Raw genomic sequence first — 115343 nt, forward strand, 5'->3', positions numbered from 1 at the left:
GAGCGAAGACCAGCGCGACGCCGACGTCGGTTCCCTGGTCGCCACCGAGGGGGGAAGCCCCCCGAGCGCGTCCAAGGGAGACGGTGCGTCGGATGACGGGGACGATCCGCCGTCCGGCCGCCCGACCAAGGCGCTGCTGGCCGCGGCGGGCATCGGTGGCGCGCTGCTGATCGCCATACCGTTCCTGGTCGCCGGTACCAACAACGAGGACGACAGCGAACCGGCGGCGAAGGCCCGCGAGACGTCGGCCCGCACCATGCCGACGAGCGACGAGGACGGCGCCCCTGGGGCCTACGCCCCGAAGTCGCCGCCCGCCGACAAGCCGAGCTCCAAGACCAAGGCCAGGGCCAAGGTGAAGTCCAAGGCCCCCGAGAGCTCGGCCAAGCCGAGCCAGAGCCCCACGAAGGAGGTACAGGAGGCGTCCCGCACCGTCCCCAAGGAGGGAATAAAGGCGTCGCCGAAGCGGTCCGTGGCCCCGATCGACTACTCCAACAAGAAGAACGTCCTGCTCAGGAACGCGGTCACCGGCAAGTGCGCCGACATCCCTTACTACGGCAAGGGCAAGGTCGACGGTCCGGTCCGGCAGTACGACTGCGACGGCACGGACGCCGACAATCAGATCTGGAACTTCGAGGTGCGGTACAAGGGCCAGGGGCCCGGCTCCGCCAACCTCTTCCAGATCCGTAACGGCAAGGACGGCCTGTGCATGGACCTGCCGTATTACGGCGGTGCCGACCACGGCCAGACGGTCACGGAGTTCCACTGCGACGGCACCACCAAGGACAACCAGTTGTGGTGGCTGGAGAAGCGGGGCGACAAGAAGTTCTGGATCCACAACTACGCCAGCAATCAGCAGTGCCTGGCGGTGAAGGGCGCCCGGGGCACGGGTGACCCTCGCGCCTCACTGGCCATCGGCCCGTGCAGGTCGAACGCCAACCACGAGTGGACGTTCTGAGAAACGGCCACCCGGGGGCCCCGCGGGCCCCTTCCGCCCCACGGCGGAGGGGGCCCGCGCCTTGTCCGAACGGACAGGGCACTTGATCAGCTCAACGAGGCGCCCGGCGCTCAGCCGCGTTGGGCGGCTCGCGCGGTCTTGTCGAGGGTCGGGCCGTACATCGGGGTGCCGCCGTCGCCCTTGCCGTGGCTGTTGACCGAGACCACGGTGCCCTCGCCGGTGGCGGAGTCGAAACCGGTGATCCAATGCGTCAGCCGGGCGGACGGATGTACCGGTTGCGCAGGTTCGTGATCAACCCGTCGGTGTCGACGGTCGCGTGCTCGATCCCGGCCGCGGTCATCAGGCTGCCGTCGGCCCGGCGCGCCGCGACGACCCAGTGCGACTCGATCGTGCCGTCCTCAAGGATCGTGGTCGTCCAGTAGTGCTTGCTCTCGGCCACCGCCGCTACGAAGGCCCGGTAGAACTCCATGATCGCGGCGATGCCGGTCACCGGCTCGTCGCGCAGCCTCACGGTGGCGTCCGGCGCGAAGATCGTGGGGAGCTCCTCCAGCGCCGACGGGTCCCGCACCGCGCGGTCGGCGAGTTCCATGTAGCGGTCGAGTGCTGTCTGCGTCGTCCGGTCCGTCACATCGTCTCCGTCATCGTGTACTCCTGCCGGATCCGCTCCTCCGGCATACCGTTGACCCGCGCAGCGCGAAGCACCAACTCCGGTGCCATCAGCGACGCGGGATGGGCGGTCATGAACCCCACCGCCCGCAGGGCCGTGCCGACCTGCTCGTCCCGGCCCGCCGCCTCCCGCACCTGCCGCATGGCCCACGCCCGCCGCCGCTCCTGCTGAGTGTCCGGTGGCGCGGCCAGGCCCAGCCGGATGGCGTCGCCGGCCGTGGACGTCTGCCAGGCGGCTTCGACGACGACCTTCTCCAGCTCGAGGAAGTGCCGGGCGGGGACGTTCAGGTCGGGGCCGGAGCGCAGGTACTCCGACAGGCAGGAGGCGTGGAGCGCGGCCGAGGACATGCCTTGCCCGTACAGGGGGTTGAACGAGGCGACGGCGTCGCCGACGACCGCCAGGCGGGCGGGGAAGCGGTCGAGCGCCTCGAAGTGGCGCCACCTGCTGTCGGGGTGGCGGTACGGGACGACCTCGCCGACGAGTTCGCCCTTGACGGCTTCCTGGAAGATCGGTGGCAGCTCCCGGCACCGGGCGACGAACTCATCGGACGTGCGGCACTCCGCGCCGTTGCCGAAGGAGGAGAGCATCACCGCCCACTGCTGGTTCTCGATCGGGCTGACCGCCGCTCCGGCGATGTCCTTCGGGAAGTGCGGGCTGTAGCGGGAGATGCCGCTGAGGGGGCCGTCCCAGTCGGTCGAGCGCGTGAAGCGGGCGGACAGGTAGCGGATGTCGGCCGGGAGCCGTTCCGTCTCCGGGCGGGGCCAGCCGCCCCGCTCCAGCCAGTCGGTCAGCCTGCTGCCGCGACCGGAGGCGTCGACGACGAAGTCGGCCGGGACGACGACGTGGTCGCCGCCGCTCGCGTAGCGCACCGACTCGACCGCGCCGCGCGCGTACCGCAGCTCGGTGACGCGTCCACACACCAGCTCGACGCCCGGCAGTGCAAGCGTGCGCCGCCGGATCAGCGACTCCAGGAAGGGGCGACTGCTCCCCACGAACCGCGCGTTGGGGGTGGCTATCTGCTCGACGTCGTCGAGGTAGGTGGCGGTGCGCTCCGGACCGCAGAAGACAGCACCCTCGGCGAGGGCCTGCGCAACGACACCAGGGAAGAAGCGTTCGAGCTGCGCGTGTCCGCCGGGCAGCAGGAGGTGCACCTGGGGGCCCTGCGGGACGCCGGGACGAGCCGCGCCGCTCACGGCGGCTTCCGGGTGGTCGGGCTCGATGATCACGACACGGTCGGCGTGGTCCGCGAGCACCCGCGCCGCGACCAGGCCGGCGACGCTGCCGCCGAGCACGCAGGCGGTGCCGAGATGAATCGTGCTGTGGACCGGCGTGACGGTGGTGGTGAGCCGCTCGAAGACCGCGGCGGGAGAGTTCGGCATGTGATCCCTCATGCGTCGTGAACGGCGTCTCGATCGAGGAGACTTCGTAGGAAAGTCTCCCGTACGAGACCGATGGGCACGGTCCCACGGCACAGCAGCGCGGTGACGATCAGCACGGGAGCGCCGGTGTCGCCGGGTGGTCGTACGGCGGGTTCGAGGCGGGTCGGTTCGGAGGACGCGACCATCACGCGCCGCACACCACCACCCGCGGCCAGCGCGCGCCCCAGCGGTGTGTCGGTGGTGCTGAGAACGGAGCGTTCCTCGGGGCTGATGCGGTCGAGCGCCACGACGGCGCTCGCGGTGACGACCTTGTCGGTCCCGGCGCGCAGGTGAACGGTGCGGAACTGCACACGGGCACCCGGCGAAAGCCACATCAGCTCGGCCACCCGCTCCGGCGGTAAGAAGGCGTCTCCCTCCGCCTGCGCCTCCGCCTGCGTCGATCCCCGGCCGCATGTCCGCTCGGCCGACGGGATGAGCAACCGGCCATCCGCCCGGTGGCGGACCTCCACGGTGACCGGAGCACCGCACCACTCCTCCAGCACCCCGGTGGCCAACCTCCCTGGCTCCTGAAGGAGCGATACGAACCGGGCCAGGCTGCGCGACTCCGTGCGTTCGGACGACGGATCCGCATGCCTCAAAAGACTCTCCCCGCAACAATGGCGACGAGCGCGAGCCACCCGAAGAAGCGATTCGACACGAACTTCTCCCGGCAGTCGGCGGGGTCGTCGATATCCACCGCCGCCACCTGCCAGAACAACTGCGCCACGCCCGGCAGGAACAGTGCGTAGAACGTCCAGTGCAGACCCGCGACGGCTCCGGCGGCCACGATCCCGACCACGGTCGCCCCGTAGAACCCGGCCACCCAGGGCCGGGTCGCCCCGCCGAGGCGCAGCGCGAGGGACTTCACCCCCACCTGCACGTCGTCCGCCTTGTCCTGGTGGGCGTAGATGGTGTCGTACCCCAGCGTCCAGAAGAAACCGGCGACGTAGAGCAGGAGCGCGGGAGTCTCGATCCTCCCGGCCACCGCGAGCCAACCCGCGAGGATGTAGCAGCCGAAGACCATCCCCAGCCACGCCTGCGGCCAGTAGGTGATCCGCTTCATGAACGGGTACGCGACCACCAGCGGATACGAGGCGGCCACGAGCACCGCCGCCGGAACGCTGGCCACAGCCAGCACGAGCAGCGCCGCCACCGCCTGCACCACGGCGAAGACAAGCGCCCCCGCGACCGTGACCGTACCGGCCGGGATCGGCCTCGCGACGGTACGTGCCACCCGGGCGTCGACCTCGCGGTCGGCGAGGTCGTTGACGGTGCAGCCGAAGCCGCGCACCAGCACCGCACCGACCGCGAACGGCAGCACATGCCGCCAGTCGGGCGGCCCCGACGAGGCGAGCGCGATCCCCCACAGACCGGGGAGGAGGTACAGCCAACTGCCTATGGGCGCGTGCATCCGCGCCAGCTGGAGATACGGGAGGACGGCCTTCGGCGCACGCGGTACGACCGATGCCGCGACGCTCGGCACGACTAACCGGTACCGCCCGCTCTGCTGCGAAGGTTGAGCGGAAATATCGATCACCTGACCGTTCGAGAACGATTTTGGTGACTCTTGCAGAAAGCCAACCCCAAATTGACTAGTTTCCCGTGGCTAGACGAACTGGTCGCCCTGTGCGCGAAGCACCCTGCGCACTACCTTGCCGTTGCCGTTGCGGGGCAGTGCGTCCAGCCATACGACATCCTGCGGAACCTTGTACCAGGACAGGGTGGACCGGGCGAGCTCGACCAACTCGGCGGCAAGTGCGTCGTCACCCCGCCCCGGCCCTTCCTCGGGCGAGCCCGGTGCCGCGGCGGCGACGACGTAGGCGCGCAGGCTCATGTCTCCGGCCGAGCGCCGCACGGAGCTGACCGCCGCCTCCAGCACGCGCGGGTGGCTCTCCAGCAGGCGTTCCACCTCGCTCGGCACCACGTTCTTTCCGCCGATCACCTCGACGTCGTCGAGCCGGCCGTGCGCGTGCACGACACCGTTCCCGTCGATCGAGGCGAGGTCGCCGGTCGGCCACCACACGTCGGTCAGGATGTCGGGTCCGAGGCCGCCGCGGGCGACGCCGCGGGTGGCGACGGGGACGCGGATGTGCAGCTCGCCCCTGCTGCCCGTGGGCAGCTCCCGTCCGCCCGCGTCGACGACACGCACCGGCCTGCCGGGCAGGGGCAGGCCGACCGCCGACGGCACGTCGTAGTCCGCGGGCAGGCCGAGGGCAACGCCACCGGCCTCCGTCGTGCCGTAGGTATTGAGCAGCCGGTCGCCCATGATGGGCACCAGCTGTTCGCGCAGTCGCGCGGAGAGCACCTCCCCGGCACAGAAGGCCTGACGGACGTTGCCCAGCACCTCGGCGTGGCCGGGTTCGAGCAGCAGCCGCGCCAGGAAACTCGGCTGCGCGAACAGGACGGTGACGTGGTGCCGGCGCATGAGCTCGACCGCTGCGGCCGGGGTCGCCCGGGGCCGCGACAGCACGGCCATCTGCCCGGTCTCCAGGGTGGTGAACACCGACGCACTCAGCCCGCCCACGAAATACATGCGCGACACCGAGAGCCCGACGGTGTCGGGGCCGCTCACCAGACCAGGCGCGCGGGGAGCGCCGAGGTCGCGGTGGCGGAAGAAGCACAACTTCGGCGCCCCGGTGGTGCCGGAGGTGAACACGGCCAGCGCGGCGGCGTCCCCGCCCGCGGCGAACCCCTCGTCCGGCTCTGCCGCGACGAGCGGACCGACCTCGGTGGTCGGAGTCAGCCCGGTGTCACCGAGCCACCCGGCGGTCTCCGAGTCGACCACGGCAAGCGCCGGTTCGGCCGTGACCGCGTCGCGTGTCAGATCCTCCCGGCTCATCTGGACGTTCACCGGCACCGCGACGAGACCGGCCTGCCACGCGCCGAGCAGACACCACACCATCTGCACACTGTCGGGTAAGGCGAGCAGCACCCGGTCGCCGGCGCGCAGGCCGTACGACCGGTATCCGGTCGCCACCCTCGCCGCCCCGTCGAGCACCTCCGCGAAGGTCCACGCCCGGCCGTCGGCGTGGAACGCGGTCCGCTCGCTCCACCCCTCCTCGCGCACATGTTTCGCCCAACGACGCGTCACGTTCTCGGAGTTGTCCACCCGGTGATCCTCTCTCAACCCGGGAAGGTGAGGGCTGCTTACAGCAGCGTCGGCGCGTGGAATTCGCCGAGACCGGAGTCCAGGTCCCGGTCCAGCCAGTAGCGGCGCGGTTCCGCGAGCATGACGTCGACGCTGACGGCGAGGATGCCGGGGATCTTGGCCAGCTCGTTGTCGACGAAGAGCGCCAGGGCGGAGCGTTCGGTGACCAGGCCGATGGCGAGGACGGACATGTCGCTGGCGACGTGGGCGACGAGCCGGGTCTGGGGGAGCTGGTCGATGCGGCGCATGACGTCGGGGGTGTCACCCGGGGCCACTCGCAGGTGGAGCATGAAGGGGGTCTGGAAGCCGAGCCATTCCGACACGATCTCCAGGCGCGGTTTGACCCATCCCTCGTCGAGGACCCGGCGCACGACGCGGTGCGTGGTGGAAGTGGCCAGACCGGCGGTTCGGGCGACGCCGGCGGCGGAGACCCTGCCGTCCTGGATCAGCTGGGCGACGACCGTGCGTTCGGCCTCGCTGAGCGGTTTGGCGGGGGGTGTCGCGGTGGCGGTGCCCTCGGGGCGGGCGCCGGTGAGCTCCAGCAGCCCGGCGCGTTCGGTGTCGGTGAGGAACTGCGGGTCCCAGGTGATTCCCCGGCGCAGGGTGCTGAGGGCGGGCAGAGCGTTGACGCGGCGGACGCCGGGGACGGAGAACATCCGGTCGATCGCCTCGCTGGTGGCGGCCTCGGAGGGGGCGTGGACGACGGCGTAGAGGGGATAGTCGCCGGAGATCTGTGCCAGAAGCTGGAGGTGGGGCAGGTCACGGAGCCGGTGGAGGACAGCGAGCGGGGTTTCGCCGGTAATGTCCAGGAAAACGTGCACCGGCATCGTCGTCGAGTGCATGCCCCAGTCGGCCTGCCCGATCACGCGGACCATTCCGGCCTCGCTCAGCCGGTCGTAGCGGCGCTTGAGCGTGCTGGCGTCGGCGGCCAGGATCCCGCCGATGTCGTCCCAGGTGGCCCGGGGTGCCAGATGCAGCGCGCCGATGAGGCGCCGGTCGAGCTCGTCGAGGAGAGGGCGGGTCATGGTCATTCACCTTAGCCTGCCGGTTAATCCCACTATTACATCCTGAGACTAGAGAATCTCTCGCCTGAGTGTCATTGTTCGCAGGAACATCCCTCGTACGCACAAAGAGGTACCGATGAGTGCCACCTCCGCTCCGCCTCAGCCGACCGAGCCCCAGTCGAGAGCCCTGCGCACCGCGTTCCGCAGTTTCGCGGCGATCGAGAAGGTCGGTAACAAACTCCCCAACCCGTTCTGGCTGTTCTGGATCCTCGCGGGGGTCGTCGCAGTCCTCAGCGCCGTGCTGGCGGCGGTCGGCGTCAGCGCCGTGCACCCCGGCACGCACGAGACCATCAAGGTGGAGAACCTGCTCAGCAAGGACGGCCTCACCATGGCCGTCGAGGGGGCCGTCGACAACTTCGCGGCCTTCCCGCCCCTGGCCACCATCCTCACCGTGATGTTCGGCATCGCCGTCGCCGAGCGGAGCGGACTGTTCTCCGCCCTGCTGCGCCGCATGGTCGCGCGGGTGCCGGGCAGGTACCTCACCTTCGCCCTGTCGATGACGGCCATGATCAGCCATGTCGCCGGAGACGCCGCCTACGTCACCCTCATCCCGCTGGGCGCGTTGATCTTCCGTGCGGCAGGCCGCAGCCCGGTGCTCGGCTGCATCGTCGCCTACGTCTCGATCTCCGCCGGGTACGACGCCTCCCCATCGCTCACCACCACCGACGTACTGCTGTCCTCGATCTCCACCGCCGCCGCCCACACCATCGACGCGAACTACGTCGTCACCCCGGTGGCCAACTACTTCTTCGGGCTCGGCTCCTCCGCCCTGGTGGCCTTGGTGATCACCTTCGTCGTCGACAAGGTCCTCGCCCGCCGCTCCGACCTGGAGCCCGACGCGCCGGTCGCCGCGCCGGACGCCGCGGAGCTGGAGGCGATCGAGGTCACCGGACAGCAGCGCCGCGCGCTGCGCGTGACCGGGCTGGTCGCCATCGGCTTCATCGCGTTCCTGGCGGTGGCCATGATCCCCTCGTCCTCACCGCTGCGCGGCGAGGATGGCGGCATCGTCGACTCCCTGCTGATCGGCGGGATGGCGCTCGTCCTGGGCGTGTTCTTCGCCGTGCTCGGCACCGTCTACGGCCGGATGACCGGCACCTTCTCCGCCTCCCGCGACATCATCGCCGCGATGGTCGACGGAACCCGGTCGATGGCGCCGATCCTGGTCCTGTTCTTCGCGATCTCCCAGTTCCTCGCCTACTTCAAGTGGACGAACATCGGCAACATCCTCGCCGTCAAGGGCGCGGAGGCGCTGCGTGGCCTGGACATGCACGGCTGGACCGTGCTGGTCGGCGTCGCCGTGCTGATCACGTTCATGAACCTCGTCATCACCAGCGGCTCCGCGCTCTGGGCGCTGGCCGCGCCGGTGCTCGTGCCCATGCTGATGCTGATCGGCATCGAACCCGAGGTCACCCAGGCCGTCTACCGCGTCGCCGACTCGGTCACCAACTGCGTCACCCCGATGAGCCCGTACTTCGTGATGGCCCTGGGCTTCATCCAGCAGTACCGCAAGTCCGCGGGCATCGGCACCCTGGCCTCCTTCACGATCCCGATCGCCGCCGCCGTCTGGGTCGTCTGGGTCGCGTTCTTCGTGGCCTGGTACCTGCTTGGCATTCCCTTCGGCGTCAGCTGACCCCGACTGCCGAGGAACGTCGCCCACCACCCTCCAAGAGAAAGCAGATCATGACCGCATCGCCCGCTGCCGCCCTCACCTCCCGAGCCCAGGACGTCTCGTCGGAGATCATCACCGACATCCTGACCCTCGTCCGCCACGAGAGCAGCAGCTACGACCTGCCCGCCCTGGCGGCGGGCCTGGACCTCCTGCGGCGCCTGGCCGTCCACCGGCTCGGCCGGCCCGACCGCGAACAGCGCCACCCCGGCGGCGAGCACGGCGACACCCTCACCCTGACCTACACCGGTACCGGCGCCGGGCACGTCGCGCTCGTCGGCCACTACGACACCGTATGGCCGACCGGCACCCTCGCCGGGTGGGAGCAGCCGGAGGCGTCCGACCACGGCCGGGAGAAGCTCAGCGGGCCGGGCATCTTCGACATGAAGACCGGCCTGGCCCAAGGCATCTGGGCCCTGAAACTGGCCCGGGAGAGCGGCGCACCCGTGCCCACCGTCACCTTCCTCTTCAACGGCGACGAGGAGATCGGCTCCCTGTCCTCGCGACCGCTGATCGAGGAGGTCGCGCAGAAGGCCGACGTCACGCTGGTGCTGGAGCCGACCGCCCACGGCGCGGTCAAGACCGCCCGCAAGGGCTCCGGGATCTTCCGGGTCACTGCCACCGGCGTCGAGGCGCACGCCGGGCTCGCACCTCAGAACGGGGCGAGCGCGATCACCGCGCTGTCCGAGTTCGTGGTCGCCGCCGCGGCCGTCGCCGCCCCCGACCAGGGCACCACGATCAACACCGGGCTCATCAACGGCGGCTCCGCCACCAACGTCGTCGCCGGGCAGGCCACCGCCAGCGTCGACATCCGCGTCAGCAGCGTGGCCGAACAGGCCCGTGTCGACCACGAACTGGACGCCATCCAGATCAGCGACCCCCGCGTCCGCATCGACATCGAACACACCTGGAACCGGCCGCCGATGACCCTCAACGCCGCCTCCGCCCCCCTGCTCGCCCTCGCCCGAGAGGTCGCCCGCGAGCAGGGCCGCGACGACCTGCCCGACGCCGCCGTCGGCGGCGCCAGCGACGCCAACTTCGTTGCCGCCCTCGGGCTGCCCGTACTGTGCGGCATAGGCGCGGTCGGCGACGGAGCCCACGCCCAGGGCGAGTTCATCTACCCCGACACCGTGCCCGCCCAGACCGCCCTGGTCACGGGACTGCTGGGACGACTGGCAGGACCGCTGCGGGACTGAGCCGTGGCCTAGCGGAGCCGGGGACTTCGGGACGTGCAGGGCCTCGCCGCGGGTGGCGTGCTCGTGGGCGATGAGGCTTACTCGGGAGGCCGGGACGAATACGAGTCGGTGCTCACCCGGCTACGCCTCGCCACGCGAGCCGAACTTGGCCGCATGTGCTCCCGCGCCCATTCCTCGAAGCTGGTGAGGGGGATGCCGAGCTCCCTCGCGTACTGCGGGCGGCCCGGCTGGCCGACCACGTTCAGCCACTCGTGGTGGGCGCCCATCGCCGGCATTCCGGCGGCGAAGGCCTCCTCCTCGGTCATGTCCGGAGCGGACAGTCGCGTGCCCAGGGCGCGGGAGAGGGTCTCGGCGATCTCCGTCATCGACAGGTAGTCGCTCGCCAGCTCCAGCTCGACCCCGTCGAATCGCTCCGGCGCGGCGATGGCCGCGGCGGCCGCCCTGCCGATGTCGTCCACCGCGACCAGGGACAGCCGGGTCCCGGGGTTCAGGACGCTCACCAGGCCGCCCTCGATGCCGAGCGGGAACAGGAACGCCATGGACGGGAGGAAGTTCTCCATGAAGAAGCCCGGCTTGAGGAGCGTCCAGTGAGGGAAGTCGGCCGCGCGGACCCGGTCCTGGATCGCGCTCTTGGCGCCCAGGGTGGGTTCCATCGGGGCCCAGCGGCCTTCGGCCCAGCCGGGAGCCTCGGTGTGCCGCCCGGCGCCGGTGACGGACGTGTGCACGAACTGCGGCACTCCGGCGGCCTTCGCGCCCTCGACGAGGTTGACGCCCTGGGCCACCTCGCCTTCGAAGTCGAAGCCTTCCGCGGTGATGCCGGGCATCTGCACGGAGAAGACGGCGCGGGCGCCCTCGGCGGCCCGGATCACGGAATCGAGGTCGTGAAGATCGCCGGTGACCAGTTCGGCGCCGAGTGCCTCGACGGCCTTGGCCCGGTCGGTGGCCGGGTCGCGCACCAGAGCGCGGACGGGAACGTCCGCCGCGAGCAGTGCGCGGGCGGTGGCCCCGCCCTGCTTGCCGGTGGCACCGGTGACCAGGACGGGCGCGGCTGTGGACATGGTGCTCCCCGGGGACTCGTCCATTAAACGGCGGGGCCCGCCGTTTCTGCTCCGGTACGATACGGCGGGGCCCGCCACTTAGCAATCCTGGAGCTGACGCCATGCCCGAGCGCCAACGTGCGGACGCTCGCCGCAACTACACACGCATCCTCGCCGTGGCCGAGGAGGAGGTCGCCGCCCATGGCGCCGACGCCTCCCTGGAACAGATCGCCCGCACTGCGGGGGTCGGCTCGGCGACCGTGCGCCGCCACTTCCCCACGCGCCGCGCACTGCTGGAGGCGGTCTCCCGGAAACGCATCGACGCCCTGTGCGCCCGCGCCCACGACCTGACCGGTCGGCGCGACAGCCGGAACGCGCTCCTGGAATGGCTGAGCGACGTCGTCGCCTACTCCGTCTCCGCCCGGGGGCTGGCGGCCGCACTGGCCTACGACGGCCCGGTGCACGAGAACGGCTGTTCGGCGGCACTGGAAGAGGCAGCAGGCCCTCTGCTGCACCGCGCCGCGCAGGAGGGCGCGGTGGCGGCGGGCGTCACGGTCGCCGACCTGATCACCCTGGTCGTCGGCATCGCCCTGGCCACGGAGCACTACCCCGACCCCGCCGCCCAGGCGGACCGGCTCTTCCGGCTGGCCGTGGCGGGGCTGAGCCCGCAGAGCTGAACAAGGCTCGACCGGCGGAGTCGATGATCCTCCGGACAGGAGCTGACCAGCCCCGTCGGCGGCAGGATGGGGGCGTTCCCGTCGGATCGTTTGACGAGCACGCCACGTTCGGTGGGAGCTCCGGTGCGGACGAGGGCTGCTGTGACGAGCCACGGGTCCGCCCTGCCTGCGCCGCGCGTCCCCATAAACGAGTGGCCGTGGGCTTGACGCGTCCGGGAGAGATCCGATGATGACGAGGTGAGGACACAGAACGGCGAGTCGGTCCTGGCGCGGGCCGTACGGATCTTCGAGGCGTTCACGCCGGAGGAGTCGGCCCTGACCGTCTCGGAGGTCTCCCGTCGTACGGGGCTGCACGTGGCGACCGCGTCGCGCCTGGTGGCCGAGCTGGTCTCGTACGGGCTCCTGACCCGGGACGCCGACCGCCGGATCCGGGTCGGCACGCGCATGTGGGAACTGGCCACCCGGGCCTCGCCCACCCTGCCGCTGCGCAACGCGGCCATGCCGTTCCTGGAGGGCGTCCACGATGTCGTCGGCCACCACGTACAGCTCGGCGTGCTGGACGGCGACGAGGTGCTGTTCCTGGAGCGGCTGACGGCACCGGGCGCGGTCATCAACTACACCCGAATCGCGGGCCGCCTTCCGCCGCACGCCTCCTCCAGCGGTCTGGTCCTCCTCGCCCATGGCCCGGCCGACCTGCGGCGGCGGGTGCTCGACGAGCCGCTGCACCGCTACACGCCGGATACTCCGGCCACCGCGGCGCGGCTGCGGGCCGTGCTGGCCGAGGTCCGTCGGCAGGGGTACGCGTGCTGCCCCGGGTACGTGCACCCGGAGGCCCTGGGCATCGCGGCGCCGGTGCGTGACGCACGCGGTGAGGTGGTGGCCGCGCTGGCGGTGATCGTCCCGAACGAGGCCGGGGCCGCGTCCGTCGTGCCGGTGGTGCGGACCGCGGCACGTGGTGTCTCCCGGGCGCTGGGGGCGGCGGGTTCCCCGGGGCGGCCGCGCGATGCGGGTGGCCTCAACTGACGGCAGTGCGAGGGCCATCCGAGGTGCGCCGCACGTTCGTCTCTCACTGATTGAGAATGCCGTCGCGACGGCCCGTGGCGGCCGCGCATCCTGCCTGCAACCCAACGACGGGAGAGGGCAACGTGGCGGGAAGCAGCGTGGTTACGGATGCCGAGTCCGGAGTCGGCGCGGGGCAGTCGACGCCCGGGCACGCGGCAACTCTGGTGGTCGCCGCGAGGGAGCGTGTCGCCGAGGACGTCGTGTCGCTCACCCTCGCGCGCCCGGACGGTGGCCGGTTGCCGAACTGGACACCGGGTTCCCACATCGACCTGGTGTTGCCGGAAGGGGCGACCCGGCAGTACTCCCTGTGCGGCGACCGATGGGACGCGCACACCTACCGGATCGCCGTCCTGAGGGAACCGGCGGGGCGCGGCGGCTCCGCATATGTGCACGACCGACTGCGTCCGGGGGACCGCGTCGGGGTCGGCGGCCCGCGCAACCACTTCCCCCTCGTGCCGTCGGAGAAGTACTTCTTCATCGCGGGCGGCATCGGCATCACCCCGCTGCTGCCCATGGTGCACCAGGCCGAACTGCTGGGTGCCGACTGGCAGTTGCTGTACGGCGGCCGGACCCGGGCGTCGATGGCCTTCCGCCAGGAGCTGACGGATGCCTACGGCGAGCGGGTACACGTCGTCCCGCAGGACGAACTCGGGCTGCCGGACCTCGCGGCCCTGCTGGGCACGCCGCGCCCCGGCACCAAGGTGTACTGCTGTGGCCCTGCCCCGCTGCTCGCCGCCGTCGAAGCGGCCTGCGCCGCCTGGCCGCCGTACGCCCTGCGCTTCGAGCGCTTCACCGCAGCCGCGCAGACCGGGCCGGTACGGGAGACACCCTTCGAGGTGGAGCTGCGCCGTACGGGACACACCGTCACCGTCACCCCGGAGGTCTCGGTGCTGGAGGCGGTGCGTCGCGCCGGCGCGGACGTGCTGTCCTCTTGCGAGCAGGGAACCTGCGGCACCTGCCTGACGCCGGTGCTGGAAGGGCAACCCGACCACCGGGACTCCGTCCTCACCGACCAGCAACGGAGGGCGAACGACTGCATGTTCGTGTGCGTATCCCGGTCCTGCGGCGACCGTCTCGTCCTCGATCTCTGAGATCTCCACGATCTCTGAGATCTCCACCTTCCCGAGGAGCCATGATGTCCGAGGCACTGGAGCGTGCCGTCGCGCTGCCCGTCAGTGACGCCGACCCGTTCGCCCACGAGGTCCTGCTGGACCCCGAACCGCTGCACCAGGCTCTGCGCGAGGCCGGCCCGGTCGTGTACCTGTCGCGCTACGACGTCCACGCCTTGGCCCGCTACGAGCACGTGCACGCCGCTTTGGCGGACTGGCAGCACTTCGAGTCGGGCTCCGGTGTGGGCCTGGCCAACTTCCGTCATGAGAAGCCGTGGCGCCCGCCGAGCCTGCTCCTGGAGGCCGACCCGCCACGCCACGACGCACCGCGTCGGGTGCTGAGCGAGATCCTGGCCCCGCCCGCCCTTCGCCGTCTGCGCACGAGGTGGGCCGCGGTGGCCGAGGAACTGGTCGACCAAGTCCTCCGTGACGCAACGGAGTTCGACGCCTTCGTGGCACTGGCGGAGGCGTTCCCGCTTCGTGCTTTCCCTGACGCCGTGGGCCTCGGCCCCGACGGCCGGGAGAACCTCCTGCCGTACGGAAATATGGCCTTCAACGCGTTCGGCCCGCGCAACGACCTCGTCGCGGCGGACGCCCACAGGGTGGCCGAGCTTTCGGCATGGGTGAACGCCCAGTGCACCCGGGAGGCGCTGAGTGCGGACGGCTTCGGCGCGCAGATCTGGGCCGCCGCCGACCGTGGTGATCTCACGCACGAACAGGCACCGTTGGTGGTGCGGTCCCTGCTCACCGCCGGTGTCGACACCACCGTGCACGGCCTGGCGGCCTGCCTGTACGCCTTCGCCACCCACCCCAGCGAATGGCAACGACTGCGGGAGCGGCCGGAGCTGGCGCGAACCTCCTTCGACGAAGCAGTCCGCTGGCAGTCACCCGTGCAGACCTTCTTCCGCACCGCCACCACCGACGTCACCGTTGCGGGCACGGTCGTCCCCAGAGGGACGAAGATCCTCATGTTCCTCGGCGCGGCCAACCGCGACCCGGGCCGCTGGCACGACCCCGACCGCTTCGACCTCACCCGTGACCCCTCCGGCCACGTCGGCTTCGGCATGGGCCCGCACCAGTGCGTCGGCCAGCACGTCGCCCGTCTGGAGGCCGAGGCGCTGCTGACCGCCCTGGCTCGCCGCGTCCAGCGGATCGAACTCACCGGCACACCACACCGGCACCCCAACAACACCCTGCGCTCATGGGCAGCCCTGCCCGTGCGCGTCCAGACGGTTGCTTGACCGGCCGCCGGTTCATCACTGCTGACTCGACGGGTCGGCACCGTGCCATGCGGCTCGCAACAGTCGCCTCAGATCATGACGGGCCACAGGGCGCGGGTTGTTGGCCGGGACCACCTCCAGGATCGCGCGTACGGCATCATCGATATCCGCCTCGTCGAACCCGTGGTCGCGCAGTGCTTCCGGCGCGTCCACCGCACGACGCAGCCGCTGGAGGCCCTCAACGGCCGACGCCGCGCCGAACGCTTCCGCGATCCGGCGCTCGGCCTCCGGGGCGGCGGGTGCGTTGAACGCCAGCACGTACGGCAGCACGATCGCGTGCGTCTGGGCGTGTGGCAAGTCATACGCGCCACCCAGCACATGGCAGATCTTGTGATGGAGTCCCGAGCCCGCCGAGGAGAACGCCACCGCCGACAGATAGGCCCCGTACAGGACCCGCTCGCGGCCCTCGAGCCCGGTCGGGTCGGTCACCACGGTCGGCAGCCCCGCCGCCAGGGCGCGGATGCCCTCTCCCGCCAGCGCCTGGTCCACCGGGTCGGTGCGCGGCGCCCACAGGGAGTCCACGCAGTGTGCGAGGGCGTTGAGCCCCGAAGCCACACTCATGGCCACCGGCAAGGAGAGCGTCAGCGTCGCGTCGTACACGATCGAACGAGGCAGAACCCGCGCGTCCACGCCGGTCGTCTTGCGGGTCCCCTCGGTCAGGCCCCAGACGCTGGTGGCCTCCGACCCCGCGTACGTCGTGGGTACGGCCACGATGGGGAGCCCGCTGGTCAGCGCGACCGCCTTCGCGAGTCCGGTCGTGGAACCCCCGCCGACGCTGACCAGGAGGTCCACCTCGTGTGAGGCCGCCACGGCGCGTGCCCGCTCGGCCGAGGCGACCGGTACATGCATCACCACCTCGTCGTGGCGGACCGCCACCGGCACCTGGGCGGTGACCTTCTCGTCCAGACCCGCCACGGAGCGGGCCGCGATCACCATCGCCCGGGAGCCGCCCAGCCGCTCCACCTCGGCGCGCACCGCCGCCGGAGCGTCGCCGGGTGCGAAACACACGCGCTGCGCCAGGGTTTCATGCTCGAACCGCACGTGAGCCTTCTCCTTCTGTGCGTGGAGATCATGTCCGCTGAGGGGCGAGCACGATGTCGAACCGCACCCGGGACCAGCTCCGTCCCGACAGGTCGCGCCCGTCGGGAGCCGGTGTGCCGGCCGGCTGCCGTTCGAAGCGCTTGACGAGGGATTCCTTGACGCCGAACACGGCGTCGGAGCCCAGCAGGCTGTCGCCCTCGACGAAGATGTGGGTGACGAGGGTGCGCAGGCCGGGCGAGGCGGCCATGAAGTGCAGATGGGAAGCGCGCAGGGGTGAGCGCGCGGTCTTGTCGAGCAGGGTTCCGACGGGCCCGTCATGGGGAATGGGGTACGGCGTGGGGGTGAGTCCCCAGAATGCGTAGGCGCCCTGGTCGTCGGTGTACAGGTGGGCCCGGGCGGCCAGGTGGCCGTCGTCGTGCTGCACGTCGTAGAGGCCGTCTTCGTCGGCTTCCCATACCTCGAGGCGTGCGCCGGGGACGGGGTTGCCGTCGGTGTCGGTGACGGTGCCCTCGACCCAGCAGGGTTCTCCGGGGGCGCCTGCGGCCATGTCGCCGCCCGGGGCGATCTCGGGGGAGCCTTCGACGAAGAACGGGCCGACGACGGTGGCCTCGGTGGCGCCCGCGGTGGCCTCGTGGTTGACGTTGATGGTCTGCATGGAGGCGCCGAGGACGTCGGACAGCAGCACGAACTCCTGGCGGCGGTCGGTGGTGATGTGGCCGGTGGCGGTGAGGAAGTCGATGGCCTGCTGCCATTCGGCTTCGGTGAGGCGGACCTCGCGGATGAAGGCGTGCAGGTGGCGCACCAGGCCCTGCATGAGTTCCTTGAGCCGGGCATCCGGCGTGTTGTGGAACGAGGCGAGCACCGTGCGGACCAACTCGTCCTCGACGTGACGTTGCCGGTCCGGCACCGCGGGAGTGGTGGTGGTCATGGTGAGGGTCCTCCTGACGTGGGCGTGGTGATTGTCCTACCCGGAGGCGCGCCGGGTTCGACGCTCGTCATGGACGATGACGGCGAGCAGGCCCCCGGCGAGGGCGAGGTTCTTGAGGAAGTCGCCTTGCTGGTGGGCGCGTTGCGGGCCATCGGGCTGGGTCCAGAAGGGGAAGGCGGCGAGGGTGGTGGGGACCAGCGAGCCGGTGAGCGCCGTCGCGCAGGCCGCGGGCGCGATCCCGGCCGCCAGTGCGGCTCCCGCGGTGACATGGACGGCCGCGTTGGCGCGGACCAGCTGGCGGTCGGTGAACCGGTCCAGGAGTGGCGCCGCACGGCGGCACCGCTTCAGGAAGGTTTCCGCTCCCCGCGCGGGGCCGTCCGGGTGCCGCCACACGTGGCGGCCTCCGGAGACGAAGACGGCGGCCAGCGCGAGATGGGAGAGCGCGCGGCCGATGGTGTCGTAGCGCGGTGGTGTGTCAGGCATGCCATGGATCCGTTCGCAGGTGGCGGTCGAAGAAGCGCTCGATCAGTGCGGGGGTCAGCAGCACGGGGCGTTCGACGTCCGGGGCGCGGGGCGACAGCGCGGTGGCCGTCATGGGGTGCAGTTCCCAGTCGCCGGTGTTGAGGAAGCCGTGGTCGGCGCCGTGGACCAGCAGCAGATGGGACTCGGCGCCCGCCGCGCGCAGGGCGTCGTGGAGCCGGTGACTTTGTGCCGGTCCGACGAGGAGGTCGGCGTCGCCGTGCAGCAGGAGCACGGGCGGTACACGCGGGTGGGCCTGCCGGGCCGGGCTGGCCTCGACGGCGGTGGCGGCCCGGTCCGACGGGCGTCCGCCAAGGAGGCCCCAGGCCGGATCGGAGAGGTCCACGCCCAGCACCCCACCGGGCAGGGCGTCGTCGTTGAGACGCAGCAGATCCGTCGGGGGATAGCCCGCCACCACGGCTCGTACACCGGGCTCCGCGGGGGAGCCGTCGGCGTCGGCCGCGAAGGCCGCGAGCAGTGCCAGGTGCGCGCCCGCGGAGCTGCCCCACAGTCCGATCGACGCCCGGTCCAGGGCATGGGTGTCCGCGATGGCGCGCAAGTGGCGCAGCGCGGCGAGGACGTCATGCAGTGGGGCGGGCCAGGGGGAGACCTCGGAGGAGCGGTACTCGATGTCCGCCATGGCGTATCCGCGTTCGGCGAAGAGCCGGGTCAACCGGGGCCCGTACCCCCGCCGTTGGTTGCGCCAGCCACCGCCCGCGAGCCACACGATCACCGGTGTGGGAGTCGGCGCGGATTGCGGCAGATACAGGTCCATCCGCAGGTCCGTGCCGTACGCGAGGTCGCGCACCACCCGGACGTCGGCCTGGGCGGTCTGCTCGGGGGGACGCGGTGCGCGGCTGAGCCCTTCCATGAAACGGCCCATGACGTCGGCGTTGTTCGCCCGCACCCGCGTGATGTCACTGGTCACCGGCTCGCCCCCGGGCGGTTACGGCCAGCAGGGGGAGCGTACGGCGCCTTCTCTCGCGGTGTTCGGCGAGCCGCTGCTGATAGTGCGGTGCGAGCATGTCCGGGGTCCACTCCATCTCGTGGTCCAGTGTGACGTCGACAGCGGTGACCCCCGGCAGCGCGGCGAGCCGCTCGCGCGCTTCGTTGGCGAACGAGCCCAGCAGCATGCAGGTGGGGTCGGTGAGCCCGAACATCACACTGATCCGCTGCCCGCCGCCGTCGTCGCTGTCGTCACGCACCTGAATGTCGCTGATCAGTCCCATGTCGTCCATCCCGGCCGGGACCCCGGCGGTGATGCTGCACGGGTCGGTGATGCCGTTGAGCACCTCTCGGATCCGGGCCTCGGTGACGCCACCCATCAGGCCACCACGCTCGTCGCGGACTCGGTCTTCCCGCCCCAGGGCTGGGCCAGTTCGGTGGTGTCGAACTCGTCGCCGGCGATGGTGGCGCGCAGCTCGGCCTCGTCGATGCCGTGCAGCCGCAGGAAGTTGCGGCCGAGGATGTTCTTCTTGGCGTCCAGGGTCAGTGGTTCCACGCCGCGTTCCTCGATCAGGTCCCGCGGTGTATCGAGATCCCAGAACGCCTCGATCAGCGGGCGCGGATGGGCCGCGATGACTCCGGTGCCCCAGATGACGCGCTCGGCACCGCCCGGGACCGCGAGGAAGGCCCCGATCGCTTCGGCGAACCGGCGCGGCGCGGTCCGTGCCAGGGCGGAGGTCACCTCCAGGTTGACCACGACGTTCGGGGCGCACTCCATCAGCATCGCGGTTTCCTCGACGAACGCCAGCCCGCCGTGCACCACCTCGAAGGTCAGGTCGGGGAACGCCGCCGCGGCGCCCTCGATGTCGTCGATCCGCAGCGCGTGGGCCGGGCCGGGGCCGACCGGGAGCGCCTTGTGGATGCCCACGACCTTCAGCCCGCGCTCCACGGCCCGCTCGAACACCGGGTAGCACACCTCCGGATCACTCATGTCCAGCGAGGTGACCCGGCCCTCGACCAGGTCGATCGGGTAGAGCTTGAGCGCGTTCACCCGGTGCTCGTCGACCAGTTCGTCGACACGGTCCACCGCGCCCGGCCGCAGCGGGGACACCGCGCCGTAGACCAGCACCCGGTTCGGCCACAGCTCCCGCATCGTGAGGCCGCTGGACAGACGGGAGCCGCCGTCGCGGAAGTGTCCGTAGATCGGTGTCTCGTGGTAGATGATGATGTCGGACTGGCTCTCCGCCAGGATCGACCGCCCGATGGCTTCGGCGCCCGCGCCGTGGTTGAGATAGAGGGATTTCTCGATGGCGTAGCCGGGGCCGCCGAACTTCTGGTGCTGGCGGTACATGTGCTCGCCGATCGCGCGGCCGAAGGCCGGGTCGACGCAGTTCTCGGGCAGGAAGTTGTAGTCGTGTGCCACGCCCTCGACCACAAGGACATCTTCGATCATCGTGTGCTCCTTCGGCTGTCGTTCCCTGAGGTGGGCTCGTGCGTTCGCGCTTACGCCAGCAGCCCTGTGATGCTCTTCAGCGCCGCCACAGCGAGGCGGTCGTCGGTGGCCCCGTCGGCGCCACCGATGCCGATGCCGCCGATGACCTCGCCGTCGTCCACGACCACCGGCTGTCCCCCGGGTACCGGCAGCAGGTGGCCGTCGACCAGATGGGGCGGGGCGGCGGCCATGGCCGGGTCCGTGGCGAGCGCCGCGAACGCGGAGGTGGTCATGCCGGTGACGGCCGCGGTGTAGGCCTTGCGGCGCGCGGTTTCGACCCCGATGGGTCCGACTCCGTCGTCGCCGAGCAGCACCTTGGTGATGCCGCTGCGGCCCACGACCACGACGCAGATACGCGCGCCCTCGGCTCGGGCCGCCTTCAGCGCGGCCTCGGCCGCGCCGTACGCGATGGCGTAGGTCAGGGGTTCCCTCATCCTGCGGTCCTCTCGGGGAGCGGGGCGGCGGTGGGACCGGAGGCGGCCGGGACCCCGCGGATCAGGTCCGACGCCTTCTCGGCGACGGCGATGACGGTGGCGTTGATGTTCGCGCCGGGCACGCTCGGCAGCACCGACGCGTCGACGACGCGCAGCCCGTCGATTCCGCGGACCCGCAGATCGGGGTCGACGACGGCGCTCTCGGAGGTGCCGATGGCGCAGGTGCCGCAAGCGTGGTTGGCGGAGTAGCCGGTCTCCCGCAGATAGCGGTCGAGGTCCTGGTCGGTGGTCATGCCGGGGCCCGGTGCGAGTTCCGCCCCGATCATCGGGGCGACCTCGGGGCTGCGCAGGATGGCCAGCGTGGTGCGCACGGTTTCCCGCAGCGCGACGACGTCCTCCGGCTCGGTGAGGAGGTTGAACGTGATGCGCGGAGTGGCCGTCGGGTCGGCGGACCGCAGCCGGACCTCGCCACGGCTGCGTGGGGTGGCGACGGCGTTGAGGGCCACGCAGCGGCGGTTGCGCAGTGGCCGGACGCCGGGGAACCAGGGCCGGGCGTCGAACCCGCCGGCCAGGATGCCGAGGAATCCGTCGGGGCGGTCCAGACCGGGGCGGGTCCGGACGTAGGCCGACAGGAATTCGGGCATCTGGGCCAGCGGGCCGCTCCCGGCGACGAGCCAGCGCAGCGCGTGGCGCACCAGACGGTCCGCGCGCAGGTGCTCGTGGAAAGTCACCGGTTCCGTGACGTCGAACAGCACGGGCGCGGCCGGATGCTCTTGCAGATTGGCGCCGACGCCGGGAAGGTCCACCACCGATTCGATGCCGTGCCCGCGCAGGTGCTCGGCCGGTCCTATGCCTGAACGCATCAGTATCTGCGGCGAGTTGTACGTTCCGCCGCAGAGCGCGACCTCGCGGGTCGCCCGGACCACCCGGCTCCGTCCGCCTTTCACGACGCGGACGCCGGTGGCGCGTCCGTTCTCCAGGAGGAGTGTGTCCACCAACACCCCGGTGAGCAGGGTGAGGTGGGGCCGTCGCCGCAGCGCGGGGCGCAGGTAGGCGGCCGCGGTGCTGTGGCGCCGTCCGCGGCGGATGGCGGTCTCGTTCTGGCCGGCGCCGGTGGGGTCGCCACTTTGCGTGTCGTCGGGGAACCCGATGCCCAGCGATCGGGCGGCGCGGTCGAGCCGCCGTCCGAAGGTGCTTCTTCCGGGGGAGGTCGACACGGTGACGGGCCCGTAGCCGCCGTGGTGTTCGGTGTCGCCGCGCCAACTGTTCTCGGAGCGGCGGAAGTAGGGAACGAGGTCGTCCCAGCCCCAGCCGGTGGCACCCGCCGTGACCCAGTCGTCGTAGTCGAGACGGTGTGCGCGGACGTGGGTGGAGCCGTTGATCGAGCCGGTCCCGCCGACCAGACGGCCACGGGGCACCGGAATGTGTCTCCCGTTCAGTCCCGGTTCGGGCTCCGTCTCGTACCCCCAGCCGATTCCCTCGCGCCCCGACAACAGCCCGACCCCGAGGGGCATGTGCACCAGCAGGCCGCGGTCCGCGGGCGGGCCGGCCTCGATCAGCAGTACGCGTGTCCCGGGGTCGGAGGACAGGCGTGCGGCGAGGACGCAACCGGCCGTGCCCGCGCCGACGACGACGTAGTCGTACTCGGCGCCGTGCCCGGCGCTCATGCGGGAGGTCCAGACATCATCGTCTCCTTCGGCTGGGTTTCGGCTCCGGAGGAACGCGCGCTGGAGGCGAGGAGCGCGAGGAGGCGCGGGCGGGCCGTCGCTCGCGCGGCGCGTTCCGGGGTGGTGCGATCGCGAGACGGCGGGAGTCCGCGAGCGGCTCGTCGCCTCGGCGCGAAGCCAACGTAACAGGGCGGTCGGCGCCCCGAAAGGGTCTGCAAGTAATTCATCAAAGCAGGTCAGGCGCGTTGACAGTTTTTCATCAGGGCCGTACAACGGAAGGTGCCCGCAGGTTCGCCGCACGATGTCCGGCCCTGCCCGTGGCCTCATTTCGCGCCTCACTTCACGCGTCCGCGCCACCTCAATGCCGAGGAGATGGTTCAGCATGACCGACACCACCGTGACCGATACGCCCGTGGCCGACACGGGAACCGGCTACGGGCGTAAGCCCTCCTCTCACGACGCCCGCCTGACGGAAGTCGGCCCCGGCATGCCGATGGGCGAGGCACTGCGCCGCTACTGGCAGCCGATCGCCAGTTCCACCGCGCTCACCAGCGACGTTCCGCACCGTGCCCGCCTCCTGGGCGAGGATCTGATCGTCTTCCGGGACGGCCGGGGCCGCCCCGGCGTCGTCTTCGAACGGTGTGCGCACCGCGGCAGCAGCCTCTTCTACGGCCGTATCGAGGAGGACGGCATCCGCTGCTGCTACCACGGCTGGAAGTTCGACGTGCGGGGCCACTGCCTGGAACAGGCATGTGAACTCGACGGCGGCCGCCGCCGCAACCTCGCCCGCCAGCCGTGGTATCCGGTGGAGGAGCGGTACGGTCTGGTCTTCGTCTACATGGGCCCGCCCGAGCACAAGCCCCCGCTGCCGCGCTTCGACAGCCTGGAGCCCCTCGGGGAGGGCGAGAACCACTACACCAGCTGGACGGTCCCCGGCACCGAGGTCATCGGCATGGAACAGGACTACAACTGGCTCCAGCTGTACGAGAACGCCGTCGACCCCGTGCACGCCTCGTGGCTCCATTCCACACACAGCGGGTTCCAGTTCCAGGGGACCGGCACCACCGGCTTCCCCGAGCACTTCTACGACGCGAGCACCGTCGCCGAGCGCGTCACCTACCACCGCACCGATCACGGCGTGAAGTACGTGCAGCGCTACCAGGACACGAAGGGCCCCGACGGGGCTCCGGTGGACATCGACTGGTCGGTGGAGCTCCACCTGCCGAACATCATCGCCCTGCCCGACTTCGTCCGGGTGACCCCCGACGCCCGGCACGACATGCTGATCTGGGTCGTCCCCGCCGACGACACCCACCACCGGCTGGTCTTCTCCATCCGCGCCGCCGACCCGGCCCGGCTCGAATCCTTCGTCTTCGGCATCAGGCAGAACGGCAAGGACAACTGGGAGATGACCGACGAGGAGCGGCGGCGCTTCCCCGGCGACTACGAGGCCCAGCAGTCCCAGGGCGACATCACCCAGCACTCCGAGGAGACCCTGGCCCCGTCCGACCGCGGGGTGGTCATGCTCCGGCGCATGCTGCGCACGATGATCGACGACGTCGAGGCGGGGCGGAAACCGCTCGGCGTCGGTGCCCCGGGCGAGCCGGTCCGCCACGTGGAAGCCGGTGCCTTCATCCGGCGGGAGCCGGGGGACGAGGCCCCGAAACCGGCCGGTGCGGACGAAGCTGCCACGCCGACGGCGGCAGGGGCGTGACCGAGGCGTGAGCACCACCTGGACGGACGCGGTCGTCGTGGCCCGGTACGACGCCACGCCGAGAATCGCGGTCTTCGACCTCGCCCGGGCCGACGGCGGCGAGCTGTGGGAGTACGAATCCGGCGCGCACATCGACGTACAAGTCGGCGAGGCGGGACTGGTCCGCCAGTACTCCCTGTGCGGGCCTCCGGGCGTCCGCGAGCAGTACCGGCTCGCGGTGCTCAACGAGCCCGCCTCGCGCGGCGGTTCACAAGCCATGCACACCCTCGCCGAGGGCGACACGCTACGGATCGGCGCGCCGAGGAACCGCTTCGGTCTGACGCCCGCGAGACATCACCTGCTTCTCGCGGGCGGCATCGGCATCACCCCGCTGCTGTCGATGGCACAGACCCTCGACGCCACCGGCGGCGACTACCACCTGCACTACTGTGCCCGCAGCCGGACCGACGCCGCCTTCGTCCCCGAGCTGGAGCACCATCCACGGGCCACCCTCCACTTCGACGACCAGGAGCCGGAGCAACTCCTCGACCTGGGGCGCGACCTGGGGGAACCCGCCCCCGACACCGCAGCCTACGTCTGCGGCCCCGGCGGTTTCATGGACTACGCGCTGGGCCGGGCGGCCGAGCTGGGATGGCCCGCCTCCGCCCTGCACACCGAGCGCTTCAGCGCGTCGACGGCCGCCACCGAGACCGGCGGGGGAGGGGAGGGCGGATTCACGGTGCGTCTGTCCTCGACGGGAGCGGAGTACCTCGTCCCCGAGGACCAGAGCGTCCTCGACGTCCTCCTGGCGAACGGGGTCGAGGCCCCCTCCTCGTGCGGGCAGGGCATCTGCGGCGAGTGCGTCGTACGGGTGCGCGTCGGCGAGCCCGATCACCGAGACGACGTCCTGACCGACGACGAGCGTGCCGAGGGCCTGTTCACCCCGTGCTCGTCGCGGTCGAGGTCCCCGATCCTGGAGCTGGAACTGTGACCACCTCATCGACAGCGGCGACCGGCAGCCCCACCGCCCCGGCCACGGTCGAGGACGCCGAGGCCGCCTGGCTCGCGGCACAGACACTCCCGGACCCGGAGCAGAGCCTGCGTGCCCTGATGCGCCCCGACTGCGTCATCGTGCACGCGCCGGCGGGTCATATTCACGGTGTGGACGACTGGCTGCGGTACGCGGCACGCCTGGGCCGGACCAGCCAGGTGGACACCTACGACGTGACCGTCCAGCGGTTCGGCACCACGGCCGTGGTCAGCTGTCTTCAGGAGATGCGCGTGGCCTTCGTGCCCGAGCTGACTCCCTTCGTCATCCAGGCCGCCGTCAGCCGGGTCTGGGTGACGGACGCATCGGGCGGCTGGCAGATGGCGCACCTACAGATGGCCCGGCGGCTTCCACCGGGCTGAGCGCCCGTGCTCCCGCCGGCCGGGAGCACGGCCACCGTCACTCCTCGGGCTCGCCGTCCTCCGCCGCGCCGTTCACCGCTCCATCCTTCACCGGCGCTTCGGCGAGCGCGGAAATGATCCGGGCCACCTGCTCGGAGTAGTGGTCGATGAACTCCTGCGACGCGGGGTCCTGCTGGGTGAACTCGCGCGCGATCCAGGGCAGGGCCACCGGGGCGATGGAGGCCGCGAAGAAGGCGAGGGACACCGCCCCGACGTCGAGGTCACCGCGGAACTCGCCACGCGCCTGCCGCGCGCGCAGCTCCTGAACACTCTTGAGCAGCTCGACGGCCCGATCGTCCTCCGCGGGCGGCGGCGTACCGGGCTCTTCTCGCGTCAGCGTACGGACCCACCCCGGATCCTCACAGGCCATGTAGACGTAGCGGCGCACCGCCTCGGCGTAGGGGAGAGTGTGGCCGACCGGCATGGCGGTCTCCAGCCACTGCTCGCTCAGCGCCTCGTACAGCCCGCGTTTGCTCCCGAAGTAGTAGGTGATCAACTGATGGCTGACACCGGCCGCCTCCGCGATGCGGACCACCCGGGCCCCGTCGAAACCATGGGTGCCGAACTCCGTGCCGGCCGCGGCCAGAATGGCCCGCCGCGTGCCCACGGGGTCCCGCCGACGACCGGGATCATCGGGGCGCCTCCGGCGCTGCTGCCTGCCGGACGGTGCCGCCGACTTTCCTGATGCCGTCTCCTCCGCTGTCACACGGACGACCTTACAACCGACATCCGCAGTGCCTGATGCCGAAGGACCGGGAGCCGTCACATGTCTGCTGAAGTCCCCTGGTCAGGAGATGAACGCCGCCTCGGCGTCGTGGCCGTAGATCCAGCCGTTGCCCACCAGGGGGTCGGACCCGGCGAGCGCCGTGTCGCGCGCCTCTTGCCCGGGGCCGTCGGGCAGGTGGTTGACGTCCCGGCGGGCGTGGCTGGCCTGCTGAAGCCGTGTGGTGCGTTCGGTCCGTGCCGACTCGTACCGCTTCAGCGCCTGTTCGGGGTCGTCCACGGACCCGGCCAGGCAGCGCGCCAGCACCGCGGCGTCCTCGATGGACTGGGCCGCACCCTGGGCGAAGAAGGGGAACATGGGGTGCGCGGCGTCACCGAGCAGCGTGATCTTCCCCCGGCTCCAGTGCCGCAGGGGTGCCCGGTCCAGCAGCGCCCAGCGGCCGGGGACGCCACCGCCCGCGATGAGGTCCGTCACCCGCGGGTCCCAGCCGGCGAACTCGGCGTGAAACTCCTCGACCGTGGCCGTCGCGCTCCAGGACTCGTCGAGGTTGTCCTCGGCAGGGGCGGCGGCGAACACGTTGACGGCCTGCCCGCCTGCGATCGGGTAGTGCACGAAGTGCCGACCGGGGCCGAGCCAGAGGGTCTGGGCGGGGCGCAGAGCGAAGTCGGGCGCGTGCTGGGCGGGCACGATGGTACGGAAGGCGCAAAGGCCGGAGTACTCCGGCGGCGCGGGCTCGGCCACCGTGTCGCGGACGACGGAATGCACGCCGTCGGCGCCGATGACGACGTCGGCCTCGACCTGGCTGCCGTCGGCGAAGCGCAGCAGCGCGCCGTCCGGGGCCGCGGCGACCGAGGTGCAGCGTGCGCCCAGACGGATCCACTCGCCGGGCACGGCCGTCCTGACGGTGTCGAGCAGATCGGCCCGGTGAACGACATAGGTGCGCTCGCCGTAGAGCCGCTCGCACACACCGCTCAGGTTCTCCACCGAGAGCACGCTCCCGTCGGCCCAGCGACGGAACTCCCAGCCCCACTCGAGCGGCACGGCCCGGCGCAGGAACCGGTCCATGGTGTCGAGGCGGCGCAGCAGCCGTACGGCGTTGGGAGCCACGACGATTCCGGCGCCGACCTCGGTGAGGGCGGGTGCCTGCTCGTAGACGGTGGCGGTCAGTCCCGCGCGGCGCAGGAAGGCGGCGGCTGCCAGGCCGCCGATGCCACCCCCGATGATGGCGATCCGCGGGCCGTGCACAAGGTCGGGCATGGAGCCACTCCTCAGCCTCGATGGCGAACGTCCTGGTGAGACCTCGATCCTCACCGATGTGCCGCACCACCGGGACCAGCTATGTTCATTCAACGGACGTCCACTTTCGGCGGCCCCCACGGGAAGCGGAGGTCTGATGCCCCGTACGAGCCAGCCCGGACGCAGCGTGAGTGCGCGGCTGTTCGATGTTCTCTTCGCGTTCCGGCCCGGCCGGTCCCGGCTCACCCTCGCCGACCTGACCCGTGAGACGGGGCTGCCCCATGCCACCGCGCGCCGACTGACGCTGGAACTCGTCGAAGCCGGGGCGCTGGACCGGGCACCGGACGGCTCCTTCAGCGTCGGCCTCCGGCTGTGGCAACTGGGCACCCTGGCGCCGCTGAGCGTTCCGCTGCGCACCATCGCGCTCCCTTTCATGGACGACCTGCACACGGCGCTGCGCCAGCACGTACAGCTCGCGGTACTGGAGGGCACCGAGGCGGTTCTCGTCGAGCGGCTGTCGGCGGGCAACGCGGTGGACGTCGTGTCGAAGATCGGCGGGAGGCTGCCGCTGCACTGCTCCGGCGTGGGCAAGGTACTGCTCGCCCACGCCGGGCCCGAGCTGATGGAGCAGGTCATCGCGCAGGGGCTTGAGGCATACACCGACCGCACCGTCACCGCTCCGGCGCGGCTGCGGGCGCTGCTGGCCGAGTGCCGCGAGACCGGCGTGGCCTTCGTCCGCCAGGAAAGGACACCGGGGGTCGAGTCAGTGGCCACCCGCGTCATCGACGCCGACGGCGAGGTCGTCGCGGCCCTGTCGGTCGTCGTAGGCGCCGGGTCGGTCGATCTCCGGACGGTACGTCCGGCGGTCATCGCCTCCGGGCTGGCCGTGTCCCGCAGACTGGGGTGGCGTCCATCGGCCGGAGTCCGCTAGAGCCGCTTGCCCGAGCGGGTGCGGGGCGCGATGCACCGGCATCATGCCTCCACGGCCGGGCAGGCCATCCAGAACGTCCAAGCCGACCGTGTGCCCGAGGAGCAGCGCAGCCGTTCCGGCACGCCGCATCGGCGATGTCGAGGACGTGGCCGACGTCATCGCCTTCCTGGCCCGGCCCGAGTCGAGCTACCTGACCGGTGCGACGTACGACGTCAACGGCGGGTCGCACATCCATTGGCGGGGCGTCGGCCGGCGACGCTCGTAGACAGACCCGCGCGGCAGCACCCGATGTCAGTCGGCCTTGCGCCAGCGGGAGCGCAGGTTGAACGCGGCGGTCTTCGGGCGGCGTTCCCGTGTGAAGATGCCCTTCTTGTTGCCGTCGACGCGGAAGACGCCCGGGGCGGTGGCGAAGTCGGCGAAGTGCCAGATCTGCTCGCCCACCACCGCGTCGATCCGGTCGAAGACCCGGTGGTACACGTCGAGCAGATCGGCCTGGTATTCCTCGGTCCACGGAGTGGGCACGGTGCTGCGCAGCCCAGGGTAGGTGTCGGCGCCGTATTCGGTGATGACGATGGGCTTGTCGTGCTGCTCCGCCCACTGCCGCAGTTCGGCCTCCAGCGCGGTCTCGGCGGTTTCGAGGTCGCCGGGGCCGACGTACCAGCCGTAGTAGCGATTGAGCAGGACGACGTCGAAGAGGTCCGTGACCTGGCATTGGTCCGGCCGTGCGAGCAACGCGTTGACGTAGGCGACGGGCCGGGTCGGGTCCAGGCGGCGGGCCTCGGCGGCCAGCGGGGTGAAGTAGTCACGTGCTTCCGGCTGGACGTGGTCGGGTTCGTTCGCGATGCTCCACAGCACGACGCTGGGATGGTTCTTGTCGCGCGCCACGAGCTCCCGGATCGCCTGGAGGTGGGTGCGCTGGGTGTCCTCGCTGATGGTGTCGGGGGAGAACGTGGACACCCGCTCACCGGAGTTGAAGATGCCTCCGCCGATGTTGAGGTTGAGGCCGACCGCGGCGGTTTCGTCGATCACGACCACACCGTGCCGGTCGGCATAGTCGAGGACTTCCTCCGCGTAGGGGTAGTGCGAGGTCCGGAAGGAGTTCGCGCCGATCCAGTCCAGGAGGGCGAAGTCGTGCACCATCAGCACGTCGTCGTGGCCCTTGCCGCGGATCGCCGCGTCCTCGTGCTTGCCGAACCCCTTGAAGTAGAAGGGGGTTCCGTTGATCAGGAACTGGTTGCCGCGTACCTCCACGGTGCGCACGCCGACAGGCTGGCGGTAGCTGTCGATGACGTCCCCGGCGGTGTTCAGCAGCGTGGCTTCGAGCGCGTAGAGGTAGCCGTCGCCGGGTGCCCAGGGGTGCACGTCGGGCACCCGCAGAGTGCCGGCCGCACCCGTGGCCGCGGCCACTTCGGCGCCCGAGGCGTCGAACAGCGCGATACGGACCGAGTCCGCCTCTCCGGTGCTGTCCACCTGGTAGCCGACCACGCCGGTGGTGTCCTCGAAGGCGGTGGTCACCGTGATGTCGCTGATGTGGGCTGTGGGGGTGGTGTAGAGCCAGACCGGTCGGTGCAGGCCCGCGTAGTTGAAGAAGTCGTGGAAGTACCGCTGCACCCGGCGGCCGTCGGGGCGCTCCTCGATACGGCCGGGCGGGATCGACTCCCAGGTCAGTTCGTTGTTGACCACGATGGTGACGCGGTTGTCGGCTCCCGGCCGTAGGTGTTCGGTGACGTCGGCCTCGAAGGGGGTGTAGCCGCCTTCGTGCGCGGCGACCTTGGTGTCGTTGACCCAGGCGGTGGCACGGTGCGTCGCGGCGTCACACCGCAGGACGACGCGTTCCCCTGCCCACCGGGCCGGCACCCGGACGCTCGTCTGGTACCAGGCGTCGCCGACGTGGTCGCGGACTGCCGCATCGGGGAAGATGTCGTTGTAACTGGCCGGTACCGGCATGTCCACCGCCGCTGCGAGGGGCGAGCGCCACCAGCCTTCGGCGCGGCCGGCTCCCTCCGCGTCCAGGCGGAACTTCCACAGGCCGCCCAGTGAGCGGCGTTCGCGGGTGGGACCGTCCTGCGGACGAAGCATTGTCAGTTCTCCTGTTCTCCGCGTGGTGGTCACGCGGTGGTCGAGGCCATGTGCGTGTCATGAAGGGACCGCGTCCTATTTGATGCCGGTGTTGGCGATTCCCTGAATGAAGTGCTTCTGGAGGGCGAGGAAGAGCAGGATGATGGGAGTGACGACGGTTACCGCGCCGGCGAGCAGCAGTCCGTAGTTGGTGCTGTTGGCGCCCACGGAGAACAAGGCGAGCGCGACGGGCAGGGTGTAGTGTTCCTCGGTCTGAGAAATCACCAGTGGCCACAGGAAGTTGTTCCACTGCGCGAGGAACGTCAGGATCGCCAGTGTCGCCAGAGAGGGTCGGCAGAGCGGAAGAATCACCCGGAGGAAGATCCGTGCTTCTCCCGCACCGTCGAGCCGAGCCGCTTCGACGAGTGAATCCGGGATGTCCCGGATGAACTGGCGCATGAGGAATACGCCGAGTGGTGTCACCAGGAAGGGGAGGATCAGTCCGAGATAGGTGTTGCTCAGGCCCATGTTGCTGACGAGGACGAAGAGCGGCACGAAGGTGGTGACACCTGGAATGATCAGCATCGTGAGGACGAGGCCGAACAGGAAGCGTTTTCCCAAGAATTCGATCTTCGCGAAGGCGTATCCCGCCATCGAGCAGAACAGCAGATTTCCCGCGACGCAGGCCAGGGCGACCAGTGTGCTGTTGAGGAAGTACAGCTCGAAGTTCTGCTTGGACAGGAGCTGTTCGAAGTTGGCGAGGGTCGGGGACTGGGGGAGCCAGGTGCTCGGATGCGCGACGATTTCCCCCGTTGGCTTGACCGACCCCAGGAACATCCATGCGAAGGGTGCCAGCGTCGCGACGATGCCCGCGGTCAAGGCGGCGTAGAGCGTGAGGCGGGCGGGTGGGGTGCGGCGGTGTGTGCTGAGGTCGAGGCCGGTCTGAGTCGTGCTTGTGGTCGTGGTCGTCATGTCAGGCTTTCGCTCGGAAGATTCGGAATTGAACGAAGCTGAGCAGCGCGATCGCGGTCACCAGCACGTAGGAGGCGGCGGAGGCCATGCCGTAGTTGCCGAACCCGAATTGCTGGTAGGCGTAGTAACTGATCGATGTCGTGCTGTCCAGCGGGCCGCCACTCGTCATCACGAACGGTTCTTCGAAGAACTGGAGGTAACTGATGCTCAGGAGTACGGCGACAACCAGCGTGGTCGGCCTGAGCAGCGGAAGGGTGATGCTCCGGAAGGCGCGCCAGCGCGTAGCGCCGTCCACGCGCGCCGCCTCATGCAGTTCGGCGGGCACTGACTGCAACCCTGCCAGGAAGATCACCATGGGGATGCCGAAGTGCCGCCATACCGCCATCAGGATGAGCGCGGGCATCGACCAATCCGGGTCGTTCAACCAGTCCGGCCCCTTAATCCCTATGCCAGCGAGGGCGGCATTGATCATGCCGTCCGGCTGGTAGAGGTACCTCCACACCACCGCGACCGCGACAATGCTCGTCACTACCGGAGCGAAGTACGCGACGCGGAATATTCCCTTCGCCCGCTGAATTCCGGAATTGAGTGCGACGGCGAGAGAGAGGGCGATCACCATCGTCAGAGGGATTCCGATGGCGACGAAGTAGAGCGTATTGAAAACCGCGCGGACGAAGGTTGGATCCCCGAACAACGCGGTGTAGTTGTCAAGGCCGACGAAGTTCACACTGAATGGTGTTCGTGCGTCGCGGCTCGTGATGTCCGTGACGCTCATCGACAGGGAGGAGAAGACCGGCCAGACTCCGAACGTGGCGAACAGCACAATGAATGGTGAGCAGAAGGCCCATGCGACCAGGGTGCGCCGGACGCTTCCTGGCGCGCCCCCGGGAGGTGCCGTCCGGCGCGGCTCAGCGGCTCGGTCCGGCGGGGCTTTTACGACGGTGGGGGAGGTCATCGCCGGTTTCCGGTTCCGATCGTCGACGCTTTCGCCTGGAGTCGCCGCAAAGCAGACTCAGGTGATGAGACGCCCTTGGCGACCTTCTCGATCTCGGCATCCATTTCCGCGGTGACCTGCTTCCACGTCGTGGTATTCGGTCCCGGCTGTGCTGTCTTGAGTTGGGCCCGGAACACGGCCATGGAAGCGTCGGTCGCGAGTTTCCCCTCGGTCCAGGCCGACTGGACAGCGGGAAGATCCCCGGACAGGTCGTACCATGCCTTCTGACTGTCAGGCCGGGCCATCCACCGGATGAACTTCCATGCGCCCTCACGGTTCTTGGCGTCCTTGAACACCGCCCAGTGTCCGCCGCCGATGTAGCTGGTATTGGACTTCGGGCCCGTCGGGAGCGGCGCGACCCCCACCTTGTCGTCGACGAAGGACTGTCCGCCGGCAGATTTCAGCAGACCTTGCTCCCATGGGCCGGAAATGAGTGCGGCAGTGGACCCGGCAACGAACTTTGGTTCAATCTCTCCGAGGCTCATCGGGCCGTTCGGGCTCGTGGTCTTCGAGGCGATGAACGATCGGTAAAATTGCAGTCCTTTGAGTGCCTCTGGTGTGTCGAAGGTGAACTTGCCCCCGTCCTTGTTCACGAGCCGGGCTCCGGCCTGCCACATGAACGGCAGCACGCTTTGCCAGCTCTGCGCCGCGCCGGTGGGCAGGGAGAGGCCCCACTTGGCGCCTTGCCGTTGGAGGGCCTTGAGGAAGGGGCGGTACTCGTCCCAGGTTTTCGGCGCGGACACACCTGCGGCCCGCGCCATGTCCTTGCGGTAGAAGAGGGAGCGGGTTTCCACATACCAGGGGACGCCGTACGTGGCTCCCTCGAAGGCGGTGCTCTTGACGGCACCGCGGTAGAAGATCGAGTCGTCGACAAGTTTCGGCGGGACTTGTTCCAGTCCACCTGTGGTCGCGAACGCCGCGAGGTCCGCGGTACCCACCAGGGTGGCATCAGGGGTGTCTCCGGATGCGATCGCCGTTTCGACCTTTTTCCCGTAGTCCTGCCAGGGAACCGCGGTGACCCGCACCTTCGCTTCGGGATTCGCCTTCTCGAAGCGCGCGGCCAGCTTGGGCAGCAGTTCGCCCTCCGTTCCCATCGCCCACACGGTGATGTCGCCGCTGGCCCGCGACGTGTCGATCGGAGGGCCTTTGTCGGTCTGTCCCTGCTTGGCGTCCGTGCGGCCGCAACCGGTCAGAACCAGGGCGGCGGTCAAACCGCCAACGAGTGTCTTCGCGATCTTTGATGTGAACATCGTCGTCCAGTCCCTCTCCACCTGATGGATGCGCGAGCGCTTCTTCAGCACGTCGTGGTGTGGGTGAGCGAGACCGTACATCGAAAACCGAACAGGTGCCATAGTTTCGGCGAGGTGAACTCCGGCTCTGATAGGCGGGGCACCGCCATAGGGTTGACGCCATGACCGAAGAGATGAGCGCTCGTCCAGCCGCCCGGCGGGGCCCGTACGCCAAGAGCGCGCGCCGCCGGGCCGAGATCGTCAGCTCCGCGACATCCGTCTTCGCGGCGCGCGGCTACCGAGGCGGCTCTCTGCGGGAGATCGCGAAGCAGATCGATCTCAGTCTGACCAGCGTGGTGCACCACTTTCCCACCAAGAGCGCACTCCTCGTGGCCGTCCTCGAGCGCGCCGATGCCGCGAGCATCGAGTCCTTCGAGTCGGACACCCGCACGAAGGGTGTGGCGAGCGCTGTTCTTCGATACGTTCGCCGCAATCTCGAACGGCCTGAGATGCTGCGGCTCCTTGCCCTCATGGCCGCGGAATCCTCAGCTCCGGACCATCCCGCTCATGAGTGGTTCCGTGACAGGTACGAGAGGGTCATCGCCGGTATCGCGATCGCCGTCCGTCGTGACCAGGACGAGGGCCGTATCTCCAACAGCAGGACTCCCAGGGACATCGCGGAGTCCCTCGTCGCCCTCTGGGACGGACTCCAGCTCCAGTGGCTCATCGACCCGCGCCGCGACCTTGTCGCCGGGGTGACGGCCGCGCTCGAGGACCTGCTGGGCATCCAGAACGCCCTCGACGCCTGATCCGCGCTGTCGCCCTGTGCCGAACCATGCCCGGGCTCGACGGCAATGTGCCAACCCGCTTGCCCAGCGCGATGTGCTCGCGATCGGGCTGACGGGGTGGCCTGCGGGGTGGGGGCACTGGCGCTACTCGAGGGCAGGGGAATCAGTGGGGGTACAGGCCGCCGTCGAGGGTGATCACCTTGTTGGTGAGGTAGCCGTTGGTGACCATCGAGGTGGCCATCGCGGCGACTTCGTCGGGGGTTCCGAGGCGTCCTACGGGGATGGGTGCGGGCAGGCGGCCGCCCTCGCCTGCGTCGCCGGGCAGGATCCGGGTGCCTCCGATGAGCGCGGGGGCGAGGGAGTTGACCGTGACACCGGCATCGGCGACCCCGGCGGCCAGGGAATGGGTCAGCCCGTGGAGGGCGGCCTTGCTGGCGGCGTAGTGCGGACCCATGATGCCGCCGTTGAGGGCCGCGATCGAGGAGATGAACAGGATCCGGCCCCAGCCGCGCTCGACCATTCCGGGCAGTACGGCCTGGGTCATGAGGAAGGGCGCGCGCACGTTGACGGCCATGGTGGCGTCCCAGGTGTCGACGTTGATGTCGGTCCAGGCCAGCCGCTTCCCGATGCCCGCTCCCGCGATGAGCAGGTCGACGGGGCCGAGATCGTGCGAGGCGCGCTCCACCAGGCCGGTGGCGGCCGTCGCCTGGCTCAGGTCTGCCTGGAGGGTGACGGCGCGGCCGGGGCCGTGGAGCGTGTTGATCCGCGTGGCGGTTTCCTCGGCCTCCTGGCCGTGATGGCCGTAGGCGAGAGCGATCCGGGTGCCCGCGTCCGCGAGGCGCAGGGCGATGGCTGTTCCGATGCCGCCGGAGCCTCCGGTGATCAGGGCGGTGCGACCGGCGAGCGGGGTGGGGGCGGTGTCGTTCATGGCGTGCGTCTTTCTCGGGGTCGGTTCAGAGGGTGGTGGTGCCGGGGACCGGCAGACCGCCCTCGACGTACTGGGCACGTCCGCCGGTGAGGGAGGTCAGCGTGAGCTGGAGGCGGTCGGTTGCAATCCGGCCGCTGGAGCGTCGGCGGCGTCGGGTCGCTTGCGGCCACCGACGAGAATCGCGGCGAGCGACGCCGCCACGGCGAGCGCGATGAGCGCGCACACGGCCACCCAGCCGAACCGGTCGAAGGCGCGGGCACCGAGCCACGACCCGACGCTCCCGCCGAGGAACGAGCAGGTCATGTACCCCGTGTTGAGGCGGCTGCGGAATTCGGCACGCAGGGCGAAGATGCGGGACTGGTTGGCGACCTGACCGCACTGCACCGCCACGTCGATCAGCAGCAGCCCGGCGGCCAGCGCGATGATCCCGCCGATGCCGCCCAGCGCACCGACGGCCAGGACAGCCGCCGCGGCGAGCCCGCCCACGGTGCACCACAGATTGACGCGATCGGGGCCGTACCGGTCGACCCAGGCCCCGGCCGCGGGGGCGAAGAACATGCTGCCCGCGCCGACCAGCGCGAGGATGCCCACGGCCTGTGTGCCCATGTCGTAGCGCGGTCCGGTGATCAGCAGGGCGACGGCGGTCCATGCCGCGCTGAACCCTCCGAAGACGGTGACCTGGAAGAGCACCGAACGGCGCAGCTCCTTCTCCGTACGCAGCATGCGCAGGGTGTCGGCGAGCAGTGCCGGATAGCGGTCACGGACAGCTGGAGTGGTCGTGGGCAGGACGAATCCCAGAGCGACGGCGAGCAGCGCGGTGAGGACGGCGGCGAGCAGATAGGGGGCGCGCCAGCCCAGCTGCTCGCCCAGCACGCCGCTGAAGGTGCGCGCCAGCAGGATGCCGCCGATGAGCCCGGACTGAAGCGTGCCGATCACGCTGCCGCGCCGCGCGGGCTCGACCAGCCCGGCCGCCATGGGCAGCAGGATCTGCGGGACCACGGTGGCCAGGCCGACCAGGGTGCCCGCGGCGAGCAGGAGACCGGTGGCCGGGGCGAGACCGGCGGCCAGCAGAGCCAGGCTGGTCACCGCGAGCAGCACGGTGATCAACGGGCGGCGCGGCAGCCGGTCCCCGAGCGGGACCAGCAGGAAGATCCCGGCCGCGTATCCGAGCTGCGTCAGCGTCGCGAGGGTCGCGGCCGTGGCCGGGGAGACGCCGAAGCTCTGCGCGATGAGCGGGGTGATGGCCTGCGGGAAGTACGCGTTGGCCACGGTGACACCGCAGGCCACGGCCATGAGGAGGGGCAGTCTGCGGCCGAGGCCCGCCGGTGCGGGCACGGTGGCTGATGTGTTCCGGGACATGACGACCGAGGGCTCCTGTCGACTGTCGAGGGGCGGCCGGTGTGCCGCTTATTTCAAACGAACCAGATGGTTCGAACATCTACGCAGCGTCGCACGCGGTTGCGCGTAGGGTCAAACGAACCAGTTCGTTACCATGGACGCATGGCTTATGACTCCGCGGCGACCAAAGAGCGCATCATCACGGCCGCCACCGCCGAGTTCGCGGCGCACGGCGTAGCGGGCGCTCGCGTCGACCGCATCGCCACCGCGGCCAAGGCCAACAAGCGCGCCCTCTACGACTACTTCGGCGACAAGAACAAGCTCTTCGCCGTCGTGCTGGAGCGCCGCCTCGCCGAGCTGGCCGAGGCCGTCCCGCCGTCGGAGGACCTGCCCGGCTATGCCGAGCAGCTCTTCGACTACCACCGGACCCACCCCGAGGCCCTGCGCCTGGTGATGTGGGAGGCCCTGGAGGCGGGCGAGGGGCCTGTCCCCGCGGAGGAGGAGCGCACTCTGCACTACGGGGACAAGGTGGCCGCCGCGCAGGCCGGGGATCCGGACGACGACGCCCGGGCCCGCGTGTTCTTCACCCTCGCCCTCGCGAGCTGGAGCGTCGCCATGCCGCAACTGCGGCGCATGGTGCTCGGCCCCGACTTCGGCATGGACGAGCTCCGACAGGAGATCGCTCGTACGGTGGCGTCATTCCCTGCGAACACCTCGCGCCGCTGATGTCCCGCACCGACGGGCGAACTCTGCCATCGATTCGAAGCGGGAGGCCGCATTGGGCACGGCGCCCTTGTCCGACGCTCGATTGATCCGCTTCTCCACCGCGGGTATTCCCGAGCCGGACCGGGTGGCGTCCTGGGAGGCCCACAACACCGCCTCGGTGGCGCCGCTGCGGTGCCGCGCCCTGGAGTCCGGCTTCCACGCCTCCCGGGTCCGCACGACGATCGGCGCGCTCGACGTCCTGCGGACGATCGCGACATCGCACGTGATCGAGCGCGACGCCGGGCTCGTACGCGACCATCCTGTCGACCAGGTGGCGGTGCACATGATCCTGCGCGGTGAGTCCGCGTTCTGCACCAGCGACGGTGTCCTCACACTGCGCCCGGGGCAGGTTCTCCTCCGCGGCGACCAGCCGTTCCTGCACGGCTACACCGGTGACCTGCACGACCTGGTGGTCGGGGTGCCGCGCTCCCTGTATGCCGAATTCACCCACGGGACACCGCCGTCCCGGCCCCAGGTCATCGACACCGACGGCCCTTCAGGAGCTTGCGTGGCCGCTCTCGGGCGCCTGCTCGACGGGGCCGTCCGGTCGGAGACGTTCCCGAGGCCGGACGACGCGACGGTGCTGGAACTGCTGGCAGTGCTGATCTCCGGACGGCGTGTGCCCCTGTCCGCGAGCGCCCACTACGCCGCCGCCCGTGAGGTGGTCGAGCGCCATCTGCACGACCCGGGGCTGAGCGCGACGTCCATCGCGGCACGGATCGGCATCAGCGAGCGTCACCTCTCCCGGGTGTTCGCCGCCCAGGACACGACCGTGCCGCAGTTCGTGCGCGCTCTGCGGCTGGACCGCGCCCACCGGATGCTGGCGACATCCGGAGGACGTGAGCGCCTCACGGTGGCCGAGGTCGCCCACCGGTGCGGTTTCGCCTCCGCGTCGCATTTCTCGACGAGCTTCGCCAAACGCTTCGGCATGCGTCCCACGGACCTCGCTCGGCAGGCCCGCGGCATGACCGCCGTCACGGCCGAGGGCGCGCGCCGAGCGGGATGACACGGAACCGGCCCGGTAGTCGGCTACCGGGCCGGTGCCCTGACCTTCGCGCCTCAGGTGTTCAGGACTGCTGGGCGCCCGCGGACAGGGCTCCGAACGAGCCGCGGAAGAACAGCAGGGGAGCGGCGTCCGGGTGGCCTGCCGGCGCCACCACACGGCCCACGGCCAACAGGTGGTCGCCGATCGGATACTCCTCGACCAGGTCGCACTCGACATGGCCCACTGTGCCGTCGAGCAGGGGAGCGCCGGTGACCTCGCGACGCCACCCCACCCCCGTGAACTTGTCGCCGCCGCTGCGGGCGAACGCCGTGGCGAGTTCGGCCTGGTCCTCGGCGAGGATGTTGACCGCGAACCGGCCGGCCTCCCGGATCGTCGGGTAGCTCTTGGAGGTGACCGTTACAGCGAACGCCACCAGCGGCGGGTCCAGCGACAGGCTCATGAAGGACTGGCAGGTCAGGCCGGTCGGACGGCCGTCGAGCGAGGCGGTGACGATCGTGATGCCGGAGCAGAACCTGCCGAGCACATCACGGAATCGGGCCGTATCGAAGTCGGGGGTGGCATCGGGGGCGGTGAGCCCGGTCTTCATCAGGCACCCGCCTTCGCCGTGTCGCCGTTCACGGCGGCGGACCCGGTGTCGGCCGCGGTCCGGAGCTGGCGCGCGGCCTCCAACTCGGCGGCAGCGAAACGACGGTTCATGAGGTCTCGCGTCATCGTGGCGGGGTGGGTGCGGTAGGCGCTGAAGTCCCTCCAGTAGCGCTCGGTACGGGACTCCTGGCGGAGCGCGCTCGATCCGCCGGTGCGGACCAGGAGGTCCATCGCCTCGGTGGCGTAGCGTCCGCCTTGCGCGCACAGGTTCGTCAGGCGCAGGTCGTCGGCCGGGCCGAACTCCGCCTCGCCCCTCGCCTCGCGCTCACAGAGGTCGTGATACAGCTCGCCCACCTGTTGCAGCACCGCCGCGGCGGCGTCGAGCAGGGAGCACGCCTCGCCGTACCACTGCTGGTACTGGGCGTCGTCCGCGCGCAGCCCGTGCGGGCTCCACATCGGCTTCTTCTCCAGCAGCGCCGACCGGTACTCGTCGAGCATGGCGCGACCGATGCCGGTCGCGACGGCGAGAGTCTCGCCGAAGAAGAAGCCCGTGAGACGCCCCGCGTACATCGGGTTGCCGTGCAGAGCCATGCCGACGGGCTCGGCCCACATGTGGTCCTGCCCCTCGGCCTCGCGCACATTGCCTCGTGGCACCACGGCGTTCTCCATGCGGATGGAGGGCGAGCCGCTGCCCCGCAGGCCGATGCCGTCACCCCAGTCGTCGAGCACCGTGTAGCACGACCGCGGCACCACGGCTATGCCGAAGCGGGGCGTGCCGTCCTCGCCGGGCGGCAACGCGACGCTGCCGAGCGCGTGGGTCGAGTACGGAGCCCCCGAGTTGTAACTCCAGGTGCCCGTCAGCTCCCAGCCGTCGGCGTGGGGAACCGCGCGGACCGACGGGACGACGCGGTGCGGCGCGATGAAGTGTCCGTCCTTGCCCATCGCCTCGGCCTGGGCCTCAGGACCGAACTGCGAGCAGAACGCGAGCGCATGCCCCGAGCCGAGGGCCAGACACCAGCCCGTGGAGGGGCAGCCCCGGGCGATCTCGACGATCACCCGGTAGAACTCGGACACCCGCAGCTCGTAGCCGCCGAAGGTCCGGGGCTGGAGCATGCGGTAGAAGCCGTCCCGCTGGAAGATTTCGTGGGTCTCCTGCGAGTAGTACGTCCGCCGCTCCGTCGCCTCCTGCTCGGAGCGGAGGTGATCACGCAGGTCGCGGGCCCGCCGCACGAAGTCGTCGACGGTGAGGCCGGGTTCGGGCCGGGCCAGCACGTGGCCCATCGGACGAAGGTCGTCAACGGTGGTCATCATCGCTCCTTGTTCTCGCCACATGTCCCGCCTGCCGTACCTGCACATGGCGGGGCCGCCGGGCGGGCGGCAACGCGTGGGGCTCCGTGGCCGCGCGAATCCCGGTACGGACGAGTCTCAGCGCGTCGGCGCGCACCCGGCGAAGGATCGGGCCGAACACGGCGGAAACGCGAAGAGATGGCGGATCGGCACCTGCAAAGAGCACACGGGAGCCCCTCCGTTATCGGGGGCTGGTTCGGGCCGGTGGATGCCGCGCGGCCGGTTCCCGCTGGAGCTGGAGCTGGAGCTTGGGTACGGCGGAAATGCTTTGAGCGAGGCGCCACCCCGCTGCTACGTTCGCGGTGGACCGTGCAGTCGTCGTAGGGAGGTGAGGCCCGTGAACACAGTCACCCATGGGTGCTCCCTCACCCCGTCACGGTCCGGCGGCTGACGTTCGGTGTCGCCAGGAGCGCCTGAGATCGAGGCACTCCTGAAGGAGACTCCGATGAACACGAAGCCTTTCAGATCCGGCCTGAGCGAGAACGCGGTGATGGTCACGCGCGTCGCGGACAGGCAATGGCATGCGCTGGATGACGACCTGGTGGTCGGCCGCGGACATGCGCAGCACCGGCCCGACGGACGCTTGTTCGTCAGCATCGACGCCTGGCACGACGCCACCTTCGACCGGCTCGCCGAGGCGATGCTGGCGCAACTGCCGGCGCCGCTGTACACGGTGGTCGACGAAGCCGACGTCGAGCTGACGGCCCGTTGGCGGCGGGCCGGTTTCACGATCCGGCGCCGCGAGTGGGAGTACGTCGTGCCGACCGACCCGCGGGTCACGGGGCTCGATGCAGTCCTGCCGCCTTCGGGTGTGACGATCGTGCCCGCCGGTCAGGCGGACGAGAGTCTGCTGCGGGCGGTGGACCGCGCGATCCGTGACGAAGTCGAGGCGACCGTCGGGTGGCAGTCGATGCCCGCGGAGGTGATTCCCCGCCCCGAAGGCGACACCATCGTCGACCCGTCGAAGTACGCGGTGGCCGCGTCGGCGGACCGCTACCTGGGTCTGATCCGGGTGGTGACGGTGAACCGGCCGCGCATCGGGCTGGTCGCGGTCCGGGCCGGCGAGCAGCGCCGCGGCATCGCGCGGGCGCTGCCGGCCCACGCGCTGGGGACGCTGCACCGCGCCGGGTCCGCCGCGGCCTGGACCGAAGTCCACGAGGCCAACCAGGCGGCCTCGGCGCTGTTCGAGGGCATCGGCGCCCGGCCGATGAGCAGCAACCTGGAGCTGGTGCGATGACGAAGAACAAGAATGTCATCGAAGTCGAGGGCAAGGTCGTCGAGTGCCTGCGCAGCGCCATGTTCATCGTGGAGCTCGAGAACGGCCACCGGGTGCTCGCGCACATCAGCGGGAAGATCCGCAAGAACTACATCAAGATCGTGCTGGAAGACCGGGTGCTGGTGGAGCTCCCGCCGTACGACCTGACGCGCGGCCGGATCGTGTTCCGGTACCGGAACTAGCGGCGGTCGGCACCTTCGACGGCAGCTGATCCTGGGGCCCGGCCACGGCGTTTCCGTGACCGGGGTCCGCTGACATCTCGTCACCCCCGGAGAGTCCGAAATCAGCTGGGCGGTGGAAGGAATCCGCCATGCGAGATGGGTCCGAGAAATCGTTGACGAGGGCTGTGCGCGCTGCCATCCTGCTTGGCGTGAGCCAATCCGAGAATTTCGCCGTGCGCCTGCACGTCGATCTGCGACGCCAGGCCAGCGCCATCTGTGCCGCCGGTCGCTGAGCCATTCGTGCTCGGCTCTCTCACTTCTCTTCCCGCTCGGCATCTGACGGTATCCGCTGTCCTGTGAGCGCGGTGACTTCTGCCTTCCCGGTCCGCTCTTCTGCCTTCCTTGGTTTTCCCTTCATGCCGTGACAAGGAATGGCTTCTTGGCGATTCCAGGGCTCACCCATGCGCGGTTCTTCGGATAGTGCTGTGCGGTTATGCGGCCTGCCTCCACGTTCCCTTTCGTAAGGACCTCGTTTCATGCGCTCAGCCACCTCCAGACGACAATTCATGGCCCTGCTCGGTGTCTCGGCCGCAGCGGTGAGCTGCGGTACGGCAGCGGGCAACGCGTCCGGGAAGCAGACCAAAAAACTGCGGTACCAGGGGTGGGCAGGCCAGGTCACCGTGCCGGAGCTCGCCGAGGACCTGGGATATCTGGGCGATGTGAAGCTGGACTGGGTCGGCAATACGATCAGCGGCCCCCAGGACATCCAGTCCGCGGCCACCGGGCAGATCGACTTCGGAGGGGCCTTCAACGGCGCGGTCGTCAAACTGGCCGCGCACGGCGCCCCCATCACGTCCGTCATCAGCTACTACGGATCCGACAAGCACGCGTACAACGGCTTTTATGTACTGGAGGACAGCCCGATCCGCTCGGCTCGCGACCTATCCACAAAGTCGGGATGAACACCCTCGGCGCGCACAACGAGGCGATGCTCGACATCTATCTCAAGCGCCATGGACTGTCCAAGGGGGAGATCGGCAAGGTGCAGCCCTTGGTGGTGCCGCCGGTCAATATTGAGCAGTCGCTGCGGCAACGCCAGATCCAGGTGGGCGTACTCGGGGACATCCTGCGGGACAAGGCCGTGGCAGGCGGGGGGATCCGGCCGCTGTTCACCGACTTCCAGCTGCTCGGGGCGTTCAGCGCCGGAACGTATGTGATGACCGATCGCTTCCTGCAGCAGAACCCCGACACGGCCAAGACCTTTGTCACCGGCGTGGCCCGGGCCATCGAGTGGGCCCGCAGCACGCCGCGCGAGGAGGTGATCGCGCGGATGACGGAGGTCGTGAAGAAGCGCGGCCGCAAGGAGGACGCCAGACCCCTCAAGTACTGGAAGTCCTTCGGGGTCGCCGAGACGGGCGGCCGGATCACCGACAAGCAGCTCCAGCTGTGGATCGACTGGCTGGCGGAGCGCGGTGACATCAAGCGAGGGAAGGTCAAGGCGTCCGACCTCTACACCAACGAATACAACGACTACCGCCCTGGGAGCACCTCGCCCGGCCCCTCGGCCCCCTCCGCGACGACGACCCGGAGCTGATCCCATGAGCGTCAAAATCGCCTTTGAGCAGGTCCGCAAGGTGTTCACCGTGCAAGGGTCGGCAGGCTCCCGCCAGGCCACCGAGTTCACCGCCCTGGACGGGATCGACCTGGAGGTCTCCGCGGGGGAGTTCGTGGTGGTCGTCGGGCCCAGCGGATGCGGAAAATCCACGCTGCTCGACCTGCTCGGCGGCCTCACCGAGCCCACGAGCGGGCGGATTCTCCTGGACGGCGAGCCGGTCACCGGCCCCGGCCTCGACCGGGGCATCGTCTTCCAGCAGTACGCCCTGCTTCCCTGGCGCACGGCGCAGGGCAATGTCGAGTTCGGCCTGGAGGCCACCGGAGTGCCGCGGCACGAACGCGCCGACCGGGCCAGGGAGTACCTGGACCTGGTGGGCCTCACCGGATTCGAGGACCGGCACCCGCACGAGCTCTCCGGCGGGATGAGACAGCGCGTGGCGATCGCGCGCAGCCTGGCCTACGACCCGGACGTGCTGCTCATGGACGAGCCCTTCGCCGCCTTGGACGCCCAGACCCGGGAGCTGTTGCAGGACGAGCTGCTGCGGATCTGGGAACGGACCGGCAAGACGGTGGTCTTCATCACCCATGGCATCGAGGAAGCGGTCTACCTCGGGCAGCGGGTGGCCGTCCTGACCTCCCGGCCGGGGGTCGTCAAAGAGGTCGTACCGATCGCGCTCGACGCCCGCACCACAGCGGACGACGTGCGCTCGAGCCCGGAGTTCGCGCGCTACCGGCACGAGATCTGGAGCCTCCTGCACGACGAAGTGGCCCGCGCCCAGCAGTTGGAGAAGGAGAGTGTCCCCGCATGAGCCCCGCCACCGGGACGACCACCACGACGGCGGACACCACCGCCCCCGTCACAGAGCCTGCCCCGGCTCCCGGAGCCGCCGCCGGGCCGAACACCCCGGATCCCGTGGGCGCTCCTGCACCGGACGAACACCCGCGGCGGACCGCACCCGTGGCGGCCAGAGCCCGCGCGGTCGGCCGCCGGTTGCCCGGCCTGCTGGGGCGCGGCCTCACCAAAGTGGCGGCGATCGTCGCACTCCTGGCCGTATGGGAGATCACGCCCCGCGTCGGCCTGGTGGACCGCACCTTCCTGCCGCCCTTCAGCGAGGTCGCCCGCGCCTGGTGGGAGTTGCTGGCCGACGGGCAGCTCGCCGACAACACCGAGGCCAGCCTGGCGCGTTCGTTCACCGGGTTCGGTCTGGCCGTCGTCATCGGTGTCCCGCTCGGGCTGCTGATCGGCCGGTACCGGCTGGTCGCGGATCTGCTGGGACCGCTGCTCGAAGTCTTCCGCAACACCGCGGCCCTGGCGCTGCTGCCGGTGTTCGTCCTGCTGCTGGGCATCGGCGAGACGTCCAAGATCTCCATCGTGCTCTACGCCTGCACCTGGCCGATCCTCCTCAACACCATCAGCGCCGTGCGCCAGGTGGATCCCACGTTGCTCAAGCTGGCGAAGTCCATGGACCTCTCGTCGCCCCGGCTGTTCCAGAAGGTGATCCTGCCCGCCTCCGTACCGACGATCTTCACGGGTATACGGCTGGCCGGAGCCAACGCCATCCTCGTGCTGGTGGCCGCGGAGATGGTCGGCGCCAAGGAAGGGCTCGGCTACCTGATCAACTCGTCCCAGTACAACTTCGCGATCCCGCAGATGCACGCCGGGATCCTCACCATCTCCGTCATCGGCGTCGCCTTCAACCAGCTGCTCGTGACCGTGGAACGCCGGCTCAGCTCCTGGCGCGTCCCCGCACACAGCTGACTCGCACACAGCTGACCCGCACCGGCGGCCGCGGCTGCCGGAAGTGAGAGGAGCCCTGCGTGACCACGCTCGATCTGACCACCGACGTCCTCGTCATCGGCGGCGGTCCGGCCGCCACCTGGGCCGCCCTCAAGGCGGCCCGGGCCGGTGCCGACGTCGTCCTCGCCGACAAGGGGTATTGCGGTACGAGTGGCGCCACCGCCTCCGCCGGTACCGGCGTGTGGTACGTCCCGCCGGAACCCGCCGCTCGCGAGGCGGCCATGGCGAGCAGGGAGGCACTCGGCGGCTACCTCGCCGACCGGCGCTGGATGGCACGTGTCCTGGACCAGACGTACGAGGGCGTCAACGCGCTGGCGAACGAGGCCCGTTACCCCTTTCCGGCAGGGCCGGACGGGCAGCCGCTCAGGAACGGACTGCACGGTCCCGAGTACATGCGGCGGATGCGCGTCCGTGTCAGACGTGCGGGCGTACGTGTCCTGGACCACAGCCCGGTCTGCGAACTGCTCACCGACACCTCGGGAGCGGTGGCGGGCGCCACCGGATACCGGCGCCAGGCCGGGGAGCCGTACCGGGTCCGCGCCGGGGCGGTGGTCCTGGCCACCGGCGGCTGCGCGTTCCTCAGCGGAGCCCTCGGCTGCAACGTCAACACCGGCGACGGCGCCCTGTTCGCCGCCGAGGCCGGAGCCGAGCTGTCCGGAATGGAATTCTCCAACGCGTACGCCATCGCGCCCGAGCACACCTCGGTCACCAAGACCGCCTTCTACACCTTCGCCACCTTCTTCCACGAGGACGGCACGGTGCTGGAGGGCGCGGCGAGCCAGGGCGGACGCTCGGTCATCGCCCGGGCGCTGCTCCAGGAGAAGGTGTACTGCCGCCTCGACCGCGCCGACGCGAAAGCCCAAGCGGCCATGCGCCTCGCCCAGCCCAACTTCTTCCTCACCTTCGACCGGCTGGGCATCGACCCCTTCACCCAGCGCTTCGCCATCACCCTGCTCGCCGAGGGCACCGTGCGCGGTACCGGAGGGATCCGCGTCACCGGTGACGACTGCTCCACCACGGTGCCCGGGCTCTACGCGGCGGGCGACGCCGCCACCCGCGAGCTGATCTGCGGCGGCTTCACGGGCGGCGGCAGCCACAACGCGGCCTGGGCCATCTCCTCCGGCAGCTGGGCGGGCCGGGCGGCGGCGCGCCACGCGAGCTCGCTCCCCGGCGGCGCCCGCACCCGGCGTACCGCCCCGGCGGGCGGCGCGGGACTGCGCCCGACCGGAACACCAGGCCCCGCCGACGGCTTCCGTGAGGTTGTCGCCGCGGTCCAGGGCGAGGTCCTTCCGTACCAGAAGAACTATCTGCGCCACGGAGACGGACTCGTGGCCGCCCTGCGGACACTGGACGACACCTGGCAGCGGCTGCGCGCCACGCTGTACGCCGAGGACGGAGATGTCGTACGGGCCCGGCAGGCCGCGGCCATGGTGGCGCACGCCCGCTGGATGTACACCGCGGCGCTCACCCGCACCGAGAGCCGGGGCATGGCCAAACGGCTCGACTTCCCCGCCCAGGACCCGGGACTGCACCACCGCATCGTGACGGGCGGTCTCGACCACGTATGGACCCGCCGGGAGCCCCTGGCGACCGCATCACTGGAGGTGGCCTCGTGATCGAACTGGTCTCGGCCGAGCGCTGTATCGCCTGCGACAAATGCGTCAAGGTGTGCCCGACGAACGTCTTCGACCGGGGCCCGGACGGCGTCCCCCTGCTCAGCCGCCAGGAGGACTGCCAGACCTGCTTCCAGTGCGAGGCGAACTGCCCCGTCGACGCGCTGTTCGTCGCACCCGTCACCCACCCCCTCCCCGACGACCAGGCGGTCCGCGACGAGGGGCACCTGGACCGCGCCGGCCTGCTGGGCAGTTACCGCCGCCACATCGGCTGGGGCCACGGCCGGACGCCCGCGCCGCTGCGGGCCGTGGGCCCGCAGCTCCCCGCACCGGGTGCCGGTCGGCCCTCACCGCCCATCACCTCCTGAAGACACCACCGAAGGGAAGAGCCCGCATGACCACCAGCACCGGCTTCGACATCCGAAGGATCGGCGGCCGGATCGGCGCCGAGGTCCTCGGCGTCGCACTCTCCGACGACCTCGACCCGGCACTCGTCTCCGACATCAACTCCGCGCTCCTGGAGCACAAGGCGCTCGTCTTCCGCGACCAGCAGCTGGACGACGCCGCCCAGCTGCGCTTCGCCTCCCTCTTCGGCGAACTGACCACCGCGCACCCCACGGTGCCGTCCGTCGACGGGCAGCCCAGCATCCTTCCGGTCAACGCCGAGGAGGGCATCCGCGCGAACCGCTGGCACACGGATGTCACCTTCGTCCGTTCGCCGCCGAAGGTGTCCACCCTGCGCGGCATCGTGGTCCCGCCCTACGGTGGCAACACGCTCATCGCCAACGCGGGCGCCGCCTACCAGGACCTGCCCCAGCCGCTGCGCGAGCTGGCCGACAAGCTGTGGGCCGTCCACACCAACGACTACGACTACGCCGCGCCCCCCAAGGACGAGAAGGCGGCCGAACACCGCAAGCGGTTCATCTCCCGGAAGTACCGGACCGCCCATCCCGTCGTCCGCGTCCACCCCGAGAGCGGTGAGCGCGGTCTGTTCATCGGCGGCTTCGCCCAGAGCTTCATCGGCCTCGGCCCGTCCGAGTCCCGTGATCTGCTGCGGATCTTCCAGTCCTATGTCATCCGCCCGGAGAACATCGTGCGTATCGCCTGGTCCCCGGGCGACGTGGTGGTCTTCGACAACCGCATCACCCAGCACTACGCCCCCGACGACTACGGTGACCTGCCGCGCCTGCTGCACCGGGTGACCGTCGCGGGCGATGCCCCGGCCGGTGTGGACGGGGAGCGCAGTTACGTCCTCGAGGGGGACGAAGCCGGCCACTACACCCCGGCCGCCCCCTGACGGCACACCGTCCTCCTGTGCCATGAATGGGCCTGCCCGGTGTGCGTACGCCGTACAACGGGCAGGCCCTCGCGCGTGACACGGTCACGCGACGCATCGTCAGGGTGTGTGATTTTCGATCAAGAGCCGGGCCTGATCCCGCGCGATCCGGACCGGCCCGACGGAGCGGCTGAACTTGGCCCCGGCCAGCGCTCCGTCGTACAGCAACTCGACGATCTCCGCGCACTTTTCCGGGGAGCGAGCCCCGGCTCCCCGCAGTTCTCGGGTGAGCGTGGAGCGCAGCCACGCGCGGTGCCGCTCGGACTGCTGCCCTTGAAGCGCTGACCCATGGCGATCTCATCGCCCACTACCGACCAGACGGTCTCGTCGTCCTGGAAGGGAAGTGGGTCGATGCTGCTCGTCTCCTCACGGATGCGATCGACTTCGCCGTTCAGGCGCTCGAAGTCAGCTTCCTCCTCGTCCTCGTCGCCGCTGAAGGTGAACTCCTCGAGCAGGCGCTGGAGCCGGAGGGTGACGTGGACGAGGGAGGAGACGTCCGTGTGGAGTTGGACCACGGCCTCCTCGTCGGGGTCGAAGGCGTGCACGTTGCCGGATACGGGGTCGAGGGCGATGTGCGCGTTGAGCAGCCAGCCGATGATGGGCCAGTCACCCGCGCCCTCCGCGGCGTCCTCGAAGGCCTCGATGTGGACGATGTCCTGCACGAGGGGCAGCAGGCCGTCGTCCTCGTCGGGCTGACGCAGCAGGAGCGTCCCAGTGGGGACGCCGACGGTCTGCAGGAGGCGGGCGCCCTCGGTGTCCACGGCGGCGGGCGGGAAGGCGGTGGCGGGCAGGGTCGCGAGCCGGTCCTCGCCGAAGATGTCGGCGAGTTCGCTGCGGGTGACGTCGAAAAGCACTGCCGGAACTCCGAACTCGGCGGGGGCACGGGCGCCGTGGGACTCTTAGCGGATGGAAACGGTCGCAACAACAGCGTTACGGATCGAGGCGCTTCCGGCGACAACGAACCAGTTCCCGGCTCATCCGGTGGCGCGAACGAGCGCGCGCCGCTCCGTGATCATCATGGTGTGACTCAGTCTGATCAGGAAACGGCCTGCCCGGCAACTGTAGCGAAAGGGCTCGAGGCGCGCTTCGCTGAGCTCGCCGGACTGGTTGTGCCCGCGACGAGGACGCCGTTACGCGCGCAGCGCCTGCGACAGCGCGTCAACGGTCACGCCCACGATGGCCAGGAGCTGCGCCGGGGTCGCCCCGGCTCTGCTCATGACGGCGAGCGACTGGTTCACAGCCGCCGCGTGTGCGGCGAAGGCCTCGGCGCCCTGGTCGGTCAGTCGGCCGGCCTCCAGTGCGGCGCGCAGGCGCAGGCGCTGGAAGCCGAGCGCCTGCTGAGCGTGCGCTGCGACGCTCGGACTCAGCACTGGAATTGCCATGGCTGACTGGGCGATCAGGCAGCCATCAGGTAGTTCGGGATCGGCGATGCGCTCGAGGGTGACGTCGAAGAACGCACGAACAGCGGCAACGGGTTCCGAGGCTGCACACGACAGGGCGGCGTCGTACTTCTCGCCGTAGCGCGCGGCGTAGCGATCCAGGCAGCGCAGGAAGAGCGTGTCCTTGTCGCCGAGGGAGGAGTAGATGGAGCTGCGGTTCAGGCCGGTTGCCCGGGACAAATCGTCCAGTGAGGTGTCGGTGTAGCCGTCGCGCCAGAACTGGATCATCGCGGCGTTGAGCGCCGCGTCCATGTCGAACTGCTTCTTGCCTGCCACGCGGCACTTCCTTGCCGATGCGTCGATGGTGCGGGCTGTGTTGCGCACCATTCTATCTTGAACTGTCCAGTCCAAGATGTGTTGGCTTTCAGACGTGGCTATGGCCAGGCATGCCGCGCACACTTCGCGACCGCGCGAGAAACACCCCACGTGGTCTGAGCCACCGCCGTCAGCCACGACCAACTTCTTCGGCGCCAACGGCGTGAAGGTGCGCAACGGCGCCGTGTGGGTGTCCAACATCGATCGCGGGACGATCCTGCGCACCCTGCTGACAGGCAAGGGAACGGCAGGGAGGCCCCAGATCAAGGCCTCGGGACTGGACAGCGTCGACGACTTTGCCTTCACGGGGCGGGGAGACCAGCTGTTGGCCGCCCTCAACATACCCAGCAAGGTCGTGCTCATCACCCCGGGCGGGCCCGCCCGCACTGTCCTCGACGAGAACGACGGGCTGCGGAACACCACGTCCGTCGCCGTCGCCGTCGACAAAGACACCGTTTACGTCAACAGCGGTGCGCTCACCACAGGCGGGGACGCGAATCTCCTGACGGCGCACCTCGGTCGCCGCTGAGACCCGGCTGCCGACGCTTTCGGTTCGGCCGGCAACCAGCCGAGTCGGCCTCGTCGCCGCCCCGTGCGTCAGGTAGGGCGGACGCACGGATGGCGGCGCGGCGCCAGGACCCCGCGAGCAACTCGCCCACATCCAGCGAGCTGAGGTAGCCACCCTGGCCCCGGGCCGACCTACAGCACGGGCACGCGGCCCGCGTCCGTCATCCCGGCGAGAAGTCTGGCACGCGCACCGGCCGCGAACCGTTCTTCAACGACTCCGCACCGGCCACGCCGACCAGCGACGCGGCCACCGCGGGCCGCACCGGGACCAGCGGCGGCTCCCCGCGCTCCACCGTGGCCCGGAATCCCTGGAGGACTCGCACCGTCCCCTCGGCCTGCCGCTCCACCGGCCACCCGTCCAGAGTGAGGAGTGGCGGGACCCGTTCCTCCTCGTGGGTGACGCCGTCGGACCGTGTCCAGCCCTCCACCCGGACGCGGACTGACCAGGCCCGCTCGCCCGGTGCGCGCACGGACTCGGCCAGTGCCCGGGTGCCGCGGACGGACAGCCAGCTCCAGTGGCTGTCGGGCTCGCCCTGGAGGAAGCCGTGGCGGGTCACGGCCAACGCTCCGGTGGACAGCCGGACGGCCATGACGACAGCCCGATCCAGGTCAGCCTCGTGCACCTGGAACGCGGCCACCTCCACCGGCCAAGCCCCCGTGACGGCCAGCACCGGCGAGACGGTGTGCGTGCAATACGCCGCCGCGGAGATGCGACCGCGCCAACTGTCGGGGTCACCGATGAGCGCGGCGACGTCCTCCGGTGACATGCCGTGCAGGTAGTCGGCCTCGATCAGACTGACCCGGCCGAGCTCCCCAGCCTCGACCGCCTGCCGGACCAGGCGGACGTGTGGATGGCAGACGTAGTTCTCGGCGAAGGAGTAGGTGGCAGTGGACCGCTCCGCCGCCGCGACCAGCAGCCGTCCCTCGTCCGCGTCCACGCAGGCCGCGCACTCGGACAGCACGTGCACGCCCCGCTTCAGGAACGCGATGGCCAGCGACGCGTGCGCGTCGAAGTCGTTGGCCAGGACAACCCCGTCCAGGCGGAGGTCCAGCAGGTCCTCCCACTGGTCGGTGAGCACCGCTCCCGGCAACTCCTCCCACGCCGCCTCCCGCCGCGCGGCGTCTCGATCGCAGGCGGCCACCACCTCCATGCCCACCCGCCGGCACCAGCCCGCCAGGAATAGCCCCATCCTCAGCCCGATCACACCAACCCGCATGCGCACATGGTTCCTTGGCGTCTGCTGCCCATGGCAAGTCCTTTTCCGGTAGCCCCCTCACAACACCAGCATCATCAGCCGCAGCCCCGACGCCTCTCATACACTCTGACCACGCGGGGCGACGCGCTGTTCGAGTTATGCGAGGCGCTGCTCTGGCTGCGGCCGGACGCCGAAACCTGCCCTGACCAGGCCTTTTGTCACACGTTCGGCCGGGGCGAGGGAAGGTGCCCGGCTGGCCGCACTCGATCGTGGCCGCGCTGGAGACGGGCCGGGCGTCATGGACGCAGCTTGGCAGGCAGCGGACCAGTGGGCGTGGCTCGTGATGGGGCTGTCGACAACAACGGCGGGAGGTATGCTGCCTCAGTGATCGACGGGGTGGCATACGGTGTACTGGCCCAGGGGGCGGAGAGCGTGCCCTCGGCCGCCGAGCCCGTCTGGCACCACCCCTACCTCCCTGCCGCACGCAGCGCCTGGCAGAGGCGGATGACAAGCGGGTCGGCCGACCGTGCCTCCCACAGCTGTGGGTCCCGCCCCTCCTCGTCCGCGGCACGGCACGCCGCCGAGTGCACGATCACGGCACTCGCCGCCGGGCGATGTCGCCTGTGAGCAGCGTCGGCACGTGAAGCTGTGCCGGACCGCCGCCGCGCTGTGTCGTTGACAGCGCGTTCCGGCCTTCTCCCGGCATGTCCGGCGCACACCTGTGTGCCTGCCGGGCCTGACCTCATCTGCCTGCCTGGCCGGGCCTGACCTCACCTCTTTGGGTGTTCACCGCCCGCGCCCATGAGAATTCGCCACCTTGAGATGCCACCGACGACGGTGAGAATGGACGAGTCGTGAGTGCGAAGCAGCCCAGAACGCTGAAAACCGTGACCGGAGCCGGCGGAACGTCGGAGACCTACGACCTGGCGATCGATCCGACCCGATCCACGCTGGACACCGCTGTGCGGGTTGCGAAACTGGCCGAAGCCGCGAGGATCGACGCACTGTTCACCGCCGATCTGCTCAGCTTCGGCGCCCAGGGCGCCATCGGGTCGCAGGAGCCGCTGATCTTCGTCTCGGCGCTGAGCCAGGTGACGTCGCGGATCGGCCTGATCGCCACGGTCTCGACCACCTTCAACCACCCGTTCAATCTGGCGCGGTTGTTCGGAACCCTCGATCATGTGAGCAACGGCCGGGCTGCCTGGAACCTGGTGACCTCCTCGGTCGGTGAGGAGAACTTCGGCCCCGACGAACTGCCCAGCCCGCAGGAACGCTACGCGCGCGCCGCGGAGACGCTGGACGTGGTCAACGCGCTGTGGGACAGCTGGGAGCCGGGTGCACTGACCGTCGGCACGGACGGCAAGGCGTTGCTGCACCGGGATAGGGTGCACCCCATCCATCACTCCGGCCGGTTCTTCACCGTCGCCGGCCCTCTGAACATCCCGCCGCTGCCACAGCGGCGCCCGGTGCAGATCCAGGCCGGACAGTCCGAAGCGGGGATAGCACTGGGCGCCCGCTACGCCGAGATCGTCTTCACCTCGCTCCCCACTGTCGACATCGCGCTGGACTTCACCCGGAAGATCCGCCGCCAGGCCGCGCAGTTCGGAAGGCCCGGCGGGCTGCCACTGATCTTCAGCTCGTTCCATGCCACCTACGGCGCCACCGAGGAGGAGGCGCAGCGGCTCGTACGCGAGCGGCGCGAGTCGATCGACTTCGAACGCGGCCGCGCCCAAGTGGCCGACATGCTCGGCGGAGGAGTCGATCTGTCTGACATCCCGCTCGACGCGACGCTGCCGGAGAGCCTGCTGCCGGACGTCGCTTCGGTGAACCGCCGCCGCGGCCGGGTCGACATCTTCGCCGGCTACGCGCGACAGGGCTATACGCTGCGGGAGCTCGTCATCGCGGCCCAGGACACCGGGCACTGGGCCGTCGCCGGAACCCCCGAGCAACTCGCCGACGCCGTTGAGGAACGGTTCCGGGCGGGTGTTCTGGACGTGATCTCGCTGAATGGCCTCGCCGACCCGCGGCAGCACGACTTCGTCGTCAACGGCCTGCTGCACGAGCTGCGCAAACGGAAGATCGTAGCCGCCGACTACACCGGCACCACTCTGCGCGAGAACCTTGGACTCGAGCTGCCGGCCCGTGAGGTTGCGCCTGTCCATGCCTGACGCTCCGGCCTGACCTGCCGGACCTTTATGAGCGTGTCGCCGGACCCACCGCTGGTCGCGTTCGCTGTGGCGGTCACCTCCAAGAGCTACCCGGCATCCGGGAGGCCGGCCGGTTCGTGGTCAACATCCTCGCCGAGGACCAGGCCGAACTCGCCACGGCGTTCGCCCGCAGCGTCGGCCCGTCCGCGTGGGCGGGCGGAACGCGGCCGGGCGAAACGGCCATCTTGCCCGGTGCATGCCAATGGTGCGAAAATCCGGAAATCGATGCCTGCCCGTGAGCCGTTCGGCGAACCGGGCATGACCCACGCTCAGCCGGCTGATCTCGACAGCAAGGGAGTGGCGTGTTAGGCGCACTGAGGTTCAGGCACGTGTCCATGGCGGCGACGGCGGCCGTCCTCGCGCTCCTTCTCCCCGCATGCGGCGGCGACGGCCAACCGGGCGGGAACGGCCCCGCCGCTTCCGCGTCGCTCGACCCCGAGGCGGACTTACGCAAGCAGCGGCTCACTGTCTCGAACTGGGACGGCTATATGCCGAAGGACCTTCCCGCCCGGTTCAAGTCGGCCGTCGGCACGCCCATGACCGTCGCCAAGCACAGCACCAACGAGGAGATCGTCGCCAAACTGACCGCCTCCGCCGACAGCGGCATCGACGTGGCGTTCGTATCGGGCCAGTACGCGCAGGCGCTCGCGGAGCAGGGGCTGCTCGAACCCATCCACCACGATCGGGTCCCGCACCTGAAGAACCTGGACCCGCTCGCCGCCCGGCTCGCCCACGACAAGGGCAACGTCTACTCCGTCCCGTACACCTGGGGCACCACCGGGCTCTGCTACCGCAAGGACCTCGTCGGCTACACCCCCGACAGCTGGAACGACCTGCTGAAGCCGCGCGCCGCGGTCAAGGGCAAGGCCACCATGCTGAAGACCGAACGCTGGCTCTTCCTCCCCGCGCAGAAGGCGCTCGGCTACTCGGTGAACACCACCGACGAGCAAGAGCTCGCCAAGGTCAAAGAGTTGCTGCTCACCGCGAAGGACGGGCTCCTCGCCTACGACGACACCACGTTCGGCGACCGCCTCAAGTCCGGGGAGGCCGTGCTGGCGGAGGCCTGGGACGGCTGGTGCCCGACCGACGACAAGAGGATCGGCTTCGTCGTCCCCAAGGAGGGCAGCGACCTCTGGACCGACACGATGGTCATCCTCAAGTCGTCGAAGAACAAGGAGGCGGCACACGCCTTCATCGACTACGTCCTCGACGCGAAGGTGCACTCCTGGGTCGCCTCGAACATCTTCTACAAGGTCCCCAACACCGCCGCCATGGCCGAACTCGACCCGGCCCTGCTGAAGAGCTACCCCGCACTCGCCATGCCCCCCGAGCGACTGCTCAAGGGCGAGTCCGCCGTCGACCTCGGGGACGACGCGACGGCGTACACCCGGATCGTCACGGAAGTCACCGCGGGTTGATGGCCCGACGGGGGAAAGCGGCCGGAAGACCACATGTGCGAGCCCGTATCGTCCTGCTCGGCCCGGGCCTGTCCTACCTGGCCGTCCTGCTCCTGCTGCCGCTGGCCCTGCTGATCGGCTACACGGTCTTCCGGCGGGGCCGCTTCGGCGGGATCGCGTACGAGGACGGAAGCACCGGCGAGAACTTCGCGCGGCTCACCGACCCCCTCTACGCCGGCGTCCTCACCGACTCGCTGCGCATCGCCGCCGTCACCACGCTGCTCGCGCTGCTCCTCGGCTACCCGACCGCGTACGCGATCAGCCGGCTGCCCGGCAGATGGCGCACGGTCGCCCTGGTCCTGGTCGTGCTCCCGTTCTGGACCAACTTCCTGATCCGTACCTACGCCTGGATCGTGCTGCTGTCCACCCACGGCGTGGTCAACTCGGCCCTCACCGGCATCGGGGTGATCGACCGGCCGCTGAAACTCCTCTACACGGAACCCGCAGTCGTCCTCGGACTGCTCTACGCCTATCTCCCGCTGATGGTGCTGCCGCTGTACTCGGCGATCGAGCGGGTCGACCCCCAGCTGCTCGAAGCCTCGGCCGATCTGGGCGCCCGCCCGGCCCGCACGTTCTGGAGCGTGACCCTCCCGCACACCCTGCCCGGCGTGCTGACCGGCTGCGTCTTCGTCTTCGTGCCCAGCCTCGGCAACTTCGTCGTCCCCGAACTGCTGGGCGGCGGGCGCACGGTCATGGTCGGCAATCTGATCAGAGACCAGTTCCTCACGGCGCGGGACTGGCCGTTCGGCTCGGTGCTCGCCCTCGCCCTGATGGCGTTCCTGGTCCTGCTGCTCATGGCGCAGGCCTGGGCAGGGCGCCGGCTGGGCGGCCGCTGATGCGCCGGGCGACGCTCCTCCCGCTGTGGGTGACGTACGCGTTCCTCTACACGCCCGTCGTGGTGCTGGTGGTGATGTCCTTCAACCGCTCGGACAGCCCCTACGAGTGGTCCGGGTTCAGCACCGCCTGGTACGGCACGCTGGCCGGCGACGACGAGGTCCTGCAGGGCCTGGCCAACACGCTGATCGTGGCCGCGGGCGCGACCGCCGCGTCCACCGTCCTCGGCACCCTGCTCGCCGTGGGGCTCGCCCGCCACGCGAGCCGGTCGCGGCTGCTGCCCGCCCTGTCGGTGCTGCCCGCCGTCCTGCCGGACATCGTGCTCGCGATCGGACTGCTCGCCTTCTACTCGCTCGTCTCGGCCACCCTCGGCCTGCACTCCGTGCTGCTCGCCCACACCGTCTTCGGCCTCGCCTTCGTCACGGCCGTCGTGCGCACCCGGATCGCCCACGTCGACCCCTCCCTGGAGGAGGCCTCACGCGACCTCGGCGCGGGCGAGGTCACCACGTTCCTCCGCATCACCCTGCCGACCCTCGCCCCCGGCATCGTGGCGGGCGCGCTGCTGACGTTCACGCTCTCGCTCGACGAGTTCGTCATCGCCTTCTTCACCGCGGGACCGAAGGACCCCACCCTGCCGATCGTCATCTACTCGATGATCAGGTTCGGCGTGACCCCGGAGATCAACGCGCTCGCCACCCTGCTGCTCGCGGTCGGCTTCACCGTGGTGATCGCCGCCCAGCGCATCAGCCGGCTGACGGAGGCGCTGTGATCCGTATCCATGCCGTCACCCGGCGGTTCGGCGAGGTCACCGCCCTGGACGGAGTGAGCCTGGAGATCGAGGAGGGCGAGTTCTTCGCCCTCCTCGGCCCGAGCGGCTGCGGCAAGACGACCCTGCTGCGCGTCCTCGCCGGATTCGAGACCCCGGACAGCGGCACGGTCACCCTGGACGGCCAGGACCTGCTGGGCGTGCCCGCGCACCGGAGGCCGGTCAACCTCATGTTCCAGTCGTACGCGCTGTTCCCGCACATGAACGTGGAGAAGAACATCGCGTACGGGCTGGCGCGGGAAGGGCTCGCCCGGGCCGAGATCGGCGAACGGGTCGCGGCCGTACTCGCCACCGTCGGGCTGACCGCGCACGCTCGCAGACGGCCGCACCAGCTGTCCGGCGGGCAGCGGCAGCGGGTCGCCCTCGCCCGTGCCATCGTCAAACGCCCCCGTGTGCTGCTGCTCGACGAGCCGCTGTCGGCGCTGGACAAACAGGTCCGCGCCGAGATGCAGCTGGAGCTCAAGCGCCTCCAGCACCAGGTGGGCATCACCTTCCTCGTCGTCACCCACGACCAGGAGGAGGCCATGTCGCTCGCCGACCGGATCGCCGTCCTGGACCGGGGGCGCGTCCAGCAGGTCGACACCCCCGTCGAGCTCTACCGGCACCCCCGGGGCCGGTTCGTCGCGGGCTTCGTCGGCGCCAACAACGTCTTCTCCGGACGGCTGCTGCCCTCCGGCGGACTCGACGTACCCGGCGTCGGTGTCCTGCCCGCCCCGGCCGGGAAGGCGGCCGGGCTGGTCGGCGTACGACCGGAGAGCATCCGGCTCGCCGCCCAGGGCGCGGACGCTCACCTGCACGGCACGGTGCTGGACATCAGCTACTTCGGCGGCTCCTCCAGGATCGCGGTCACGGTCCCCGGTCTGGACCGGCCGGTCCTGCTGACCGTTCCGGGCCCGGCCACGGTGACCTCCGGGGCCCGCGTCGCGCTGTCGTGGGACCCGGAGAGCGCGGTACTGATCGAGACGACGGGAGACACCCCTTGAGCAGACCCCTGACCATCCTCTTCGCGCCGGAGAGCGCGTACGGCCCGACCAACAACTGCGTCGGCATCGGCGACGTACTGCGCCGACGGGGCCACCGCGTGGTGTTCGCGGCGGAGGCGTCCTGGAAGGGCAGGCTCGCCCCGCTCGGCTTCGAGGAGGACCTGGTCGACCTGGCGCCGCCGCCCGAAAAACCCCAGGAGGCGGGCCAGTTCTGGAAGGACTTCGTACGCGACACCGCCCCCGAGTTCCAAAAGCCCACGATCGAACAGCTGGGCACATGGGTCAGGCCGGTCTGGGAGGAACTGATCGCCGGCGCCCGGTACTGCGAACCTCAGCTCAAGAGAATCGTCGACCGGGTCCGGCCGGACGTGATCGTCGAGGACAACGTCGTCTGCTTCCCCGCGCTGACCACGGCCGACGCGCCCTTCGTACGGATCGTCTCCTGCAACCCGCTGGAGATGAAGGGCGAACACGTCCCCCCGCCCTTCTCCGGCTACCCGGCCGCTGACCGCGCGGGCTGGGCCGCGTTCCGTGCCGAGTACGACCGCACCCACCGCGAGGTCTGGGCGGAGTTCAACGCCTGGGTCGTGGACCAGGGCGCGAGGCCGCTGCCCGACCTGGAGTTCATCCACGACGGCGAGCTGAACCTGTACGTCTATCCGGAGAGCGCCGACTACGCCGAAGCCCGCCCGCTGGGCCCTGCCTGGCACCGGCTGGACTCCTCGGTCCGCGAGACCGACGAGGAGTTCACCTTGCCGCCGGAGCTGGCCGAACGGCCCGGGGGCAGCGCGCTGATCTACTTCAGCCTGGGCTCCCTCGGCTCCGCCGACGTCGGCCTCATGCGCCGGATCATCGCCTCCCTGGCCCGCACCCCGCACCGCTACATCGTCTCCAAGGGACCGCTGCACGACGAGATCGAGCTGCCTCCCACCATGTGGGGCGCGGAGTTCCTCCCGCAGACGCGGATCCTCCCGCTCGTCGACCTCGTCATCACCCATGGCGGCAACAACACGACCACCGAGAGCCTCCACTTCGGCAAGCCCATGATCGTGCTCCCGCTGTTCTGGGACCAGTACGACAACGCACAGCGGATCGCCGAACTCGGCTACGGCGTCCGCCTCGACCCGTACCGCTTCACCGACGCGCAACTGCACGGCGCCCTGACGGAGTTGCTCGGCGACACCCGCCTGCGGCACAGGCTGACGGAAGCCTCCACGACCATCCGGGCCCGCGACGGGCTGCGCACCGCCGCCGACCTCATCGAGCGGCACGGCCACGAAGGGTACGGAACATGAAACTGTGCTTACGGCTCGGCCTCGCTGTCGTCGTCCTCGCTGCGCTCTCCGCCTGCGCGGACGGGCCCTCGTCGTCCTCCGACGGTGACTCGGGCGCCCGGGCCACGCTCCGACTCGCCGTTCCCTCGGCCGTGGTCGCACCCAAGGAAGAGGTCGCCACCTACGCGGTGGGCGACGCCGAGGGCTATCTGGCCGAGGAGAAGCTGAAAGTCGACGTGATCAACACCGATGGGTCGGTGGCAGCGGTCCAGGCCGTCGCCTCGAACAGCGCCGACATCGCGCCGGCCGACGCGGGAGCCATCCTCGCCGCACGGGAGAAGGGCGTCCCGGTGAAGGCCATCGGGGGCCTGGTACGGAACTGGCCGTGGCGCATGGCCGTCCAGCCCGGCAGCGAGATCAGGAGCCCGGCCGACCTCAAGGGCAAGAAGGTCGGGGTCATCAGCCTGGCCTCCGGCTCGGCCATCTACGCCCGCGCGTACGCGAGCGACGCCGGACTGGACGCGGCCAAGGACGTCGACCTGCTGCCGGTCGGCGTGGGGGCACAGGCCCTGGCCGCCCTGGAAGACGGCAAGGTCGACGTGCTCGCCCTGTTCACCCAGGCGTACACCACCATCGAGAACACGGGCACCGATCTGCGCTATCTCGACAACTCCGACGCGTTCGACGGCATCCGCTCCCTGACCTACGCGGTGACCGAGAAGACCCTGAAGCAGAAGAAGGACGTGCTGACGCGCTACTTGCGCGCCTCCTACAAGGCACTGCTCTTCTCCGCCGTGAACCCCGAGGCCGCGATGCGCGACGGCTACCGGGCGTTCCCCCGGCTGCTGACCGGCAAGAAGGCCGACGACCGCATCGCCGATGACACCAGGACCCTCGAGGCGTGGATCAAGACCGCGGTCCCCGCCACCGGTGAGCCCGAGGACTTCAAGGACTGGGGCGCGATCAGCGACGGGGAGTGGGACAAGACGGTCGCCTACACCAGGACGGCCGGCCAGATCACCGAGGACGTCCCCCTCCCGGAGCTGTGGGACGGCAGCCTGCTCACGGGCGCGAACGACTTCGACCCGGCGGCCGTGATCGAGAAGGCGAAGGCCGCCGGGTGACGCGGGAAGGCGGGGAGAACAGGAGAGCGGGGGACCGTGGACGAAGACCGCTGGATCGAGGTCACCGGACTGCACAAGACCTACCGGCCGCGCAGGTCCGAGCCGACCCACGCGCTCTCGGACGTCACCTTCACGGCCCGACGCGGCGAGTTCGTGTCGGTCGTCGGCCCGTCGGGGTGCGGTAAGACCACCCTGTTGAAGATCCTCGCGGGGATCGTCCCCAGGAGCCAGGGGACAGTCCGCGTCGCCGACCGCGACGTGACGGGGCCGCTGCCCGAGGTGGGCATGGTCTTCCAGACGCCCACCCTCCTGCCCTGGCGCACCGTGCTACAGAACGTGATGGTGCCCGTGGAGATACAGAAGCTCGACGCCTCGGTGTACCGGGAGCGGGCCGAGCGGCTGCTCGCGATGGTCGGCCTCGACGGCTTCGAGGGCAGACACCCGCATGAGCTGAGCGGCGGGATGCAGCAGCGCGCCGGAATCTGCCGGGCCCTGGTGCACGACCCGGCCGTGCTGCTGATGGACGAGCCCTTCGGCGCACTCGACGCCCTGACCCGTGAGTCGATGAACGTCGAGTTGCTGAGGATCTGGCGGGAGAGCGGCCAGACCGTCGTGTTCGTCACCCACTCCATCCCCGAGGCGGTCTTCCTCTCCGACCGGGTCGTGGTGCTCAGCCTCCGCCCCGGCCGCATAGCGGAGATCGTCGACATCGAGCTCGAACGCCCGCGCACACTCGGCGCGATGGCCTCGGACCGCGCCGGTGTCTTCGTCGAGCGGATCCGCAGGCATTTCAACGCCACCTCGGTGATCGACTCATGAAGCGACTCATGAAGCGACTCCGCAAGCGGCGGCTCCGGGTGGACCTGCGAGACCTGCGGGAGCGCCCCGAACTGCTGCTCGTTCCCACCGTCTTCGTCGTCACCATGCTGGCCTGGGAGTTCGCGGTCCCCGCCTTCGGGATCGACGACTACGTGCTGCCGCGCCCTTCGCAGATCTTCGACGCCCTCCGGACACAGCTGGCGGACCCGTTGTTCTGGGGACATCTGAAGGTGACGGTCCTGGAGTCGGGTTACGGCTTTCTGCTCGGAGTGGCGGCGGCGCTGGTGCTGGGCACCGCGATCTCCCAGGTGCGGCTGATCGAGCGCACCTTCATGCCGTATGTCGTCGCCTTCCAGACGGTGCCCAAGGTGGCGCTCGCGCCGCTGTTCGTCGTCTGGTTCGGCTTCGGCATGACGAGCAAGGTCGTCATGGCGGCGGTGATCTCGTTCTTCCCCGTGCTGGTCAACGTCATCGAGGGGCTGCGCTCGGCCGACGCCGACCGGATCCAGATGCTCATGGTGTTCGGCGCCGGCAGGATCCAGGTGTTCCGGATGGTGCGGCTGCCGAGCGCGCTCCCCTTCATCTTCGCGGGCCTGGACATCGGGATCGTCTTCTCGATCCTGGGCGCCGTCGTCGGCGAGTTCATCGGCGCGAAGGAGGGCCTGGGATACCTCCTCCTCCAGACCAACTACAACTTCGACATCGCCGGGATGTTCGCCGTGCTGGTGGTGCTCTCCGTACTGGGGCTGATCGCCCACTTCATCATCCGGTTCGCCCAGAAGCGGCTCGTGTTCTGGGCGGAGGAGAACCGGGTGATCGGCGCATGACGACCTGAGCACACCGAGGCAGGAGGCCTGCGTGAGCGCATACGACCTGGTGGTGAAGAACGCCCGTGTCGTCACCCACGACCACGATGACGCACGCCCTGCGGACATCGCCGTCCAAGGAGGCCGGATCGCCTCCGTAGCCTCCGGCATCGCCACGGAAGGCGCCCGCCGGGTGGTCGACGCCGGTGGCAGGCTGGCGTTCCCCGGTGTCGTCGACGCCCACCAGCACTGGGGGATCTACCACCCGCTGCCCGAGGACGCGGCCACCGAGAGCCGCGCGTGCGCACAGGGCGGCGTCACCAGCGCCCTGACCTACACCCGGACCGGCCGCTACTACCTCAACAAGGCCGGTGCGTACGCCGACTTCTTCCCCGAGGTGCTGGCCGCCGCATCCGGCCGCGCCCACGTCGACTACGGCTTCCACCTCGCGCCGATCTCGCGCGCTCACATCGACGAGATTCCCGACCTGATCGAGCGGTTCGGCGTCACCTCGTTCAAGATCTTCATGTTCTACGGCAGCCACGGCCTCCACGGCAGGTCGGCCGACCAGAACGCGTTCCTGATGCTCCCCGAGGACGAGCGGTACGACTACGCGCACTTCGAGTTCGTCATGCGCGGGGTGCAGGCCGCCCGCGAGCGGTTCCCCGGCCTCGCCGACGAGATCTCCCTCTCCCTGCACTGCGAGACCGCCGAGATCATGACCGCGTACACCAGGCTGGTCGAGGAGGCGGGTGACCTGACCGGGCTCGCCGCCTACAGCGCCTCCCGGCCGCAGCACTCCGAAGGCCTCGCGGTCGCCGTCGCCTCCTACCTGGCGCACGAGACCGGGCTGCCCACGATCAACCTGCTGCACCTGTCGTCCCGCAAGGCGGTCGACGCGGCCGTGCGGATGAGTCGGGCGTTCCCGCACATCGACTTCCGCCGTGAGGTGACCGTCGGGCATCTGCTCGCCGACATCACCACCGCACACGGCCTCGGCGGCAAGGTCAACCCGCCGCTGCGGCCCCGTGACGACGTCGAGGCGCTCTGGGAGCACGTGCTCGACGGCACCGTCGACTGGGTCGTCAGCGACCACGCGTGCTGCCGCGAGGAGGTGAAGTTCGGCGAGCCCGAGGACGACGTCTTCCTCGCCAAGGCCGGCTTCGGCGGCGCCGAGTACCTCCTGTCCGGCCTGCTCACCGAGGGAACGAAACGCGGCCTGCCGCTGGGCCGGATCGCCGCGCTGACCTCCTGGAACCCGGCCCGGCGCTTTGGGCTGCGCACCAAGGGCAGCCTCGCCCCCGGCTTCGACGCCGACATCGCCCTGGTCGACCCGGGCCGCACCTGGACCGTACGCGCCGCGGAGTCGGAGTCGACGCAGCAGTACACCCCGTTCGAGGGCTTCGAGCTGACCGCCCAGGTCACCGACACCTTCTTGAGGGGCAACCACATCTTGCGGGCGGGCAAGGTCGTCGGCCCACCCGTCGGCGCCTACCTGCACCGTCCGACCGGAACCGCCTGAGCGCCGGCCGGCAGCCGCAGGCGACCACGGCGGACCGTGGTCGTCCACATTCATTTCGGTAACCGCGCGTCCGCCGGGCCGGGCAATTAATGGCGAATTCTTCGGCCGCTAAGCGGACACACTGCCCATCGGGTCGCTATTCGTCACACAGCGCAGGAGACCGTCACCGCGGATATCTCCACGAGGTACGCAAGCGCTCTCCCAGCAGCCCCGCGATACCTCTCGGCCAGGTCAGAGGCGGTTCGTGAGCGGAGATCACGTGTGAATATAGTGTCAATCGAATGGCTCGGGATGCGAACTCATTGTGTGAACTTGGCACGGCAATAGGCTGGTTCGCGCAATGAGTTCGATGATTGTGGCCTGTGCCGCGTATCCCGTTGGTTCTGGATTTTCTCGATGATTGAGGATGCTGATGGTTCGTACTGCGTCGTCACCCGGAGGCCCCTCGACCGGCCTTGCCGCGGCGTGGTCGGCTCCCGCTGCCCTGATGGCCGTGGTCACGGCAGTCATCGCGACGATCGCGCCGACGGGAGGGAGGGCACCGGCCATCTGGTGCGGAGTCGTCGCCACGGTGATGGTCGCTCTCGTCTCGGCCGAGGCGGCCCGCCGCGGCCGGGCCGTCGCCGCGCTGCGGGCCGAGTACGCCACGCGTGAAGCCGCCCTGCTCCAGGACTTGCGGCGGCAGGAGGCCGCGACGATCCGGCTGGCCGAGCAGCATCTGCCGGCGGCTGTCGCCCGGCTCCAGGAAGGCGAGTTCGCCGAGGACGTCCTGCTGTCCGTCTCCGCTCAGGACGAGGCGCTCAGCCCGCAGTCCCAGGCGGCGCACCAGGCACTGCTGCGGTCCGTCGTCGAGGCCGTGCAGGCCGAGGAGAGCATGCGTGACTCGGCGCAACGCGGTGTGGTGAACATCGCGCGCCGGGTCCAGGCCATCGTGCACCAACAGGCGACGGACCTGCGGGCGATGGAAGACCGGCACGGCCAGGAACCGGCGTTCTTCGCCGACCTGCTCCGGCTCGACCACGGCACCGCCCTGATCGGCCGGCTGGCCGACAGCATCGCCGTACTCGGCGGGGCGCGGCCGGGCCGCCAGTGGAGCAAGGCGGTGCCCCTCTACAGCGTGCTGCGTGGCGCCATGTCCCGGATCCTCGACTATCAGCGGGTGGAGCTGCACACCGTCGCCGAGGTCGCCGTTGTCGGTACCGCCGTCGAGCCGCTCATCCACGCACTGGCGGAACTGCTGGACAACGCCAGCCGGTACTCGCCGCCCAAGACCCGCGTCCACCTGACGGCGGTGGAGGTGCACATGGGCATCGCCATCGAGGTCGAGGACGGCGGTGTCGGTCTCAGTGAGGAGGCGCGGTCGCGGGCCGAGGGGATGCTCAAGGAAGCACGGGCCGGCATCGACCTGAACGACCTGGGGGAGTCGCCGCGGTTGGGGCTCGCCGTGGTCGGCCGCCTCGCGCAGGCCTACGACTTCAAGGTCGCGCTCCCGCCGTCCGTCTACGGAGGCGTGCGCGCGGTGCTGACCGTGCCGAAGAGCCTGCTCACCACCGCACCCGCGACGGGGCGTGCGCACGGTATCGGCGCCTCGTCCGGGCCCCGGCCGGCGGACCGGCCGGCCGCCGCACAGGGCGCGCCCTCCCGGGAGGCGACCGAAGCGTTCGCACCGCGCACCGCGTCCCCGTCCCCGGACGCGTACCGGAACGCCGGTGCGGCAGTGGACACACACGAGGCTGTGGACACGGACGGGTCCGCCCCGGTCCGCGCGGACGACCGTACCGGGGAAGAGACACCGGCCGAGGCCGAACGCACGGCCAGCGGGCTGCCCCAGCGGCGCCGCCGTCGTCCGGCGACCGGGCCCGCGGCGCGGACCGCGCCCCGGCCGGGGCCGGCGGAGACGGCGCACGAGGAACCCGCGCCCGGCGTCTGGATGGCCGAATTGCAGAGCGGTCTCTCAGCCGACAAGCCCAGGGCAGCACCTCCCCGGGCCAACAGCGACACCTCAGACAAGGGTGAGTAACCGATGCAGCAGCGCGCGGACATGGACTGGATGCTCAGGGATCTCGCGGAGAGCGTCCCCCAGACTCGCCACATCGTGGTCCTGTCGTCGGACGGCTTGTGCATGGCCCGGTACGACACGGACATGGACACCGCGGACCGCCTCGCCGCGGTCGGTTCGGGCCTGCAGAGCCTGTCGGTGGCCGTCGCCTCCGAGTTCCCGCACAGCGACGGGCGGATGCGGATGGTCGTCATCGAGGTCAGCGGCGGCTTCATGTACCTGATGGCCGCGGGCGCCGGTGCCCATCTGGCGGTGCTCGCCGACGAGGGGGTGGACGCCGGACTGGTCGGTCAGTGCATGCGTGACCTCGTCGCCCGGATCGGCGCGCATCTCACCACCCCGCCGCGAAGCGACGGGCAGCTGCGGTGAGCACGTCCGACCGCGACTGGGACGAGGGCGGTCCCGAGCGGCTCTACGTCATCACGGGGGGCCGGGCGGACTCAACGGAGCAGGCCGACCTGGACCTGGTCACCCTGATCGTGTCCCGGGAGGAGCCGAAGGCCGGCATCCAGCCGGAGCTCGCCGCCATCCTCCGGGTGTGCCGGTCTCCGGTGTCCGTCGCGGAAATCTCCGCTCATTTGACCCTGCCCACCAGTGTGATCAGCGTGCTCCTCGCCGATCTGCTGGCCGACGGACGTGTCGAGGCCCGCACACCCGCCTCGTCGCGTCCCGACATCGCACTGATAGAGGCGGTTATCGATGGTCTCCAGAATCTCTGACACGGTCACGGAGCCTCGGCGCGAGGACCGGCTGCCGTCAACGGCCTCCTCCGCAGTCAAGATCGTCATCGTGGGCGGTTTCGGCGTCGGAAAGACCACCTTCGTCCGCTCGGTGAGCGAGATCAGGCCGCTGACCACCGAGGAAACGATGACGCAGGCCGGCGCCGGGATCGACGACATCGCCGGAGTGGAGCGCAAGACCGTGACCACCGTGGCGATGGACTTCGGCCGGATCACGCTCAACGACGAGCTGGTGCTGTATCTCTTCGGCACACCCGGCCAGCAGCGCTTCTGGTTCCTGTGGAACGGCCTGTTCGAGGGTGCGCTGGGAGCCATCGTGCTCGTCGACACCCGGCGTCTGGAAGTCAGCTTCGACGTGATCGGGCGTCTGGAAGAGGCCGAGGTGCCCTTCGTGATCGCCGTCAATTCCTTCCCCGACGCGACCTCCTACCTCACAGAAGAGGTGCGCGGCGCACTCGACCTTCCGGACAGCGTGCCGATCGTGGTGTGCGACGCACGCGAGCGACCGTCGAGCCGGGACGTGCTGCTTTCCCTGATGCGCTATCTGCGAACCTTTGTAACGACCTCGGAGTCCACGTGACCGCCAACAACCCCGAGCCCACGACCGACCGCCCGGCGACTCCGCCGCCCGGCTGCCCGGCCCACGGCATGACTCCGGACGCACTGCACCGCCTGTACGGCGACGAAGCCCAGGCCGACCCGATGGGTGTGTACGAGAAGCTGCGGGCCGCGCACGGGCCCGTCGCCCCCGTACTCGTCCACGGCGACCTGCCGGCCTGGCTGGTCCTCGGCCATCGCGAGAACCTCGACGTCCTGCGCACCCCCACCGTCTTCTCCCGTGATTCACGGTATTGGCGGGACATGGCCGAGGGGCGGGTGACGGCCGACCATCCGCTGGCGCCCATCACGGCCTGGCAGCCGCTGTGCGTCTTCGTCGACGGCGAGGAGCACGAGCGGCTGCGCGGCGCGGTCACCGACAGCCTGGGCCGCTTCGAGGCGCGCGGTATCCGGCGCCATGTCACGCGTTTCACCCATCAGCTCGTCGACGGGTTCGAGCGCAGCGGACGGGCCGACCTGGTGCACCAGTTCGCCGCCCAGCTTCCGCTGCGGGTCATGACACAGCTCTTCGGCATGCCGGACGACTACGGCCCGGCCCTGGCCGCCGCCGTCCAGGACGCGCTCACCGGTACGGACACCGCGGCAGCGAGCAACGAGTACATCACCCGGACCCTGCACCAACTCGTCGAGCGCAAGCGCACCGACCCCGGTCACGACTTCCCCTCCAAGCTGATCGAGCACCCCTCCGGCCTCAGCGACGACGAGATCCGCGAGCATCTGCGGCTCATCCTCACCGCCGCCAACGAGACCACCGTCAACCTGATCGCGAACGCACTGCGGACGCTGCTCACCGACGACCGCTTCCGCGCGAACCTGGCCGGCGGGCACATGACGCTGCCGGACGCGATGGAGCAGGTGATGTGGGACGAGCCACCGATGATGACTCTCCTGGGGCGGTGGGCCACCAGCGACACCGTGCTCGCCGAACAGCCCATTGCGGCAGGGGACATGCTCCTGCTCGGTCTCGGCGCGGCCAACGTCGACCCGGCGATCCGCCCCGATCTGCATGCCTCCGTGCACGGCAACCGCTCCCATCTCGCCTTCAGCGGCGGCCCGCACGAATGTCCCGGTCAGCACATCGGCCGGGCGATCGCCGACACGGCCATCGACACCCTCCTCACCCGCTTGCCCGATCTGCGGCTGGCCGTCCCGAACGACGAACTGGAGTGGACCTCCTCGCTGATGTACCGCCACCTCAAGGGGCTGCCGGTCGAGTTCACTCCCAGCCACCAGGCGCCGCGGGCACCCGGTCTGACACCGCCGAACGCGCTGCGTACCGAGCTCCCCACGGCAGAGCCCGAGACCAAGCCCGCCTTCTCGACCGCCCCTGCCCCCGCCGACCCGTTCTGGCTGTCCTGGTGGCGCGGTGTGAAGCGGCGGACGAAGGGCTGAGGCGCGGAACACGTCAAAGTTCTGTCTTCAACTGATGCTGTTGTGGGCATTGATGCTCAGGAAGGCAGAAGGGCGTGTGAGGCGGGAATCCTCACCGGCCCCCGCACGGGAGGGCGTCGAGTCCCTTGACGGACCAACAGCACCCGGAGTACGTCTCCCACCGATTCAGGGCACGCAGCGCCGGTTCGGGCGAAGGGTTATGCCCGGCCGCCGGACCGCGCTGATTTCCGTCTGACGTCTGACATCTGCCATCTGACGTCCGACGTCTGCCGTCTTCCCTGAACTACCGGCCCCGACCCCAGCGGCCGGCCTTTGTGGAGCAACCATGCACACGAACACCCACACCGGCGAGAGCCGGCAGAGCCCCGTTTCCGACACCCCACGGAGTGCCTCGCTTCCCGGTCTGCTGGCCCGGCAGATGGTGCGCGCACCCGACGCTCCGGCGGTACAGGACGGCGGCAGAACATATTCCTATGAGGATCTCGACGACTGGTCACGGTCCATATCCCAAGCCCTCCTGAGTCGAGCCGTACGCCCCGGGGACGCCGTCGCGGTCCTCGGCACGCGCTCCTGGGAGGCGACGGTCGCCACCGTCGGCATCCTGCGGGCCGGTGCGGTGTGCGTCCCGGTGGACGCGCAGTACCCGTCGGCCCAAGCCGCCGAGATGCTCAGTGATGCCGGTGCACGACTGGCCATCGCACTTCCCGGCCACGAGCCGGTGGCGGCGGCGGGCGACGAGCCGGTGGGCTGGGAAGAGTTCGACGCACTGGTGCGGACGCGGCCCACCGTGGACCACGACCCGGATTTCCCGTCCCTCACGGAACGTTCGGCGGAGAACTGCGCGTATGTGCTCTTCACCTCCGGCACCACCGGACGCCCCAAGCCGGTGCTCTTCCCGCACCGCGCCGTGACCCGGCTGGCGGAGGGCGGCGCTCCCTGGTGCCCCGGCTCCGGAAAGCGCGTCCTCCAGACCTTCGGCCTCTCCTTCGACGGCTCCCTCTTCGAGATGTGGGCCACCCTGCTGGGCGGCGGCTGCCTCGTCGTGGCGGGCAGGGACGTACTCCTGGACACGGAGGCGCTGGGCTCGCTGCTCCGCGCCGAGCGCATCACGCATGCCTTCATGACCACCAGCCTGTTCCACCACTCGGTGCGGACCAAGGCCGGGATCTTCGGCGCCCTGGACATGGTGCTGGTCGGCGGTGAGGCCATGGACCCGGGGCTGGTGGCGGCGGTGTGTGCGACGGGACGGCCGCGGCATCTGATCAACGGATACGGCCCGACCGAAGGCGGCATCATGGTGAGCGCCTACGACGTCGGCCATGTGGCGCCCGATGCCTCCTCGGTCCCGATCGGATGGCAGGTGGCCGCCAGCAGCTGCCACCTCCTGCGGGCCGACGGCAGCCCGGCAGGCCCCGGCGAGGAGGGCGAGATCTGCATCGGCGGGGCGGGGCTGGCCCTGGGCTACCTCAACCGGCCCGAGGAGACCGCCCGTGCCTTCGTCACGCTGCCTACGAGCACCGGCGAGAGCGAGCGTCTCTACCGCAGCGGTGACCTGGCCCGCCGGGGCGGTGACGGGCTGCTGGAATTCCGCGGCCGGGTGGACCGGCAGGTCAAGGTCCGCGGCTTCCGCGTCGAACTCGACGCCGTGGAAGCCCTGTTGCGTACCCACCCCGGCGTGGCCGACGCCGCGGTGCTCGTCCGGGGGAACGACGGCATCGGCAAGGGGCTCAGCGCGTTCGTCACGTCCGCGGACCCCACCCGGCCGGTGCGGCCCGAACAACTCCGCGCGCACCTGGCGAGCCGACTGCCCACGCACGCCATCCCCGCCCCCATTCACCCGCTGGAGCGTATGCCGTTCACCGGGAACGGCAAGACCGACTACGCGGAGCTGCGCACCCGGGCCGCCGTCCCCGACCAAGGCTCGGGCCAGCCGCCCGCCGAAGGGCCGGGCGACCCCGTCGCGGAGATCTGGGCGGAGGTGCTCGGCACACCGGTGTCCGACAGCACGGACTTCTTCGCCGAGGGCGGCAACTCCCTCCTCGCGGCCCAGGCCGTCACCCGCACCATCGCCGCCCTCGGCCTGACCGCCGAGCACTTCGCGCCGCTGCTCCAGCGCCTGCTGGCGGCCCCGGCCCTGGCCGCGTACCGCGCGGCGACCGGCACCCTGCCGTCCGGGCCATCCGGGCCGGACGACCGGACACAGCCCGACTACGAAGCCGAGGCCGGCATCGAGCTGAACGTCGGCGCCGGCCCGGACGCTTCCCCGCAGCCCACCCGGGCCCGCCACATCCTGCTCACCGGAGCCACCGGATTCGTCGGCGCGTTCCTGCTCGAACGGCTGCTCCGCGATACCGACGCGACCATCCACTGCCCGGTGCGCGCCGCCGACGACGCGCAGGCGATGCGGCGGATCCACGCCACGATGAAACGGTTCGGTCTCCGTCTCGGCGAACCCGGTCGGGTCCGTCCGCTGCCCGCCGAACTCGGCCGCCCCGGGCTGGGGATGCCACCCGGTGTCCTCGGCGGCCTGGCGGACGACGTCGACCTGATCGTGCACAGCGCCGCCCACGTCAACTTCCTCTACCCCTACCAGCAGTTGAGGGAGGCGAACGTGGAAGCCGTCCGCTCCCTCCTCGACCTGGCAGCAGGGCGACGGATTCCCCTCCACTACGTCTCGACCACCGCGGTGCTCTCCGGAAGTGGCGCCGGGGGCGTCCGGTACGTCGACGAGAGCACCCCGCTCAGCCATCCCGAGCTGATCAGCATGGGGTACCCCGAAACCAAGTGGGTGGCCGAGCGCATGCTCGGCCACGCGGCGGAGGCGGGGCTGCCGGTCACCATCCACCGGCCCTACGAAATCACCGGCCACAGCCGCACCGGCGCCTGGAACACCTCCACTGCCATCTGCGCGGTCTTCGACGCCATCGCGCACATGGGGTCGGCCCCCGCGGTCCCGCTGCCCCTCGACCTTTGTCTCCCGTGGACACCGTCACCGACGCGATCGTCGGCATCGCACCCGGCTCCCGCATCTCGGGGGAGTGGTCCACCTGACCAACCCCCGGCCGGCACGGCTCAGCGACATGGTCGACCGCATGCGCGCCGCCGGATACGCCATCGAGGACGTCAGCTACGAGGAGTGGACCGCCGCTCTCGTCGATCATGTGCGCCGCAACCCCGAGGCCCCCATCGCGCCGTTCCTGCCACTCTTCGTCACGCCGGCGAACGAGACCGACCACAGTGTCAAGGAGCTGTACTTCGACACCGTCTTCCCCGAAGTCGCACGCACCCGCACCGACCAGATCTGGCCCGCTTGGCGGGACTCCTGCCCGCCCGTCGACGACACGCTGCTCGACGGCTACCTCTCCTGCCTCCGGCGCAGCGGCCTCCTCAGCGACTCCCCGCAGGCCGCTCCGGAGCGGCGGGCCCGGCTGACCCGCGGGTGGTTCCGAGTCCTCCGAGGACGGGGCGGCGCTTGATGCGTTCGTGGCGGGAGGTGCTCAGTCCGCAGGGTTCAGGCGGTACGTCGTCCCGGGCTCCGTGTCGAAGACGATCAGCCCCGGCTCCGGGCGCCGTGCCCGGAGCCGATGGCCGTGGACGGACACCTTCAGATCCGTGGCGGAGCGTACGATCGCCTGGTTGCCGGAGCGGGAACGCAGCTTGCCCGTGAGCAGCGCGCCCTGGCGCCACGTCAGATCCACCTCGAAGCCACCGCGCGCCAGCAGACCGCGTACCCGGCCGTCGAGCAGTGTCGGAGGCAACGCGGGCAGCAGACGTAACTCACCCGCGTGGGACTGGAGCAACCACTCCGAAACGCCCGCCGTCGCACCGAAGTTGCCGTCGATCTGGAACGGCGGGTGCAGATCGAAGAGGTTCGGCGCGGTGCGCTCGGGGGTGAGCAGATCGGTCAGCAGCTTGAAGGACCGCGCGCCGTCCTCCAGCCTGGCCCAAAAGTTGATCTTCCAGGCCAGGGACCAGCCGGTGCCCGCGTCACCCCGCCGCTCCAGCGTCTTGCGTGCCGCGGCGAACAGCTCCGGGGTGTCCCGCTTGGTGATCTGGTTGCTGGGGTGCAGACCGTACAGGTGCGAGACGTGCCGGTGTTTCTGCTCGGGAGCGATCGCGTCCCAGTCCTCCTGCCACTCCCGCAGCTGGCCCTGGGCGCCGATCTTCATGGGTGGCAGTTTCCGGCGCACGCGCCGCACCTCGGCCCGCATCCCGGCGTCCGCGTCCTCGCCGAGGAGTTCGGATGCCTTGACGAACCCGTCGAAGAGGTCGCGCAGGATCTGGTTGTCCATGGTCGGCCCGGCGCAGACGGACACGTTCGTGTGGTGGGCGTTCTCGGGTGAGTTCGCGGGGCAGGTGACGAAGTGTCCGGTGGCCGGATCGGTGACCAGGGTGTCGAGGAAGAACCGCACCGAGCCCCGGAGCACCGGATAGCGACGGCGCAGCGCCTTCTTGTCGCCCGTGAAGAGGTAGTGGTCCCAGATGCCGGTCGACAGCCAGGCGCCGCCGGTCTGCCACATGCCCGGGAACGCACGGTCCACCGGGGCGGTGCCGCGCCAGGCGTCGGTGTTGTGATGGGTGACCCAGCCTCCGGCCCCGTACTGCCTCTTCGCGGTCGTGGCCCCGGCGACCGACAGATCCGCGAGCAGGTCGAAGACCGGTTCCCAGCACTCCAGGAGGTTGGTCACGGGCGCCGGCCAGTAGTTCATCTCCGTATTGATGTTGATCGTGTACTTCGAGTCCCAGGAGGGGCTGAGCGAGTCGTTCCAGATGCCCTGGAGATTGGCGGGCTGGGTCCCGGGCCGTGACGAGGAGATCAGCAGATAGCGGCCGTACTGGAAATGCAGCGCGACCAGCTGCGGGTCGGTGGCGGAGGCGAAGTTGGCCACCCGTTCGTCGGTGGGCAGCGCCGCGGCGTCGGTCGTGCCGAGGTCGAGTCCGACCCGCCGGAACAGGCCCCGGTAGTCGGCGACATGGCGTTTCCGGAGGCGTGCGTACGGGACGTCCGACGCGGCGTTGAGAGGAGCGGTGGCGCGGGCCGCGTGGTCGCCGGTCGGGTTCCGGTAGTCGGTGTAGCTCGTGCCGACCGAGACCAGCAGGGTGACGGAGTCGGCCCCCGTCACCGTGAGGGTGCCGTTCTCGCTGCTGACCGTTCCGCCGTCGGCCCGGGCACGGGCCAGCGCCCGGAACCGTACCTGCCCGGTGACGCCCTCACGGGTCTCCGACGTTCCGTCGATCGCGACGGTGATCCGGTCGGGCGACGACGCGATCACGGTCTGCGGGCTGTCGAAGGCCGCGGTGAAGGACACGGCCCCCGGCCTGTCTGCGGTCAGGCGCATGACGATCACCTGGTCGGGGTGGCTGGCGAAGCACTCGCGGTCGTAGGTCACCCCTCCCTGCGCGTAGCGCACGGAGGCGACGGCGGAGTCGAGGTCCAGCGTGCGCCGGTAGTCTCCGACCTCGCCCGCGGCATCGAAGGCCAGCCGCAGGTTCCCGACCGGCTGGTACATCAACTCGCCCTTGGGGGTGCCGAGGAAGTCCGAGTCGATCAGGGACTGGGCGGCCTCCCACTCCCCGGCGAAGACCCGCCTGCGGATCTCGGGGAGGCTGGCCAGGGCCTTCGGGCTGGCGGGCTCGTACGGTCCGCCCGCCCACACCGTGTCCTCGTTCAGCTGGAGCAGTTCGCTCTCGGCGCCACCGAAGACCATGGCCCCGAGCCGCCCGTTGCCGATGGGGAGCGCCTCCAGCCATGTGGAGGCCGCACGGGGATACCAGAGGGCGAGATCGCCGGGTCTGATGTCGGGCCCTGATGCGCCCGACGCCGACGCCTGGTCGGCGGCGGCCGCAGCGGGGCCGCCGGATAACACCAGGTCCGTCACGCCGGCTCCGGCCGTGGCCGACCATGCGAAGAAATGTCTGCGGTCCATGCCATTAGCTTCAACTCATAGGATGTCTGCTGTCGATGGGCAGGTGCAACTTCGACGGATTTCGATGCCGCGCAGCATGGTTGAACGCCATGGTCATCGACCTCGCCGCGGAGAAGATTGCAGGTAGGGAGGTGTTCGGGCCGATTCTCCACACCGGCCGGTACTGCGTCGGCCGACTCCGCGCCTGCCTCGGTGGACCGCATGCACCACCTCGCAACGTCAGCGAGTGACCGGATGTTTGAGGTGGCTGTCGTACGCCCGCTGGGAGTTGTGGATCTCTTCGCTGTGCTCGACAGTCCAGTCGTAGAGACGCCCGAACGGCTCGCGCAGGGGCTCGCTGGATCAACCGGGCCCTGCCGGTCGACGAGCTCGACGGGTGCGTCGACCGCGTCGCGCGTTGATGGAACGGCCCGGTCAGTGGCCGGGGCGGTCAGCGAGCCGGGGCAGGGGCGCACCGCACCGTGGCCGCCGCCCAGTCGGCATGGTCGTGCGCATTGCCATCACCTCCGTCCGTCACGCGCAGCCGGAGCTTCTGCGCGCCGCTGACGTCGGCCTCCACCGGCACGGCGGCGTCCGTCCCCTTGACCGCCGGGCCCGCGTAGACCCGCTTGTCGTCGGCGTAGACCTCGAAGGTGACGCTCCCTCCATCGCCCACCTCGTCGTCCACGCCCGTGTCGGCGGTGAACGTCGAGCAGTTGCCGCCCAGGTAGACCTCCACGGTCGAGTCGGCGTGGGTGCCCAGGCCGCGCTCGTACGCCGTGCCGCCGATGCTGAGGGGCTTGCCGTCGCCGGGGGCGGACTCGCCGTTGCTGCGGTCCCGTTCGACCGGTCCCCAGCCGTTGTCCGCGGTGACGAAGTCCAGCCCGGACACGGGCACGTTTCCGCGCGGTGGGGGAGGGGTGCCGTCGAGGTCGACCCTCGCCTCGTCGCTGACCAGGGCGCCGCCCGTCGAGGTCGCGCGGGCCGTGGCGACGACGGGGCGCAGGCCGTCCGGGGAGTCCTCGCCGCGGGTGACCGTGGTCCGCAACGTCACCGACTCGTGCGGGGCGAGGTCGCCGAGTCCGTCGGAGGCGGGGTCGGCGCTCCAGCCTTCGCCGAGGTCGAAGACCGTGGTGAGGTCCCGCAACGGCCGGTCGCAGGGATTGGTGACCGTCAGCTCCGCCGCCGTGGACTCGCCCGCAGCCAGGGAGGTGTCCTCGGCGGTGAGCTTCGCCTCGGGGGCGCAGACCACCGGCCCCCGTGGCTGTCCGTCCCGCGCCTCGGAGCTGGTCAGCGGGCGCAGCCGCAGCGTGTACGCGTACTCGCGGTCGGGCTGGACCTGGTACTCGGGCAGCACCGTGTGGAACGTCTCGCTCACCCCGCTGACCGCGTGGTCCAGGCGCAGGGTGTTGCCCTCGGGGTTCTTCTGGAGTGCGAAGGGGTAGGCCGCGCGGTCGAGATCGCGGTACGGCGTCACTCCGGCCGAGAAGTCCCCGGAGACCAGCAGCCCGCGTGTGCCGTCGGACAGGGAGGCCCAGCGGACCTCCTCGTGGTTGCCGTACTCCTGCGGCTTGGTGTAGCCGGAGAACTGCTTCTCCACGTCGGTCGAGTACACCCCGACGGGGGCGCCGTCCTCGCGGTCGTTGTAGTTCTCCTGGGGCCCGCGCCCGTACCAGGTGAAGCGGTCGTACCGGTCGGGCAGCCGGAGGGTGAGCCCGATGCGGGGCAGATAGGGCACCTCGCGGGCCGCGCCCCGCGCTTCGGCGCGGTGGTCGACGCGTATCACGCCGTTGCCGGTGACGGTGTAGCGCAGGGTCTGCGTGAACGACGCGTCCTTGACACCGGGGGCCGCGACCGAGGAGGGAACGGTGATGACGGCCGCACCGTCCCGCTCCCTGACCGTGACCTTGCCCGGCGTGGTCTTGAGCCGGTCCAGGCCCGCCTCGCGCCAGGGCCCCTCCTCGGAACCGATCTCGTTGCTGACCGGCGCCCGCCAGGCGTCCAGTTCCGGCCCGCCGCTCAGCAGTTCACGCCCTCCGGCCTTCATCGAGACCAGCTCGCCATCGTCCCGGTCGAAGGTGTACGAGAAGCCGTCCCCGGTGAGCGTGATCCGGCCGCCCGCCTCGGTGGTCCGCACCGTGCCGGGCGCCTTCGGCTTCACCACCCCGGCGAGTTGACGGCCACCGACGTCGAACTGCTCGACTGCGACCGTGTGTCCGTCCTCCTTGGCCACGGCCTCCACGGTGAGTTGCCGGTCGGCGTCCTCGGGGTTGGCCGGGGGCTTCGGCAGCCGGATCTCCTTCCGTTCGCCCGGGGCGAGGTCGAGCGCGCGTGTGCCCCGGGCCAGCGTCCGGGCGCCCTCGCGCACCGTCCAGCGCAGCCGGAGGTCGCCGGTGCCGGTGAAGGAGCGCTCGCTCGCGACGCGGATCCTGCCTTCCGAGGGCTTCTCGCCGGAGATACGGATCGGGGCGTGTACCGCCGCCATCGTGCGGGCCTCGGGGTGCACGGTCCGGTCGGCGGAGACCACCCCGTCCACGCCGCCGGTCCCGGCGCCGTACGAGAGGAACTCGCCCTCGCGGTCCAGCCGGTCGAAGTCGAGGGCGAGGACGGCCTCGGACTCCGGGTCGGCGGCGAGCCGTTCCGGGCCGAGTGCCTTGTGGTAGACGCGGACCTGGTCGATCGCGCCGTGCGCCATCCGGGTCTCGATGTTCTCCTGGTCGGTCTCCGCGTTGCGGCCGATGTTCACCGGCTGGGCGGTGTAGGCGACGGTGCCGGTCCAGCCGGTGGAGGCGGCCTGGCGGCCGTCGATGAGGAGTTTCAGGGAGGTGCCGTCGAAGGTGCCCGATACGCGGTGCCATGAGCCGTACCAGTCGGCGGGGACGTCCGCTGCGACGGTGCGCCAGTCTCCGTTCCCGTAGACGAAGAACTCCAGGGTGTCCTCGTCCCGCATCTTCAGGGCGTAGCCGTGGTCGCCCTTGGCGATCACGGTGAAGCTTCCGGTCCAGTCGTCCGGCTTCACCCAGGCGTCCAGGGTGAGCTTGTCGGACACCGCGTCGAGCTTCGGGTCCCGGTAGACCTCCACGAAGTCGTCGAGCCCGGACAGCGCGAGCGCCTTGCCGCCACCGCCCTCGCGCGGGGCCACCAGCTCGGGCTTCCCGCTCAGGTAGGAGAGGATGTCGTTGCCGGAGGTGTCGGGCGTGGTGACGAGCGGTTGGGTGATGTTCTGTTCCGCCCAGTCCCAGATGTAGCCGCCCTGGACCTGGGGGTACTTTCTGGCGACGTCCCAGAACTCCCGGAAGTTGCCGAGGGAGTTGCCCATGGCGTGCGCGTACTCGCCCATGATGATGGGCTTGGTGGTGGCCTTCGCCTTGGCCTCGAGGCTCGCGGGGGACGGGTAGCGCGGCCCCCACACGTCGGCGAACGGTGCGTCGCCGTCCGGGCTGTTGGGCTGGTGGTAAACCGGTCGGCCGGGGTCCTCGCGGTCCAGGAACTCGGCCATGGAGTAGTGCGCCTTGCCGAGGCCCGCCTCGTTGCCGGTGTCCCACATCAGCACGCTGGGGTGGTTCTTGTCCCGCTCGTACATCGCCGTGAAGCGGTCCATGAACGCCGCCTGCCACTCGGGCCGGTCGGCGAGGCAGTCGTCCGGGCAGCCGTCGTGGTGGTGGGTCTCGATGTCCACTTCGTCGTCGATCCACAGGCCCCGGCGGTCGGCCAGCTGATAGAGATGGGGATCCGACGGGTAGTGGGCGGTGCGCACCGAGTTGATGTTGAGCCGCTTCATCAGGGACACATCGGACGCGGTGCGCTCGCGGGTCGCGTACCGGCCCGTGTCGGGGTCGGTCTCGGAGCGGTTGACACCCTTGATGAGGATGCGCTCGCCGTTGACCAGGAGCTGTTTGTCCCTGATCTCGATGTCGCGGAAGCCGACCGGCTGCGCGGTCGTGTGCGTCACCGTGCCGTCGGGGCCTTTGAGCCGGACGACGAGGGTGTAGAGATCCGGGGTCTCGTCGGTCCACTTCGCGGGCGCCGTGACCTCGGCGCTGAGGGTGGCGGACGCGGTGTCGCCGCCGGATCCCGCCGTCGCCGACATCGTTGTCACCTTGCGTCCGCGCGGGTCGTAGAGCGTGCCGGTGACCTCGGCGGCCGTGGCGTTACCGCCCTTCGTCGCCAAGTCGACCCGGGCGGTCAGCCGGGCGTCGCGGTACGCCGCGTCAAGGTCTGTCTTGACGGTCACGTCGCGCAGGTACGTCGTGGGGGTGGAGTACAGGCCGACCGAGCGGAAGATGCCCGCGAACCGCCACTGGTCGTAGTCCTCCAGATGGGCCCCGGACCCCCAGCGGTGGACCTGCAACGCGACGGTGTTCCGTCCCGGGTGCAGATACTCGCTGATGTCGAACTCGGCGGGCGTGTAGCCGCCTTGGTCATAGCCCGCGTAGCGGCCGTTGACCCGGACCAGGTAGCCGCTGGTGACGCCCTCGAAGCGCAGGAACGTCTCCCGCTTCTCCCAGCTCTTCGGCAGCTCGAAGGTCCGCACGTACGCCCCCGTGGGGTTGACGTCGTGCGGCACCTTGGGCGGGTCGTCGGGATACATCTCGGTGGGGATGTTGCGGAACATGGGGTGGTCCAGACCGTCCGTCTGCCACGTGTGCGGTACGCGGATGCTCCGCCAGCCGCTTTGCGAGGTGTCGTAGCCCTCGGCGGAGAAGTTCTCCGGCACCTCCTCAGGGCGGTCGGACATGTGGAGTTTCCATGTGCCGTCCAGCGACTTCGTCCACGGGGACCTGTCCCCGCCCTTCAGCGCGCTCGCCGCGTCGGCGTAGGGAGTCAGCTTCGCGTGCGGGCGCTCCTGGCCGATCGCGGTCACCTCCGGATCTTCCAGCAGCTTGTACACGTCCGCGGGCGGCGTCTCGGCGGCGGAGGCGGTAAGCGGTGGCACCAGCGCCCCGAGCAGGGCGAGCAGGGTGAGAACGACCAGTCGGCGTAAGGCTCGGCGTAACGGGGGCATCTGGCAGCCCACCCTTCTCTGGAAGCACTCCAGAACCAACAGGGCCGGACATTAGCCAACGTGCGCGCGCACGCCAAGACATGCGACAGCCACGGCTCGATTTGTTCGCCCCCAATGAGGGGGCGGGGCGCGTGGTGGTCATACGCGTCATATCAATGCCCGTCACGGGTCTTGCCGCCCTTCCGTTCGGGGCAGTACGCTCCCCGCAGAATTGAAGTTAGTTCAATTTCTGGGTGGATGGAGGCGGGGGCACCATGACACCGACGGTGGAAGCCGACTGGGTGGTCGTCGGCGGCGGCAGCGCCGGGAGCGTGCTGGCGGCGCGTCTGAGCGAGGATCCGGCCAGCGAGGTCGTGCTGCTGGAGGCCGGGCGCGACTGGCGGTCCGCCGACGCCCCACCGCAGTTGCGCAGTATGAACGGCTGGCGGGCGCTGGACGAGACGGCCTGCCCGGAGTTCCAGTGGCCAGGTCTCACGTCACGGCGCAGCCGCGCCCAGGCGCCGCGGCCGCATGTGCGCGGACGGGGCCTCGGCGGTTCGTCGTCGGTCAACGGCATGATCGCCTTCCGGGCCATGCCGGACGACTACGACCGGTGGGCGGCGTACGGCTGTCCCGGCTGGTCGTACGCGGACATGGTGCCGTACCTGCGACGCATGGAGAGCGACGCGGACTTCGGCGACCGCCCTCACCACGGCGATCACGGACCCATTCCGGTGCAGCGGCTCGGCCGCGAGGACTGGGGACCCGCCGACCACGCGCTCGCCGAGGCCGCGCTGGGACGTGGCCATGCCTGGTGCGACGACCACAACGGGCCGACGGGGACCGGCGTTTCGCCGTACGCCATCAGCTCCCGCGACGGTGCGCGGGTCACGACCAACGACGGGTACCTGGAGCCCGCCCGACAGCGCCCCAATCTGCGGGTGTTCGGCGGCGCGACGGTGGACACGGTGCTCATCGAGGGCGGCCGGGCCGTGGGGGTGCGGTTGCGCCGGGGGAACGACTGGACGGAAGTCCGTGCCCAGCACGTCGTCCTGTGCGCCGGAGCGGTGCACTCCCCGGCGATCCTGCTGCGGTCCGGCATCGGGCCGGACGGCCCGGTGGCGGCGCTCCCGGTCGGTGAGGGGATGCAGGAACATCCCCTGGCGCTGTTCTGGCTGTACGCCCGGCCGGGGAAGCAGCCCGACATCGATGCCCGGCATGCCAACTGCTGTCTGCGCTACTCCTCCGGGCTGGCGGGAGCGGGTGAGAACGACATGATGATCACCTCGATCAACCAGACGCTCGCCCTGCCGAACCCCGGCGACTCCCACCTCGTCGCCGAAGGCACCGGCGGAACCTGGGGCGGTGCGGGTGGCGGCCACGCCGCGGGCGGCCCCGGCCTGCTCTGTCTGTGGGCGAACCAGCAGTTCTCGCGCGGTGTGCTGCGCCTGGCCTCCGCCGACCCGGACGCGCATCCGGTGATCGACCAGGACTTGCTGAGCGACCCCTCGGACCTCGTCCGGATGCGTGACGGCGTCAAGCACTGCCTGGAGTTGCTGCGCAGCGGACCGTTCGACACCGCCTTCGAACACATCGCCATCGACATCGCCGGCCGGGGCCTCGACACGCTGTCCGACGACGCGACGGTCGACCGCTGGCTGATGGAGACCATCGGCGACACCGGCCACATCTGCGGAACCTGCCGCATGGGCGCACCCGACGACCCCCGCGCGGTGGTCGATCCGTCCGGCCGCGTCCTCGGCGTCGACGGGCTCTGGGTCGCCGACGCCTCCGTGTTCCCTGAGGTGCCGCGGGCCAACACGAACCTGCCGACCATCGCCGCCGCGGAACGGCTGTCGGACCTCATCCGCGGACGCCGCGCCGGTCCCACCGCGGACGAGAGCGCCGTCACCCCGGCGTAGTCACATCACGACCGACGCCCGGAGGGCCCATGGCCGCATCACCTCTTCCCCTGGCCGCCGCGCCGCTGGTCATCGGTTCGTCGACGCTGCGGAACCGGCTGGTCGCCACGGCCCACGCCAGCGGTTTCGTACGGGACGGGCTGCCGGTCGGCGGCGACGCCGAGTACTGGGGCCGGCTGGCGGCCGGTGGCGCGGCGCTGCTGGTCTGCGGCGGTACGACGGTGGCACCGGAGTCCGCGCCGCGGCAGGGGAACATCCTTCAGCTCCATCGTCCGGAGGCGGTGGGTCCGCTGCGGGAGCGGGTGGAGGCCATGCACGCCGAAGGCGCCGTCGCCGTCTGCCAGCTCGTTCACCTCGGCCGGGAGACGCTCGGAGCCCAGTCGTACTACGCACCGGTCGCTCCCGCGGCCGTGCGCTCTCCCCGTGAGCCGACGGCGCCGCGCGCTCTGCTCGGCAGCGAGATCGACGAGGTGGTGGAGGCGTTCCGCGTATCGTCCGCCCACGCTCTGGAGGCGGGGTTCGACGGCATCGAGTTGCACGCCGCTCACGCCTATCTGCTGGAGCAGTTCCTCTCGCCGCGCACGAACCCGCGCCGTGACGGGCTCGAGATACTGGAGCGGGTGATCGCCGCGATCCGCGGGCTGTCGGCCGACGCGTTGCTGGGCATCCGTTTCAGCGTCGACGCCTCGGAGGACGTGGCGCTGACGCCGGACGAGCTGGCCGCGCTGCTGCCGGCCGTGGATCCGCTGGTCGACTACGTCAACGTCACCGTCGGGGTGCGGACCACCTACGTCCGTGACATGGCCACCGAAAGCCCGCCGGTGCTGGACGATCTGGCGCGTCTGCGGCCGCTCGTCACCCGGCCGCTCGTGGCGTCCCACGCCTTCCGTACCGCGGCCGCGATCGACGACGCCCTGGCGGCCGGCGCCGACCTGGTGGGGATGGCGCGCGCACTCATCGCCGACCCGGACCTGCCGCGCAAGGTTCTCACCGGGCGCGCGGCGGAGGTCCGGCCCTGCGTGGCCTGCAACGAGGACTGCCGGACGTTCGACCCGGTGCTGCTGTGCGTGGTCAACCCGGACCTGGCACCGCCCGGCGAACCCCGTCGGCCCGCCGCACCGCTGGTCCGCGCGTGGGACCCGGCACGCGCCACCGCACAGCGCGTCGCCGTCGTGGGTGCGGGACCCGCGGGCCTGGAGTGCGCGCTGAGCCTCTCCCAGGCCGGGGTGGCGGATGTCGTCCTCTTCGAGGCCGCCGACCGGCTGGGCGGTCAGCTCGCCACGGCGGCTCTGGCGCCCCACCGCACCGGTTGGGCCGCGCTGCTCGGCTTCTACGAACGGGGGCTGTCCGCCGCGAGTGTCGACGTACGTCTGGGGCAGACCGTGGAGCCGGGCGCTGACCTCGACGGATTCGACGCCGTGGTGCTGGCCACGGGCGCGTCGGAGACATCGCCGCTGGTGGCGGCCGGTGCCATGGCCTCGTCGGTCGCGCTGGAGCGGGGAGTTCCGTCGCTGGCAGGCGCCGCGCAGGTGCTCGTGGCCGACGACGGGTTCGGCTGGTGGCCGGGGTGCGACGTCGTGGAACTGGCCGTGGCCGCGGGGGTTCCCCGCATCACCTTCGTCACGCCGGGAACGGCCTTCGCCGGGGCGATCCCGCCCGAGAGCCGCGTCCAGTTGCTGGAACGTCTGTCGGGCACCTGCGACCTTGAGATCCTGCCGCTGTGCACGGCGACCGGCATCAGCCCCGAGGGCGTCACCGTCGCTCACCGCACCTCGGGAGGGACCACCACCGTGCCCGCGGACCGGGTCGTCGTGGTGGGGGAGCGCCGCCCGCGCGGCGCCCTGGACTGCGCCGCCCCCCTGGTGCTGACGGTTGGCGACGCCGTGGTTCCGCGACGTGTGGCGCATGCGATCGCCGAAGGGCGGGAGGCCGCCGTCAGAATCGCCACGGCTGTACGACACCGTATGCCGCACGCTTGACCATTGCGCCCGGTCAAACCAAACTGATATTAGTTCAGTATGGTGATGCGGACCGGACAGGAGATCCGGGTCAGGACGTACCCGGTCGGCAGCGTCAGCCCGGACGACTTCGAGGTGGTCGAGGTCCCTGTGCCCCGGCCCGGGCCGGGGCAGGCGCTCGTACGCAACACGTGGACATCGGTGGACCCCGGCCTTCGGCTGCGGCTGCGTCCCGACGCGCCCTCCGGCTACTTCGCCGCCTTCGCTCTCGGCCGCGCCATGGACGGCATCATGACGGTGGGCGAGGTGGTGGAGTCCCGGGCCGAGGGCTTCGCCCCGGGTGACGTGGTGTCGCACGCCCAGGGCTGGCGCGAGTACGCCGTCGTGGACGCGGGCGCCGAGCAGCTCAGCGGCCTCGGCACCCTGACACGCCTGGACGTCGATGAATGCGAGCCGCAGTGGTATCTCGGCCCGCTGGGCGGTATGGGTTTGACGGCCTACGCCGGACTGCACGTCGTTGACGCGCTACGGGGCGGGGAAACGGTCTGGGTCTCGGCTGCCGCGGGAGCGGTGGGCAGCTTGGCCGTGCAGATCGCACGGCTCATGGGCAACCGGGTAGTGGCCAGCGCGGGCACCGACGACAAGGCCGACTGGCTGCGCGACCGCCTGGGCGCCGACGCCTTCAACTACCGGGCAGGGAACCTCGAAGCAACGCTGGCCGACATCGCGCCCAACGGGATCGACGTCTATTTCGACTCCGTCGGAGGTACCCACCTCGAGGCCGCCCTGTCACACCTGAGGAGGGGCGGACGCGTAGCGATGTGTGGCTCCATCTCGGAGTACGAGTCCGGCCCCGCCGGACCGCGGAACCTGTTCCTCGCGGTGTCCAAGGACCTGACCCTCCGCGGGTTCCGCGGGAGCAGCAACCTGCACCTCATGGAGCAGATGCGGCGCCGGATGGCCGGGTGGCTTCGCAGCGGCGAGCTGGAATGTCGCGAGACCGTTTTCGCGGGCCTGGAATCGGCTCCGCATGCGCTGACGGAGATGATCGCCGGCCGAACGGCCGGAAAGACGCTCGTCAGCCTCGGCTGACCCGATGAATGAGGTGTGCTGTGCCGGCGATGGACGAACGCATCAGGGACAAGGTCGTGTGCGTGACCGGCGCCACCGGGGGACTGGGTACGGCCGCGGCCGCCAGACTCGCGGAGGAGGGAGCCCACCTGGTGCTCACCGACCTCGACGAGCAGGCGTGCGGCGCCCTCGCCGCCGAGCTGGACGGCACACCGGGACGGCATGTGACGGCGCGGCTCGACGTGGCCGAGGAGTCCCAGTGGATCGACGTGGCGAGCTTCATCCGCAATGAGTACGGCCGACTGGACGGGCTGGTCAACAACGCTGCCATCGGCAGTATCGCCACGGTCGAGGACGAGACGATCGAGCGCTGGCAGGCGGTCATGTCGATCGGCTCCACCGGGGTCTGGCTCGGCATGAAGCACCTCGGCCCGCTCATCGCGTCCTCGGGAGGCGGATCGATCGTCAACGTGTCCTCGATACTCGGCACGGTGGGCGGCATGGGGAACAGCGCGGCCTACCACGCGGCAAAGGGCGCCGTTCGCACGCTCACCAAGAACGCGGCGCTGCATTGGGCGGACTCCGGAGTTCGCGTCAACTCCCTGCACCCCGGCTTCATCGGGACCCGGCAGTTGCTCGAGAGGTACGAGGGAACGGCCCGCCACGAAGCCATGCTGGCCGGCACCCCGATCGGAAGGCTGGGCCGTGGGGAGGAGATCGCAGCCGTCGTCGCATTCCTGGTCAGCGACGATTCCACCTTTATGACCGGCTCGGAGGTCTACGCGGACGGCGGATACATCGCGCGGTGAGGAGGATACGGGTTCCCGATCGATCCCGAGATACCGCGGCGCGTCAGCCGATGACGCCGATGCTGCGGGTCTCCGGCGTCGACCGTGAGCGGTTGCTGAGCCCCCCAAGCGGACGCGACGGGAGATCGTGCACAACGGCGTCGCGACGGGTCGGTTGTTCCACCGCACGCTGGCTCTGTCGTGGAGCCCGGCGAACGGCGACGCGTTCCTGCTGATGACCGCGGTCACCGGCCACGACGGCACCTCGGCCGAAGAACTCAGCCGCGTCGAGGTCGAAGGACGCCGCCAAGCCCGCAGCGATGGCGGGGCTGCGGCACATGGGCGGGGTGATGCCCCTCCAGTACGCCCTGCGCGCCGCCGGGGCGGTCGTCGACCGCCCCGGCACGGCGGAGACCGACGGCTCCATGCCCGACGAACCGAGCAAGGCGGCGAACCAGGCCGGGGCGCGGGGTTGATCAGGGTCTCCCTGATCAGGCTTCCGTACACCGCCCGCTTCCGGGGCACCGGACGTGCTTGGCCAGTACGGCGACGACATCGTCGGCGTCCGCTTCACTGATCACCAGCGGTGGGGAGAGCACGATCCGGCCGACGCCGGCCCGGACGATCACCCCGTCCTCGCGGCAGGCCCGTGCGATCTCCGCGGCATCCACTCCCGGGGCGAACTCCACGCCCAGCATCAGCCCCAGGCCCCGCACCTCGACGACGTGGTCGAGTTCTGCCAGCGGGCTCAGGGCGACGTACATCCGCCCGCCGATGAGCACGGCGCCCATCGGGATGTACCCGCTGGACAGGCCCTTGGCGGTGACGATGACGTCCGGGGCGATGCCGAAGTACTCGGCGGCGAACCAATGCCCGGTCCGGCCGAAGGCGGTGACGATCTCGTCGAGGACGAGCAGGATGCCGTGCCTGCGCAGCACTGCCTGGACCCGCGGCCAATACCCTTCGGGCGGTGGCACCATGCCGCCGACACCGAGCACCGGTTCGCCGATGAAGGCCGCGATGCGGTCCGCGCCGATCTCGGCGATGACGGATTCCAGCTCGGCGACGAGCACGTCGGTCGCGTGCTCGCCGTGCTTGAGGCCGTGCGGGACGCCGAGGTGGACGAAGCCCTCGGGCTGGGGCCCGAAGCCTTCCTTCATCGCGGGCAGCCCGGTTGCCGCGAGCGAGGCGGCGCCGACCCCGTGGTACGCGGAATCGCGGGAGAGGATCACGGTGCGTTCGGGGTGACCGTCATGGCGGTAGACGTCCCAGCCTGTTTCCGTGGCGGCTGGTCCGGCGAGTTCCGGGGGGCGCCGCGGTGATCGGCAGCGTGACGGTGGCCTCCGCCGCGGGGGCGGCCGAACTCGCGGCCCGGATGGCCGAGGCCGTCCCCGCAGTGGAGATCAACATCGGCGCGCCGCACGGGAGGGAGGCCGGGGCGGTTCGGCAACTCACCGAAGCCGACGGCGTCGCCCGGTACGTACGGACCGTAAGCGCGGCGATGGACCGCCCCTTGATCGTGAAACTGCCGGGTCAGGCGAGCGACATCCTGGGCATGGCCCGTGCGGCGGTGGACAACGGCGCCGACGCGGTCACCCTGATCGGCCGGTTGGGCGGGTTCGTGCCCAACCTCGAGACTTGGGAGCCGGAGCTGGGCTCCTGGGGCGCCGTCGGCGGCCCGTGGATGCTGCCCATCAGCCTCTACTGGCTCAGCAAGTGCCGTCGGGACCTGGGCGACGGCACCCCGCTGATCGGCACCAACGGCGCCCGCGACGGTCTGGATGTGGCGAGGTTCCTGCTCTCCGGCGCGCATGCGGTCGAACTGGCAAGCCTCTTGCTCCTGCGCGGCGCACCGGCACTCACCGAAGTGCTCGTCCAGCTGGGCGCGTATCTCGATGCCCGCGGCATCGGCCGCCTGGACGACATCATCGGAGCCTCGGCCGACCGGGCACGGACGTACGCCGAGATCGAACCGCTCACGCCCCCGCGTCGGCCCTGGTCATCGCTCTGACGGCGGTGCCTTGGGTCCGCCTACGCCCCGGGGCGGGCGGGGGCCTGTGCGGCTAGCGCGGACAGCATCAGTTCGAGGGCGGGCTCGAAGGAGCTTTCCGCCAGCGCGTACAGGTCCTCACGTATGGCGGCCAGCAGCGGATAGGTCTCGGCGGAGACCGACTGATACGCCCGGGTGGACGCCTGGCTGTCGCCCTCCCGCTGGGCGGGGGACAGCGCGAGAGCGGCCGCGTCCAGGGCGGCGTGACCGAGGACGGTGTCGATGAAGGCCAGATAGAGGCGGAGGGCGCGGGCGGGCTCGAAGCCCGCCCGTACCAGGATGCCGACACCGGTCTCGACCGCCCGGAACTCGTTCTCCCGGCGGGTCACCCGGTACGAGGCCAGCACCGCGGCGCGCGGATGGGCGCGGTAGGAGTCGCGGACCCGCAGGGCCATCTCCCGCAGCGAGGCCACCCAGTCCGGGCCGGGGACGAAGCCGTCCATCGAATCCCCGATGATCCGGTCGGCGACGGCGAGCAGCAGATCGTCGGTGTTGTGGAAGTAGCGGTAGACCGCGCTCGGATCGCACCCCAGGGCCGCTCCGAGGCGGCGCACGCTGAGCGCCTCCGGGCCATGCTCGCCGATCAGCCGTAGCGCGCAGTCGACGATCAGCTCGGCGGACAGCAGCGTGCCCGAGCGGGTGGGCCGACGCCGTCTGCGCACATGAGAGACCCGATCTCCTGCCGCACCGGCCATGGTGAACCCCTCTCCGCCGCCGTATCGCTGGTGTTGAGCCGTTGTTCTGGGCAGTGAAGGGCGCCCGCAGCCTTATGTCAACACCATTGACGCAAGATGGGCTGCCGTTATTCGATGCGCGGCATCCGTACGGCTCTTCCCCGCCCCCTCCCTCAGTGAGGAGCCCGTCATGTCCCATCACCCCGCCGAGCTGCGCCGTTCGCTCGGCGTCGTCGACGGCGTCGCCATCGCCGCTTCCAGTACGGCGGCCACCACCAGCATCGCCATCGGCATGGGCACGCTCGTCGCGACCGTCGGGCTCCAGGCCCCCATCCTCCTGCTGCTGGCCTTCCTGCCCATGCTCGGCATCGCCTGCGCGTACGCCCGGCTCAACCGGTCCGAACCGAACTGCGGCAGCGGCTATGTGTGGGTCGGCACCTCCCTCGGGCCCTGGCCGGGCTTCCTCACCGGCTGGGTCAACATCGTCGGCGTGATCATCTTCCTGGCGTACACCAGCGCCGTCACCGGTTCAGTGATCATCCAGTTCGCCATCAAGGCGCATGTCACCAGCGTCGTCGGGATCGCCCTGGACCCGAACTCCACCGCCACGAGCACCGTCATCGGGCTGGTGGTCCTCACCGCCGTGACCGCCATGGCCGTCACCGGGGTGCGCAGCGCCACCCGTCTCCAGGCGGGCCTGCTGATCTTCGAATACGCCGTGCTGCTGATCTTCTGCGGCTGGGCCCTGATCACCGGGGAGCACGAGCTGTCGCTGTCGTGGTTCAACCCCTTCGCGATCGAGAGCGGCACGGCGTTCGCCCAGGGCCTGGTCCTGGCGGTGTTCTTCTTCTGGGGCTGGGACGCGGCGTTCAGCCTCACCGAGGAGACGAAGGACGTCGGCAACCCGGCCCGCGGCGGCTTCATCGCCCTCTTCGCCATGCTCGGCCTGTTCATCTTCGCCTCGGTCGCCTTCCAGCGGGAGATGAGCCTGCCCGAGTTGATCCGGAACGGCCCGCAGGCGCTTCCGTATCTGGGCGCCAAGCTGGCCGCCGAACCCTGGGCCGGCGTGCCCCTGCTCGCCCTGATGTTCTCGGCCGTGGCGTCCGTCCAGTCGTCGGTCATTCCCACCGCTCGCGGGCTGCTGGCCATGGGCCGGGATCGCACGATGGGGCCGGTGTGGACCCGTATCCACCCCCGGTACGGAACACCGGCCATCGGCACCGTCCTCGTCACGGCCGTCGCGACCGCCGTCGCCCTGTTCGCCCTGGCCATCCCCAAGCTGAGCGACATGATCCTGGCGGCCGTGAACTCCATCGGCCTCGTCGTCGCCCTCTATTACGGTCTGACGGCGATCGCCTGCGCCGTGCGCTTCCGCTCCACCCTCCGCGCCGGGGTGCGCGAGGCGCTGCTCGCGGTGGGGATACCGGCCGCCTCCGGGCTGGCGCTGTTCGCCATCGGCGGCTATCTCGCCTACTCGTATCTGACCGGGACCGACCACTTCGAACTCAGCCCGGACAACGGGTGGTTCATGTTCTCCCTGCCTTGCGCGATCGTGGCCTCCGGCCTGGCCATGGCCGCATGGGCCAAGTACCGGCGGCACTCACCGTACTTCGTCACCGGGCGCGGCACGGATGCGGAGGGGTTGCGGCTGCCGATGGACCACCCTGCCGGGACCGCTTCCTGACCCCTTCGCCCCTCCTCGGGTCATGCCGGACCATCCGGCATGATCCGACAACCATCGATCCCTGGAGCACATCTGATGGCCGACACCACCGCCGATCTCGTCTTCACCGGTGGCCCGGTGCACACCGTCGATCCAGCGCGCAGCCGCGCCACCGCCGTCGCGGTACGCGGGGAGCGTGTCATCGCTGTCGGCCGGGAGGAGGTGCACGATCTGATCGGCCCCGGCACCGAGGTGGTGGACCTCGCCGGGCGGCTGCTGCTGCCCGGCTTCCAGGACGCCCATATCCATCCGCTGGGTGCCGGTATCGAACTCGGACAGTGCCATCTCGGGGACTCCACCGACGCGCGGGAGTATCTGCGGCGGGTGGCCGCCTACGCCGATCAGCACCGGGACCTCGGGTGGATCACCGGTGGCGGCTGGTCCTTGGAAGCCTTCCCCGGTGGCACGCCGACGGCCGCGATGCTCGACACGATCGTCCCCGACCGGCCGGTCTATCTGCCGAACCGCGACCACCACGGCGCCTGGGTCAACACCCGCGCCCTCCAGCTCGCGGGGATCGACGCCGCCACCCCCGATCCCGGGGACGGCCGGATCGAGCGGGACGAGCAGGGCAACCCCACCGGCATGCTCCAGGAAGGCGCGGCCTCCCTGGTCGGCACGCTGCTCCCCGAGGTCACGCTCGCCGAGCAGACCGCCGCGCTGCTGCGCGCCCAGTCCGTACTGCACGCCCTCGGGGTGACCGCCTGGCAGGACGCCATCATGGGCTCGTACGCCAATATGGCCGACCCGACGCCCGCGTACCACGCCGCCCTTGACGACGGCCTGCTCACCGCCCGGGTGGTCGGCGCGCTGTGGTGGGACCGGGCGCGGGGCGCCGAGCAGATCCCGGAGCTGCTCGCCCGCCGGGAGGCGACCGAGCGCGGCCGGGCGCTGCGCGCCACGACCGTGAAGATCATGCAGGACGGTGTCGCCGAGAACCACACCGCGGCGATGCTCGGGCCCTACCTCACCGGCTGCGGCTGTGCCTCCGACAACTCCGGCATCAGCTTCGTCGATCCGCAGGAGCTGAAAAAGTACGTCACCGCGCTGGACGCACACGGCTTCCAGGTCCACTTCCACGCGCTCGGCGACCGGGCCGTACGGGAGGCGCTGGACGCGGTGGAGGCCGCGCGGACCGCCAACGGCCACCGTGACACCCGCCCTCATCTGGCCCATCTCCAGGTGGTCCACCCCGACGACATCCCGCGCTTCCGCACGCTCGGCGCCACCGCCAACATCCAGCCCCTGTGGGCCGCGCATGAGCCCCAGATGGACGAGTTGACCCTGCCCTTCCTCAGCCCCGAGCGCGGCGGATGGCAGTACCCCTTCGGCGGACTGCTGCGAGCCGGGGCCACGCTCGCCGCGGGCAGCGACTGGCCGGTCAGCAGCCCGGATCCGCTGGAGGGCATCCATGTCGCGGTCAACCGCCGACTGCCGCACGCCCCCGAGGGAACCGCGCCCTTCCTTCCCGAACAGCGCATCGGCCTGGAGGCGGCCATCGCCGCGTACACAGCGGGCAGCGCGTACGTGAACCACGCGGACGACACGGGCACCATCGCCCCGGGCCAACTCGCCGACCTGGTCGTCCTCGACCGCGACCCCTTCGACGGGCCTGTTGAGGAGATCGCCGATTGCCAGGTGCTCCAGACCTTTGTGGGGGGTGAACGGGTCTACGCGGCGGACGACGCGTGATGAGCCCGGGTGCTCGCCGCCGGTCATCGTCACCCGCCCGAAAATCAGTGGAGCCGCTCTCCCGCGTGCCGTTACTGTGCTCCCGCCTACAGTCACCCGGTCAAGGACGTGCCGTTGTACACCCAGTGAGACACCCCGAGCGCTGATCCGTCGCGCGTCGCACATGTGCGCCGCGCTCCTTTTCGCTGCGGTCTTCTCACTGGAACCGGTGTAACTCTGTGTCCAATAACTGGGCGGTCGTGCCCGCCTGCCTGTCGATCGGTCTCCGCCGTTGCCACACGTGCGCGTCCGGGCCAACGGCGAATTCCCCGTCAATGCGAACCACAAGCTCTTCAACGCCTGGCTCCTCGCGCTGGCTTCTGAACCCTGCTGCACGACAACGCCCCCGGTCCGGTAGCCGAACTGCTCCAGGAGCCGGTCGTACGGCGCCGCGACGTGGGCGGCTCGGGTCGAACCGAGCGGCCGGCCTGGCAGTCGCCGTACGGTCCGCCGCCGCACCGCACACACCGCGGCCGGTGGGCGCCCGTGCCGGGGGTGGCCGGGTCTCGGTCCGTTGTGCGGCGTGGATACCTGTGCGGCCGGTGCGACTGATCGCCGAAGGCTTCGGCTCGCGTAGCCGCGTACGACGCTCAGTGGTGCTGGGGGAGCAGGATGCGGAAGGTGGCGCCCTCGCCCCGGGCCGTGCGGACCTCCACCCGGCCGTGGTGGGCCGTCACCAGCGAGGCGACGATCGCGAGGCCGAGGCCCGTGCCTCCGCTCGCGGTGCGGCCGCGGGCGTCGTCGGCGCGGTAGAAGCGGTCGAAGGCACGGGCGGCCTGCTCCTGGGACATCCCCGGGCCCTCGTCGTGCAGTTCCAGAACCGCCAGGCCGTCCTCGGTGCCGACACCGATCCGGACCGGGGTTCCGGGCGGGGTGTGGGCTGCCGCGTTGCCGACGAGGTTGGAGGTCACCTGCCGCAGTTTCGCCTCGTCACCGAGGACCGGCGCGCCGCCCGCTGGGCCGCCGCCGGGACCGGTGAGGGTGACGGGGCGCCGCGGATCGAGTGCGCGGAGGTCATGCAGGGCATCGGCGGCCAGGGTGCGCAGGTCCATGGGGGTGAGACGGAGCGTGAGGTCCGCGGTCGTGGCGTGCTCGTCGAGGCGGGCGAGCAGCAGCAGGTCCTCGACCAGCCGGACCAGCCGTGCTGCTTCCCGCTCGATGCGGCTCATCGCGGCGTCGACATCGGCGCGTTCGGGCATGCCGCCCATCTGGTACAGCTCGGTGAATCCCTTGATGCCGAAGAGCGGGGTGCGCAGCTCGTGGCTGGCGTCCGCGATGAAGCGGCGCATGAGCTCCGCGGCGGCCGCCCGCGCGGCATCGCTCGCCTCGATCCGGTCCAGCATGCCGTTGAGGGTCGTGGCCAGACGGCCGAGTTCGGTACGGGAAGCGGCCAGTTCCGGGACCCGGCTGGACAGGTCGCCGTCCGCGATGGCCGCCGCGGTGGTCTCGATCCGGCGCAGCGGGCGCAGACCGGCGCGCACGGCGAACCACCCGGCTACGCCGAGGAGCGCCAGGACCAGGGAGTCGATCACCAACATCCGGGTACCGAGCTGCCTGATCGTCGCGTCGACCTGGGTGAGCGAGCCGCCGACGACGACGCTGCCGCCGTGTCGCCCCGGCGCGTCGAGCGGTACGGCGATCACCCGCCAGTCCTCGCCGCCGTCGACAGCCCGGACCTCGAAGGGCCTGCGGTCACGCGCGCCGACCGCCGCGGTGTCGAGCGGGGGCAGCGCGGGAGCGCTCCGTGCGGCAGGCCGGACGACCCTCAGCACCCAGCCGTTCGGGTCGAGGTAGGCGAGATGGACATCGCCGGTCAGCTGCCGCTCCACGGTGTCGCGTACCCGCGGTGCCCGACCCCCCGCCACGTCGGACGGGTCGGTGAAGCGCGCGGTGACCGTGGCGGCGGCGCGGAGCCGGTCGTCCAGCTGACGCACCAGGTCCCGCTGGAGCAGGGTGACGAGCAGGGCGTTGCTGCCGAGCAGGGCGACCACGAGCAGCACCAGGGAGATCGCCAGCAGCCGTCCGCGCAGGGAGAGGCGGCCGCGCACCACGCGCGCGGGGCGCTCGCTCACTGCCGGTGCCTGCGCAGCACGTAGCCGGTGCCGCGCACCGTATGGATCAGCTTCGGTTCGTCCAGGTCGACCTTGCGCCGCAGATAGCTGATGTAGGAGGCGACGATGCTGTCGTCGCCCCCGAAGTCGTACTGCCAGACCAGTTCCAGGAGCTGGGACTTCGACAGCACCTGCCCGGCGTTCTCCATCAGCACGCGCAGCAGGCTGAACTCGGTCGGGGAGAGCTGCACGGGGGACCCGTCCCGGGTCACCTGATGGCTGTCGGGATCCAGCTCCAGGGCACCGACGACCAATCTGCCGTCCGTCTGCCGACCGCTGGTGCGGCGCAGAATGGCCCGGATGCGCAGGACCAGTTCTTCCAGGTTGAACGGCTTGGTGACGTAGTCGTCACCGCCCGCCCTGAGCCCGCTGATCCTGTCCTCGGGCGCATCGCGGGCGGTGAGGAACAGCACCGGTGGATGCCCCGCTGCCGCGGAGGGATGGTGCCCGCGCAGCCGGCGGACGACCTCGAATCCGTCGAAGTCGGGCAGCATCACATCCAGCACGATCAGGCCGGGAGGCTGCTCCCGTACCGCGGCCAGCGCCTGCGCACCGGTCGCTACCGGGACCACGGCGAACCCGGCCAGCCGCAGGCTCGCGGACAGCAGCTCCCGCAGCGTCGCATCGTCCTCCACCACCAGTAACCGTTCCGATGCCGTCATCCGTCCCGTCCCCGCCCGATCGTCCGCCTCCGGTCTCCCGGCCCTAGTCTCCCGGCCCGTAGTCTTCCGGCCCGCTACGCATCGCGCTCGCGGAAGACGAGGAACGCCGCGGTCAGCAGGACCGCGACACACCCCGCCATGACGGCGAGCCCGGACCAGGGAGTCAGCATCGCCGGATCACGGTAGCCGGTGACGATCTGGCCGCCCGCGATGGGCGGCCAGTACGCAGCGCCTGAGAATCGGACAGCCCGAGGTACGGGGCGTCCGCGCCCGCCAGCGCCGCCTGCCCGACGAGAAAGCCGCTGAACGACACCAGCAGCCCGACCGGCAGCGCGACCGCGACCAGGACCGTGGCCTTGGCAGCCAGCACCCGGGCCCGGTGCGGCACCGCGGTCAGCGTGCCGACGATCGTACGGGCACCGTACTCGGAGGTGATCACCAGACCGCCCAGCAGGCCGAGCGCGATCTGCGCCAGCAGATAGCCGCGCAGGCTGGTGGCCAGCGGGTCGAAGGAGGCCCGGTCGGCGGCCGTCATGCTCGCGTAATCGCCCCCGGCGGATGCGCCGTTCAGCGAGGCGAGCCCCATACAGAACGCCAGGGTGCCGAGGACGGTGTGCAGGGTCGACCGCATGGTACGGATCTTGATCCACTCGGCGCGCAGGGAGTGCGGGAACGTCGCCCGTTCCGGCGTCGGCTCGTTCTCCACCGGCGTCCGGGTGTCCGTGACCTTCCTGCTCATCGGCTCGTCTCCTGCGCTGAGTTCGTGGCGTTAGCTGCGTTCGTGGTGGTGTTTCCCGCGTGGTACTCGAGGGCATCGCGGGTGAGGTCCATAAAGGCCTGCTCCAGCGACGGCTGCCGGGGCGTCAGCTCGTGCAACTCCACCCCGGCCGCCGCGGCCATCGCGCCGATCGCCGCCGCGTCCATCCCGGTGACCACCAGGCTGTCCACACGGTCCGCGCGCACCTCCGCCGCCGGTGACAGGATCCGGCGCAGCGATGCCACCTGCGGACCGCGCACCAGGACCTCACGGCTGGAATGCGCGTCGATGAACGTCTCCATGGGGGTGTCCGCGATCAGCCTGCCCCGGCCGATGACGATGAGGTGGTCGGCGGTGAGTTCCATCTCGCTCATCAGATGGCTGGACATCAGGACGGCGCGCCCTTCGGCGGCCATCCGCCGCATGAGCCCGCGGATCCACACGATCCCCTCCGGGTCGAGACCGTTGAGCGGCTCGTCGAAAACGAGCGCTGGGGGGTCGCCCAGCAGCGCCGCGGCGATGCCGAGCCGCTGCCGCATGCCGAGCGAGAACGTCCCGGTTCTGCGGCGGGCCACGCTTTCAAGACCCACCTCCGTCAGCACCGAAGCCACTCGGCCGCGGGGGATGCCGTTGCCGGCCGCGAGAGCCAGCAGATGGTGGTAGGCCGTGCGGCCGGGCAGCACCGCGCCCGCGTCCAGCAGTGCGCCGATGGCCTTCAGCGGCGCCGGGTGCGCGGAATACGGGCGCCCACCGACGGTGGCAGCCCCCGAAGTAGCGGCGTCCAGGCCCAGGATCATCCGCAGCGTGGTCGACTTCCCCGCGCCGTTGGGACCGAGGAACCCGGTCACTTCCCCTGGGCGGACGGCGAACGTCAGGTCGTCGACGGCCAGGACCTCGCCGTAGCGCTTGGTGAGTCCATGGACTTCGATCATCATGACTCCACAGCCGTAGGGCGCTGCGTTCGCAACAGCATGACAGCCACGACGGCGGCGGCCGCGAAGGCGATGGCCGCCATGGAGATGTAGCTGTGAACTCCCGTGGCCGAGTTCACCGTCTCTCCGTCGATGACCCTGTTGGTGGACGTGAGCACGGCTGAGCCCACGAACTTCAGGATCACCGCACCGGTCGCGACCATCACCATGACCATGCTGGACACGACGCCCTGTCGTTCCGGGGGCGCGAGCGCCCCTGCCATGTTGAAACCGGACGTCACGAGCGTCCCTGCTGTGAGGCTCAGCAGGAAGGAGCAGACGACCGCGAGAAGGAGCAGGGAGTCCCCGAAGAACATCCCGACGGTTCCCACCGTTCCGAGTGCCACTCCGCCGGTGAGTGCCACCGCCGGTCCGACGCGTGTGGCGAGCACCCCGGCCAGGGTGCCGCCGAGCACGATTCCGATCGCCGGTAGGCCGTACAGCAGGCCCAGCGCTCCGGGGGCGGCGATTCCGTACCCGAGCTGCTGCTCCGGCGAGACCTTGGCGATAAGGCCGAAGAGCGTGAGCATGCTCTGGTAGGCGCCGGTTCCGAACACGACCACGAGGAGCGTGAGCACCAGTGGCCTGCCGAGGTTCCTGATGTCGATCACGGGCTCGGGCACCCGGCTCGCCACCAGGAACCATCTGGTCAGTGCCGTGGCGCCGCCGGCGAGGAGAGCGAGCGGGCCGACGGCCGACCAGCCGAACTCCGACCCCAGACTGACATAGCTGAGCACCGCCGCCAGCCCTCCGCCGAGAAGAAGAGCCCCCGCGAGGTCGAGCTTGCCCGGTGTCCTGATCGTGGATGGGGGGACGAGACCGCGCACCAGGATTCCCGCGATGGCCGCGAACACCGCCGACGCGACGAACACACTCCGCCAGCCGAACTCCGCGGCCGTCATCTCGAAGAGAGAGGGCATGACGACACTGAGGAGCGCGGAGCCGGAGGTCACGATGCCCGTGGCGATCATCGCCATATCCGGCGCGAAGATCTCACGGATGAGGGCGACGGTGAGGAAGACGGCCCCCACGGCCGCTCCTTGCAGCAGGCGCCCGAGAATGAACACCCAGAGGGTGGGAGCGACGAGGCACACGAGGGCACCCGCGAGGGCGGTGAGCAACGTCAGGACCAGCACCCTGCGCTTGCTGTGGATATCGGCGCTCTTACCGAGCAGCGGTGCCCACATCGCTCCCGCCAGCAGCGAGCTGGCGTCGATCCACGCCGCCTGATCGGTACCGAAGTGGTCGAGCATCTCGGGCAGGACGAGGAGCGGTGCGGTGACGACCGTGTCCACCATGGCGTTCACCAGAATCAGGATGGCCACCTGGCCGACGAGCCGTCTGTTCCAACGTGTGTGTTGTTCGCCGCCGAGGCTGAGGTTGTGCATGAAGCGCTCTTCCTCCTAGGGAAGCCGGACCTGTGCGCCGGTCGGCCGGAACGAGGACACGTGGCTGATGAGGTCCGACTCCCGGTCGGCGGAGGTACGCGCGGCGATGTACCCGTCGGGCCTGATGAGGATGAGTTCGCCCGGGAGGGGCTGGTAGACGCGCTGGAACTCTCCTTCGGTGTCGACGAGGCCGTTGCCGGGAGCCGAGCCGATGCGGTGCACCCGCAGATGGGCAGGTTCGGCATGGTCGAGGCCGACCGGGCCGGTGTGCTCGTAGGCGACCAGGGACCAGTGCGTTCCCCGCATGAGGTCGAAGAGGTCGCCGCTGAACTCCGCCCCCTCCAGCCCGGCGGCGTTCGGCGCCCGGTCACCGGCCACGACGCCGGACGCGGATCGCCCACGGCGGTAGCTGATCGGACTGGTGCGGTAGTGGATCCCCAGCCCGCTGTTCATCGAAGCGTCGCCGACGGCGGCGAGTGCCGGGCCCAGTCCGTCCCCGCTGCCATCGCCCGCCTGCCCCATGACCCTGCTCATTTTGTCCGTGCTCATCTCCAGGACGGTCCGGGCGACCGGGACGCGTTCGGCGGCGTAGGTGTCCAGCAGGGCCGGAACGGCGCCGTCGAGGACGGCGGCGAGTTTCCAGCCGAGGTTGTAGGCGTCCTGGATGCCGGTGTTCATGCCCTGGCCCCCGGCGGCGGAGTGCACATGGGCGGCGTCCCCGGCGAGCAGGACGCGTCCCTGGCGGTAGTCCTCCACCATGCGCGCGTTCACGCGGTACACCGACAGCCAGGTCGCGCTCCTCAGGACGACGGTGTCCTTGCCGGCGCGTTCGTCGAACAGTCGCTGGTAGAACTCCAGCGACGGCGTTCCCGGGTCCTCGCCGGGCAGGATCGGGCTCTGGAACTGCCATACGTCGCCACCGAGCGGAGTCAGACCGAGCATGCCGCGTTCGGACGGCCAGATGTGTATGTGGCCGCGGTCGAGGTCCGGTCCGGTGACGTCGCCGAGGTACCAGCGCTGCTGCTCATACGTCTCGCCGGCCAGCGGAAGCCCGATGTGCTTGCGCGTCCCGCTCCTGCCCCCGTCCGCTCCCACGGCGTACTGAGCACGGGCGGTCTGCTCGCCGTCCGGTGTCCGCAGGGTGACGTTGACGGCGTCGTCATCCTGGTCGACACCGACCATCTCGACACCGCACTCCACGCGTCCGCCGAGCCGTTCGAGACGTTGCCGCAGCGCCAGCTCGACCTCGGACTGACCGAGCCACAGCGCGTCGGGATACGGCGTGTGAAACGAGCCCGGCGCTCGAGCCGAGATCGACGGCTTGTCCACGACCGCACCGGACGGTTCGTGAAAACGCAGAGGAAGCCCGGCGATTCCGTTCCGCAGGACACCGTCGACGGCGCCGAGATCGTCGAGCACTTCGAGGGAGCGAGGCTGGATGGTCTTGGCCCTCGTAGCGCGGTTCGGCGCCGGACTCCGCTCGACGATGCGGTGGGCGACCCCGCGACGGGCGAGGTCGCACGCCAGGGTCAGGCCGGTGGGCCCGGCGCCGACGATGAGGACCTTGGTGTCGTTCACGTCAGTCATGGCGCCACAGTGGGCGGCCGTTCTGGGAGAGATCTGAACGAGTCTGGGTGTGTCATGTGAATCGGTGGCCCCGTCCGATGGAAACCGGGTGGACCGCGGCAGTCGGCGCACTGGAGCTCACAGAAACTCACAGAGAAAGCGATCCGGTCCAGCGCGGCGGAGCGCCTTACCTGGCCTCGCCGAACGAACGGTAGATGGTGTGCAGTGCGGCGTTGTGGTCCTGGTCACGCAGAGCCGCGTTCGCGTCGGCGAAAGCGCTGTACGCGGTTTTCTCCACCACCAGGTCATCCGCCCGAACGTCGAAGGCGTGCCACAGTCGAGAGCGCAGCGGCCCTTCATCGCCTGTCGCCGCGAACGCCTCGCTGGCTGTCGGTCCGTAGAACTCGCTGCTCACACCCCCGAGCGGGGCCTCGTTCGCAGGCAGCACCCAGGCGACCAGGCCGTCGGCGGTACGCAGCGCCTCGGCGATGCGGGCGATGTTGGGCACGATGCCGCGAACATACGGATTCGCCTCGACGAAGAAAGGCACCATGTCGATCACGATCAACGCGGTGCGCGCCGGGTCGAGGCTCCTGCCGCGCGTGCTCTCGCGGTTCGATCCGCCAATCGTGGATCTTGGAGTCGGTCTGCATACATCCCCTTCCCCAGCATCAGGGACGGACCTGCCGACTATGCCTCCCGGCCAGCTGAAGCGCACTGTGGCCGAGTAGCGCGCTCACAGTTCGGTGCTCCGGCGCAGCACCACGCGGGCCCCGGGCATCAGCGAGGCGATATCCGGGAGAGCGCCTGCTCGCGCCAGCCGCCCCCGGTGTCGTCGCCGCCCAGGTCCCGCGGATCGGGGCGGAGGGCGACGGCTGTCGGTTCCGGCCAGTCACCAGGGGCGACTGGCCGCAGCCCGTAGGCGGCCTCCACGGCCGCAATCGCCTCGGCACCAACTCCTCCAAGGGAACCTCTGCGCGGTGTCCCAGATACACCGCTGACGGCTCCCGTCACGCCCGTCAGGCCTCGCGGAGATGTGCCAGTATCCGCTCCAGTTCGGCCTGTAGCGCGCCGCCCGCCGCGTCGGCATCGCCGCGCTGGACAGCCCGTACGAGCTCGGCGTGGGCCTCATCGCCGTGGTTCGGTTCGTCGGCCCGCAGGCCGAGCAGCTCGATCAGGTCGATGAGGCCCTGCCGCAGCGCGGGGGCGAACTCGGCGAACAGATCGGTGAGCACGGGGTTGTGGGCGGCCGTGACGACGGCGGCGTGGAGCGCGATGTCTGCGTCGACGAAGGCCGCGTCGTCGCTCGTCGCCCCGTCGCGCCGGTGGGCCAGGGCGGCGTCGAGGGCGGCGATGTCGACGTCGGTGCGGCGGTCGGCGGCGAGGCGTGCGGCCTGAACCTCGATCAGCATCCGTACCTCGTAGACGTCGGCGACGGCGGCGCGGCGGAGCTTCGTCGGCCAGTCCTCGTCGGGCTCGGTGGCGACGACGAAGACACCGGCGCCCTGCCGTGCCTGCACCAGGCCCGCCCCGGCCAGGGCCTGGAGCGCCTCGCGCACGGTGGAGCGGCCGACCCCGAGCGCCTTGGCGAGGGTGGTCTCGCCGGGGAGCTTGCTGCCGACCGGCCAGTGGCCTCTGGTGATCTCGTTGCGCAGTGTCGCGGTGGCCTGTTCCACCAGGGGGCTGCGGCGGAGGGCGCCGAGTGGCATCCGGTGCTCACCTCTTGGCTTCTCGATTCCTCAGGTTGTCTGAGGAGTTGGGTTGTGATTACTGTACCCCGCATGACGCTGCGCGGACTCCTTCTTCTCGGCTGCCGCGGCGGGGCCTGACACGACTGGCACCCCGCCGTGGGTGCCGTGCGTTGCCGGTCGGTCCTCCCACGAGCGAAAGGGCACCAGCCCGATGACGAGCACCGCCTCCGACGTCTCCTCCGCCACCGCCCCTCCCTCCGCCTTCCCCACCCTCCGTACTCCGCACGCGCCCGTGCCAGCCGGTGCCCCCGCGTGGAATCCGCAGCGCCCCAGCGCGATGCCGCACCACCGCTACCGTCCCGCCCACGACCGGGTCGCGCTCCCGCTGCCCGACGCGGACCGCCGCTGGCCCACCCGTCGGGTCGAACGCGCGCCCCTGTGGGTGCCGGTGGACCTGCGCGACGGCAACCAGGCGCTGGCCGAGCCGATGGACACCGCGCGCAAGCGCCAGATGTTCGACCTCCTGGTGACGATGGGCTTCAAGGAGGTCGAGATCGGCTACCCGTCCGCGAGCCGGACCGACTTCGACTTCGTACGCCACCTCGCCGAGTCCGGCGCCGTCCCGGACGACGTGACCGTGGTGGTCTTCACCCCGGCCCGGCTCGACCTGATCGACCGTACGTACGCGGCCATCGAGGGCCTGCCGCGCTCCGTGGTGCACCTGTACACCGCCACCGCCCCCACCTGGCGCGATGTGGTCCTCGGCCGCGACCGCGCCGAGGTCCACGGCCTGATCCGGGACGCCGCCACGCACATGGCGCGCCTCGCCGATGCCCGCCCGGCGGGCGAGCACATCCGCTTCCAGTTCTCGCCCGAGGTCTTCAACCTCACAGAGCCGGACTTCGTGCTGGAGGTCTGCGACGGCCTCACCGAACTGTGGGACGCCTCCCCCGACCGGCCGGTGATCCATAACCTCCCGGCGACGGTGGAGATCGCCACCCCCAACGTGTACGCGGACCAGATCGAGTACGCCCACCGCCACCTGGCGCGGCGCGACGCGGTCATCCTCTCCGTCCACCCGCACAACGACCGGGGCACTGGGGTGGCGTGCGCAGAACTGGCGGTGCTGGCCGGTGCGCAGCGCGTCGAGGGCTGCCTGTTCGGCAACGGTGAACGGACGGGCAACGTCGACCTGGTCACCCTCGCGCTCAACCTCTACTCCCAGGGCGTTGACCCGATGGTCGACTTCTCCGACATCGACGCCGTGCGCGAGACGGTGGAGTACTGCAACCGGCTGCCGGTCCACCCCCGCCACCCGTACGGCGGCGAGCTGGTCCACACCGCGTTCTCCGGCACCCACCAGGACGCCATCAGCAAGGGCATGGCCCACCACGCCCGGCAGGCGGCCGAGTCGTGCACACCGGTCGACCAGGCCCCGTGGGCGGTGCCGTACCTGCCCATCGACCCCGGCGACGTGGGGCGTTCGTACGAGGCGGTGATCCGCGTCAACAGCCAGTCCGGCAAGGGCGGCATCGCCCATCTGCTCCACGCCCACTACGGCCTGGACCTGCCGCCCCGCCTGCGCGCCGACTTCTCGCGCACGGTGCAGGCCGCCACGGACGACAGCGGCACGGAGGTCGCGCCGAAGGAGCTGTGGGAGCTGTTCCACGCCACGTACGTCGCCCCTGGCACCCCCGACCACGAGGGCCGGCTGGCCCTGACGTCATGGACCGCCGGCGAGACGGCCCCGGGCACGCACCACTTCGCGTGCGCCGTGCGGCGCGACGACGGTCCTGAGCACCGCTACGAGGGCACCGGCACCGGCCCGCTGTCCGCCCTGACGGACGCCCTGGCCGCCGCCGGAGTCGCAGTGGACATCCTCCACTTCGCCGAACACGCCAACACGACCGGCCCTGGCAGCCCCGCCGTGGCTTACGCCGAGTGCCGCGTCGGCGATGCGGTGCGCTGGGGCGTCGGCCGGGACACGTCCGTTCTGAGGGCGTCGGTCCAAGCGGTCCTGTCGGCTGTCAACGGCGCCTGAGGCCCCGTGCTGCGGCGGCGAGTTCACCTGCACGAGGGCTTCGGCGGCGTGGCGCGGCCGCGTCAGGCGGCCCCTGCGGCGGGGTCACCGCGCAGCAGGTCGGGTCGGGTACCGGCGATCGCGGAGGCCCGCCTGAGCCCCTCTACCAGCACCTGGTCGATCTGGTAGATCCGCGCCGGCTCGTCCCGCTGGAGCAGGCGGGACGAGCCCGGCGGACTGACGCGGCGCCGGACCGCCTGGACGCTGGTCAGGCCCCGCTGATCCTCGCCTTCGTGATCGGGGTGGTCGGATGGTTGGCGAAGTACTGCTGTACTTCGTCGAACGAGGCGGTGCCGCCCAGGTCGGTGATCCGGCGCAGCACCGCGCGGGCCCGGGCATCAGCGTGAAGGACTTTCACCCGCTTCGGAGACGACGCCAGACGCCCGCACGAGGCGGCCGCGGCGGACCCACCGCGCCGCGGCCGTCTCACGGCGTCTTCGGGCCCTTGTTGGATGGCGCCGCAGCAGTCAGCGTCATGACGGGCCCTAGGTTCTGTGGTGCCCGCGACGCCGGGGAAACACTCCCCGGTTGCGCGTGTAGTGATGTCCGGTGCCTGAGGCTGAGGCCATGACAGAGCCTGTTCATGGACCAGACGGACCAGGTGCCTCGACGCCCTTCGGTGCCGGACGTGATCCTGCCCGGGTTGTCACGTTCATGCCGATCGGACAGGTGTGGGCCAACCACCACATCATGTTCGACCACATCCGCAGCGCCACACGGGCCTACCCACCAGATCGGCTGGCTCCCAGTCGAACCGCGGCCACACATGCGCATGCAGGAAGGGGTCAGTGTTTCCCAAAATCTCCAGATTGACCCGCTGGAAGGCCGGGTCCAGCCGTTTGCCCGCGCGTTCGACGGCCTCGCCGAGCTTGTCCATGTCGGACAGGAACGCAGCCGCTTGCTCTTGGGAAGCGCCGACAGCCGCTGGACTTCAGGGTCATCCACCAGGAGCACCGAGTATCCCGGCAGGAACTGGACGTCCCCGATCACCGCGAATCCAGCCTCCAATCTCCGGAGCACAGTGGGATTCCCGCCCCTGAGCGCGCTGCCGATCCGGTCCTTGCGCCAGCCATCAGTCATTGATCGGCGACCCTACACACCGCTGATAAGCGAGTCGGCTGGGAATGCCTGCCCGAAGCCATGGTCGACGAGGTCGGGCCGGGTGTGGTCGCCCAGGCAGCGGACAGCCGCTTCGCCACGTGCTGACCGGCTCATCTCCACTTGGGTAGAGAGGACAAGGCCCGGCCCCGAAGGCCGCCCGTCGAACCGCGCGGCCTTCGTCGGCGTGACGCCGCCCTACTGAATTGCGTACAGGGTTCCCGCACAAGCTGCGCTCCAGCAGCAGTCCAAAGGCCGCTGATAGTCGTGGTCGGGCGCGATGCTCACCAGTTCCGACAGCAACAGGCCGCTTCTACAGTGACCGACATGCCGATCCCCGTACATGTCCTCACCGACCGTTGACGGCCGCGGCCATCACCGAGCTCCTCGCGCTGCCGACCGAGCCGCGCCTCTGCGACGACGACGCCATCGATGCAAAGCTGCGAGGCCGCGGATGGAGCATGGCGGATCTGGTCTGCGAAGCCTTCCACACCGGAGGCGGACACGTGCTGGGCACCGACGACCTCAACCCGTTCGGCAACCCAGATGCCCGGCACTTCCTGGTCTTCGGCCAGCTGTACCCCCTCGACCCGGACGATGAGCGGATGACCAACGGACCGTGGCTGTACGACCTGATGGACCACTGGGCCCAGCAGCCCGGCTGGGGCGGCCGCAGGATGTGCACCGACCAGGACTGCGAGGTCGTGCTCGCCCAGGCAGCCCAGGCGGTGACCGAGCACCTCGGCACACCCCCTGAGCGGACTGCTCTGTCGTCCGACGCCATGGTCGCCGGGCCCGCGCTGACGCATCGCATCTGGCGCACCCCCACCCACGCCCTGATCCTCGGACCGGCAGCCGACACCGGCCCCTACGGCTACCTCACCCACCTGCAGCTGTCCTACACCCCACTGGCCTGCGGCCCCGGCCTGCCTGCGGCGGGCGACGAAGACGGCCTGGCCGGATGGATCGCCACCCACATCGACTGGTGACCCCCGCCCGCGGAGGGCGTGCGCGAAACCTTGCGCCGGACTCGGTGCAAGGTGCGGGATACCGTCGGCATCACCCGGCCAGACAGCCGGCCACGAACACCAGGAAAGTCGGCTGACCTCAGTCTGTACGGAGAGCACCGTTGCTCTGGCGGCCTGCTCGGGTCGGTCGTTCAGTGGGCCGTTGGGCGCGGCGCAGGCTCGCGGTGTCTGGGGTCGGCTGGTACGTGTCATGGAAGTGGTCGAGGGCGCCGTCCGGCAGCAGTACTCATGGGGCGGCGAGGTCGCAGGCCGGATCGCCCGCGCATAGATCGCCGAAGAGGTAAATCCGTTGCGCTTCGACTCCGCGGTAGGACTCATTGAGCGTGGCAGACACTTCCTATCCCCTTTCTTCAGCGCGTGCTGTACTCGGTGAGGATCTCGTCGAGCACCCGGTGGGCGTCCACGGCTTCCGCGTCGGCGGAGTCGAGGCTGTTGGCGCAGGTCACCAACGTCTTCCACAGCGCCCAGCCGCGGCCGCGGGACCACAGCGCGTCATCGACGGCCAGCCGCTTTCGGAAGACCGCACGGCCTTCAGCGGTCAGCAGCGTCCAGGCGATCGCCAGGTCGCACGCGGGGTCGCCGACGCCACAGGTGCCAAAGTCGATGACGGCGTGGAGCTTGCCCCCGTTGAGCAGCAGGTTGCCCTGCGCCAGGTCGCCGTGGAACCAGACGTCAATGCCGTCCCAACACGACTCCACCGCGTGCTTCCAGATCTCCAGGGCCAGCTTGTCGTCGATGTGGCCGCGCAGCTCGGACAGCGCGCCATGCGCCTTCTCGTCGTAGGTGAGCAGTGTCGCGCCCCGGAACCAGTTGTGGATGCCCGGTTGCGGACCCGCGGAGGCGTCGACGCCTTGCAGCGCAACGACGAAGTCGGCCAGGTCCGCCGCGAAGCCGACGGGGTCGGCCACGGTCTTGAAGCTGGCAGGCTGGCCCTCGATCCACTCGAAGACCGACCAGGAGAACGGGTAGCCCGCCCCCGGCTCGCCCTTGGCCAGCGGCACGGGGATCGGGCACGGGAGGGCCGGGGCCAGCACGGGGAGCCACTGGTGCTCCTTGTCGACGGCCAAGGCGTACTCCCTCGCGCTGGGCAGGCGGAGCAGCATCGTGTCGCCGAGGTGGAAGGTCACGTTGTCCCAGCCGCTGTTCGCCACCGGCGCGATCGGGAGCGCGGCCCACTGGGGGAACTGCTCGGCGATGAGCCGCTCGACCTGCGCCACGTCGACGGAGACGCGCTTCGGCAACGGGCCGAGGTCTGGAATATCGTTCATCAGAAACCCTTGTCCTAGTTGGGATGTGTGCCGGTACACGGACGGGGACACGAACGATGAGCGGCCGCATGACCGACCTCAGGTTGCCAGACATCGTGGAACTGCTGGACATCGCCGAACCGGCCGCCGTATCGGCGGGCCGGGTCATCATTGAGGACCGCGACGACCGTCAGGCGCTTCGGATCGTCGGCGACCAGACGCAGAAGCCGTTCCGCTCATACCGGTCCACGATCTCGCGGGCGGTCCCCGGGTCGAGGTCGGACGCGTCCTCGACGGCGACCGACCGGTCTGGGATCTGGTCGAAGGTCGTGGTTCCAATGGATGTTTCGTGTTCGCGTCAGGAAGCGGCTCGTGGGCCGTGCGACTCGAAAACCTGGTGGATCACGGCGGCTCGACAGGCTCGTCGCCGATGCCGAACTTCAACAGGCCCACGGCCGTTTCGTGATCGCCACGGCTGTAGTGCAAACCGGCCAACGTCTCACCGGCCTCGCCCCGGTGCCGCGGAACCTGGAAGCCCTCGTCAACGCCGTCGGCACGCCCGGTGGACCCGTCAATCACCGATCGTCTGGACACAGCCGAACGCGTCCTGTTCGCCCTCGCCCGACGTAGGGCATCGACCCCGAAACCGCTCCCTGACGTCGAGACGTACGGGCGGCTCGAGATCGCTGACCGGGAGGCGCTGGAGGCGGAGGGCTCCCGACTGCTGGCGGCCACCGACCCGCAAGCGTCGGCCCATGCCGTCCGATTCATGCGGCTCTTGACTCAGCTGCATCCGCCAGGCTGCCGGAGCCAGAGGAGGCGCTCCCGCACCAAACACCGGGGGCGTGGAGTACGTCGAACCCCTTCGCCCCCGCCGTGTAGGGTGGGCGCACCGACGCGGGGTGGAGCAGCTCGGTAGCTCGCTGGGCTCATAACCCAGAGGTCGCAGGTTCAAATCCTGTCCCCGCTACCAACGCACCGACCCCCACGACGTTATCTCGAGGGGGCCGGTCGCACGTCCAGGAGCAGCCCTACAAAGCTGGCACCGACGCCGACCCGACGTGGTGCAGAGACGGAACCGGCGCTGCCCTCGCCGCCCGCCCGCTGCACGGCGACATCGCCGTGGCGGCGATCGCATGAGCACCGAGTTGAGCGGCGTCGACCTGGCCCGCCAGGCATTGGTCGCGGCCCAGGAGGCGGAGAAGAAGAACGGCAATCAGCCAAGGGGGCCTGCAGCTCAGGTGTCGGCTGCGTATCGGATCTGGCCGAGCCAGGCGCGGAAGGCGTAGGTGAGAGCGAGTAGGCCGGGCGAAAAGATGCTGACCCACACCGCCCCCAGCACGACAGGGCTGACGTCCACACCGTGCATGTCGCCGAACATCATCCCGAAGCCTAGGGTCGGCAGGAGCACCAAGGGCGGAAGAACCAGAGTCCCGAAGCCAGCGTGAAATTGCAGATGGCCGTACAAGGCACCGATCACAAGGTGAGACAGACCGTGAACGGCGGCAGGAACCAGATAGACGGATCACTGGAGTTGTCGGAGAAGTGGGCCACGCTCCCTGTCACGAACGCCACGAGTGCCAGGTGCCCGAGCGCGACGGAGGTGAGGACGGTCCGTGCGCTCCGGCTGGTGATCGTATGGATGACAACAGTCCCCCTGGCGCACGGGATGTGCGACTGCGCTGGCCGGGGGTGAGACGTGGCGCGGGAGCGTGGGCATGCCTTGCCGCGACAGCGGTCGCGTCGTCTGATCCGTCCTCTTCCGCACCCGGGGCGTCTTCGTCGTCGTACGCCTCCCCGTCCGGCTCGTCGAAGTCCTCCTCCAGGCTGTCGTCGATATCCGGGTGATCGCTGTCCAGCTGTTCCTGCGGTGGGCTCGGCTCGGGGGAGTCGAAATAGTCCTCGAGCCCGGTCTCAAGGGGATGGCCGACAGCAACACGGTGCGCGCAGTTGCGTTCGACTACAAGGCGGTCCTGAGCGCGCCGGGGCATGCCCACGAGCCGCTCTGAACATGCCCCTACCCGTTAGCAACGGCCGTGCCGGTCACGGTGGCGGTGCCGGACACCGAGCTCATGGTCAGCCCGCAGAGTGATGCCGACCCTGGGCGTCTGCACGGCGGCGCTGCACGTCTTCGCCGACGCCGGGCGCTGGACCGCTTGGATGCTGGTCAGGGTCCCGCCGATCTTCACCTTCAGGATCGGGGTTGTCGAATAGCCGGCGAAGTACTGCTGCATTTCGTCTAACAGACTGCGTAGAGCTCGACCATCCGCCCGTCCGGATCTTTCACCACATGTCGTCCGGAAGGCAGCGGCGGGGTGAGGGTCTGGCCATCGACGGTAAAGCCCAGCCGGGCGCTGCTGGCGGGTCGGTGCGAACCGCAAGGCCATCGACACCTTCTTGCGCTACCACCACGAGCAGGGCCTGTCGAAGCGCCGGCTGACGTGCGAGGACATCTTCGTGCCGGAACTCTTCGACACCTGAGTCGAGGGGCAACGATGTGTCGGGTTTGTCGATCCCAGAAGGAGGGAGTGGTCGTCGTCATGGCCACCTGACGATCACCGCGGTGCGAGTGGGCCGGTGTTCTGCCGCGTTTCATTCATGGGTGCTCTTCTCCGGGACGCGAGCCCCGGTGAGCTGATGCCGGGCGACCACGAGTGCGGTGTCGACACCCCGGGTGCCGGTCGCGACGCACAAGGTGTAGGCAACGTCGTCCATGCGCCGCCCGATACTGGGACCGCCACCGGAGTCCCTCTCCGGCCAGCGAGGTCAACCGGGGCCCCGGGGCGCGGCGGCCGGTCAGCGCCCGAGGGCCTTGGCCAGCTGCTGCTTGTTCATGTTCGAGCGGCAGGCCGGCAGCGGCGGCTCTTCGGCGGACCGCTGGAACAGGAAGCCGGGGCGCATCCGCACCACACGCAGGTCCGGATGGCGCTGCTCGAAGCTATCGAGGAAGCGCTCCACGTACGCCTTCCCGCGGGTGTACGCGGGCCTCTGGCCAGCCATGGGTGGGCCAGGACTCGTGGATCGCGCGATCCTTCGGCCCGGCGAATACGCACCCACCGATGAGGCGTACTCCAGCGCGGGAACATCCGCGGCGGCCACGGCCTCGAAGACACGGACACTGCCCAGCATGCGCGTCATGGAAATGCGGCACCAGCTCCACACCCGGGCCGCCGAGGTCCACGGCGCGCCATGCCGTTTTCCCCGGCGCCCAGTCCGGGCGTCGGTCGGCGGCCGGCACCGGTCAGGACGACGGTGTCACGCCCGTGGGCTCCGGCCGTTCGGCCGGGCCGTCACCGCTGCTGCGCCCGGGTTTCGCCCTTCATCCCGAAGGCCGAGGTGGCCAGTCCCAGGAGGAAGATCACCGCGCCGGTGATCACGTTGCTGGTGATGGTCCCCGTGGTGGGCGAGGGGCCGTAGACGGCCCAGGGCGTGATGATCGTCCAGATGCCGATTGCCGCCACGACCCAGCCCAGGCCGTGGGTGCGCTCGTAGGCCGAGCCGAAGCCGAGCGCCAGGATCGCGACCGCCAGTCCGGTGATGAGGTTGTTGACCGTCAGCCCTGTCCCGGTGTCGAAGAAGCCCACCACCCACGGTGAGATGGCCAGGTACAGCCCGGCCAGCAGGGTCAGACCCTCCACGGCCCGAGCCTGAGGCGTCGTCGCCGCCCGCTCATAGCGGGCCCTGAGCTCCATCAGGTCCGGATGCTCTTCGATGCGGGAGCCATGTGTGGTCATGATGACGCACCTCCTTTCGGTGGAGTTCCGCGCCGGGTAGCCGCGAGAAGCGGGCCCAATCAGAGCGGCCGCACCGGATTCGCCTGGGCAGGCGCCGCACCTCCCACCGGTCGCCGTGCCACGGCCGCGCGGCTCCGGCCCGGATCGGCACGCGCTGGGCGGCCGGAAGACGGCTCTTCCTGGCCTGTGCGGCGCTGCTGGCCGTCGTGGGCGCGATCGGCCAGGGCACCGGATGGATCATGCTGACCCCCACGCTCGGCCCGACGGCGTACGTGCTCCTGGTCCATCCGGAGAGCGAGGCGGCCCGGCTGCGCAACTCCTCGCTGGGACCCCTGGTGGCGACCGCCGGCGGCCTGGCGTGCCTGGCCGTCTTCGGACTGTGGCAGCACCCCTTCGTGGTCGAACAGAAGCACGACACCTGGTCGCTTATCGGCGCCCAGGCGCTCGCCGCAGGGCTGACCCTCCTCGTGCTCGAACTGATCGAGGCCCAGCACCCGCCCGCGGCTGCCACAGCCCTGCTGATCACGGCCGGAATCGCCCGGCCGGGACCACCCCTGTACGGCATGCTTGTCGGGCTCCTCCTGCTGATCGCGGGCGCCGCACTGATCGCGTGGATCACCCGGCGGACCGGCACGGACACCACACGGGAAGCGGAAGGCGAACAGTGACGCGGTGTTCTCCACCCTGATCGGCGGGCCGGGGGAGTACCTGCTCGGCCCGGAGGACCACTGGAACGTCTGGGGCGGGTCCTACGAGGAGGCACCCTCATCCACGTCGGCCGCTGGACCACCGGTGACACCGTCATCGAATGCCGGGAGGCGCTGGCCGTGCCCGCCGACCCGGACCGGCTGGTCCTGCTGCGCCGGGTCCGCGCGGTGCCCGCGGCGACGCCGCGTACGGCTGCGGCTGGACGTCCGCCCCGCCCTCGGCGCGCACGCCATGACCGGCCTGCGGCTGGAGGACGGTACCTGGTCGGCCCACGGCGGTGGACCGCATCTGCGCCTCGCCGGGGCGGCCGGCGCCGCTCCCGGTCGGCAGGGCCTCCTGGCGACAGACCTCACCGTGGCCTCGGGAGAAGCACATGACCTCGTCCTGGAGATCGGCACCCGGGGGCCGCCTGCCGCCCGCCGGGGCCGTTCGCCCAGGAATACGACGTCCGCCAGCGCCGGCTCCGCGGCAACCTGCCCCAGGCGTTCGTCCAGCCCAACTCCTCGAGGCGGCGGTACGCCTCAGCGGCGACCCGGAGACCCGGCGAGCTGAACATCAGCATCAATCCTGCCGTTGCTGACGGTGGCTCTTGCCCGGCAGGAACTCCTGGATCTTGGCTTTGACACCCTGCCGGACCATGTCCGCACGGTCGGTGTCGCCCTTGACGATGGCCGCGGCCGCGGCCTCGATCTGATCGAGGCTGGCGTGCGGAGGGATCGGCGGTACGGCCGGGTCGGTGCGGAAGTCGATGACGAAGGGGCGGTCGGCGCCGAGTGCCTTGTGCCAGGCGGATTCCACTTCCCCCGGGGTCTCCACACGTACGCCCTCCAGACCGATGGAGCGGGCGAAGTCCGCGTACGGCACGTCGGGGAGGGCCTGGGAGGGGAGGAACTGGGGGGCGCCGGACATCGCGCGCATCTCCCAGGTGACCTGGTTGAGGTCCTGGTTGTTGAGCACGGCGACGATCAGCCGGGGGTCCTGCCACTCCGGCCAGTACTTGGCGGCGGTGATGAGCTCGGCCATGCCGTTCATCTGCATGGCTCCATCCCCCACGAGGGCCAGCGCCGGCCGGTCGGGGTGGGCGAACTTGGCACCGATGACGTACGGGACGCCGGGTCCCATGGTGGCGAGCGTGCCGGACAGCGAGCCGCGCATGGCCCCGCGGATGCGGAGGTGGCGTGCGTACCAGTTGGCGGCCGAGCCGGAGTCGGCGGCCAGGATCACATCGTGGGGGAGCAGGGCGTCGAGCGCGTGGACGACGTATTCGGGGTTGATGGGGTCGGCGTCCACGGCGGCGCGCCGTTCCATGACTTTCCACCAGCGGGCGGTGTTCTTCTCGATCTTCTTGCGCCACGAGCCGTGCTTCTTGCGCTTCAGCTTCGGGAGCAGGGCCTTGACGGTTTCCCGGGCGTCTCCGACGAGGTTGACTTCGAAGGGGTACCTCAGGCCGATCATGAAGGGGTCGATGTCGATCTGTACGGCGCGGGCCTGGTCGAGTTCCGGCATGAACTGGGTGTAGGGGAAGCTGGACCCGATGACGAGGAGGGTGTCGCACTCCTGCATCAGCTCGTAGGAGGGGCGGGTGCCCAGCAGCCCGATGGCCCCGGTGACATACGGCAGGTCGTCGGGGAGGGCATCCTTGCCCAGGAGGGCTTTGGCCACCCCGGCGCCGAGTACGTCGGCGAGCTGTTCGACTTCGGCTCGTGCTCCGCGGGCGCCCTGGCCGATGAGGATCGCCACCTTCTCGCCGGCGTTGAGCACTTCGGCGGCCTGGTCCAGGTCGGACGGGGCCGGGATGGGTGCGTAGGAGGCCATGCCGAGGCTGGAGGGGACCATTTTGAACGCGTGTGTCGGCGGGGAGTAGTCGAGTTCCTGAACGTCCGCAGGGATGATGATGGCCGTCACCGTGCGCTTGGCGTAGGCCGTGCGCATCGCCCGGTCGATGACGTTGGGGAGCTGTTCGGGGACCGTGACCATCTGGCAGAAGTCGGCGGCGACGTCCTTGTAGAGGTTCAGCAGGTCGACTTCCTGCTGGTAGGAGCCGCCCATGGCGCTGCGGTTGGTCTGGCCGACGATCGCCACCACCGGTACGTGGTCGAGCTTGGCGTCGTACAGGCCGTTGAGCAGGTGGATGGCGCCAGGACCGGAAGTTGCCGCGCAGACTCCCACGCGGCCGGAGAACTTCGCGTAGCCGGTGGCTTCGAAGGCGGCCATCTCCTCGTGCCGGGCCTGAATGAACTGGGGCTTGTTGTCGGCCCGTCCCCAGGCGGCGAGCAGGCCGTTGATGCCGTCGCCGGCGTAGGCGAAGACATGTTTGACGTCCCACTCGCGCAGGCGCTGGAGGATGTAGTCGGACACTTTGAGTGACACAGGTCTTCCTCTCATCAAGGCGTGTGGGGGAGCGCGGGGCCACGTCCGCGGCGGCGTCGGAACAGGGCATAGACGGGACCGACCGTGGCAGCGATGGCGGTGAGCGCTACGACGGTGGCCATGCGGGCGTCGCCGGGGGAGGGGGCCGGGCGGGAGATGAGCTTTTCCGGGAGGTGCGCCGGCAGGTGTGGGGTGTCCAGGCCGAGGGCCAGAGCCTCTGCCAGATGCATGGCGCGACGGCCCGTGCCACCCTGCTCGATCTGGGTGCGGCAGCTGAAGCCGTCGGCGAGGACCAGCGCACCGGGAGGGGTATCGCGTACGGCGGGCAGGACACCTTGCTCGCCGATGGCCATGGAAAGGTCGTGGTGTCCGCGCTCGAATCCGAAGTTCCCGGCGAGCCCGCAGCAGCCCTCGTCCAGGACCTCCGCGTCGATGCCGGCACGACGCAGCAGTTCGCGGTCGGCGTCGTCCTTCAGCACGGCGTGCTGGTGACAGTGTGTCTGCACCGTCGCGGCCCGGCCGATAGCGGGGGGCTGCCAGCCGTCGGCGTGGTGGAGGAGCAGTTCGGAGAGGGTACGGAACTGCCGCGCGAGCCGCTGGACGTCCTGGTCGTCCGGCAGCAGCTCGGGCGCGTCGGCGCGGAAGACGGCCGTACAGGAGGGCTCAAGGCCCACGATCGGCGTCCCCGCCGCGAGCCACGGCCGCAGCACCTCGACCGTACGGAGCAGAACGCGCTTGGCCATGCCGAGCTGTCCGGTGGAGATCCATGTCAGACCGCAGCACACGGCCTGGGCGGGCACCACGACACGGAACCCCGCGTCCTCCAGCACGCGGACCGCCGAGCGTGCGACGTTCGGGTGGAAGAACGTGCTGAAGGTGTCCGGCCAGAGGACAACCGTCTTCTCGTCGCCGGGCTCGGGTTGCGGTGTGCCCCGGGCACGCCACCACTGGAGAAACGACTGCTCCGCGAACGCGGGTGCCTCCCGCTCCGCCGCCACCCCGGCCACGAGCTTGCCGGTCCGGGACAGCCCGGGGGCGTGCAGGACGGCGTTGACCAGCCGGGGGGACAGACGGGACAGCCGTGCCCACACCGGAAGCCAGCCCAGCGAATAGTGTGCGGCCGGCCGCGGGCGGCCCGCGTAGTGGTGGGCGAGGAACTCGGCCTTGTACGTGGCCATGTCCACCCCGACCGGGCAGTCGGACTTGCAGCCCTTGCACGCCAGACACAGGTCCAGCGCGTCACGGACCTCGGTGGATCGCCAGCCGTCGGCGACCGTCGAGTCGGTGTGCCCCTCCAGCATCTCGAACAGCAGTCGGGCTCGGCCCCGGGTGGAGTGCTCTTCCTCGCCGGTCGCACGGTAGGACGGACACATGACGCCACCACGATGGGACCGGCAGTTGCCGATGCCCACGCACCGCATCACCGCCTGGGCGAAGGAGCCCTGGTCGTCGGGGTAGCCAAAGTGGGTCGCGACGGTGCGCGGCCGCCAGTGCGGCCCCAACCGCAGATTGTCGTCCACTCCGTGGGGTGTCACGACCTTGCCGGGATTCATCCGGTTGCCCGGGTCGAACAGAGCCTTCACCTCGCCGAACGCGGCGACCAGCCGGTCCCCGAACATGCGCCGCAACAGCGCACCCCTGGCCTGGCCGTCCCCGTGCTCACCGGAGAGCGACCCGCCGTAGGAGACGACCAGATCGGCGGCCCTACCGAGGAAGTCCCGGAAGGCCGCCACCCCCTCGGCGCTCTTCAGCTCGAAGGGAACGCGGGTATGGACGCACCCCTGTCCGAAGTGACCGTAGAGCGAGGACAGGCCGTATCCGAACTCCTCGAACAGTCGCTTGAGGTCGCGCAGGTAGTCCCCGAGCCGCTCCGGCGGCACGGCGGAGTCCTCCCATCCCTCCCACGTCTCCCGCCCGTCCGGCGGGCGGGCGGTCACCCCGAGCCCCGCCTCCCGGGCCCGCAGCAGCTTTTCCTCCCGGCGTGGGTCGTCGGAGAACGCCACCGTTCCGTCCTCCACACAGCGGCCGAGCGCGCGCAGGAGGGCCCGCCCCTGCTCATCGACGTCCGCCTGGCTGTCTCCGCTGAACTGCACCAGCAGCCAGCTCTCTCCCGAGGGGAACTGGTCCAGGGAGTCCAGGTACGCCCCTTCCTCCCGCATCAGCTCCGCCATCCGCCCGTCCAGCGCCTCCACCTGGGTGGGACGGCCGTGCTCCAGCAGCCGCGGCACGTCGTCCGCGGCCGAGCAGATATCGGGGTAGCCGAGGACGAGCAGGGCTTCGTACGGCGGTACGGGCACCAGATCGAGTTCGGCCCGCAGAACGGTCACGAGAGTTCCCTCGCTGCCCACCAGCGCCCGGGCCAGGTCGAAACCGTTCTCGGGCAGCAGAGAATCCAGGTTGTAGCCCGACACCCTGCGTGGAATCGCCGGATACCCCTGCCGGACGTCCATGAGGTAGCGGTCGATGATCTCCTTCAGCCCCCGGTACAGCTCCGCACGCCGGCCCCCGGCGGCCACGATCGCCTGAAACTCGTCATCCGAGGTCGGGCCGACCCAGCAACGAGTGCCGTCGTAGGTCACCACCTCCAGCCGCCGCACGTTGTCCACGGTCTTCCCGTACGCCTGCGCCGAGGCACCGCAGGAGTTGTTGCCGATCATGCCGCCGAGCGAGCAGTGACTGTGGGTGGAGGGTTTGGGGCCGAACTTCAGACGATGGGGTTCGAGGAGCCGGTTCAGCTCGTCCAGCACGATGCCGGGCTCGACCACACAGGTCCCCCGCTCGGCATCGACCGAGATCAGTCG

General features: G+C 70.3%; 99 protein-coding genes, 1 tRNA gene and 5 pseudogenes (1 of these 105 only partly in view). 53 read left to right on the top strand and 52 right to left on the bottom strand.

The genetic code is table 11. From position 1 onward, the window contains the following. The coding region (locus SSOG_RS45160) for an RICIN domain-containing protein (RefSeq protein WP_009721023.1) at nucleotides 1-955 on the top strand (955 nt) is incomplete at its 5' end. Nucleotides 956-1205: 250 nt separating this feature from the next. On the opposite strand, the gene SSOG_RS45165 is transcribed toward SSOG_RS45160, so the two are convergent. From SSOG_RS45165 to SSOG_RS45190, 6 genes are all read right to left on the bottom strand, one after another. Further along, nucleotides 1206-1583 (bottom strand): nuclear transport factor 2 family protein, encoded by a 378-nt coding sequence (locus SSOG_RS45165; protein ID WP_039940305.1) that lies wholly within the window; start codon nucleotides 1581-1583, stop codon nucleotides 1206-1208. Further along, a complete protein-coding gene (locus SSOG_RS45170) occupies nucleotides 1580-3001 on the bottom strand; it encodes an FAD-dependent oxidoreductase (RefSeq protein ID WP_039940306.1) in 1422 nt (473 codons plus the stop codon). Before SSOG_RS45170 ends, SSOG_RS45165 begins: the two co-directional genes overlap by 4 nt. Nucleotides 3002-3009: 8 nt before the next feature. Beyond that, nucleotides 3010-3555 (bottom strand): hypothetical protein, encoded by a 546-nt coding sequence (locus SSOG_RS45175; protein ID WP_039940307.1) that lies wholly within the window; start codon nucleotides 3553-3555, stop codon nucleotides 3010-3012. 80 nt (nucleotides 3556-3635) lie between these two features. Further along, nucleotides 3636-4523: a 4-hydroxybenzoate octaprenyltransferase gene (gene ubiA, locus SSOG_RS45180; protein ID WP_039940309.1), complete on the bottom strand. Its 888-nt coding sequence runs from the start codon at nucleotides 4521-4523 to the stop codon at nucleotides 3636-3638. A 123-nt stretch (nucleotides 4524-4646) separates the two neighbouring features. Then, nucleotides 4647-6149 (bottom strand): class I adenylate-forming enzyme family protein, encoded by a 1503-nt coding sequence (locus tag SSOG_RS45185; RefSeq protein ID WP_050800214.1) that lies wholly within the window; start codon nucleotides 6147-6149, stop codon nucleotides 4647-4649. Between the two features lie 38 nt (nucleotides 6150-6187). Continuing rightward, nucleotides 6188-7213 carry an Lrp/AsnC family transcriptional regulator gene (locus SSOG_RS45190; protein WP_039942839.1) on the bottom strand — a complete coding sequence of 342 codons (1026 nt, stop codon included), beginning with the start codon at nucleotides 7211-7213 and terminating at the stop codon, nucleotides 6188-6190. 115 nt (nucleotides 7214-7328) lie between these two features. Here SSOG_RS45190 and SSOG_RS45195 point away from each other — a divergent pair, with 115 nt between their 5' ends. Continuing rightward, a complete protein-coding gene (locus tag SSOG_RS45195; protein WP_009721029.1) occupies nucleotides 7329-8882 on the top strand; it encodes an AbgT family transporter in 1554 nt (517 codons plus the stop codon). Between the two features lie 50 nt (nucleotides 8883-8932). After that, nucleotides 8933-10114 carry a M20 family metallopeptidase gene (locus tag SSOG_RS45200; RefSeq protein WP_009721030.1) on the top strand — a complete coding sequence of 394 codons (1182 nt, stop codon included), beginning with the start codon at nucleotides 8933-8935 and terminating at the stop codon, nucleotides 10112-10114. 77 nt (nucleotides 10115-10191) lie between these two features. Here SSOG_RS45200 and SSOG_RS45205 read toward each other — a convergent pair whose 3' ends face one another. Continuing rightward, the gene (locus SSOG_RS45205) at nucleotides 10192-11172 is read right to left on the bottom strand and encodes an NmrA family NAD(P)-binding protein (RefSeq protein ID WP_078510680.1); all 981 of its coding nucleotides are present in this window, start codon (nucleotides 11170-11172) and stop codon (nucleotides 10192-10194) included. A gap of 101 nt (nucleotides 11173-11273) precedes the next feature. Between SSOG_RS45205 and SSOG_RS45210 the strand changes: the two genes are divergently transcribed. The 4 genes from SSOG_RS45210 to SSOG_RS45225 all read left to right on the top strand — a co-directional run bounded on the left by SSOG_RS45210 (nucleotide 11274) and on the right by SSOG_RS45225 (nucleotide 15240). Next, on the top strand, nucleotides 11274-11828 hold the full coding sequence (locus SSOG_RS45210) for a TetR/AcrR family transcriptional regulator (RefSeq protein WP_009721032.1): 555 nt from the start codon (nucleotides 11274-11276) through the stop codon (nucleotides 11826-11828). Nucleotides 11829-12065: 237 nt separating this feature from the next. Beyond that, nucleotides 12066-12851, top strand: a complete 786-nt coding sequence (locus tag SSOG_RS45215) for an IclR family transcriptional regulator (protein WP_009721033.1) — start codon at nucleotides 12066-12068, stop codon at nucleotides 12849-12851. Nucleotides 12852-12973: 122 nt separating this feature from the next. Then, nucleotides 12974-13981 carry a PDR/VanB family oxidoreductase gene (locus tag SSOG_RS45220; protein ID WP_039940311.1) on the top strand — a complete coding sequence of 336 codons (1008 nt, stop codon included), beginning with the start codon at nucleotides 12974-12976 and terminating at the stop codon, nucleotides 13979-13981. A gap of 41 nt (nucleotides 13982-14022) precedes the next feature. Further along, nucleotides 14023-15240 carry a cytochrome P450 gene (locus tag SSOG_RS45225; RefSeq protein WP_245606539.1) on the top strand — a complete coding sequence of 406 codons (1218 nt, stop codon included), beginning with the start codon at nucleotides 14023-14025 and terminating at the stop codon, nucleotides 15238-15240. A gap of 15 nt (nucleotides 15241-15255) precedes the next feature. Here SSOG_RS45225 and SSOG_RS45230 read toward each other — a convergent pair whose 3' ends face one another. From SSOG_RS45230 to SSOG_RS45265, 8 genes are read right to left on the bottom strand one after another with little or no spacing between them, the layout of a single operon-like run. Next, nucleotides 15256-16320, bottom strand: coding sequence for a maleylacetate reductase (locus SSOG_RS45230; protein ID WP_009721036.1), 1065 nt, complete (start codon nucleotides 16318-16320; stop codon nucleotides 15256-15258). Between the two features lie 28 nt (nucleotides 16321-16348). After that, nucleotides 16349-17248, bottom strand: coding sequence for a dioxygenase family protein (locus SSOG_RS45235; RefSeq protein WP_009721037.1), 900 nt, complete (start codon nucleotides 17246-17248; stop codon nucleotides 16349-16351). A 36-nt stretch (nucleotides 17249-17284) separates the two neighbouring features. After that, nucleotides 17285-17731 carry a DoxX family membrane protein gene (locus tag SSOG_RS45240; protein ID WP_009721038.1) on the bottom strand — a complete coding sequence of 149 codons (447 nt, stop codon included), beginning with the start codon at nucleotides 17729-17731 and terminating at the stop codon, nucleotides 17285-17287. After that, nucleotides 17724-18695: an alpha/beta hydrolase gene (locus SSOG_RS45245; RefSeq protein ID WP_009721039.1), complete on the bottom strand. Its 972-nt coding sequence runs from the start codon at nucleotides 18693-18695 to the stop codon at nucleotides 17724-17726. The genes SSOG_RS45240 and SSOG_RS45245 overlap by 8 nt, the downstream gene beginning before the upstream one ends. Next, a complete protein-coding gene (locus SSOG_RS45250; protein ID WP_009721040.1) occupies nucleotides 18685-19092 on the bottom strand; it encodes a metal-sulfur cluster assembly factor in 408 nt (135 codons plus the stop codon). Before SSOG_RS45250 ends, SSOG_RS45245 begins: the two co-directional genes overlap by 11 nt. Next, complete coding sequence (locus tag SSOG_RS45255; protein WP_039940312.1) at nucleotides 19092-20165, bottom strand: amidohydrolase family protein; 1074 nt, start codon at nucleotides 20163-20165, stop codon at nucleotides 19092-19094. Before SSOG_RS45255 ends, SSOG_RS45250 begins: the two co-directional genes overlap by 1 nt. A 50-nt stretch (nucleotides 20166-20215) precedes the next feature. Then, complete coding sequence (locus SSOG_RS45260; RefSeq protein WP_039940314.1) at nucleotides 20216-20638, bottom strand: GlcG/HbpS family heme-binding protein; 423 nt, start codon at nucleotides 20636-20638, stop codon at nucleotides 20216-20218. Beyond that, nucleotides 20635-22305, bottom strand: a complete 1671-nt coding sequence (locus SSOG_RS45265) for a GMC family oxidoreductase (RefSeq protein ID WP_039940315.1) — start codon at nucleotides 22303-22305, stop codon at nucleotides 20635-20637. The genes SSOG_RS45260 and SSOG_RS45265 overlap by 4 nt, the downstream gene beginning before the upstream one ends. Before the next feature lie 382 nt (nucleotides 22306-22687). Between SSOG_RS45265 and SSOG_RS45270 the strand changes: the two genes are divergently transcribed. The 3 genes from SSOG_RS45270 to SSOG_RS45280 are packed head-to-tail and all read left to right on the top strand — an operon-like array spanning nucleotide 22688 to nucleotide 25408. After that, nucleotides 22688-24019, top strand: a complete 1332-nt coding sequence (locus SSOG_RS45270; RefSeq protein WP_009721042.1) for a Rieske 2Fe-2S domain-containing protein — start codon at nucleotides 22688-22690, stop codon at nucleotides 24017-24019. A 7-nt stretch (nucleotides 24020-24026) separates the two neighbouring features. Next, nucleotides 24027-24989, top strand: a complete 963-nt coding sequence (locus tag SSOG_RS45275) for a PDR/VanB family oxidoreductase (RefSeq protein ID WP_009721044.1) — start codon at nucleotides 24027-24029, stop codon at nucleotides 24987-24989. Then, nucleotides 24986-25408, top strand: coding sequence for a YybH family protein (locus SSOG_RS45280; protein WP_039940316.1), 423 nt, complete (start codon nucleotides 24986-24988; stop codon nucleotides 25406-25408). The genes SSOG_RS45275 and SSOG_RS45280 overlap by 4 nt, the downstream gene beginning before the upstream one ends. Nucleotides 25409-25445: 37 nt before the next feature. Here the strand turns inward: SSOG_RS45280 and SSOG_RS45285 are convergent, their stop codons facing one another. Together SSOG_RS45285 and SSOG_RS45290 are read right to left on the bottom strand one after the other, a co-directional pair. Then, the gene (locus tag SSOG_RS45285) at nucleotides 25446-26054 is read right to left on the bottom strand and encodes a TetR/AcrR family transcriptional regulator (protein WP_106516567.1); all 609 of its coding nucleotides are present in this window, start codon (nucleotides 26052-26054) and stop codon (nucleotides 25446-25448) included. 180 nt (nucleotides 26055-26234) lie between these two features. Next, nucleotides 26235-27428 carry an FAD-dependent monooxygenase gene (locus SSOG_RS45290; protein ID WP_039940318.1) on the bottom strand — a complete coding sequence of 398 codons (1194 nt, stop codon included), beginning with the start codon at nucleotides 27426-27428 and terminating at the stop codon, nucleotides 26235-26237. Nucleotides 27429-27564: 136 nt separating this feature from the next. Here SSOG_RS45290 and SSOG_RS45295 point away from each other — a divergent pair, with 136 nt between their 5' ends. Both SSOG_RS45295 and SSOG_RS58815 read left to right on the top strand, forming a co-directional pair. After that, complete coding sequence (locus SSOG_RS45295; RefSeq protein ID WP_039940320.1) at nucleotides 27565-28338, top strand: IclR family transcriptional regulator; 774 nt, start codon at nucleotides 27565-27567, stop codon at nucleotides 28336-28338. A gap of 145 nt (nucleotides 28339-28483) precedes the next feature. Continuing rightward, the gene (locus tag SSOG_RS58815) at nucleotides 28484-28603 is read left to right on the top strand and encodes a hypothetical protein (RefSeq protein WP_245606540.1); all 120 of its coding nucleotides are present in this window, start codon (nucleotides 28484-28486) and stop codon (nucleotides 28601-28603) included. Between the two features lie 26 nt (nucleotides 28604-28629). Here the strand turns inward: SSOG_RS58815 and uidA are convergent, their stop codons facing one another. The 4 genes from uidA to SSOG_RS45315 form a co-directional block, all read right to left on the bottom strand. Then, nucleotides 28630-30417 carry a beta-glucuronidase gene (gene uidA, locus SSOG_RS45300; RefSeq protein ID WP_039940322.1) on the bottom strand — a complete coding sequence of 596 codons (1788 nt, stop codon included), beginning with the start codon at nucleotides 30415-30417 and terminating at the stop codon, nucleotides 28630-28632. Nucleotides 30418-30492: 75 nt separating this feature from the next. Beyond that, on the bottom strand, nucleotides 30493-31368 hold the full coding sequence (locus SSOG_RS45305; RefSeq protein ID WP_009721051.1) for a carbohydrate ABC transporter permease: 876 nt from the start codon (nucleotides 31366-31368) through the stop codon (nucleotides 30493-30495). A 1-nt stretch (nucleotide 31369) separates the two neighbouring features. Further along, on the bottom strand, nucleotides 31370-32191 hold the full coding sequence (locus tag SSOG_RS45310; protein ID WP_245606541.1) for a carbohydrate ABC transporter permease: 822 nt from the start codon (nucleotides 32189-32191) through the stop codon (nucleotides 31370-31372). A gap of 128 nt (nucleotides 32192-32319) precedes the next feature. Beyond that, nucleotides 32320-33663 (bottom strand): sugar ABC transporter substrate-binding protein, encoded by a 1344-nt coding sequence (locus SSOG_RS45315; protein WP_167542556.1) that lies wholly within the window; start codon nucleotides 33661-33663, stop codon nucleotides 32320-32322. Nucleotides 33664-33773: 110 nt separating this feature from the next. On the opposite strand from SSOG_RS45315, the gene SSOG_RS45320 reads away from it, so the two are divergent. Further along, entirely contained in the window at nucleotides 33774-34400 is a 627-nt protein-coding gene (locus SSOG_RS45320) for a TetR/AcrR family transcriptional regulator (RefSeq protein ID WP_009721054.1), read from the top strand. 142 nt (nucleotides 34401-34542) lie between these two features. On the opposite strand, the gene SSOG_RS45325 is transcribed toward SSOG_RS45320, so the two are convergent. Together SSOG_RS45325 and SSOG_RS45330 are read right to left on the bottom strand one after the other, a co-directional pair. Next, nucleotides 34543-35307 carry an SDR family NAD(P)-dependent oxidoreductase gene (locus SSOG_RS45325; protein WP_039940323.1) on the bottom strand — a complete coding sequence of 255 codons (765 nt, stop codon included), beginning with the start codon at nucleotides 35305-35307 and terminating at the stop codon, nucleotides 34543-34545. A gap of 96 nt (nucleotides 35308-35403) precedes the next feature. Beyond that, complete coding sequence (locus SSOG_RS45330; protein ID WP_009721056.1) at nucleotides 35404-36666, bottom strand: MFS transporter; 1263 nt, start codon at nucleotides 36664-36666, stop codon at nucleotides 35404-35406. A 141-nt stretch (nucleotides 36667-36807) separates the two neighbouring features. Between SSOG_RS45330 and SSOG_RS45335 the strand changes: the two genes are divergently transcribed. Both SSOG_RS45335 and SSOG_RS45340 read left to right on the top strand, forming a co-directional pair. Then, nucleotides 36808-37371, top strand: a complete 564-nt coding sequence (locus SSOG_RS45335) for a TetR/AcrR family transcriptional regulator (RefSeq protein ID WP_009721057.1) — start codon at nucleotides 36808-36810, stop codon at nucleotides 37369-37371. 52 nt (nucleotides 37372-37423) lie between these two features. Beyond that, a complete protein-coding gene (locus SSOG_RS45340; protein WP_009721058.1) occupies nucleotides 37424-38416 on the top strand; it encodes a helix-turn-helix domain-containing protein in 993 nt (330 codons plus the stop codon). A 61-nt stretch (nucleotides 38417-38477) separates the two neighbouring features. Here SSOG_RS45340 and SSOG_RS45345 read toward each other — a convergent pair whose 3' ends face one another. Further along, entirely contained in the window at nucleotides 38478-39002 is a 525-nt protein-coding gene (locus SSOG_RS45345; protein ID WP_039940325.1) for a flavin reductase family protein, read from the bottom strand. Continuing rightward, the gene (locus SSOG_RS45350) at nucleotides 39002-40309 is read right to left on the bottom strand and encodes an acyl-CoA dehydrogenase family protein (RefSeq protein ID WP_050800217.1); all 1308 of its coding nucleotides are present in this window, start codon (nucleotides 40307-40309) and stop codon (nucleotides 39002-39004) included. Before SSOG_RS45350 ends, SSOG_RS45345 begins: the two co-directional genes overlap by 1 nt. A 484-nt stretch (nucleotides 40310-40793) precedes the next feature. On the opposite strand from SSOG_RS45350, the gene SSOG_RS45355 reads away from it, so the two are divergent. The 8 genes and pseudogenes from SSOG_RS45355 (at nucleotide 40794) to SSOG_RS45390 (ending at nucleotide 48107) form a co-directional block, all read left to right on the top strand. After that, entirely contained in the window at nucleotides 40794-41585 is a 792-nt protein-coding gene (locus SSOG_RS45355) for a GNAT family N-acetyltransferase (RefSeq protein WP_009721061.1), read from the top strand. After that, nucleotides 41582-41806 (top strand): translation initiation factor IF-1, encoded by a 225-nt coding sequence (infA, locus tag SSOG_RS45360; protein WP_009721062.1) that lies wholly within the window; start codon nucleotides 41582-41584, stop codon nucleotides 41804-41806. Before SSOG_RS45355 ends, infA begins: the two co-directional genes overlap by 4 nt. A gap of 545 nt (nucleotides 41807-42351) precedes the next feature. Beyond that, nucleotides 42352-43379: pseudogene (locus tag SSOG_RS45365) on the top strand (ABC transporter substrate-binding protein). 4 nt (nucleotides 43380-43383) lie between these two features. Then, nucleotides 43384-44208 (top strand): ABC transporter ATP-binding protein, encoded by an 825-nt coding sequence (locus SSOG_RS45370; RefSeq protein WP_009721064.1) that lies wholly within the window; start codon nucleotides 43384-43386, stop codon nucleotides 44206-44208. Continuing rightward, nucleotides 44205-45158 (top strand): ABC transporter permease, encoded by a 954-nt coding sequence (locus SSOG_RS45375; RefSeq protein ID WP_009721065.1) that lies wholly within the window; start codon nucleotides 44205-44207, stop codon nucleotides 45156-45158. Before SSOG_RS45370 ends, SSOG_RS45375 begins: the two co-directional genes overlap by 4 nt. 59 nt (nucleotides 45159-45217) lie before the next feature. Further along, nucleotides 45218-46813 carry an FAD-dependent oxidoreductase gene (locus SSOG_RS45380; RefSeq protein WP_009721066.1) on the top strand — a complete coding sequence of 532 codons (1596 nt, stop codon included), beginning with the start codon at nucleotides 45218-45220 and terminating at the stop codon, nucleotides 46811-46813. After that, complete coding sequence (locus tag SSOG_RS45385; RefSeq protein ID WP_039940328.1) at nucleotides 46810-47178, top strand: 4Fe-4S dicluster domain-containing protein; 369 nt, start codon at nucleotides 46810-46812, stop codon at nucleotides 47176-47178. Before SSOG_RS45380 ends, SSOG_RS45385 begins: the two co-directional genes overlap by 4 nt. 26 nt (nucleotides 47179-47204) lie before the next feature. Further along, nucleotides 47205-48107 carry a TauD/TfdA dioxygenase family protein gene (locus SSOG_RS45390; protein WP_009721068.1) on the top strand — a complete coding sequence of 301 codons (903 nt, stop codon included), beginning with the start codon at nucleotides 47205-47207 and terminating at the stop codon, nucleotides 48105-48107. A gap of 296 nt (nucleotides 48108-48403) precedes the next feature. Here SSOG_RS45390 and SSOG_RS45395 read toward each other — a convergent pair. Next, a pseudogene (locus tag SSOG_RS45395) lies at nucleotides 48404-49000 on the bottom strand (SUKH-4 family immunity protein); the annotation flags it as partial. Between the two features lie 276 nt (nucleotides 49001-49276). Next, complete coding sequence (locus tag SSOG_RS45400; RefSeq protein WP_009721070.1) at nucleotides 49277-49861, bottom strand: TetR/AcrR family transcriptional regulator; 585 nt, start codon at nucleotides 49859-49861, stop codon at nucleotides 49277-49279. A 100-nt stretch (nucleotides 49862-49961) separates the two neighbouring features. On the opposite strand from SSOG_RS45400, the gene SSOG_RS45405 reads away from it, so the two are divergent. After that, nucleotides 49962-50429 carry a hypothetical protein gene (locus SSOG_RS45405; RefSeq protein WP_208867461.1) on the top strand — a complete coding sequence of 156 codons (468 nt, stop codon included), beginning with the start codon at nucleotides 49962-49964 and terminating at the stop codon, nucleotides 50427-50429. A 199-nt stretch (nucleotides 50430-50628) separates the two neighbouring features. On the opposite strand, the gene SSOG_RS45410 is transcribed toward SSOG_RS45405, so the two are convergent. After that, nucleotides 50629-51684: a Gfo/Idh/MocA family protein gene (locus tag SSOG_RS45410; RefSeq protein WP_078510551.1), complete on the bottom strand. Its 1056-nt coding sequence runs from the start codon at nucleotides 51682-51684 to the stop codon at nucleotides 50629-50631. An 866-nt stretch (nucleotides 51685-52550) separates the two neighbouring features. Here SSOG_RS45410 and SSOG_RS45415 point away from each other — a divergent pair. From SSOG_RS45415 to SSOG_RS50015, 17 genes and pseudogenes are all read left to right on the top strand, one after another. After that, nucleotides 52551-53831 carry an NtaA/DmoA family FMN-dependent monooxygenase gene (locus SSOG_RS45415; RefSeq protein WP_245606542.1) on the top strand — a complete coding sequence of 427 codons (1281 nt, stop codon included), beginning with the start codon at nucleotides 52551-52553 and terminating at the stop codon, nucleotides 53829-53831. A gap of 116 nt (nucleotides 53832-53947) precedes the next feature. Further along, the gene (locus SSOG_RS57195; RefSeq protein WP_245606543.1) at nucleotides 53948-54109 is read left to right on the top strand and encodes a PNPOx family protein; all 162 of its coding nucleotides are present in this window, start codon (nucleotides 53948-53950) and stop codon (nucleotides 54107-54109) included. Nucleotides 54110-54205: 96 nt separating this feature from the next. Beyond that, a complete protein-coding gene (locus SSOG_RS45420; protein ID WP_009721074.1) occupies nucleotides 54206-55288 on the top strand; it encodes a polyamine ABC transporter substrate-binding protein in 1083 nt (360 codons plus the stop codon). 35 nt (nucleotides 55289-55323) lie between these two features. Further along, nucleotides 55324-56163, top strand: coding sequence for an ABC transporter permease (locus tag SSOG_RS45425; protein WP_245606544.1), 840 nt, complete (start codon nucleotides 55324-55326; stop codon nucleotides 56161-56163). Continuing rightward, nucleotides 56163-56930 (top strand): ABC transporter permease, encoded by a 768-nt coding sequence (locus SSOG_RS45430; RefSeq protein ID WP_009721076.1) that lies wholly within the window; start codon nucleotides 56163-56165, stop codon nucleotides 56928-56930. The genes SSOG_RS45425 and SSOG_RS45430 overlap by 1 nt, the downstream gene beginning before the upstream one ends. Next, nucleotides 56927-57970 (top strand): ABC transporter ATP-binding protein, encoded by a 1044-nt coding sequence (locus SSOG_RS45435; RefSeq protein ID WP_009721077.1) that lies wholly within the window; start codon nucleotides 56927-56929, stop codon nucleotides 57968-57970. Before SSOG_RS45430 ends, SSOG_RS45435 begins: the two co-directional genes overlap by 4 nt. Next, nucleotides 57967-59265, top strand: a complete 1299-nt coding sequence (locus SSOG_RS45440; protein WP_039940331.1) for a glycosyltransferase — start codon at nucleotides 57967-57969, stop codon at nucleotides 59263-59265. The genes SSOG_RS45435 and SSOG_RS45440 overlap by 4 nt, the downstream gene beginning before the upstream one ends. After that, nucleotides 59262-60368: an ABC transporter substrate-binding protein gene (locus tag SSOG_RS45445; RefSeq protein ID WP_039940333.1), complete on the top strand. Its 1107-nt coding sequence runs from the start codon at nucleotides 59262-59264 to the stop codon at nucleotides 60366-60368. The genes SSOG_RS45440 and SSOG_RS45445 overlap by 4 nt, the downstream gene beginning before the upstream one ends. A 36-nt stretch (nucleotides 60369-60404) precedes the next feature. After that, on the top strand, nucleotides 60405-61187 hold the full coding sequence (locus SSOG_RS45450) for an ABC transporter ATP-binding protein (RefSeq protein WP_009721079.1): 783 nt from the start codon (nucleotides 60405-60407) through the stop codon (nucleotides 61185-61187). An 8-nt stretch (nucleotides 61188-61195) separates the two neighbouring features. After that, a complete protein-coding gene (locus SSOG_RS45455) occupies nucleotides 61196-62014 on the top strand; it encodes an ABC transporter permease (RefSeq protein WP_106516568.1) in 819 nt (272 codons plus the stop codon). 31 nt (nucleotides 62015-62045) lie between these two features. Then, complete coding sequence (locus SSOG_RS45460) at nucleotides 62046-63515, top strand: dihydroorotase (RefSeq protein ID WP_009721081.1); 1470 nt, start codon at nucleotides 62046-62048, stop codon at nucleotides 63513-63515. Nucleotides 63516-64002: 487 nt separating this feature from the next. Next, nucleotides 64003-65535 (top strand): sensor histidine kinase, encoded by a 1533-nt coding sequence (locus SSOG_RS45465; protein ID WP_009721082.1) that lies wholly within the window; start codon nucleotides 64003-64005, stop codon nucleotides 65533-65535. Nucleotides 65536-65538: 3 nt separating this feature from the next. Then, nucleotides 65539-65943 (top strand): roadblock/LC7 domain-containing protein, encoded by a 405-nt coding sequence (locus tag SSOG_RS45470; protein WP_009721083.1) that lies wholly within the window; start codon nucleotides 65539-65541, stop codon nucleotides 65941-65943. Further along, the gene (locus tag SSOG_RS45475; protein WP_009721084.1) at nucleotides 65940-66293 is read left to right on the top strand and encodes a DUF742 domain-containing protein; all 354 of its coding nucleotides are present in this window, start codon (nucleotides 65940-65942) and stop codon (nucleotides 66291-66293) included. Before SSOG_RS45470 ends, SSOG_RS45475 begins: the two co-directional genes overlap by 4 nt. Continuing rightward, nucleotides 66274-66894 (top strand): GTP-binding protein, encoded by a 621-nt coding sequence (locus SSOG_RS45480; protein ID WP_009721085.1) that lies wholly within the window; start codon nucleotides 66274-66276, stop codon nucleotides 66892-66894. The genes SSOG_RS45475 and SSOG_RS45480 overlap by 20 nt, the downstream gene beginning before the upstream one ends. Continuing rightward, nucleotides 66891-68324, top strand: coding sequence for a cytochrome P450 (locus SSOG_RS45485; protein ID WP_009721086.1), 1434 nt, complete (start codon nucleotides 66891-66893; stop codon nucleotides 68322-68324). Before SSOG_RS45480 ends, SSOG_RS45485 begins: the two co-directional genes overlap by 4 nt. Nucleotides 68325-68742: 418 nt before the next feature. Beyond that, nucleotides 68743-71271, top strand: a pseudogene (locus SSOG_RS50015) (non-ribosomal peptide synthetase); the annotation flags it as partial. Nucleotides 71272-71821: 550 nt separating this feature from the next. On the opposite strand, the gene SSOG_RS57200 reads toward SSOG_RS50015, so the two are convergent. Both SSOG_RS57200 and SSOG_RS45500 read right to left on the bottom strand, forming a co-directional pair. Next, nucleotides 71822-74251, bottom strand: coding sequence for a glycoside hydrolase family 95 protein (locus SSOG_RS57200; RefSeq protein WP_009721089.1), 2430 nt, complete (start codon nucleotides 74249-74251; stop codon nucleotides 71822-71824). Between the two features lie 430 nt (nucleotides 74252-74681). After that, nucleotides 74682-79235, bottom strand: coding sequence for a glycoside hydrolase family 2 (locus tag SSOG_RS45500; protein WP_039940336.1), 4554 nt, complete (start codon nucleotides 79233-79235; stop codon nucleotides 74682-74684). A gap of 254 nt (nucleotides 79236-79489) precedes the next feature. Between SSOG_RS45500 and SSOG_RS45505 the strand changes: the two genes are divergently transcribed. The 5 genes from SSOG_RS45505 (at nucleotide 79490) to SSOG_RS52945 (ending at nucleotide 85429) form a co-directional block, all read left to right on the top strand. Then, a complete protein-coding gene (locus tag SSOG_RS45505) occupies nucleotides 79490-81136 on the top strand; it encodes a GMC family oxidoreductase (protein WP_050800219.1) in 1647 nt (548 codons plus the stop codon). Nucleotides 81137-81165: 29 nt separating this feature from the next. After that, complete coding sequence (locus SSOG_RS45510; RefSeq protein WP_009721092.1) at nucleotides 81166-83115, top strand: oxidoreductase; 1950 nt, start codon at nucleotides 81166-81168, stop codon at nucleotides 83113-83115. A 45-nt stretch (nucleotides 83116-83160) separates the two neighbouring features. Continuing rightward, nucleotides 83161-84186, top strand: a complete 1026-nt coding sequence (locus SSOG_RS45515) for an NADP-dependent oxidoreductase (protein ID WP_106516740.1) — start codon at nucleotides 83161-83163, stop codon at nucleotides 84184-84186. Between the two features lie 29 nt (nucleotides 84187-84215). Beyond that, complete coding sequence (locus SSOG_RS45520) at nucleotides 84216-84974, top strand: SDR family NAD(P)-dependent oxidoreductase (protein WP_009721094.1); 759 nt, start codon at nucleotides 84216-84218, stop codon at nucleotides 84972-84974. A gap of 299 nt (nucleotides 84975-85273) precedes the next feature. Next, on the top strand, nucleotides 85274-85429 hold the full coding sequence (locus SSOG_RS52945; protein ID WP_009721095.1) for a hypothetical protein: 156 nt from the start codon (nucleotides 85274-85276) through the stop codon (nucleotides 85427-85429). A gap of 15 nt (nucleotides 85430-85444) precedes the next feature. On the opposite strand, the gene SSOG_RS57205 is transcribed toward SSOG_RS52945, so the two are convergent. Continuing rightward, nucleotides 85445-86350: an aminotransferase class III-fold pyridoxal phosphate-dependent enzyme gene (locus SSOG_RS57205; RefSeq protein WP_009721098.1), complete on the bottom strand. Its 906-nt coding sequence runs from the start codon at nucleotides 86348-86350 to the stop codon at nucleotides 85445-85447. On the opposite strand from SSOG_RS57205, the gene SSOG_RS45530 reads away from it, so the two are divergent. Then, a complete protein-coding gene (locus SSOG_RS45530; protein ID WP_009721097.1) occupies nucleotides 86272-86964 on the top strand; it encodes a beta/alpha barrel domain-containing protein in 693 nt (230 codons plus the stop codon). The two genes, SSOG_RS57205 and SSOG_RS45530, sit on opposite strands and share 79 nt — an antisense overlap. A 20-nt stretch (nucleotides 86965-86984) precedes the next feature. On the opposite strand, the gene SSOG_RS45535 is transcribed toward SSOG_RS45530, so the two are convergent. Continuing rightward, nucleotides 86985-87698: a TetR/AcrR family transcriptional regulator gene (locus SSOG_RS45535; RefSeq protein ID WP_009721099.1), complete on the bottom strand. Its 714-nt coding sequence runs from the start codon at nucleotides 87696-87698 to the stop codon at nucleotides 86985-86987. 169 nt (nucleotides 87699-87867) lie between these two features. Here SSOG_RS45535 and SSOG_RS45540 point away from each other — a divergent pair, with 169 nt between their 5' ends. Then, nucleotides 87868-89361 carry an APC family permease gene (locus tag SSOG_RS45540; protein WP_009721100.1) on the top strand — a complete coding sequence of 498 codons (1494 nt, stop codon included), beginning with the start codon at nucleotides 87868-87870 and terminating at the stop codon, nucleotides 89359-89361. Nucleotides 89362-89436: 75 nt separating this feature from the next. Continuing rightward, nucleotides 89437-91092 (top strand): amidohydrolase, encoded by a 1656-nt coding sequence (locus tag SSOG_RS45545; RefSeq protein ID WP_039940341.1) that lies wholly within the window; start codon nucleotides 89437-89439, stop codon nucleotides 91090-91092. Between the two features lie 629 nt (nucleotides 91093-91721). Here the strand turns inward: SSOG_RS45545 and SSOG_RS45550 are convergent. From SSOG_RS45550 to SSOG_RS45585, 8 genes are all read right to left on the bottom strand, one after another. Further along, nucleotides 91722-93203 carry a sensor histidine kinase gene (locus SSOG_RS45550; protein WP_009721103.1) on the bottom strand — a complete coding sequence of 494 codons (1482 nt, stop codon included), beginning with the start codon at nucleotides 93201-93203 and terminating at the stop codon, nucleotides 91722-91724. Continuing rightward, nucleotides 93200-93904: a response regulator transcription factor gene (locus SSOG_RS45555; RefSeq protein WP_009721104.1), complete on the bottom strand. Its 705-nt coding sequence runs from the start codon at nucleotides 93902-93904 to the stop codon at nucleotides 93200-93202. The genes SSOG_RS45550 and SSOG_RS45555 overlap by 4 nt, the downstream gene beginning before the upstream one ends. A gap of 163 nt (nucleotides 93905-94067) precedes the next feature. Next, nucleotides 94068-94643, bottom strand: coding sequence for a putative ABC transporter transmembrane protein (locus tag SSOG_RS45560; RefSeq protein ID WP_009721105.1), 576 nt, complete (start codon nucleotides 94641-94643; stop codon nucleotides 94068-94070). Next, entirely contained in the window at nucleotides 94640-95593 is a 954-nt protein-coding gene (locus SSOG_RS45565; RefSeq protein ID WP_009721106.1) for an ABC transporter ATP-binding protein, read from the bottom strand. The genes SSOG_RS45560 and SSOG_RS45565 overlap by 4 nt, the downstream gene beginning before the upstream one ends. After that, nucleotides 95593-97020 carry an MFS transporter gene (locus tag SSOG_RS45570; protein WP_009721107.1) on the bottom strand — a complete coding sequence of 476 codons (1428 nt, stop codon included), beginning with the start codon at nucleotides 97018-97020 and terminating at the stop codon, nucleotides 95593-95595. Before SSOG_RS45570 ends, SSOG_RS45565 begins: the two co-directional genes overlap by 1 nt. Before the next feature lie 15 nt (nucleotides 97021-97035). Beyond that, nucleotides 97036-98607: an FAD-dependent monooxygenase gene (locus SSOG_RS45575; RefSeq protein ID WP_039940344.1), complete on the bottom strand. Its 1572-nt coding sequence runs from the start codon at nucleotides 98605-98607 to the stop codon at nucleotides 97036-97038. Nucleotides 98608-98773: 166 nt separating this feature from the next. Continuing rightward, nucleotides 98774-99139: an isochorismatase family protein gene (locus SSOG_RS45580; RefSeq protein ID WP_245606699.1), complete on the bottom strand. Its 366-nt coding sequence runs from the start codon at nucleotides 99137-99139 to the stop codon at nucleotides 98774-98776. 466 nt (nucleotides 99140-99605) lie between these two features. Next, complete coding sequence (locus SSOG_RS45585) at nucleotides 99606-100295, bottom strand: FadR/GntR family transcriptional regulator (RefSeq protein WP_009721110.1); 690 nt, start codon at nucleotides 100293-100295, stop codon at nucleotides 99606-99608. Between the two features lie 193 nt (nucleotides 100296-100488). On the opposite strand from SSOG_RS45585, the gene leuA reads away from it, so the two are divergent. Next, the gene (gene leuA, locus SSOG_RS45590) at nucleotides 100489-102318 is read left to right on the top strand and encodes a 2-isopropylmalate synthase (RefSeq protein ID WP_078510554.1); all 1830 of its coding nucleotides are present in this window, start codon (nucleotides 100489-100491) and stop codon (nucleotides 102316-102318) included. A 247-nt stretch (nucleotides 102319-102565) separates the two neighbouring features. Here leuA and SSOG_RS57215 read toward each other — a convergent pair whose 3' ends face one another. Both SSOG_RS57215 and SSOG_RS50030 read right to left on the bottom strand, forming a co-directional pair. Then, nucleotides 102566-102715 carry a hypothetical protein gene (locus SSOG_RS57215; protein WP_245606545.1) on the bottom strand — a complete coding sequence of 50 codons (150 nt, stop codon included), beginning with the start codon at nucleotides 102713-102715 and terminating at the stop codon, nucleotides 102566-102568. 354 nt (nucleotides 102716-103069) lie between these two features. Then, nucleotides 103070-103437 (bottom strand): annotated as a pseudogene (locus SSOG_RS50030) (HIT family protein); the annotation flags it as partial. A gap of 479 nt (nucleotides 103438-103916) precedes the next feature. On the opposite strand from SSOG_RS50030, the gene SSOG_RS57220 reads away from it, so the two are divergent. After that, nucleotides 103917-104444, top strand: a complete 528-nt coding sequence (locus tag SSOG_RS57220) for a hypothetical protein (RefSeq protein ID WP_245606546.1) — start codon at nucleotides 103917-103919, stop codon at nucleotides 104442-104444. A gap of 181 nt (nucleotides 104445-104625) precedes the next feature. On the opposite strand, the pseudogene SSOG_RS57225 reads toward SSOG_RS57220, so the two are convergent. The 3 genes and pseudogenes from SSOG_RS57225 to SSOG_RS52955 all read right to left on the bottom strand — a co-directional run. Beyond that, nucleotides 104626-104760 (bottom strand): annotated as a pseudogene (locus SSOG_RS57225) (phosphotransferase); the annotation flags it as partial. A gap of 73 nt (nucleotides 104761-104833) precedes the next feature. Beyond that, on the bottom strand, nucleotides 104834-105751 hold the full coding sequence (locus tag SSOG_RS45605) for an aminoglycoside phosphotransferase family protein (protein ID WP_009721115.1): 918 nt from the start codon (nucleotides 105749-105751) through the stop codon (nucleotides 104834-104836). A gap of 381 nt (nucleotides 105752-106132) precedes the next feature. Then, nucleotides 106133-106324 carry a hypothetical protein gene (locus tag SSOG_RS52955; RefSeq protein ID WP_167542558.1) on the bottom strand — a complete coding sequence of 64 codons (192 nt, stop codon included), beginning with the start codon at nucleotides 106322-106324 and terminating at the stop codon, nucleotides 106133-106135. Between the two features lie 302 nt (nucleotides 106325-106626). Here SSOG_RS52955 and SSOG_RS45610 point away from each other — a divergent pair. After that, nucleotides 106627-106703 (top strand) — tRNA-Met (locus tag SSOG_RS45610). Nucleotides 106704-106967: 264 nt separating this feature from the next. On the opposite strand, the gene SSOG_RS52960 is transcribed toward SSOG_RS45610, so the two are convergent. The 5 genes from SSOG_RS52960 to SSOG_RS45630 form a co-directional block, all read right to left on the bottom strand. Further along, nucleotides 106968-107198: a hypothetical protein gene (locus SSOG_RS52960; protein ID WP_009721116.1), complete on the bottom strand. Its 231-nt coding sequence runs from the start codon at nucleotides 107196-107198 to the stop codon at nucleotides 106968-106970. A gap of 556 nt (nucleotides 107199-107754) precedes the next feature. Further along, entirely contained in the window at nucleotides 107755-107964 is a 210-nt protein-coding gene (locus SSOG_RS54575) for a hypothetical protein (protein WP_039940352.1), read from the bottom strand. A gap of 358 nt (nucleotides 107965-108322) precedes the next feature. After that, on the bottom strand, nucleotides 108323-108457 hold the full coding sequence (locus SSOG_RS47845) for a DUF5133 domain-containing protein (protein WP_425385483.1): 135 nt from the start codon (nucleotides 108455-108457) through the stop codon (nucleotides 108323-108325). A 69-nt stretch (nucleotides 108458-108526) separates the two neighbouring features. Next, nucleotides 108527-108868, bottom strand: a complete 342-nt coding sequence (locus SSOG_RS50045) for an NAD-dependent epimerase/dehydratase family protein (RefSeq protein WP_110092160.1) — start codon at nucleotides 108866-108868, stop codon at nucleotides 108527-108529. Nucleotides 108869-109020: 152 nt separating this feature from the next. Then, nucleotides 109021-109464 carry an SPW repeat protein gene (locus SSOG_RS45630; protein WP_009721119.1) on the bottom strand — a complete coding sequence of 148 codons (444 nt, stop codon included), beginning with the start codon at nucleotides 109462-109464 and terminating at the stop codon, nucleotides 109021-109023. 143 nt (nucleotides 109465-109607) lie between these two features. Here SSOG_RS45630 and SSOG_RS45635 point away from each other — a divergent pair, with 143 nt between their 5' ends. Then, a complete protein-coding gene (locus tag SSOG_RS45635; RefSeq protein ID WP_425385484.1) occupies nucleotides 109608-110132 on the top strand; it encodes an HPP family protein in 525 nt (174 codons plus the stop codon). 601 nt (nucleotides 110133-110733) lie between these two features. On the opposite strand, the gene SSOG_RS45640 is transcribed toward SSOG_RS45635, so the two are convergent. After that, the gene (locus tag SSOG_RS45640; protein WP_039940359.1) at nucleotides 110734-112557 is read right to left on the bottom strand and encodes a thiamine pyrophosphate-requiring protein; all 1824 of its coding nucleotides are present in this window, start codon (nucleotides 112555-112557) and stop codon (nucleotides 110734-110736) included. Beyond that, nucleotides 112557-115343, bottom strand: part of the annotated coding region (locus SSOG_RS45645; RefSeq protein WP_063631631.1) for an FAD-binding and (Fe-S)-binding domain-containing protein (this coding region is incomplete at its 5' end). 208 nt of the annotated region lie beyond the right edge of the window; 2787 of its 2995 annotated nt are in view. The genes SSOG_RS45645 and SSOG_RS45640, both read right to left, overlap by 1 nt.

The sequence above is a fragment of the Streptomyces himastatinicus ATCC 53653 genome, assembly GCF_000158915.1.
Taxonomy (GTDB): domain Bacteria; phylum Actinomycetota; class Actinomycetes; order Streptomycetales; family Streptomycetaceae; genus Streptomyces; species Streptomyces himastatinicus.

What these genes read in the sequence shown, in the direction of transcription:
- SSOG_RS45170 (WP_039940306.1), bottom strand. Translation starts at nt 3,001, where the DNA reads ATGCCGAACTCTCCCGCCGCGGTCTTCGAGCGGCTCACCACCACCGTC.
- SSOG_RS45190 (WP_039942839.1), bottom strand. Translation starts at nt 7,213, where the DNA reads ATGACCCGCCCTCTCCTCGACGAGCTCGACCGGCGCCTCATCGGCGCG.
- SSOG_RS45195 (WP_009721029.1), top strand. Translation starts at nt 7,329, where the DNA reads ATGAGTGCCACCTCCGCTCCGCCTCAGCCGACCGAGCCCCAGTCGAGA.
- SSOG_RS45200 (WP_009721030.1), top strand. Translation starts at nt 8,933, where the DNA reads ATGACCGCATCGCCCGCTGCCGCCCTCACCTCCCGAGCCCAGGACGTC.
- SSOG_RS45205 (WP_078510680.1), bottom strand. Translation starts at nt 11,172, where the DNA reads ATGTCCACAGCCGCGCCCGTCCTGGTCACCGGTGCCACCGGCAAGCAG.
- SSOG_RS45210 (WP_009721032.1), top strand. Translation starts at nt 11,274, where the DNA reads ATGCCCGAGCGCCAACGTGCGGACGCTCGCCGCAACTACACACGCATC.
- SSOG_RS45225 (WP_245606539.1), top strand. Translation starts at nt 14,023, where the DNA reads ATGATGTCCGAGGCACTGGAGCGTGCCGTCGCGCTGCCCGTCAGTGAC.
- SSOG_RS45235 (WP_009721037.1), bottom strand. Translation starts at nt 17,248, where the DNA reads ATGACCACCACCACTCCCGCGGTGCCGGACCGGCAACGTCACGTCGAG.
- SSOG_RS45240 (WP_009721038.1), bottom strand. Translation starts at nt 17,731, where the DNA reads ATGCCTGACACACCACCGCGCTACGACACCATCGGCCGCGCGCTCTCC.
- SSOG_RS45250 (WP_009721040.1), bottom strand. Translation starts at nt 19,092, where the DNA reads ATGGGTGGCGTCACCGAGGCCCGGATCCGAGAGGTGCTCAACGGCATC.
- SSOG_RS45255 (WP_039940312.1), bottom strand. Translation starts at nt 20,165, where the DNA reads ATGATCGAAGATGTCCTTGTGGTCGAGGGCGTGGCACACGACTACAAC.
- SSOG_RS45260 (WP_039940314.1), bottom strand. Translation starts at nt 20,638, where the DNA reads ATGAGGGAACCCCTGACCTACGCCATCGCGTACGGCGCGGCCGAGGCC.
- SSOG_RS45265 (WP_039940315.1), bottom strand. Translation starts at nt 22,305, where the DNA reads ATGAGCGCCGGGCACGGCGCCGAGTACGACTACGTCGTCGTCGGCGCG.
- SSOG_RS45270 (WP_009721042.1), top strand. Translation starts at nt 22,688, where the DNA reads ATGACCGACACCACCGTGACCGATACGCCCGTGGCCGACACGGGAACC.
- SSOG_RS45290 (WP_039940318.1), bottom strand. Translation starts at nt 27,428, where the DNA reads ATGCCCGACCTTGTGCACGGCCCGCGGATCGCCATCATCGGGGGTGGC.
- SSOG_RS45295 (WP_039940320.1), top strand. Translation starts at nt 27,565, where the DNA reads ATGCCCCGTACGAGCCAGCCCGGACGCAGCGTGAGTGCGCGGCTGTTC.
- uidA (WP_039940322.1), bottom strand. Translation starts at nt 30,417, where the DNA reads ATGCTTCGTCCGCAGGACGGTCCCACCCGCGAACGCCGCTCACTGGGC.
- SSOG_RS45305 (WP_009721051.1), bottom strand. Translation starts at nt 31,368, where the DNA reads ATGACGACCACGACCACAAGCACGACTCAGACCGGCCTCGACCTCAGC.
- SSOG_RS45320 (WP_009721054.1), top strand. Translation starts at nt 33,774, where the DNA reads ATGACCGAAGAGATGAGCGCTCGTCCAGCCGCCCGGCGGGGCCCGTAC.
- SSOG_RS45325 (WP_039940323.1), bottom strand. Translation starts at nt 35,307, where the DNA reads ATGAACGACACCGCCCCCACCCCGCTCGCCGGTCGCACCGCCCTGATC.
- SSOG_RS45330 (WP_009721056.1), bottom strand. Translation starts at nt 36,666, where the DNA reads ATGTCCCGGAACACATCAGCCACCGTGCCCGCACCGGCGGGCCTCGGC.
- SSOG_RS45335 (WP_009721057.1), top strand. Translation starts at nt 36,808, where the DNA reads ATGGCTTATGACTCCGCGGCGACCAAAGAGCGCATCATCACGGCCGCC.
- SSOG_RS45345 (WP_039940325.1), bottom strand. Translation starts at nt 39,002, where the DNA reads ATGAAGACCGGGCTCACCGCCCCCGATGCCACCCCCGACTTCGATACG.
- SSOG_RS45350 (WP_050800217.1), bottom strand. Translation starts at nt 40,309, where the DNA reads ATGACCACCGTTGACGACCTTCGTCCGATGGGCCACGTGCTGGCCCGG.
- SSOG_RS45355 (WP_009721061.1), top strand. Translation starts at nt 40,794, where the DNA reads ATGAACACGAAGCCTTTCAGATCCGGCCTGAGCGAGAACGCGGTGATG.
- infA (WP_009721062.1), top strand. Translation starts at nt 41,582, where the DNA reads ATGACGAAGAACAAGAATGTCATCGAAGTCGAGGGCAAGGTCGTCGAG.
- SSOG_RS45370 (WP_009721064.1), top strand. Translation starts at nt 43,384, where the DNA reads ATGAGCGTCAAAATCGCCTTTGAGCAGGTCCGCAAGGTGTTCACCGTG.
- SSOG_RS45375 (WP_009721065.1), top strand. Translation starts at nt 44,205, where the DNA reads ATGAGCCCCGCCACCGGGACGACCACCACGACGGCGGACACCACCGCC.
- SSOG_RS45390 (WP_009721068.1), top strand. Translation starts at nt 47,205, where the DNA reads ATGACCACCAGCACCGGCTTCGACATCCGAAGGATCGGCGGCCGGATC.
- SSOG_RS45405 (WP_208867461.1), top strand. Translation starts at nt 49,962, where the DNA reads ATGGCCAGGCATGCCGCGCACACTTCGCGACCGCGCGAGAAACACCCC.
- SSOG_RS45410 (WP_078510551.1), bottom strand. Translation starts at nt 51,684, where the DNA reads ATGCGGGTTGGTGTGATCGGGCTGAGGATGGGGCTATTCCTGGCGGGC.
- SSOG_RS45420 (WP_009721074.1), top strand. Translation starts at nt 54,206, where the DNA reads ATGGCGGCGACGGCGGCCGTCCTCGCGCTCCTTCTCCCCGCATGCGGC.
- SSOG_RS45430 (WP_009721076.1), top strand. Translation starts at nt 56,163, where the DNA reads ATGCGCCGGGCGACGCTCCTCCCGCTGTGGGTGACGTACGCGTTCCTC.
- SSOG_RS45445 (WP_039940333.1), top strand. Translation starts at nt 59,262, where the DNA reads ATGAAACTGTGCTTACGGCTCGGCCTCGCTGTCGTCGTCCTCGCTGCG.
- SSOG_RS45455 (WP_106516568.1), top strand. Translation starts at nt 61,196, where the DNA reads ATGAAGCGACTCCGCAAGCGGCGGCTCCGGGTGGACCTGCGAGACCTG.
- SSOG_RS45465 (WP_009721082.1), top strand. Translation starts at nt 64,003, where the DNA reads ATGGCCGTGGTCACGGCAGTCATCGCGACGATCGCGCCGACGGGAGGG.
- SSOG_RS45470 (WP_009721083.1), top strand. Translation starts at nt 65,539, where the DNA reads ATGCAGCAGCGCGCGGACATGGACTGGATGCTCAGGGATCTCGCGGAG.
- SSOG_RS45480 (WP_009721085.1), top strand. Translation starts at nt 66,274, where the DNA reads ATGGTCTCCAGAATCTCTGACACGGTCACGGAGCCTCGGCGCGAGGAC.
- SSOG_RS57200 (WP_009721089.1), bottom strand. Translation starts at nt 74,251, where the DNA reads ATGGACCGCAGACATTTCTTCGCATGGTCGGCCACGGCCGGAGCCGGC.
- SSOG_RS45500 (WP_039940336.1), bottom strand. Translation starts at nt 79,235, where the DNA reads ATGCCCCCGTTACGCCGAGCCTTACGCCGACTGGTCGTTCTCACCCTG.
- SSOG_RS45505 (WP_050800219.1), top strand. Translation starts at nt 79,490, where the DNA reads ATGACACCGACGGTGGAAGCCGACTGGGTGGTCGTCGGCGGCGGCAGC.
- SSOG_RS45510 (WP_009721092.1), top strand. Translation starts at nt 81,166, where the DNA reads ATGGCCGCATCACCTCTTCCCCTGGCCGCCGCGCCGCTGGTCATCGGT.
- SSOG_RS45515 (WP_106516740.1), top strand. Translation starts at nt 83,161, where the DNA reads ATGCGGACCGGACAGGAGATCCGGGTCAGGACGTACCCGGTCGGCAGC.
- SSOG_RS45520 (WP_009721094.1), top strand. Translation starts at nt 84,216, where the DNA reads ATGGACGAACGCATCAGGGACAAGGTCGTGTGCGTGACCGGCGCCACC.
- SSOG_RS52945 (WP_009721095.1), top strand. Translation starts at nt 85,274, where the DNA reads ATGGCGGGGCTGCGGCACATGGGCGGGGTGATGCCCCTCCAGTACGCC.
- SSOG_RS45535 (WP_009721099.1), bottom strand. Translation starts at nt 87,698, where the DNA reads ATGGCCGGTGCGGCAGGAGATCGGGTCTCTCATGTGCGCAGACGGCGT.
- SSOG_RS45540 (WP_009721100.1), top strand. Translation starts at nt 87,868, where the DNA reads ATGTCCCATCACCCCGCCGAGCTGCGCCGTTCGCTCGGCGTCGTCGAC.
- SSOG_RS45545 (WP_039940341.1), top strand. Translation starts at nt 89,437, where the DNA reads ATGGCCGACACCACCGCCGATCTCGTCTTCACCGGTGGCCCGGTGCAC.
- SSOG_RS45555 (WP_009721104.1), bottom strand. Translation starts at nt 93,904, where the DNA reads ATGACGGCATCGGAACGGTTACTGGTGGTGGAGGACGATGCGACGCTG.
- SSOG_RS45560 (WP_009721105.1), bottom strand. Translation starts at nt 94,643, where the DNA reads ATGAGCAGGAAGGTCACGGACACCCGGACGCCGGTGGAGAACGAGCCG.
- SSOG_RS45565 (WP_009721106.1), bottom strand. Translation starts at nt 95,593, where the DNA reads ATGATCGAAGTCCATGGACTCACCAAGCGCTACGGCGAGGTCCTGGCC.
- SSOG_RS45570 (WP_009721107.1), bottom strand. Translation starts at nt 97,020, where the DNA reads ATGCACAACCTCAGCCTCGGCGGCGAACAACACACACGTTGGAACAGA.
- SSOG_RS45575 (WP_039940344.1), bottom strand. Translation starts at nt 98,607, where the DNA reads ATGACTGACGTGAACGACACCAAGGTCCTCATCGTCGGCGCCGGGCCC.
- SSOG_RS45580 (WP_245606699.1), bottom strand. Translation starts at nt 99,139, where the DNA reads ATGGTGCCTTTCTTCGTCGAGGCGAATCCGTATGTTCGCGGCATCGTG.
- SSOG_RS45585 (WP_009721110.1), bottom strand. Translation starts at nt 100,295, where the DNA reads ATGCCACTCGGCGCCCTCCGCCGCAGCCCCCTGGTGGAACAGGCCACC.
- leuA (WP_078510554.1), top strand. Translation starts at nt 100,489, where the DNA reads ATGACGAGCACCGCCTCCGACGTCTCCTCCGCCACCGCCCCTCCCTCC.
- SSOG_RS57220 (WP_245606546.1), top strand. Translation starts at nt 103,917, where the DNA reads ATGGCGGATCTGGTCTGCGAAGCCTTCCACACCGGAGGCGGACACGTG.
- SSOG_RS45605 (WP_009721115.1), bottom strand. Translation starts at nt 105,751, where the DNA reads ATGAACGATATTCCAGACCTCGGCCCGTTGCCGAAGCGCGTCTCCGTC.
- SSOG_RS54575 (WP_039940352.1), bottom strand. Translation starts at nt 107,964, where the DNA reads ATGCAGCAGTACTTCGCCGGCTATTCGACAACCCCGATCCTGAAGGTG.
- SSOG_RS50045 (WP_110092160.1), bottom strand. Translation starts at nt 108,868, where the DNA reads ATGACGCGCATGCTGGGCAGTGTCCGTGTCTTCGAGGCCGTGGCCGCC.
- SSOG_RS45630 (WP_009721119.1), bottom strand. Translation starts at nt 109,464, where the DNA reads ATGACCACACATGGCTCCCGCATCGAAGAGCATCCGGACCTGATGGAG.
- SSOG_RS45640 (WP_039940359.1), bottom strand. Translation starts at nt 112,557, where the DNA reads ATGAGAGGAAGACCTGTGTCACTCAAAGTGTCCGACTACATCCTCCAG.